The following is an 89,734-nucleotide window of genomic DNA, read 5'->3' on the forward strand; positions in this document are numbered from 1 at the left end:
GGTGAACCCGGTCTTCCTCAGCCCGGCCAACCTCGCCAACGTGCTGACCCGCACCGCCTTCACCGGAATCATCGCGGTGGGCGCCACCTTCGTCATCACCACCGGCGGCATCGACCTGTCGGTCGGCTCGCTCGCCGCCTTCACGGCCGGCGTGATGATCGTGGTGATGAACGCGCTGGTCGGGCCGATGGGCGCCGGCTGGCCGGTGGTGCTGGTCGGCATGCTGGTCGCGGTCGGGCTCGGCCTCGTCGCCGGGCTGGTCAACGGGCTGCTGGTGACCAAGGGGCGGATCGAGGCCTTCATCGTGACGCTCGGCACCATGGGCATCTTCCGCTCGCTGGTCACCTACCTGGCCGACGGCGGGACGCTGTCGCTGAACTCCGGCATGCGGGCGGTCTACCGGCCGGTCTATTACGGCGGGCTGTTCGGCATCCCAACGCCGGTTTGGGTCTTCGCCGCGGTCGCGCTGATCGGCGCCGTCATCCTCTACCGCACGCGTTTCGGCCGCTACTGCGCCGCCATCGGCTCCAACGACGAGGTGGCGCGCTACTCCGCCATCGACGTGGACCGGGTGCGGCTGCTCGCCTTCGTGCTGCAGGGGCTGTGCGTGGCGATCGCCGTGGTGCTCTACGTGCCGCGCCTGGGCTCCGCCTCGGCCACCACCGGCGTGCTGTGGGAGCTGGAGGCCATCGCCGCGGTGATCATCGGCGGCACCATGCTGAAGGGCGGCCATGGACGCATCTGGGGCACGGTGGTGGGTGCGGTCATGCTGACGCTGATCGACAACATCCTCAACCTGACCGGGGCGATCAGCGTCTACCTCAACGGCGCGATCCAGGGCGCCATCATCATCGTCGCGGTGCTCCTGCAACGGGGGACCGCGTCCAAGCGCTGACAAGAACCACCAATGGGAGGAACACAGGCGATGAAGCTCACACTGGGTTTGGCGGCGGCGCTGGTCGCCGGTGTGCTGATGGCGCCGGCCACCGGCTGGGCGCAGCAGAAGGTCAAGATGGGCGTCTCAATCCCCGCCGCGACGCACGGCTGGGCCGGCGGCCTGAACTGGCACGCCCAGCAGGCCAAGGCGAAGCTGGAGAAGCAGTACCCGACGCTGGAGGTGGTGCTGGTCACCGCCCGCGACGTCGGCCGGCAGGCCAACGACCTGGAAGACCTCGTCTCCGTCCGCAACATCGACGCGCTGGTGATCCTGCCGTTTGAGTCCGCCCCCATGACCGACCCGGTGCGCGCGGTGAAGCAGGCCGGCAAGTTCGTGACGGTGGTCGACCGCGGCCTGACCGACCCGTCCATCCAGGACCTCTACGTCGCCGGCAACAACCCGGAGATGGGCAAGGTCTCCGCCCAGTACATCAAGCAGAAGCTGGGCGGCAAGGGCGACATCGTGGTGCTGCGCGGGATTCCCACCGTGATCGACAACCAGCGCGTCGACGCCTTCCAGGAGGAGATCAAGGGCAGCCAGATCAAGGTCCTGGGCATGCAGTACGCCAACTGGAACCGCGACGACGGCTACAAGGTGATGCAGGACTTCCTGTCCCGCTTCCCGAAGATCGACGCCGTCTGGGCGCAGGACGACGACATCGCGCTCGGCGTGATCGAGGCGGTGAAGCAGGCCGGCCGCGAGAAGGAAATGTTCATCCTCGGCGGCGCCGGCATGAAGGACATGATCAAGCGCGTCATGGACAAGGACCCGCTGGTCCCCGCCGATGTCCTGTATCCGCCGGGCATGATCGCCGAAGCCATGGAGATCACCGCCAAGCATCTGGTGGAAAAGGCCCCGATCAAGAAGGAATACATCATCGAGGCGACGCTGGTGACGCCGGAGAACGCGTCGAAATACTACTACCCGGACTCGCCGTTCTAGCATTCTACCCCTCTCCCCTCTGGGGAGAGGGAGGGACCCGCGAAGCGGGAGGGTGAGGGGGTCCTGCTTTTCGGTATGTCCGGCAAAAGCTCAACCCCCTCACCCTAACCCTCTCCCCAGAGGGGAGAGGGGACAAGAACAAGGGAGGACCACCATGAAAACCATCAAAGGCCCGGCGATCTTCCTGGCCCAGTTCGCCGGCGACCAAGCCCCCTTCAACAGCCTGTCCGAGATCGGCCGCTGGGCTGCCGGGCTGGGCTTCAAGGGCGTGCAGATCCCGTCCTGGGACGGGCGCCTGTTCGACCTCGCCAAGGCGGCCGAGAGCAAAACCTACTGCGACGAGGTGAAGGGCGTGCTGGCCGACGCCGGCGTGCAGGTCACCGAGCTGTCCACACATCTCCAGGGCCAGCTCGTCGCCGTACACCCGGCCTACGACGAGGCCTTCGACGGCTTCGCGGCGCCGGAGGTGCGTGGCAACCCGAAGGCGCGCCAGGAATGGGCGGTGAACCAGCTGATGCTGGCGGCGAAGGCCTCGGCCAACCTTGGCCTGACCGCGCACGTCACCTTCTCCGGCGCTCTCGCCTGGCCCTACATCTACCCGTGGCCGCAGCGCCCGGCCGGGCTGATCGAGACCGCCTTCGACGAGCTGGCCAAACGCTGGCGCCCAATCCTGGACGCCTTCGACAAGGTCGGCGTGGACGTCTGCTATGAAATCCACCCCGGCGAGGACCTGTTCGACGGCGCGACCTTCGAGATGTTCCTGGAGCGCGTCGGCAACCACCCGCGCTGCAACATCCTCTACGATCCCAGCCACTTCGTGCTTCAGCAGCTCGACTATCTGGGCTTCATCGACGTCTACCACCCGCGCATTCGGATGTTCCACGTCAAGGACGCGGAGTTCAACCCGTCGCCGCGCCAGGGCGTCTATTCCGGCTACCAGCCCTGGATCGACCGCGCGGGCCGCTTCCGCTCGCTGGGCGACGGGCAGGTCGATTTCGGCGGCATCTTCTCCAAGCTGACCCAGTACGGCTTCGACGGCTGGGCGGTGCTGGAGTGGGAATGCTGCATGAAGCACCCGGAACAGGGCGCGGCCGAGGGAGCGCGCTTCATCGAGGCGCACATCATCCGCACCACCGAAAAGGCCTTCGACGATTTCGCCGGCACCGGGACCGACCTGGAGGCCAACCGCCGCATGCTCGGCATCGGCTGAGGGGAAATGACATGACCATTGAAGGCACATCAGGCTCCACACCGCGCCGACGCCTGCGCCTCGGCATGGTCGGCGGCGGGCAAGGCGCCTTCATCGGCGCGGTGCACCGCATCGCCGCCCGACTGGACGACCGGTACGAGCTGGTGGCCGGCGCCCTGTCGTCCGACCCCGAACGGGCGCGGGCCAGCGGCACCGACCTGTTCCTCGCTCCCGACCGCTGCTACGCCAGCTTCCAGGAAATGGCGGCGGCCGAAGCGGCCCGCGAGGACCGCATCGACGCGGTCGCCATCGTCACGCCCAACCACCTGCACCACCCCGCCGCCAAAGCCTTCCTGGAGGCCGGCATCCACGTCATCTGCGACAAGCCGATGACCACGACGGTGGAGGACGCCGAGGATCTCGCCGCCACCGTCGAGCGCACCGGCCTCGTCTTCGCGCTGACCCACAACTACACCGGCTATCCCATGGTCCGGCAGGCCCGCGCCATGGTGGAAGCGGGGGAGCTTGGCCGCATCCGCGTCGTCCAAGTGGAATACCCGCAGGACTGGCTGACCACCCCGCTGGAGGAAACCGGCCAGAAACAGGCGGCGTGGCGCACCGACCCGGCGCGGAGCGGCATCGCCGGCTGCGTCGGCGACATCGGCACCCACGCCTTCCAGCTGGCGGAGTTCGTCACCGGCCTGCGCTGCACCGGCCTCGCCGCCGACCTGAGCACCTTCGTGGACGGCCGGCGCCTGGACGACAACGCCCACATGATGCTGCGCTACGACAACGGCGCCCGCGGCATGCTGTGGGCGAGCCAGGTCGCGCCCGGCCACGAGAACGGCCTGCGCCTGCGCGTCTACGGCGACAAGGGCGGGCTGGAGTGGTTCCAGGAGCAGCCGAACCACCTGCGCCACAGCCCCTTCGGGGAGCCGCCGCGCACCATCACCCGCGGCGGCGCCGGCTCCAACCCCGCCGCCGCCCACGCCACGCGCATCCCGCCCGGCCACCCCGAAGGCTATCTGGAGGGCTTCGCCCAGCTCTACCGCGACACCGCCGACCTGATCGGCGAACGGCTGGGCTGGGGGGAGCCGGATCCGCAGGCGCGCCTCGTTCCCACCGTCCGGGACGGCGTGCGGGGCGTGCGCTTCATCCACGCCGCCGTCGAGTCCAGCCGCAGGGACGCGGCCTGGGTCACTCTCTGAAAGGACCGATTATGGCCGACCGTTACTTCACCGGAACGGACCGGGTCCGTTACGAAGGGCCAGACAGCGACAACCCGCTGGCCTACCGCTGGTACGACCCCGACCGCATGGTCCTGGGCAAGCGCATGGCCGACCAACTGCGCATCGCCGTCTGCTATTGGCACAGCTTCTGCTGGCCCGGCACCGATCCGTTCGGATCCGGAACCATCGACCGCCCCTGGATGCAGCCCGGCGACCCGGTGGCGATGGCGGAGCAGAAGATGGCCGCCGCCTTCGAACTGTTCGAAACCCTTGGCGTCCCCTTCTACACCTTCCACGACCGCGACATCGCGCCGGAACTGGGCAGCTTGCGGGAAACCCAGGCCGCCTTCGCCCGCATGACCGAGGCGGCGCAGGCGCACATGGAGCGGACCGGGATCAAGCTTCTGTGGGGCACGGCCAACCTGTTCTCCCACCCCCGCTACATGGCCGGGGCCGCCACCAATCCGGACCCGGAGGTGTTCGCCTGCGCGGCCACCCAGGTCCGCGACGCGCTGGAGGCGACGCACCGGCTGGGCGGCGTCAACTACGTGCTGTGGGGCGGGCGCGAGGGCTACGACACGCTGCTGAACACCGACCTGACGCGCGAACTGGACCAGCTCGGCCGCTTCCTGACGATGGTGGTGGAGCACAAGCACCGCATCGGCTTCCCCGGCATGATCCTGATCGAGCCGAAGCCCATGGAGCCGACCAAGCACCAGTATGACCACGACGTGGCGACCGTCTACGGCTTCCTGAAGCGCTACGGGCTGGAGGACGAGGTCCGCGTGAACATCGAGGTCAACCACGCCACGCTCGCCGGCCACAGCTTCGAGCATGAGGTGGCGACCGCCCTGGCGCTGGGCATCTTCGGCTCCATCGACATCAACCGCGGCGACCCGCAGAACGGCTGGGACACCGACCAGTTTCCCAACGACGCCAACGACCTCGCCCTGCCCCTGGCCCGCATCCTGGAGGCCGGCGGCTTCACCACCGGCGGCTTCAACTTCGACGCCAAGATCCGCCGCCAGAGCGTCGAGCCCGACGACCTGCTGCACGCCCACGTCGGCGGCATCGACACGCTGGCCCGCGCCCTGCTGTCGGCCGAAAAGCTGGTCAAGGACGGCCGGCTGCGCCGCTTCGTGGAGGACCGCTACGCCGGCTGGACCGGCCCGCTCGGCCGGGACTTGATGGGAGGGATGGACCTCGCGTCCGCGGCTGACGCCGGGCTGGCGATGGACCCGAAGCCACGGTCCGGCCGGCAGGAGATGCTGGAGAACCTGGTGAACCGGGTGGTGTGATGGCACGGGCGCCAAGCGTCGGGCCCCCACCCTAACCCTCCCCCATCTTCGACGGGGGAGGGGACTGCCGCCACTCCGCGACCAAGTCCCTCCCCCCGTCGAAGATGGGGGGAGGTTAGGAGGGGGGCCCAGCGCAACCACTCCCCACACCCCCTTCCCCGGAGTCCCCCCATGCATCTCGGCATCGACCTCGGCACCTCCGGCGTGAAGGCCGTCCTCATCGACGACTCCCAAGCCCTGATCGCCCAGGCCACCGCCCCGCTGGAGGTCCACCGCCCCCACCCCCTGTGGTCGGAGCAGGACCCGGAGGACTGGTGGACCGCCACTATCAGCGCCATCGCCGACCTCAAATCCGCGCACCCCCAGGCCATGGCCGCCGTCCGCGCCATCGGCCTGTCCGGGCAGATGCACGGGGCAACCCTGCTTGACCGCAACGACCGCGTGCTCCGCCCCGCCATTCTGTGGAATGACGGGCGCAGCGGCGCCGAATGCGCGGAGCTGGAACGGCGTGCCCCCAGCCTGCGCGCCGTCACCGGCAACCGCGCCATGCCCGGCTTCACGGCGCCCAAGCTGCTGTGGGTCGCCGCGCACGAACCGGACGTCTTCGCCGCCACCGCCAAGGTGCTGCTGCCGAAGGACTATCTGCGCCTGCGCATGACCGGCGACCACGCCTCCGACCTCTCCGATTCCGCCGGCACGTTGTGGCTCGACGTCGGCGCCCGCGCCTGGTCGCCCGCCATGCTGGAGGCGACCGGCCTCAGCGAATCCCACATGCCGCGCCTTTTCGAGGGCTCGCAGCCCACCGGCACCCTTCGCCCCGACATCGCCGCGGCCTGGGGCGTGCCGCCCGGCACTCTCGTCGCGGCCGGGGCCGGGGACAACGCGGCGGGGGCGGTCGGGGTCGGGGTGGTGGCGCCGGGCACGGCCTTCCTGTCGCTCGGCACGTCGGGCGTGCTGTTCGTCAGCGGCGACCGCTTCGCCCCGAACCCGGAGCGCGGCGTCCACGCCTTCTGCCACGCCCTGCCCGGCCGCTGGCACCAGATGTCGGTGATCCTCAGCGCCGCCGCCAGCCTGACCTTCGCCGCCCGCCTGACCGGCTGCGCCGACGAGGCCACCCTGCTGCGCGAGGCGGAGGACCACCCGCCCGACATCGGTTCCCTTGTCTTCCTGCCCTACCTGTCGGGGGAGCGCACGCCGCACAACGACCCCGCCGCCAAGGGCGTGGTCTTCGGCCTGACCCACGACACCAGTCGCGGCGCGCTCGCCCGCGCGGTGCTGGAGGGGGTGGCCTTCGCGCTCCGCGACGGGCTGGACGCGCTGGAGGAGGCCGGGACCAGCGTCGGCCGGCTGCTGGTCATCGGCGGCGGCGCCCGCAGCGCGCTGTGGGGCCGCATCCTGGCGAGCGCGCTGGACCGCCCGCTCGACTACCCCGCGGGGGCGGAGGTCGGCCCGGCCTTCGGCGCCGCCCGCCTCGCCCGGCTGGCCGAGACCGGCGAGGATCCGGAGACGGTGTGCCGTCCCCTGCCTGTTCGCGCCGGCATCGATCCCGACCCGGCCCTTGCCGAGGCCATGTCCCGACGCCACCGTCTGTTCCGCCGCCTCTACGGCGACCTGAAGGACACATTCCGGGACTCAAACGATGCCTGAACCAAGGCGCCTTGACGCACGGCCGGTCGTATCATGCCGGAACATCCTGGGCGAGGGCCCGGTCTGGTCGGAGCCGCGCCAGACGCTGTTCTGGACCGACATCCACGGCCGACGCCTGTGGGCGTTCGAGCCCGCCCGCGGCACCAGCCACTATTGGGACCTGCCCGACCGCCTCGCCTGCATGGCGCTGCGCCGCGACGGCACGCTGCTGGCCGGCTTCGCCCGCAGCCTCGCCGTCTTCGACCCCGACAGCGGCCGGGTCGAGACGATCTGCGCCTTCGAGCCGGACCTCCCGACGACCCGCGCCAACGACGGCCGCTGCGACCGGCAGGGCCGCTTCCTCGTCGGCGGGCTGGACGAGGGCGACCCGCAGCGCCCGATCGCCTCCGTCTGGCGCCTCGACGCCGACCGCAGCCTGCACCGCCTGATTCCGGACGTCGCCATCGCCAACAGCCTGTGTTTCAGCCCCGACGGCCGCACCCTCTACATGACCGACACGCCGGAGCGGGTGATCCGCGCCTACGACTACGACCCCGCCACCGGCGCGCTGGGCGCACGGCGCGACTTCCACCGGCTGCCGCCCGGCCCCGGCCACCCGGACGGCTCCGTGGTCGATTCCCAAGGCTATCTCTGGAACGCCGAATACGGCGGCGGGCGCGTGGTGCGCTACGCGCCGGACGGCACGGTGGACACCGTCGTCACCGTGCCGACGCCGAACACCACCTGCCCCGCCTTCGGCGGGCCGGACCTGACCACGCTCTACATCACCACGGCCGCCGACGGCCAGACGGACGACCCGCAGGCCGGATCCCTCTTCGCCGTTGAGGTCGACGTGCCGGGCCTTCCCGAACCCTTCTTCGCGGGGTGATCCCGACCATGGACAGCAATGCGCGCTACCCCAGCCTGAAGGACCGGGCCGTTCTGGTCACCGGCGGCGGAACCGGCATCGGGGCCGCCATCGTCGAGCGCTTCTGCGCCCAGGGCAGCCGCGTCGCCTTCCTGGACATCGCGGAGGAGCCCTCGCGCGCCCTTGTGGAACAGCTCGGCGATGCCACGCCCCTGTTCCTCCCCTGCGACCTGCGCGACATCGCCGCCCTGCGCGCCTCCATCCAGCAGGCCGCGGACGCTCTCGGCCCGTTCCATGTCCTGGTGAACAACGCGGCCAGCGACGACCGCCACCCCTGGCAGGACGTGACGCCCGACTATTGGGACGACCGCATGGCGGTGAACCTGCGGCACCAGTTCTTCGCGGCGCAGGCCGTGGCTCCGGCGATGCAGGCGGCCGGTGGCGGGTCGATCGTCAACCTGGGCTCCATCAGCTGGGTGATCGGCCAGGGCGGCATGGCGGCCTACAGCGCCGCAAAATCCGCCGTGCTCGGCCTGACGCGCAGCCTCGCCCGCGACCTCGGCCCCTCGAACGTCCGGGTCAATTGCGTGATGCCCGGCGCCGTCATGACCGAACGGCAGCTGCGGCTGTGGATCACCGAGGACGACAAGCGCACCATCCTCGACCACCAGTGCCTGAAACGCCTGCTGGAGCCCGACGACATCGCCCGCATGGTGCTGTTCCTGGCCGCCGACGACAGCGCCATGTGCACGAGCCAGAGCTTCATCGTTGACGGCGGCTGGGTGTAACGGCGACGCCTCCGCTTGTCGCCATTTTGCCCCAACCGGCAGCTTGGCCACGGTGATGAGATGCGGCCCTCACCGCGCAAAAGGAGTAGTCGCCGTGTCTCGGGTTCGCATCGCAACGGTCGTTTGTCTCGGCCTGTCCCTGCTGTCCGCCCCGGTCCTGGCGCAGGGCAATTTCGGCTTCCCCAGCCAGAACGACCAGAACCAGACCTTCGGCATCGACAACGACCTGCTGGGCAAGCTCGGCGGGGCGGCCGTGGGCGCGCTGGTCGGCTCGCAGATCGGCAAGGGCACCGGCAACCTGCTGGCGATCGGCGCCGGCGGCCTGCTCGGCTATTTCGCGGGCGGCTACCTGATGGATCAACTGAGCCCCGGCTCCCGCGACGCGGTGCAGACCGCGGAATCGCGCGCGCTGGATGCGCCGGTCGGCCAGACCATCCGCTGGAACAGCCCGGACTCCGCGACCACCCGCGGCACCATCACCCCGATCCGCGCCGGCCACGACCAGCAGGGGCGCGAGTGCAAGGAGTTCCAGCACAAGGTCTTCATCGACGGCCGCCAGGAAACCGCCAACGGCACCGCCTGCCGCGGCGAGGACGGCCAGTGGAAGCTGGTGGCGCAACGGTAAGTTTTTGCCCCCTCCCTAACCCTCCCCCGCTTCGCGGTGGAGGGGACTTCGGGGAAGGCGGCGGCAGTCCCCTCTCCCGCGCAGCGGGGGAGGGTTAGGGAGGGGGCGCGGTGCCCACACGTCCCTACCCGCCTTCCTTCACCGCCACCGTCTGCACCAGCACGGTCGCGCTGTCGGTCGGGACCTCCACCGTCACAGGCACGACGCGCCCGCCCGACGCGTTGCGGCCGAACCAGACGGTCGCGTGGCGGTCCTGGCCGTCGGCGAAGAACTTGGACGGGTCGCGGTCGGTCTGGAAGCCGGCGACCGGGCGGATCGTCACCGCGCACACCTCCGCCGTGCCCGACGCGATGCGGTAGCTGGAGCGCGGAAGCTCCTGCCGCCCCTTCAGCATCATGATCACGTCGTAGCGGCGGCGCCCGTCGAACACCGGGTAGGTTCCGCCGCAGCCGCCGGCGCGGCTGGCCGACAGGATGACCGCCGCCCCGACGCTGAGCGGGTCGACGCTGCCGCGGCGGCTTTCCGCCGGGACGCGGGCGGCCTTGTCGGCGCTGAGCGGCGGCTCCGCCCGCACCTCCACGTCGTCGGGCCGGAAGGCCAGCGCCATGATGTCGTTCTTCTTCCGCAGCCGGCGTTCGCCGCGGAACCGGTCGGGGCGCACCGATCCGGCCCCCAGCGAACCCTGGGATTCGGCGCTGTAGCGGAAGTTGGTGAACAGGCTGAGCCACGGGCTGGCCTCCGCCAGCAGCCGCGCGTGGTAGCGCCCGCCGGCCGTCTCGTCCAGCACGACGCTGCCGCGGGCCAGCGAGACGCCGCCGGTGTAGGCGGCGAACTCCATCTCCAGCGTCGCGGCCCCCGCCTCCGCTCCAGCCCCCGCCGACAGCAGCGGCAGGAGCGCGAGGCCGACCCCCAGCCCCCGCAGACGCGTCATGAGGCCGGCGGGGGCGGGTCGACGATGTCCTGGTATTCGGGATGGCGCTTCAGATAGCCGGCGATGAAGGTGCAGACCGGGACCACGCGAAGCCCGCGCGCCCGCGCGTCGTCCAGCGCGCCGCGGGCCAGCGCCGACCCGACGCCCTGGCCGGAGAGGCTTTCCGGCACCTCGGTGTGGGTGAAGGTGATCCGGCCCTCGCCGGGCTCGTACTGCGCGATGGCCGTCGCGTCGCCGACCTTCAGCTCGTAGCGGTTCCTGGCCGCGTTGTTCTTCACGTCCGCGCTCATGTCGCTGTCTCTGCCCCCTTCATTATTGCCCGATCACCACCCCTTCGTTGGGCCGCAGGCGGACGCTGCCCGCCACCGGCTCCCCGTCCCGATCGAGGTGGGTCGATATCCGGATATGGGCACCCTCCGCCGGGGCGTCCACCGTCCGAAGCTCCCGCCCCAGGTTCAGCAGCACCCACAGCCGGCGCCCGCCGTGCGCCCGCTCATAGACCAGCACGTCGTCCGCGGCCGAGACGCGGCGGTAGCTTCCGACCGACAGCGCCGGCTCCGCCCGCCGCAGCGCCAGCAGCGCCTTGTGGAGCGCCAGCTTGGATCCCGGATCGGTCGCCTGTGCGGCGACGTTCACCCGCGCCGCATCCGGCCCCAGCGGAAGCCAGGGCTCCCCGCTGGTGAAGCCGCCGTTCGGGCCGCCGTCCCAGGGCATGGGCGTGCGCACCGGATCGCGGCCGAGCCCCAGGCCGGGCACGTTCTTTTCCCAGGGATCCTGCACAAGGTGCGGCGGGATCGGCACATCGGTCATGCCGATCTCGTCGCCCTGGTAGAGCGTCGGCGTGCCGCGCAAGGTCAGCAGCAGCATGGCCGCCACCCGCGCCTGGGCCTTGCCCAGCCGGCTCGCCACGCGGGAGCGGTCGTGGTTGCCCAGCACCCAGTTGGGCCAGCCGCCGGACGGAAGCGCCGCCTCATACTGGTCGATCAGGGCGGCCAGGGGCTTGGCCTCCCACGGGGTGGACAGCAGGTGGAAGTTGAAGGGCAGCTGGAAGCCCGACAGATCGGTCCCGTAATAGGCCATCAGCTGGTCGATGGGCAGGTACGCCTCTCCGATCAGCAGCCGGTCGCCGGGGTAAGAATCCACCACGCGGCGCATGGCGGCGATGGCGTCGTGCACCTCCGGCTGGTCCATGGTGTGGACGCGGATGACGCGCCGGGTCGGCGACATGCCCTCGCGCCAGCCGGGATTCGGCGGGTTGTCGCGGAGCTGTTCGTCCTCGATCAGATGGTGGATGGCGTCCACGCGGAACCCGTCCACGCCGCGGTCGAGCCAGAAGCGCAGCACGTCCAGCATGGCCGCCCGGACCTCCGGGTTGCGCCAGTTCAGGTCCGGCTGCTCCTTCAAATAGGCGTGGTAGTAGTATTGCCCGGTCGCCGCGTCCCATTCCCAGGCGCTGCCGCCGAACTCCGACAGCCAGTTGCTGGGCGAGCCGCCATCCGGCGACGGGTCGCGCCAGACGTACCAGTCGCGCTTCGGATTATCGCGGGAGGATCGGCTTTCCACGAACCACGGGTGCCGGTCGGAGCTGTGGTTCGGCACATAGTCCAGGATCACCTTCAGCCCGCGCCCGTGCGCCGCCGCGACCAGCCGGTCGAAGTCCTCCATCGTCCCGAACAGCGGGTGGACGCCGGTGTAGTCTTCCACGTCGTAACCGAAGTCGGCCATCGGCGACGGGTAGATCGGCGAGATCCACACCGCGTCCACGCCGAGCGTCACCAGATGGTCCAGCCGCGCCAGCAGGCCCGGCAGGTCGCCCACCCCGTCGCCGTTCGAATCCTGGAAGGAGCGCGGGTAGACCTGATAGACCACCCCGCTCTGCCACCACGCAAACCCGTCTACCATCCGATTCTCAGCCGATCAGCAGGGATTCAGCGCCGTCGATCCAGACGGGCGTGCCGGTGATGTGCTTCGACCGGTCGGACGCCAGGAACAGCGCCAGCTCCGCCACGTCATCGCTGCTGCCCGCTTTGCCGCCGGTCAGCGGCACCTCACCCTTCGGGTACTCCGCGGGCTCCTCGGCCTTTTCCGTGTTGCGGGACTGGGTGTTGTCCTGGATAGCCGTGTCGATCATGCCCGGGCAGATCGCGTTGACGCGGATGCGGTGCTTGGCCAGTTCCAGCGCCAGCATCTTCACCATCGCCACCTGCGCCGCCTTGGTGCAGGAATAGGCGGTGGCCCCGGCGTTGCTGAACACCCGCGTCCCGTTGATGGAGGCGGTGACCAGGATCGACCCGCCGCCGGCCTTCTTCAGGTGCGGCACCGCGTGGTGCAGCGTCAGGTAGGTGCCGCGCAGGTTGGTGTTGATGGTGCGGTCCCACTCCTCCGGCGTCAGCTCGTCGATGGGGGCCCAGACGCCGTTGATGCCGGCGTTGGCGAAGACGATGTCGAGCCGCCCGTATTCCTGCGCCAGCCGCTCCACCGCCCGCTTCACCGCCGCGTCGTCGGCGACGTCGGCGACCAGCGGGATGGCCTTGCCGCCGGCTTGCGTGATCTCCTCCGCCGTCTTGCGGATCTCGTCGTCGGTGCGGCTGAGGACGCCAACGCTCGCCCCGGCGCGGGCGAACAGGACCGCCGCGGCCTTCCCGATCCCCGACCCGGCGCCGGTGACCAGCGCGACCTTTCCGTTCAATTCCATGGTGATGCTGCTCCGCTGCTGCGCTGGGACAGCAGAGCCAACCGGCGGGCGCGGAGAGGGTTCCCGGCGGCACCGGTGCATCGGCTTTGTGCGTCGCAGCAAGCAGGCATGCCGACAACGCGCAACACGACAGCAGCCGGTGGTCCATAGTCCCAGGACATCACCGGCACCGCCGGCAATCAACATGAAGAGGGGATTGGACGTGATCCACAAGATCCTGGACAAGATCGACCGCATCGTCGCGCAAAAGCGCGCCGACGGCGACCTTGACGCGTGGATCGAAAGCGGCTCCGCTCGCCTTTACTGCGAGACGGAGAGCGCTTCACACCGCCATTACTATCCGGCGCTGATCCTGTATGTGGAACAGCACGCGGGACGGGGGTGAGAACCTAACCACCCGACGTTGCCCCCACCCTCCCGCTGCGCGGGTCCCTCCCTCCCTCCCCCGCTTCGCAGGGGAGGGCCTATTTGCAGCGCCTGCGGAGTTCCCTCCCCTGCGAAGCGGGGGAGGGTTAGGGTGGGGGCAATACTTCCCCGTTACCTCACTCCGCCGCCTTGGCCCGCGGCTGCATGCTGCCCGTCGCCTGATACCGCAGGTGCCAGGAGAAAGCCTCCTCCAGCAAATGCGGCGTGTGGCCCCCGCGCTGGAGCGCGCGGCGGTGATAGTCCATCGCCAGTTCGCGGTAGCTGGGGTGGACGCAATTGCGGATGATCGTCTCCGCCCGTTCCCGCGGGGCGAGGCCGCGCAGGTCGGCCAGCCCGACCTCGGTCACGATCACGTCCACGTCGTGCTCGTTGTGGTCGGTGTGGGTGACCATCGGCACGATGCTGGAGATCGCCCCGTCCTTCGCCAGCGACTTGGTGACGAAGACGGCGAGGTGGCTGTTGCGCGCGAAGTCGCCGGAGCCGCCGATCCCGTTCATCATCTGCGTGCCGTTGACGTGGGTGGAATTCACGTTGCCGTAGATGTCGCACTCCAGCGCCGTGTTGATGCCGATCACGCCCAGCCGCCGGATCACCTCCGGATGGTTGGAGATCTCCTGCGGGCGCAGCAGCAGCCGGCCCTTGTAGGTGCCGATCTTCGGCAGGACCTCGGCATACTTGCCGGCGCTCAGCGTGATCGACGATCCGGACGCGAAGTTCAGCTTGCCGGCGTCGAACAGGTCGAAGGTGCTGTCCTGCAACACCTCGCTGTACATGGTCAGGTCGTGGAACGGCCCGTCGATCAGCCCGTGCAGCACGGCGTTGGCGATGGTGCCGATGCCGGCCTGGAGCGGGTTCAGCGAGCGGCCGAGCCGGCCCTGCCGCACCTCGCGGTCCAGGAACTCGATCAGGTGGCCGGCGATGCCGCGCGTCTCGTCGTCGGGCGGCAGGATGGTCGCGCTGCTGTCCTGCTTGCGCGTCACCACGATGGCCGCGATCTTCGACGGGTCGATGGGGATGTAGGGCAGGCCCGCGCGGCTCTCCGCCGTCACCACCGGGATCGGCTCGCGGAAGGGGCGGCGCGTCGGGATGTAGACGTCGTGCATCCCCTCCAGGTCGAGCGGCTGGGTCAGGTTCAGCTCGATGATGATCTTCTCCGCCAGGATGGCGAAGGTCGCGGAGTTGCCGATGGAGGTGGTCGGGACGATGCCGCCCGTCTCCGTGATCGCGCAGGCCTCGATGACCGCGACGTCGACCGGCCCCATCTGGCGGGAGCGCAAAAGCTCCACCGTCTCCGACAGGTGCTGGTCGACGAACATCACCTCGCCGCGGTTGATCGCCTTGCGCAGCACCGGGTCGGCCTGGAACGGCAGGCGGCGGGCCAGCACCCCGGCCTCCGTCAGGATCTTGTCCACGTCGTTGCCCAGCGAGGCGCCGGTCATCAGCGTGACCTTCAGCCGCTCCGTCGCGGCGCGCTCGGCCAGCGCCAATGGAACGGCCTTGGCATCGCCGGCGCGGGTGAAGCCGCTCATCCCGATGGTCATGCCGTCGCGGATCAGCAAGGCGGCTTCTTCCGGAGAAACCACCTTGCCCCACAGGGACTTCAGGCGAATACGGTCGCGGTACATTGGTTTCCTTTGCAAATTCTCGGGCGCTTATGGTGGCGGTTCGCTCTTACTTGTTGAAATCAGTCATAGGACTTGGCCTCGCAGCGCTGCAAATGCCGGTCGGGCATATCAGGCCAGCCTAATGAGCATGCGTGCCGGCGTGACCACGACATAGGGCGCGGCGGCCGGGAACCCAGCCCGGCCGGGAACCCAATCCAATGGGTGCGGTTGGAGGGGAGCCACCACCCACGTACTAACCCGGGCCGCCGAACGCCCCAACCCAATGAGTGAGGGACCACCGCCATGCGCACCTTGCCGGCCGTGCACGCGCTGCTGTGCCTCGCGGTCTTGACGCCGTTTCCCGCGCAAGCCGAGCAGGCCGTCACGGTTCAGGGTTCCGGCTGCCAGGTCTGGGACCAGTATCCGGACCGGCGCAAGACCGTCCGCTGGTCGGGCGCCTGCCGGAACGGCTGGGCGAACGGCCCCGGCGTGCTGTCCTGGTCCTACGACCGCCGCGCCGACGGGCAGGTCGAGGGCACCCTCGTCGACGGCCGGCTGGAAGGACGCGCCCGCGTGGCGTGGCGGGACGGCCGCCGCCTCGACGGCAGCTTTGAACGCGGGCTGGCCAACGGCCAGGGGACCTTCGTCTGGCCGGACGGGCGGGAGTACCGGGGCGAATGGCGCGACGACCGCCGCACCGGCTCCGGCACGCTGACCTACCCGGACGGCAGCCGCTACGTCGGCACCTTCACCCGCAACCGGCCCAGCGGGACGGGCACCTTCGTGGCCGCCGACGGCCGGCGGTTCCAGCCGCTGATCGACGCGCGGGGGACCGTCCGCGCCGGGCGCCCGCTGGAAAGCCCACCCCAGTCCGCCGCGGTGCCGCCGCCCGAACCGAAGGGGCCCGAACCGAAGGTCTCTCCACCTCCCGAACCGGAGCGCACCCCGCAGGCACAACGGCTGGAGGACTGGCTGAACGAATCGCCGCCGGTGCCACGCACCGATCCCTACTGAGCGGGCCGGCGCCCAACAAAGCCGCCTCAGACGCAGTTGCTGACCTCGACCAGATTGCCGTCCGGATCGCGGACATAGACGGAGCGGATCGGCCCCGTGGCGCCGGTGCGCGGGACCGGCCCTTCCTCGATCGCCACACCCTGCGCGGTGATGTGGGCGACAACCTCCTCCAGCGGCGTCTCGGTGATCAGGCAGAAGTCGCCGGAGCCGGCCGTCGGGCGCCGCGCCTTGGGCTCGAACTCCTTGCCCACCTCGTGCAGGTTGATCTTCTGGCCACCGAAGGTCAGCGCCTTGCGTCCGGCGCCGAAGGTGACGACCCCCATGCCCAGCACCCGCTGGTAGAAGTCGCAGGTGCGGTCGATGGAGGCGACGGTCAGCACAAAGTGATCGATGCGCGTGATCAAGAATGGATCCTCCCGGCTTCGGACGTTGTTCCGCCATGCTGGGCCAGGGTCTTGGGCCCGCGCAACCCCCGGTTTGCGGCCATTGGTGCAGTTGCCGGGGGGCTTCGCCGCCCGATGTGTCTCGCTCTTGATAAAAACGGACAAGAGCGGCGGACAGGAATGGCGAACACGGAGCAGGAGGCCGCACCCCAGCCGGAGCGGTGCGACCGGGGCGGCCTGCGCGGCGGCATGGTGGAGGTGGAACCGGGCGTGCGCCTGCACGTCATCGACGCAGGGCCGGCCGACGGGCCTCTGGTGATCCTGCTGCACGGATTCCCGGAATTCTGGTACGGCTGGCGCCGGCAGGTCGGCGCGCTGGCCGCCGCCGGCTTCCGCGTGCTGGTGCCCGACCAGCGCGGCTACGGCATGAGCGACAAGCCGCCGGGCATCGACTCCTACACCACCGACCGGCTGGCGGCCGACGTGCTGGCTCTGGCCGATTGGGCGGGGTGCCGGACCTTCTCCGTGGTCGGCCACGACTGGGGCGGGATCGTCGCCTGGTGGGTGGCGCTGGTGAGGTTGGATCGAGTCGCGCGTCTGGTCATCCTGAACGCGCCGCACCCCGCGACCGTCCGGCCCTACGCGCTGCGCCATCCCACGCAAGCGGCGCGCAGTTGGTATGTGCTGGCCTTCCAGCTTCCCCGCTTGCCCGAACGGATGATGGCCGCCCATGGCTTCCGGATGGCGGAGCGCGCCCTTCTCGGCACCAGCCGGCCCGGCACCTTCGACGCCGACGACCTCGCCTGCTACCGCGAGGCCTGGGGCCGGCCGGGCGCCCTGACCGCCATGGTGAACTGGTACCGCGCGCTGCGCCGCGGCCTCCGCCCGCCGAACGCGCGCGTCCGCGCGCCGACCCTGATCCTGTGGGGGGACCGCGACCGCTTCCTCGAACAAGGCCTGGCGGAGGCCGCCGCCGCGTTGTGCGACGACGCCCGGGTGGTGCATATGGAGAAGGCCAGCCACTGGGTGCAGCATGAGGAGGCGGCGCGGGTGAACCGCGACCTCACCGCCTTCCTGTCCGGGGGCCGGCGCGAGGCGTGAAAGAACGACAAGAGGCGGGGGAATTTCCGAAGATGCGCTTTTCTTCCCTGACGGACCGCATCCGCGGCGACCGCGTGGCGGCCTGGGACATCCATTTCGCGGCCTGGACCGCCAAGGCGCGCGGCGAGGACGTGATCGTGCTGAGCGTCGGCGACCCCGACTTCGACACGCCGGAGCCGGTGCGCGACGCCGCCATCGCCGCCCTGCACGCCGGCGACACCCACTACACCCCCATCGCCGGCCGGCCGGAGCTGCGCGCCGCACTCGCCCGCGACCACGCGCAGCGCACGGGCATGGACGTCGCGGCGGAGAACGTCATCGTCTGCGCCGGCGCGCAGAACGGCCTGTTCAACGCCGCCCAGTGCCTGGTCGAGGCCGGCGACGAGGTGCTGGTGCCGGAGCCCATGTACCTGACTTATGAGGCCTGCATCCGCGCCGCCGGCGCCACGCTGGTCCCGGTGGCCGCCGACCCCGCGACGCTCCGCCTCGACCCGGCGGCGCTGGCCGCCGCCGTGACGCCGCGCACCAAGGCGATCTTCCTCGCCACCCCGGCCAACCCGACCGGCATCGTCATGTCGCGCGCGGAGCTGGAGGCCGTGGCCGACCTCGCCCGCCGCCACGACCTGTGGGTCGTCGCCGACGAGGTCTACGCCAGCCTGACCTTCGACCGGGAGCACATCAGCATCGCCACCCTGCCGGGCATGGCGGAGCGCACGGTGACCATCAACAGCCTGTCCAAGTCGCACGCCATGACCGGCTGGCGCGCCGGCTGGGTGGTCGCCCCCGCCGATCTGGTCAGCCACATGGCGACGCTGGCGCTCTGCATGCTCTACGGCATGCCGGGCTTCATCCAGCAGGCGGCGCTGGTCGCGGTGGAGCAGGGCGGCCCCGCCGTCGCCGCGATGCGCGAGGGCTACCGCCGCCGCCGCGACATCGCGCTGGAAAGCCTCCAGGGCGTCCCCGCCCTGCGCTGCCTGAAGCCGGAAGCGGGCATGTTCATGCTGGTGGACGTCAGCGGCACCGGCCTGCCGACCATGGAGTTCGCCTGGCGCCTGTTCCGCGAGACCGGCGTGTCCGTCCTCGACGCCGGCGCCTTCGGCCCGGCCGCCGCATCCTGCGTCCGCCTGTCCTTCGCCGTCAGCGAGGAGCAACTGGCCGAGGCCTGCCGCCGCATCGCGCGGTTCGTGACGGGTTTGGAAAGCGTCGCTTAGTAAAAGGATTCACCACAAAAACACAAAGGCACAAAGAATTTCACAAAGAGGGTGTCGCCGTTTCCGAACGCCCTTCCGCCAGCCAACGCTTCTTTGTGTCCTTTGTGTCTTTGTGGTGAAAATCCTTTCCTTCTCACGCCTCGGCCTGCCCGCCCATGTAGGTCGGCAGGATCCAGGCGGGGATGGCGCCGCAGGTCAGGTCGTGGGCGGCCGGGTCCACGTCGGACATCACGCAGGCCTCCATGTAGGCGCGCATCAGGATGTCCAGGGCGAAGTCCGGGTCGTGGGTCTTCGCCGCGAACTCCTCCTTCGTCGTTACGCCGCGCAGCACGCGGGCGTGGAAATCCTCGTCGTCGAGCGGACCCAGGTTCATGGACCAGAAGGCGAAGTTCGGCTTGGTCGTGCTGTCCTCGTGCAGCAGCACCTCCACGTTCCGGTGCCGGTCGTCGTGGCGGATGCGGTCGAACAGCGGTTCGAGGATACGGCGCTCCCCCTCCAGCACCTGGAGGAACAGGCCATCCTGGTGCAGCAGGAACCCGGTGATGCCCAGGGCTCGGTTCTTGCGGGCGCTCACCAGGCACAATTCGGCCAGTTCGGCCGGCGCCATGGGGTGGGACGCTTCGCTGCGGTAAACAATCGTCAACATCGACAGGGCCCTCTCGCAGAGCGCGGCACCGCGCTTCAGGCGAACCGGGTTGCGGGGGAGCCCGCACTCCGGGAACATTTGAATGCATTTTATCATAATGCGATCAAAACCCCCTGCGGCGCTTGCGCGCGGTCATACCACTGCGCCGCCCGCTGCGCCCGCCCGCGATTTCCAGTCCCGACTCCCCGCGTTCTGCGCAGATCCGCCGTCCATCCAGCGCAGCCCCCGCCACCCCGGGGGCAACCTTGACCAGGACACCCCCCTTGCCCATCTGCTTTTTCGAGGCGACCGACGACCGCGCATGGTGCGGGTCACCGACATCGCCTTCCCGCGCCTCTTGATTGGGCGGGAACCATAACGGAGTGCCTGATGGACTTCGGTCTGTTCACCGACCGTGCGCGCGGCGTCATTCAGGCCGCGCAACTGGCGGCTCTCGCCGGACGCCACCAACAGCTGATCCCCGAACATCTCGTGAAGGCGCTGGTCGAAGACGCCAACGGCGTGCCCGCGAAGCTGGTGCGCGATGCCGGCGGCGACCCCGACCTTCTGAAGACCGCCGCCGAGGAAACCCTGGCGCGCCAGCCGCGCGCCAACGGCGAAGGCCCGCATCCGATCTACATGTCCCCGGAACTGGCCGGCGTGCTGCAGGGCGCCGTCGAAGCGGCGCGCGGCGCCGGCGACAAGTTCGTCACGCCGGAGCGGCTGCTGGAGTCGCTGGCCGGGCAGAGCGGCCCGATGCACGCCCTGTTCACCCGCGCCGGCGTCGATCCGTCGGTCCTGGTGCAGAGCGTGGAGACCCTGCGCAAGACCCGCCCCGCCGACACCCAGGAGGACGAGCAGCTGGGCGAGGCGCTCGCCAAATACGCCCGCGACCTGACGGAGGAGGCCCGCCAGGGCCGCCTGGACCCGGTCATCGGCCGCGACGACGAGATCCGGCGCACCATCCAGGTGCTGGCCCGGCGCACCAAGAACAACCCCGTGCTGATCGGCGAGCCCGGCGTCGGCAAGACCGCCGTGGTGGAGGGTCTGGCCCAGCGGCTGGCCTCCGGCGATGTGCCGGAGGGGCTGAAGGACCGGCGCGTGCTGGCGCTCGACCTCACCGCTCTGCTGGCCGGCGCCAAGTTCCGCGGTGAGTTCGAGGAGCGCCTGAAGGCCGTGCTGGCGGAAGTCCAGCAGGCGGCCGGCCGCATCATCCTCTTCATCGACGAGCTGCACTCGCTGATCGGCGCCGGCCGCACCGACGGCGCCATGGACGCCGCCAACATGCTGAAGCCCGCGCTGGCGCGTGGCGAGCTGCGCTGCGTCGGCGCCACCACGCCGGACGAGTACCGCAAGTACATCGAAAAGGACGCGGCACTCGCCCGCCGCTTCCAGCCGGTGAACGTGGACGAGCCGTCGGATGAGGACGCCGTGTCGATCCTGCGCGGCATCAAGGGCAAGTACGAGGTGCACCACGGCGTGCGCATCGCCGACGCGGCGGTGGTCGCGGCGGTGCAGCTGTCGGCCCGCTACATCGCCGACCGCCGCCTGCCCGACAAGGCCATCGACCTCGTGGACGAGGCGGCGAGCCGCCTGCGCATGGCGATCGACAGCAAGCCGGAGGCGCTGGACGCCGTCGGCCGCCGCGTCGCCCAGCTGAAGATCGAGCGCGAGGCCCTGAAGGCCGAGCCCGACGCCGCCTCGCAGGACCGCCTGCACAAGCTGGAGGCCGAGCTGGCGGTGGACGAGGCCAAGCTGACCGCCATGGAGGCGGAGTGGCGCGCCGGCCAGTCCCGCCGCACCGCGGGACGCCAGCTGAAGGAGGAGCTTGACCAGGCCCGCACCAAGCTGGAGCAGGCCCAGCGCGAGGGCAACTGGGCGAAGGCCGGCGAACTGGCCTACGGCGTCATCCCCGACCTGGAGAAGCGCCTGGCCGAGGCCGAATCCCGCGCCAACACGGAGCGCGAGGAGGTCACGGCGAAGGACATCGGCGCGGTGGTCACCCGCTGGACCGGAATCCCGGTCGACCGCATGCTGGAAGGCGAGCGGCAGCGGCTGAAGGGCATGGAGGATCGGCTCGCCGAGCGCGTCGTCGGCCAGGCGGAGGCGGTGCGCGCCGTGTCCAAGGCGGTGCGCCGGGCGCGGGCCGGGTTGAAGGACCCGAACCGGCCGACCGGCTCCTTCCTGTTCCTCGGCCCGACCGGCGTCGGCAAGACGGAGCTGGCCAAGTCCCTGGCCGCCTTCCTGTTCGACGACGAGAACGCGGTCACCCGCGTCGACATGTCGGAGTACATGGAGAAGCACTCCGTCGCCCGCATGATCGGCTCGCCCCCGGGCTACGTCGGCTATGACGACGGCGGCACTCTGGCCGAGAAGATCCGGCGCCGGCCTTATCAGGTCGTCCTGCTGGACGAGGTCGAGAAGGCGCACCCGGACGTGCTGAACGTCCTGTTGCAGGCGCTCGACGACGGGCGGCTGACCGACGGGCAGGGCCGCACGGCGGACTTCCGCCACGCGATCCTGATCATGACGTCCAACCTGGGGGCGGAGGCTCTGACCGCGCTCGGCGAAGACGACAGCCTGGAGGGCGCGCGGGTGGAGGTGATGGACGCGGTGCGCCGCGCCTTCCGGCCGGAGTTCCTGAACCGGCTGGACGACGTCCTGATCTTCCGCCGGCTGGGGCGCGAGCAGATGGCCCACATCGTGGACATCCAGCTGGCCCGCGTGAACGAGCGTCTGGCGGAACGCGGCCTGTCGCTGACCGCCGACGACGCGGCCCGGCGGCGCCTGGGCGACCTCGGCTGGGATCCGGCCTTCGGGGCCCGTCCGCTGAAGCGCGCGGTGCAGAATCTGGTGGAGGACCCGATCGCCGAGCGCGTCCTGGACGGCGAGGTGGGCGAGCGCGCCACCCTGCACTTGTCGGTGCTGGACGGCCGTTTGGCCCTGGACGGCTCGCCCGTCGAGGAGGACCGCGCCACCGGCTTCAAGGCCCCGGAACGCCCGCAACTGGGCTTCGCCCTGAGCGGAACCGGCGGCCGGAGTGCGGCGGTGCACTAAGGTGGGGTTTGGGGGTCGCGTTGGGCCCCCACCCTAACCCTCCCCCATCTTCGACGGGGGAGGGGATTATCTCCTCCCCCCGTCGAAGATGGGGGGAGGTCGGGAGGGGGGCCCAGCGCTTGGCGCTCGGCCCCCTTCTTTTTCAGCAGAATTACGTCAGCGACTTCGGCTCACCCTGCTTCGCCGCCTCGGCGTTCTCTTCGTCCTTCATGCCGGACTTGAAGGCCTTCACGCCCTTCGCAAGGTCGCCCATCACGTTCGGCAGCTTGCCCGCTCCGAACAGGAGCAGGACGATCAGCAGAACGACCACCCAGTGCATGACGCTGAAGCTACCCATAACCGTCTCCGATGGACCAAATACGCGGGGCCGAAAGTCGAAACCCGTTTGAGGACCACACTAACCGTCCGGCGCTTCCCTAGGCAACCACGACGTGCCCGATAAAAAGAGGTGGCCGCGGACCAGACCGCCCCGTCAGGACTCGCTGTCGATCAGGTCGCCACGGCCGATGCGGCGCAGGGACGCCTCGCGCCGGGCGTCGTCATCGCGGATTTCGTGCAGGGTCTGGATGGTGAAGGACACATGCGCGGAGGCCGCCGCCCGCGCGGCCTCCGCGTCGCCGGCCAGCACCGCCTCGGCGACCGCCAGATGCTGGGCCAGCAGAAGCTCCCGCACGCCGGAACGCGTGTACAGCCTCTCCCGGTTGTAGAAGACGTCGTTGCGCAGCATGTCCGACAGGGCGCCCATGATGTGCAGCATCACGAGGTTGTGCGCCGCCTCGTAGATGGCGAAGTGGAGCTGCGCGTCCACGTCCGCCTCCTCCGCCGGGTCGTCCTGGCCGTGGGCGGACTTCATGCGGTCCGCCAGGCTGCGGATCGCCTCGCGGTCCAGGTCGGTCGCCCGCTGCGCGGCCAGCCCCGCCGCCTCCGCCTCGATGGCGTTGCGGAACTCCAGGTAATGGAAGGTGGCCTCCGGGTCCGATTGCAGGAGTGCCGCCAGCGGCCCGGCGATCGGGGCCAGGAACTGCGCGATGTGCGTGCCGTTGCGGCCCGTGACCAGCAGCCCCCGCTCCTCCAGCTTGACCAGCGCGTCGCGCAGCGACGGGCGCGACACGTCCAGCTTCAGGGCCAGTTCGCGCTCCGGCAGCAGCTTCTCGCCCGGGCGCAGGACGCCCTCCCGGATCAGCGTCTCCAGATGGTCCGCGATGGCGTCCGCCAGCTTCGCCGGCTTGATCATTCCCTGGCCGTGCCCTTGGCCTTGTCCCTGCCCCTGATCCTGCATCGCCCCGATTCCCCGCTTCACCGCGTCCATTAGATATCGCTGCGCTCTAGCCGCGTCCACCCCCGGCCCGGCTTCCAGGGGTCAGGACCGTCTGCCGGTGGCAAGAATGCACTCCCAATGCGACCCTTGGGTAAACGAATTTTTCCACATTGCAAACGTGGGCAACACAATGTATCCATCCGCCCATCTTTGGTCAGATTAATTGACCGCGCTCGGACCTGACAAAAACAGCTTTCCACGGGCCAGTGTGCCACAGGCCATTGTGCCGCGAAGGGAAGGCGGAGGCGCGCGCCCTAAAGGCGGCGGGGAACGGGTCAGCAACAAGGTCGCGCACCAAAGCACTGTACCGAGAATGGCGCATAGGAAGGAAACATGCAGACCTGGACACAAGTCTACGATCCCGTAGGCAACATCTGGATTTCGGCGCTGATCGCAGCGCTGCCAATCATCTTCTTCTTCATCGCGCTGACCGTCCTGCGCATGAAGGGGCACGTCGCCGGCACGATCACCGTGGCGATTTCCTTGGCCGTGGCGATCCTGTTCTACCAGATGCCGGTCGGCATGGCGTTGATGTCGGCGGTCTACGGTTTCCTGTACGGCCTGTGGCCGATCGCCTGGATCATCGTGGCGGCCGTGTTCCTCTACAAGATCACGGTGAAGACCGGCCAGTTCGAGATCATCCGCTCGTCGGTCGTCTCGATCACCGAGGACCAGCGGCTCCAGATGCTGATGGTCGGCTTCTCCTTCGGCGCCTTCCTGGAAGGGGCTGCGGGCTTCGGCGCGCCGGTCGCCATCACCGCGGCGCTGCTGGTCGGCCTGGGCTTCAACCCGCTCTACGCCGCCGGCCTCTGCCTGATCGCCAACACCGCCCCGGTGGCCTTCGGCGCCATGGGCATTCCGATCATCGTCGCCGGCCAGGTGACGGGCCTCGACCCCTTCCGCATCGGCGCCATGGCCGGCCGCCAGCTGCCGCTGCTCTCGGTCTTCGTCCCCTTCTGGATCATCATGATCATGGACGGCTGGAAGGGCATCCGCGAGACCTGGCCGGCCATCCTGGTCGCCGGCGGCAGCTTCGCCGTCACCCAGTACCTGACCGCCAACTTCATCGGGCCGGAGCTGCCGGACATCACCTCCGCGCTGGTCAGCCTGGTCAGCATCACCGTCTTCCTGAAGCTGTGGAAGCCGAAGGCCGTCTTCCGCTTCGCCCACTCGCCGCTCGCCACTGCCCCGATCGGCCCGGTGCCGCAGTCGGTCGGCGCCATGGCGGTGCGTGACGCCGGCATCCAGCCGACCTACACCGCCGGCCAGATCGTCAAGGCGTGGATGCCCTTCCTGATCCTGACCGTGGTCGTCACGATCTGGAGCCTGAAGCCCTTCAAGGCCCTGTTCGCCAAGGGCGGCGCGCTGGCCGACACGGTGCTGTACTTCCCGATGGCCGGGCTGGACAAGCTGGTGCTGAAGGCCGCCCCGATCGTCGCCTCGCCGAAGCCGATCGAGGCCGTCTACAAGCTCGACCTGCTGTCGGCCACCGGCACGGCCATCCTGATCTCCGCGATCATCACCATGATCATGCTGCGGATGAGCCCGGCCGACGGCGTGAAGACCTTCGGCGAAACGCTGAACGAGCTGAAGCGCCCGATCTACTCCATCGGCATGGTGCTGGCCTTCGCCTTCATCGCCAACTTCTCGGGCCTGTCCTCCACGCTGGCGCTTCTGCTGGCCGGCACGGGCGCGCTGTTCCCGTTCTTCTCGCCGATCCTCGGCTGGCTGGGCGTGTTCCTGACCGGGTCCGACACGTCGAGCAACGCGCTGTTCTGCGGCCTCCAGGCCACCACGGCGCAGCAGATCGGGGCGTCGGACGTGCTGATGGTCGCGGCCAACACGACGGGCGGCGTCACCGGCAAGATGATCTCCCCGCAGTCCATCGCCGTGGCCTGCGCCGCGGTCGGCCTGGTCGGCCGGGAGTCGGAGCTGTTCCGCTTCACCGTGAAGCACAGCCTGTTCTTCGTGGCGATCATCGGCGTCATGACGATGATCCAGAACTACATCCTGCCCTGGATGATCCCGTAAGGCGGTCCGGGAGCGTCTTTCCCAACGGTGCGAAGCCCTTCTCCCCTTGTGGGAGAAGGGTTGGGATGAGGGGTCATTACGCCCGGGAGGGCGGAGAAAATTGCTTTCCGGCATGCGCCGGCCGCCACCCTCACCCCAACCCCTCTCCCATCAAGGGAGAGGGGCTCCAGGCCCAGTGAAAAGGTCCCGACGCGCTTTGCCATTCCCGATGCGCTGCTTGGTCAACTAATTTTCCCATTGCAGCGCTCGGGTAAATCGATTATCCGACAAACAGTCCGCGGCACAGAAGAAGCCCGTCCTAACGGCGGCTGAAAGAACGAACGCCCGGACCCGAGCAACCCGACCGGCGAGCGGAGGAGTCGCCGACCGGTCCCAGCCCCCGGAGGCCCCGAGAATCATGCTGCCCGCGCCCTACGACCGTCTCCACGCGGCCCTCCGGGAGTTCATGCCGGCCGAGCGCCTGATCACCGACCCGCTGCGCACGCTGGCCTACGGCACCGACGGCAGCTTCTACCGCCTGATCCCGAAGATCGTCGCGGTGGTGGAGGCGGAGGACGAGGTGGTGCGCCTGCTGCACGCCTGCCGAACGCTGAAGACCCCGGTCACCTTCCGCGCGGCGGGCACCAGCCTGTCGGGGCAGGCGGTGACGGACTCCGTGCTGGTGCTGCTCGGCGACGGCTGGCGCGGCTGCACCATCCCGCCGGGGGCGGCCACCGTGACGCTCCAGCCCGGCGTGATCGGGGCGGAGGCGAACCGCAAGCTCGCCCCCTTCGGGCGCAAGATCGGGCCGGACCCGGCCTCCATCGCCACGGCCAAAATCGGCGGCATCGCCGCCAACAACGCCAGCGGCATGTGCTGCGGCACGGCGCAGAACAGCTACCGCACGCTGGCCTCCATGCGGCTCGTCCTCGCCGACGGCACGCTGCTGGACACCGGCTCGCCGGACAGCCGCAAGGCCTTTGCCGTCAGCCACGGCGCCCTGCTCGCCGGCCTGTCCGACCTGGCATTGCGCACCCGCGCCGATGAAAAGCTGGCGGAGCGCATCCGCAACAAGTTCCGCATCAAGAACACCACCGGCTACAGCCTGAACGCGCTGGTCGACTATGAAGACCCCGTCGACATCCTCCAGCACCTGCTGATCGGGTCGGAAGGCACGCTCGGCTTCATGTCCGAGATCACCTACAACACGGTGCCGGAGCACGCCCACAAGGCCAACGCCCTGCTGATCTACCCGGACATCGGGGAGGCCTGCCGCGCCGTCGCGCTGATGAAGCCGACGCCCGTGTCGGCGGTGGAGCTGATGGACCGCGCCTCGCTTCGCTCCGTGGACGGCAAGCCCGGCATGCCGGACTTCATCGGCGGGCTGGGGCCGGACGCCTCCGCCCTGCTGGTGGAGATCCGCGGCGAGGACGCGGCGGCGCTCCAGGCGAACATCGCCGCCGTCACCAACGTGCTGGCCCAGACCCGCACCCTGTTCGACGTGGCCTTCACCACCGACGCCAAGGCCGGCGAGAGCTACTGGAAGATCCGCAAGGGCCTGTTCCCGGCGGTCGGCGCCATGCGCAAGGCCGGCACCACCGTCATCATCGAGGACGTGGCCTACCCGCTCGACCGGCTGGCCGAGGCGACGGTGGAGCTTCAGGCCATGTTCCTGAAATTCGGCTACACCGAGGCCATCATCTTCGGCCACGCGCTGGAAGGGAACCTGCACTTCGTCTTCACCCAGGCCTTCGACACCGACGAGGAGGTGGACCGCTACCGCCGCTTCATGGACGCGGTCTGCGACCAGGTGGTGCGCAAGTACGACGGCTCCCTGAAGGCGGAGCACGGCACCGGCCGCAACATGGCCCCCTTCGTGGAGATGGAATGGGGCAGCCAGGCCTACGGCCTGATGAAGGAGATCAAGGCGCTCCTGGATCCGGAAGGGCTGCTGAACCCCGGCGTCATCCTGAACGACGACCCGGAGGCGCACCTCAAGAACCTGAAGGCGATGCCCGCCGCGCACCGGCTGGTCGACACCTGCATCGAGTGCGGCTTCTGCGAGCCGACCTGCCCGTCGCACAAGCTGACCCTGTCCCCCCGCCAGCGCATCGTCGGCTGGCGCGAGATCGCCCGGCTTGAGGCGACGGGTGCCGACGCGGAGCGTCTCGGCGCCCTGCACGATGCCTACGACTACCAGGGCATCGACACCTGCGCGGCCTGCGGCCTGTGCTCCACCGCCTGCCCGGTGGGGATCGAGACGGGGCTGCTGATCAAGGCGATCCGCGGCGACCGGCACGGCGCCGTGGCCCAGGGCGTGGGCAGCTTCATCGCAAACCACACCGCCGGCGCGCTGTCTGTCGCCCGCACCGGCCTGCGTCTGGCCGACCTCGCCAAGCGGACGCTGGGCAACGACACGGCCGACAAGCTGTTCGAGGGCCTGCACAGCCTGACCGGCGAGCGTCTGCCGCACCTGCCGCGCGCCCTGCCCACCGCCGCCAGCTTCACGCCGCTGCCCGCCGCCGCTCCGGCGGACGCCCCCACGGTCGTCTATGTGCCGAGCTGCGTCAGCCGGACCATGGGCCCCGCCGCCGACGATCCGGAGACCACCCCCCTGCCGGTGAAGGTGGAGGGGCTGTTCCGCAAGGCCGGCTTCCGCGTGGCCTATCCGGATAACCTCTCGGCGCTCTGCTGCGGCATGCCGCTGGAGAGCAAGGGCCTCGCAGCCCAAGCCGACGCGAAGGCGGAGGAGATGGTCCGCGCCATCCGGGCGGCCAGCGGCAACGGCACGGCGCCGGTGGTCATCGACACCAGCCCCTGCGCCTTTCGCCTGAAGAAACACCTGACCGACGCCGGCCTCCAGGTGTTGGATCTGGTGGAGTTCATCCACGACCAGCTGCTCGACCGGCTGGTCTTCACCAAGCAGGAGGAGCCGGTGGTCCTGCACCTGACCTGCTCCACCCGCCGCATGGGGCTGGACGGCAAGCTGAAGGCGGTCGCCGCCGCCTGCGCCGAACGCGTGGTGGTGCCGGAGGATGTCGGCTGCTGCGGCTTCGCCGGCGACAAGGGCTTCACCCGGCCGGAGCTGAACGCCCACGCCCTGCGGCACCTGACCAAGGACATCCCGGCCGACGCCAAGTCCGGTTATTCGACCAGCCGGACCTGCGAGATCGGGTTGTCCGACCACTCCGGCATGCCGTACCGTTCCATCGTGTATCTGGTCGACGCCCGCTCGACGCCGAAGGCTTCGGCCCCGGCCACCAAGCGCGTGTCGGAACCCGCGTTCTAAGCGGGATGGGAGGAAAGATGAGCACCGACGGCACCACCGTCCCGTTTTCAGGCGTCCCGTTTTCAGGCGTCTCGTTTTCGGGCAGCCGCCCCGACAGCGTCTACTATTTCGGCACCTGCCTGGTGGACCTGTTCTACCCCGAGGCCGGCATGGCCGGCATCGACCTGCTGAAGGCGCAGGGCCTGCGCGTGGTCTTCCCGCAGGGGCAGAGCTGCTGCGGCCAGCCCGCCTACAACTCCGGCTACCGGGAGGAGGCGCTGAAGGTCGCACGCGCGCAGCTGGACTATTTCCCCGGCGACTGGCCCATCGTCGTGCCGTCGGGCTCCTGCGCCGGCATGATGAAGAAGCACTGGCCCGACCTGTTCAAGGGCGAGCCCGACGAGGCCCGCGCCAAACAGGTGGCGTCGCGCGTCTGGGAGCTGACCCAGTTCCTCGTCCAGGTCCTGAACGTCAAGTTCGAGGACCAGGGTCCGCCGGTGAAGATCACCTGGCACGCCTCCTGCCACGCGCAGCGCGAGATGGGCGTGGTGGAGGAACCCAAGGCCCTGCTGCGCCAGCTCGCCAACGTCGAACTGGTCGAGCTTCAGCGCGAACGTGAATGCTGCGGCTTCGGCGGCACCTTCTCCGTCCGCCACCCGGAGATCTCCGCCGCCATGGTCGGCGACAAGGTCGCGGACATCGAGAACACCGGGGCCAAGGCCGTGGTGTCCGGCGACTGCGGCTGCCTGATGAACATCTCCGGCGCGCTGGAAGGCGGAAAGAAGCCGGTCCGCGGCGTCCACATCGCCCAGTTCCTGAAGGAGCGCACCCATGGGTGAGACGAGTGTGAACTTCGCCAAGGCGTCCACGACAGCGCTCCAGGACCCGCAGCTGCGCGCCAACTTCCGCCGCGCCATGGACGGGCTGATGTCCAAGCGCGCCGTGCAGTTCGCCGATTCCAAGGAGTGGAACGCGGTCCGCGCGCTCGGCGCCTCGGTCCGCCTGCGCGCCTTGTCCAAGCTGCCGGAGCTGTTGGAAAAGCTGGAAGCCAACTGCACCCGCAACGGCATCCAGGTCCACTGGGCCTCCACCACCGACGAGGCCAACGCCATCGTCCTGTCCATCATGCAGCGCGTGAACGCGAAGCTGGTGGTCAAGGGCAAGTCGATGGTGTCGGAGGAGATGCACCTCAACGCTTTCCTGGAACAGCACGGCATCGAAAGCCTGGAAAGCGACCTCGGCGAATACATCGTGCAGCTTGATGAGGCGATGCCCTCGCACATCATCATGCCGGCGATCCACATGAACACCAAGCAGATCGCCCACCTTTTCAAGCAGAAGATCAAGGAGGCGGAGTATACGGAGGACGTCGCCCAGCTGACCGACCTCGCCCGCCGCGTCCTGCGCAAGAAGTTCGCGACCGCCGACGTCGGCATCTCCGGCGTCAACATGGCGGTGGCGGAGACCGGCACGCTCTGCCTCGTCGAGAACGAGGGCAACGGGCGCATGAGCACCACCGTGCCGCCCGTCCACATCGCCGTCATGGGCCTGGAAAAGGTCGTGGAGAAGCTGGAGGACGTGCCGCCGGTCATCAGCCTGCTGACCCGCTCCGCCACCGCCCAGCCGATCACCACCTACGTCAACATGATCTCCAGCCCCCGCAAGGAGGGGGAGAAGGACGGCCCGCGCGAGATCCACTTGGTGATCCTCGACAACGGCCGGTCCAGCATCTACGCCGACGAGGAGCTGCGCAACACGCTGCGCTGCATCCGCTGCGGCGCCTGCATGAACCACTGCCCGGTCTACACCAAGGTCGGCGGCCACGCCTACGAGGCGCCCTACCCCGGCCCGATCGGCTCGATCCTGGTGCCGCAGATGGAGGGGCTGGCCAAGCGGGGCGAGCTGCCGCACGCCTGCACCATGTGCAACGCCTGCGTCGAGATCTGCCCGGTGAAGATCCCCATCGTGGAGATCATGGGCCGCCTGCGCGCGGAGGCCGTCCACCCCGGCGACAGCGTGAAGGGTGCAGGCTCCCGCGCCAGCAAGGCGGAGGCGATGGTGTGGAAGGGATGGTCGATGACCTACGCCTCCCCGCTCGCCTACCGTTTCGCGACGGGGCTGCTGGCGAAGCTGGGCAACGCGGCCCCAACCTCGCTGCCGCTGTTGAAGGAGTGGACGAACGTGCGGGCCAAGCCGCGCTTCGCCTCCCGCACGCTCCACGACCTCGCCCGCGAGAAGGGGATCCCCGATGTCTGAGGCCCGTCCCACCGACTCCCGGAACGCCATCCTGGGCAAGCTGCGCGCCGGCCGCGACGCGCACCCGCTGACCCCGCCGGAGTCCGACTTCACGGTCCTGCGCGACAAGCGCTGGGCCCCGTCCGAGCGCCTGGACCGCATCAAGACCATGATGGAGGCGGTCCACACGGAGTTCCTGGAGACGACGGAGGCCGACTGGCCCACCGCTGTGCAGGACTTCCTGAAGGCGCAGGGTACCCGAACGCTGCTGTACGGCACCGCGACGGAGGCCGGGCAACGGCTTGCCGCCTCCTGGACGGAAGGTGGTCCGGAGCTGGTGCCCTACGACGGCCCGGTGGAGACCTTCAAGGAACGGCTGTTCGACGGCATCGACGCCGGCATCACCACGACGCTGGGCGCCATCGCCGACACCGGCAGCCTGATCGTCTGGCCGACGCCGGAGGAGCCGCGGCTGATGTCGCTGGTGCCGCACATGCACCTGGCGCTGCTGCGCGCCGACCAGCTGTACGACACCTTCTGGCAGGCGATGACCGAGAACCGCTGGGCCGACGGCATGCCGACCAACGCCTTGCTGATCTCCGGCCCGTCGAAAACCGCCGACATCGAGCAGACGCTCGCCTACGGCGTGCACGGCCCGAAGCGGCTGGTGGTCGTGGTCATCCGGTAGGGAGGCGCATGGAAAGCGGTTTCGCGGGACTGACGGGCTTCGACCATCCCGTCCGCGCCGTCGTGATCGGGGCCGGCGGCGGCATCGGCTCCGCCGTCACCCGGCTGTTGCTCGCCGACCCGGGCGTGGCGGAGGTGCTGGCCTTCGCCCGCCGGCCGCTCGACCCTGCCTCCGCCCTGGGCCCGAAGCTTCGCCCCGGCATCCTGGATGTAACCGACGAGGACAGCATCGCGCGGGCGGCGGAGGCCGCGGGCTCCGTGGACCTCGTGTTCGTCGCCACCGGCCTCCTGCACGGCGACGGCGTCCAGCCGGAGAAGAGCTGGCGGTCGCTTGATCCACAAGCCATGGCCACGCTGTTCCAGGTGAACGCCATCGGCCCGGCGCTGGTCGCCAAGCATTTCCTGGCCCGCCTGCCGCGCCGCGGCCGGTCGGTCTTCGCGGCCATCTCCGCCAAGGTCGGCAGCATCGGGGACAACCGGCTCGGCGGCTGGTACGGCTACCGCGCCGCCAAGGCCGCGCTGAACCAGATCATCCGCACGGCGTCCATCGAACTGGCCCGCACCCGCCCCGACGCGCTGTGCGTGGCGCTGCATCCCGGCACGGTGGACACGGGCCTGTCCAAACCCTTCCAGGCCGGCGTCGCCGACGGCAAGCTGTTCCCGCCCGAGATCTCCGCCGCGCATCTGCTGACGGTCCTCAACGGCCTGACCCCCGCCGACAGCGGCGGCCTCTTCGCCTGGAACGGCGAGCGGCTGCCGTATTGAGGTTGGAGTGTTGGTGGGTGGCTGCGCTGGGCCCCCCTCCCAGCCTCCCCCCATCTTCGACGGGGGGAGGAGCAGTCCCCTCCCCCGCGAAGTGGGGGAGGGTTAGGGTGGGGGCCCAACGCGACCACCCACCCCACCTATAAAAGCCCTACAAAAGCCCCCCGCTCAATCCACCGTCCAGCGGGTCATGTGCGGGAAGGGCGGCAGGCCGTTGTTGCCCATGTAGGCGAACAGGCCGGAATAGCCGGTCATGTCGGCCTGGGCCAGGCACAGGGGGCCGAAATGGCTGCCCTGCTCGATCCAGGCCTGGAAGGGATGCACCCCCTCGTACGGGCCGACCCGGTAGGAGCCGGGGAAGAACAGGCATTCCTGTGGCAGCCCCAAGTGATGGACCACCGCGTAGGACCAGGCCGTGGCCATCTGCTCCCCCTGCTGGACCGCGCGGACGAGCAGCGGGTCCGGGGTCTGGCCCTCGCCGCTCTGTTCCGCGACGAGTCCCTCGATGTCCGCCTGCAGGTCGCGCCCGAGCCGCGGCCAATAGCGCCGTGGCACGACGATGATGTGACCCGCCTCGTGCAGGATGTCGCCCGGCGCCAGCAGAGTGTCGGGGTCGATGTGGATCACGCCGGCGTGGATGTTGATGCCCGGCAGGAAGCCGTCGCGCGCGCCCTCGCCATACTCGACGCCCATGCCGAGGCCGCGCACGAACGCGACGATGGGCTCAAGCGCTTCCGGGTGATGCATCCGCCCTCTCCCATAGATCGAACTGTGGGCGGGATATTCGCGGATCAGAAGCGAAGAGGCAAGTCATACCGCGGGATGCGTGCGCTCTGCGACCCCGCGTCACCGTTCCGGAGACGCCGGGTCACGCCGCGAGGCTGCGGCCATCCCCCACCGGCCACGCCCTGGGCGCGTGGATGTCCGGCAGGCGCAGGCGGCTGGACAGGCCTTCCAGCGTGTCGTGCAGGCGGCGGCAGGGGATGCCGTCCTCGCCCGGCTCGTAGAAGGCCACGAAGGGCGTGCCGGGGGAGCCGGGATCCAGGTGGACCTCCACGATGTGCCGCCGCGACGCGCAGCCGCGCACCAGCGGATCGGCCGGCGTGAAGTCCCAGCCGCGCGCAAGGCAGCGCTGAGCCAGCGCCTCCAGGAACAGGGAGGCCGCCGGCGTGTCCTTCAGCGCCCGCAGTTCGGCCAGCAGGTCGCGCACGGCGCCGACCCGCGCCAGATACAGGCCGGCCGCGTGGTCGGCGTCGCGAATCACGAGTTTCAGCATGGTTCACCTGTTGTGGGACGCTGTGCGGAGAGGCGGGGCGGATGCCGGCGCTACTGCGCCTCGGCCATCCGGTCCTCCGACGCGCCCAGCTCCGGAAATTCGATGGGGAAATCGGCGGCGACCGGCAGGGCCGGCACACCATCCCCAGCCTCTTCGGCCCCGGGAAGCGGCGGAAGCTCCGCGACCATCGGCGCCGGCGCCTCCTCGCGCGGGCGGCGGTTGCGCGGGAACACCGGCTTCGAGTCCGTCCGGGCCTCCACGCGGACGTTGACCACGCCCTCCTCGATCATGTCCAGTTCGCGGGCGGCCATCTTCGACAGGTCGATCACGCGCCCTTTGACGTAGGGACCGCGGTCGTTGATGACGACCTCGACGCTGCGGCCGTTGTCGGCGTTGGTGACCAGGACCCGGCTGCCCAGCGGCAGCGTGCGCGACGCGGCGGTCAGCTTGCGCTGGCTGAATCGCTCTCCGGAAGCGGTACGCCGTCCGTCGAAAAAGTCGGCGTAATAGGACGCCTTACCCTTATGGACGAGAACCGGTTCGGCTTTCGAAACAGTCAATTCCGATGAAGCATTCAATTCCGGCTGCGCCGGTTCGAAAGAACGGACTTTGGCAATCTCGGCGCTTGAAGAACATGCGCTGGCGGTCACAGCGCAAAATGCGAGAGCGATGCACCCATGGCGCACTCTTTTTCTCCTCCGTTGTTGTTCTGGCGCAACGGTTACGGATTCGACGCAAGGTGTCAACCGGCGAATCGCTTGTTCGCCTGTGACAGGATTGTGCCTTAATGAATAAGCAACACTTTTTCTTCACTTATAGGTGAGTTGTTCTGAGTTTTACTTGAGAGCCGAATAGGCGTTCTGAAAAAGAGACCGCCACCGCCGTGCCGGCACAGCTCAGCCCATGTTGGCGCGGCCCCATCGGCGCAGTGGCGGCGGTCGGGCAATTCGGCTTTCCGCCTTTTGAAAAAGCCTCTCTCCGGACGGTGAAGACCCCTTCCCCACTCCACATATGACCCGGCAGACAGAAACGCGGCCGCGGCCGGAAGGGCAAGGGAACCATGAAGCAGGTGATGTTCGTCGAGCTGGGGATGGGGGTGGACCTGCATGGGCAGGACGTCACCAAGGCGGCGGTCCGCGCGGTGCGCAACGCCATCGAGCGCAACTCCATGCCCGGCATGCGCACGCTGGTGGACGGCGACACCAGCAAGATGCGCGTGCACGTCCGCCTCGCCGTCCCCGCCGATGCCGAGTCGCTGGACCGGGAGGCGGTCCGCGCGGTGTTCCCCTACGGCGACGTGACCATCGAGGTCATGCCGGGTGGCATGCTGGCGCCCAGCGGCATCTTCCTGGCCGACAAGAACGACCGCAACGAGATGATCTACATCGTCAACGCCGCGGTCGAGGTGGGGCTCTGACTCCCCGCGACCGCGCGACTACGCTCCTTTGGGCTCCCTCCTCGGCCAAGGTTGCCGGCTGCTCCCGTTTCGTGCCAGCGTCCCGGCCATGAAGCGCGCCCTCCGATCCTTTCTCATCGCCGTCGGCATCCTGGCCGGCGGGCTCGTCGTCGTTACGGCCGGGGTCGTCGCCGCCCTGCCGGTGATCGCTGACCATGTGCCGCTCCAGCTTTCCCGCCTCGTCGTCAGCGACGGGAAGAGGCAGGTGGAGATGCAGGGCATGGTCCATGTCGCCAAGCCGGACTTCTACCGGGAGATCGCCGCCCATATCGCACAGCGGCGCCGCGAGGGCTGGCTGGTCTTCTACGAGGAGGTGCGGCCGGACGAGGGCAGCTCCCCAGCCGGAGTCGCGGACGTGCTGCGCCGGCTCGGCGCCAACTGGAACCCGGACAGCAAGCAGCATCCCTATGAAATGATGGCCGGCATCATCGGCAACGGGCTGGTCCTGCAGGACAACCGCGCCCTGCTCGGCCCGCCGGGGCCGGACGTGCGCAACGTGGACGTCACCCTGTCCCAGCTGCTGGCCGCCCTGCCCCCGGAGGAGCCCGCGGGCGGCAAAGGCGACGCTGACGGCACCGGTGATGGCGGGGAGGAGGACGCCGTCGACCTCGCCCAGGTCCGGCAGCAGTTCGCCGCCCTGCCCGGCTGGGCGCAGCGGCGGGTGCAGGCGGGCGTGCGGATCATGCTCGCCACCACCGCGTCGGGCACCATGGTGCGGGACATGCTGCCGCCGGCCCTGACCACCCTGCGCGAGGACAAGGTCGTGAAGGCGATCCGGGATGAGCCCGGCCGCAACATCCTGATCCTGTACGGTCAGGTGCACATCGACCACATCCGGTCCATGCTGGCCCAGGCCGACCCGAATTGGCGCACCATCTCGTCGACGAGCCTGGGCGCCTTCTGACCTTGGGATGCCGTCTTTCAAGATAACAAATAGCGACAAGAGACATCATGTCGCACCCTGAACACTTCACGTTTTAAGCAACAATATTGCCGGTGGCGCGCGAACTTCTGCTGTGTCATACATCCTGAAAGGATGCGCAGCGGAGAACGCCATGAAGTCCGTGTCCAAGATCGCGAATACTACGGTATGCATATTGAGTACTCTGGTATGTGCTGCCGTCGTCTTGCTCGCGCAGACTTTCCCGGCGTCGGCGCAAAGCACGCTCCGCTTCGGCACGGTCTTCTCGCCGACCACCTCCACCTACCGGATGCTGGTGGACGCCTGCCGCCGGATCGAGGCGGAGACGGCCGAGTCCGGGGCCGGCGCCGTCGCCATCGACATCCGCACCGCCGGGGAGTTCGGCAAGCCGACGGAGCTGCTGAAGCTGGTCGACAACGGCGACATCGAGATCGCCTACACCGTCCAGGGCTACAGCCCAGCCCGCTTTCCCGCCAGTTCGGTGATGGAGCTGCCGCTGGTCCGCCGCACCGCGGTCGGCGGGACCAGGGCGCTGTGGGAGCTTTATGAATCGGGCAAGCTCGACCGCGACTATCAGGGGCTGAAGGTGGTCGGGCTGTGGGCGCTGCCCGCCTACGGCATCTTCACCGCCTCGCGCCCGCTGGGCTCCCCGCGGGATCTCCGGGGCCTGCGCGTGCGCAACCCCAGCAAGACGGTCGGCCGCGCCATGGCGAAGCTGGGCATGGTGCCGGTGGCCCTGCCGCTGAACTTCATGGGCACCGGCCTGAAGGACGGGCTGATCGACGGCATCTCCTACGGCTGGTACTCCTCCACCACCACGGCGGGGGCGGACGGGCAGCCGCTGATGGGCCAGCTGAAGAACCTGCTGGACATTCCCTTTTCCGGCCCGGTCGTGATGCTGGCGATGAAGCGCGCCACCTTCGACGCCCTGCCGGAGCCGGTGCGCGCGGCCATCGACAAGCATCTCGGCAAGGCCGTCTCCCTCGCCATCGCCGAGGAGCGCGACCAGGCCGAGGAGGAGGTGAAGCGCAAGCTCGCCGCCGACGGCCGCCACGCCGTGCTCCGCTTCGACCCCGCCCAGATGGCCGATATCCGCGAGGAGCTGGAGGAGGTCTACGCCGACTGGGTCGCCGGCATGGCGGACCAGGGGCAGGACGGCAAGGGCCTGCTGGACGCCGCCCGCAAGGCCATCGCCGCCAGCGAGAAGCCCTGACCCGGAAAACCCGACAGCCCCCCGCGCACGCGCACGCCAGCCGCATTCACCGAGGGATCACGCGCCATGGACACCGCCCCCCAATCCCCGACTGGCCAATCCCCGACTGGCCAATCCCCGACCGGCCAATCCCTGACGGGCCTCAGCCTCAAGGCCAAGCTGATCGGCGCCTTCGCGGCCATGTTCCTCGCCGTGGCCGCCATCGGCGGCGGCGCCGGGCTGACCCAGCTGCGCATCGCCGCGCTGTTCAGCCAGGTGCACGAGCGCGACTTCCCCCTGGCGGTCGGCGCCCTGAAGCTCGCCGACGCCAGCGGCGGGCTGGAGGACGCCGCGCGGTCGCTGGCGGTGGCGGCCGACGACCGGGCCCGCGGCGCCGCGGCGGACCTCTTCGCCCGCCGCAGCGCCGGCCTGAAGAGCGGGCTCGCCAAGCTGTCGGTGCTGAGCGCCGACGGCGTGGTGGGGGACCGCATGGCGGGCATGCTGAAGGACGCCGACGGCGCCGTGGGCCGCCTGGACGGGGAGGTGCGGCGGCGCCTCGCCGCCAGCGCCCGCCGCAGCGGCCAGATGAAGGCGCTGGGCGCCGCCCACGCCGCCTTCCTCGGCCGCTTCCAGCCGATGGTGCGCAACCTGACGCTCAGCATCCAGGGCGTCACCATGGATCTGCCCAGCGATGCCAGCGGCCTGTCCATGCTGGTGCTGACGCTGGTGTCGAAGGATCTGCCGGTCCGCCAGGCGCTGTCGGACATCATCAGCGACGTGAACCTGGCCGTCACCCTTCTGGGCAAGGCCGACGCGGCGGCCGACGCCGCCCAGGTCGCGGAGCAGGAGAAGCAGTTCGCCGCGGCGGCCAAGCGCGTGGAGTTCTCCGGCGACTTCCTGGCCAACATCCTGTCCGACGAGACCCCGCGCCAGATGGCCCAGGCCGTCGTCGCCTTCGGCCGCGGGCCGGAGGGCATCTTCGCCCTGCGCTCGGCCGAGATCGCCTCCATCGCCGCCGCGACGGCCGCGCAGGAAAGCCTGTTCGTGCTGGTCGGAAAGCTCAGCGAGCAGGCCGGCGCGCTGGCCGCCGCCAACGAGGAGAACGCCGCCGTCGCCGCGGGCCAGGTGGACGGGGCCATCTCCACCGGCCTGACGGTGATCGGCGCGCTGGTGGCGGGCGCCCTGGGCCTGGGGCTGCTGTCCGGCCTGTTCCTGGTCAACCGCAACATCCGGCTGTTCGACCGGCTGCGCGGCGCGATGGAGGAGCTGGCCGGCGGGCGGCTCGACCTGCGCATCCCGGCGCTGGGCCGCCACGACGAGATCGGCGCCATGGCCCGCACGCTGGAGGTCTTCCGCGCCAACGCCCAGGAGGTGGAGCGCCTGAAGCACGAGCAGGAGGCCGCCAGCCGCCGCGCGGAGGAAAGCAAGCGGCAGGCCCGGCAGGACCTCGCCAACCAGCTCGAATCCAGCGTCAACTCCGTCATTGAATCGGTGCTGGCCGCCACCGCGCGCATGCGGCACGACGCGCAGGCCCTGTCGGCCAACGCCGAGCAGACCAAGCGCCAGACCGTCAGCGTCGCCGGGGCCTCCACCTCCGCCTCCGACCGGGTGTCGTCGGTCGCCTCCGCCGCGGAGGAGATGGCCGCCTCCATCGAGGAGATCAGCCGCCACATCGCCGAATCCTCGCAGATCGCCGGCACCGCCGTACGCGAGGCGGACGCCACCAACGAATCCATCTCCGGCCTGACCGAGGCGGCCGGCCGGATCGACCAGGTGGTGGAGCTGATCAACTCCATCGCCAGCCAGACCAACCTGCTGGCCCTGAACGCCACCATCGAGGCGGCCCGCGCCGGCGAGGCCGGCAAGGGCTTCGCGGTGGTCGCCAACGAGGTGAAGGCGCTCGCCAACCAGACCGCCAAGGCGACGGAGGACATCCAGAGCCAGGTCGATCAGATGCAGACGGTGACGGAGCGCTGCGTCGCCTCCATCCGCGGCATCGCCGGCACCATTGGCCGGATGAGCGAAATCACCGCGACCATCGCCGTCGCCGTTCAGCAGCAGCACGCCGCCACCGAGGACATCGCCCGCCACGCGCAGGAGGCGGCGGACGGCACCCAGTCGGTGTCGCGCACCATCGACGACGTGTCGCAGGCGGCCACGGAGACGGGCGACATCGCCCACACCGCGCTGGACACCGCCACCCGCCTGCATGGGGAGGCCGACCACCTGCGCACGGAGGTCGTCCGCTTCATCCAGAACATCCGCTCGGCCTGACGCCCCTGCCAGCTGCCCCGCCAAAGGAGCCCGCACCCGTGTCCGCGACCAACAAGACCCAGACCCCGGCCCCCCTGGATCCGAACGGGAGCGGTCCGACCGACGGCCGCCTGCTGGTTCGCGTGACCGTCCCGGCCAGCGCCGACGTCGTGCCGGCGCTGCAAACCTTCATGGCGGACGCCGCCCGCCCCTGGGTGGACTCGCCTGACGAGCTGGCCCCGCTCGGCGAGCTGGTGCGGGAGGTGGCGCTGCACGTCGTCCGCACCGCCTTCGATCCGGGCGAGGAGGGCGAATACACGGCGGAGCTTCTGCACCGCGCCGGCCAGATCGTCTTCGCCATCGAGGACAAGGGCCTGCCGGCCGGCGGGATCAGCACCTTCCTGCCGAGCGACCTCGCCCACGCCGTGGAGTTCCGCAACCTGGGCCGCGGCGGCAAGCGGCTGGAGGTGGCGCGCACGCTCCGCGCCCCGGCGGCGGAGCCGCTGGCCGCGGACGCGGAAGGCTGCTGCGCCGGCGGCGAACCGCCCCGCGCGGAGGACGAGGTCGAGCTGCGCCTTCTGGAACCGGCCGACGCGCCGTCCCTGTCGCGGCTGATGTACCGGTCCTACGGCTACACCTACGGGTCGGAGTTCGTTTACTACCCGGAACGGATCGTCGAGATGCTGGCCAGCGGGCGCCTCGTCTCCTACGTCGCCGTCAACGAGGGCGGGGAGGTGGTCGGCCATCTCGCCATGCTGCGCCACGGGCCGGACAGCACCACCGGCGAGACGGCCATGGCCGCCGTCGATCCGCGCTACCGCGGCCGCCGCCTGTTCGAGCGGATGAAGGAGGGCATGGGCGAGCTGGCCCGGCAGCACGCCATGTTCGGCCTGTACAGCGAGGCGGTGGCCGTCCACACCTTCACCCAGAAGGGCAACCTGGCGCTGGGCGGGTTTGAGACCGGCTTCCTGCTGGGCTTCACCCCGGCGACCCAGGTCTTCCGCAAGATCAGCGACGGGCAGGCGCCTGACCGCCGCTCCGCCGTTTTGTTCTACCTGCGCACCAACGACGAGCCCGCGCGGGTCATTTACGCTCCGGAACGACACCAGGCGATCATGGAGGCCATCGTCCGGCGCGGCGGCATGAACCGGTCGGTGCAGCCCCCCGCGGCGGAGCTGTCGCTGCGCTCCCTCCAGGACCAGGTCGCCGTGCTGGACGTCGCCGCCCGCCCGGACGTCGGGCGCGCCTTCCTGACGCTGCGCCGCTTCGGCGCCGACGTGCTGAAGCGGGTGCAGGACGAACTGCGGGAGCTGTGCCGCCACGGTTACGCCTGCGTCTATCTGGAGCTTCCCCTGTCCGACCCGATGACCGCCGTGCTGTGCAAGGGGTTCGAGAGCTTCGGCTTCTTCTTCGCCGGCCTGCTGTTCGAGGTGGACGGCTGCGACGCGCTGCGCCTGCAATATCTGAACGGCGTCACCGTCCGCCGCGACGACATCCAGGTGGCCTCCGACTTCGGCCGCAGCCTGCTCGACTACGTCGTCGAGGCGAAGGAGACGGTGGAACGCGCCCGCGTGGAGCGCCGCAAGTTCTTCCCCCAACCTGGCCACCCCGCCCGCCGCCGCAAAGGCGAACGGATCGAGGAAGCGGCGGAGGCGACCGCATAGCCCCGTAGGTTGGGTGGAGCGCAGCGGAACCCAACACAGCCGGCATTGCGACGATTGTTGGGTTGCGCTGCGCTCCACCCAACCTACGGATCTACGGCACCGATACTCCCCTCACGCCTCGCTCAGCGTGGCGGCGCGCGACATGCGGCCGATCTTCACGGTCACCTCGCGGGCGATGTTGCGGACCAGGATGAAGGAGATGGACGGGTCCAGGCTGTCCAGCATCGCCACGTCCTCCGCGGCCAGCTCGTGGCAGACCACCGCCGTGTCCGCCACCACGTCGGCGGAGCGCGGCTTGCCGGTCAGCATGGCCATCTCACCGAACAGCGCGCCGGCGCAGATGCTGCCGAGCCGCACGCTGTGCCCGCCGCCGGGCGAGCGCTTCTCCACCCGCACGCGGCCCTTCACCAGGAAATATTGGCTGTTCTGGGTGCTGCCCTCGCTCAGGATGCGCTCGCCGGGGGCGAAGGTCAGGCGGCGGGTGGTCAGCGACAGCAGGTCGAACTGCGCCTGGGTCAGGCCCTCCAGGCTGGGATGGTCGCACAGCGCCATCTCCTCCTCGCCCTCCGCCGCACCGGCACCGGCCCCCAGACCAGAGAGGCGGGCGAGCAGGCGATCCTCCGCCGCGGACAGGGCGGTGTCCAGGTCGCCATAGACGCGCCCCTCCGCCTCCGGCCGGTCGAAGCCCATGTCGCGCAGCAGGGCGCGCAAGGCCCGCCCGGCGCCCAGGCCGGACAGAAGCAGGGTCTTGCCCTCGCGCGCCAGCCGCTCGTCCAGCCGGCGCAGGATCAGCACGCCCGTGCTCTCCACGTCGTTCACCCGGGTCAGGTCCAGGATCAGCGTCTCGCCGCCGGCGGTCAGGGTCTCCGCCGCCCGCGCCAGGTTGTCGGCCGACCCGAAGAAGACCGGCCCGTGCAGCTCCATCACCGCGATGGCGCGGCCGTGCCGTTCCAGCAGGTCCATGTCGGTCCCCGACCGGCCGGTCATCGAATGCACCCGGTCGCCGTGGTAGGAGCGGCGCACCACCGACGCCGCGGCGCGGCGCAGATAGACCATGACGCTCAGCGCCATGCCCACGGCCAGCGCCACCAGAACGTCCACCGCCGCGACCAGAACGGCCACGACGACGACGATGAACAGGGTCTGCAGCAGCTCCGCCCGCGCGGCACCCGCCCGGCGGCGCAGCAGAAGCGTGACGATCTGCATGGTCCAGTCGTCCGGCCGCAGCACCGCGACGACGACCACGCCGGCCATCACCGACACGGGCACCATTTCCAGCACCGGCCCCAGCCCCATCGCCGCCCCCAGCAGCACCAGCCCCAGGAACAGGTTGGCGCGGTCCGACCGGGCGCCGTTGTGGATGGCGACGCGGGTGTAGAGCGGCGACCCGCCGGTGACCGTTCCGCTGCCCAGCGCGCCCAACAGGTTGGCCCCGCCCTGCGCCAGCAGCTCCCGGCTGGCGTCGTGGCGCACGCGCAGCAGGGCGTCGGCCGCCGCGGCGCTCAGCAGCGACTGGATGGACGACACCACGCCCAGCGTCAGCCCGGTGACGAGCAGCGACGGCCACAGATCCGCGAAGACCCGGTGGGTCGCAAGCTCCGCCAGGCCCGGAAAGGCAAAGTCGAAGGGCATGCCGGCCGGCGGCGCCTTCACCGTCGCGCCCAGCACGCCCGGCTCTGTGACCGCGGCCAGCGCCTGATAGGCGATGGTCCCCACGATCAGGCCGAGCAGAGGGCCGGGGATCACCCGCGACCGCTTCTCCCCCATGAACCAGACGCCGACCACGGCGAGCAGGCCGAAGCCGAGCGCCCAGGGGTTCACGGGCGCTGCACCGGTGACGGCGGCCCAGGCCCCCGCCCCGTCCGGCAGGCCCAGCAGGTTGGGCAACTGCTGCAACAGGATGACCAGCGCGAACCCGTTGACGAAGCCGGCCACGACCGGCTGCGGGATGAACTTCAGGACATCGCCCATCCGCAGGACGCCGAGCAGAAGCTGGAGCAGCGCCGCCACCATCAGCGCCAGCACCGGGATGGCGACCAGCACCCCGGCCGGAATCGTGTAGCCGCCAGCCGCCGCGGCTTGCGTCGCCTGGACGAGCAGCCCGCCGAGCAAGGCGGCCTGGGTGGCCCGCGGCGCGTTGACGTGCAGGCTTCCGCCCGGCAGCAGGCCGCGGAACAGGGCCGCCGCGATGGTGGCGCCGAAAGCCGCCTGGATGCCGAGCGGCTGGAAGGCGGAGCCCAGCGGCTGGAACACGATGACGCCGCAGCCCAGCACCGCCGGCATGACGAACAGGGCGCCCGCCAGCCCGCCCAGGGCCTCGCCGCGCCACCGCTCCAATCCTGTGGACGTCCCACCCCTGCCGCTCGCGCCCCTGTTGTTGGCGCCCGTGCTGCCGACCGTCACCTGAGTCACCCCGACCGAATTGAAACCGCCGAAAGGCGCCCACACCTTAGCCGCGATCCCAATCCATTTCCAGCAACTCTCTGGTCGAAGGAGGCTTCAGCAACGCCCCTCAACTTGGTATCCGGGACAAAAAGCCACAACGTTACATCATTGCCATTCCACCGTATGTTGGAAACTGCCGGTTTGTGCCGAAGAATACTTGCGTATGTTCATCCCGGGGCGATGACCCACTGCCCGCCGGCGTCGCGGCAGAAGGTCAGGTGGCGCGTCTGCTCCTCCGTGCGGATGAAGCGGGCGCGCAGGAGGGCGCAGGGCGCGCCCTCCTTCTGCAAGGTTTTCTCGACGACCACGTCGCCGCGCATGTTGGTCTTGGGGTTCTGCCATTCGGCCCGGTTGCCGGCCTTGGGCGGCTGCAAGGCCTTGACCACGGCGTCGCGGAACAGCTGCCAATCCTCGTCGGTCAGCTGGAAGGTCCCACGGTTGCCGAGGAACAGGCCGAACTGGGCCTGCGCCGGACCGGGGCTCAACACCCCCGCGGCCAGCATGGCCGCAAGGGCCAGGGGAAGCACGACACGCATGGCACCTCTCCCGTGTTCGACGCCGCGGACCCGTCCGCGAAGGAAAGTCCGGAGCGGAAACCGTCCCACCACAGGCTGCGCCCCCATGCACCCTGCGTGAAGTGTCCAACGGGCGTGTTACGGTAAAGTACGCGTCAGACGGCGCCCCCTGTGCCATAGCTGGTGCATCACTCCCTATGGCTTTCCCGTGGCATTCCGGCGGGAGCGCCCCCGCGGGGACGATGGCGCGGGAATGATGGCGCGGAAACGATGCCGATGGACAGCACCCTACAGCTTCTCATCCTGCGGTTTCCGGCCTTCAAGGATCTGATCCTCGACCAGATGGCCGCAAACGCGCGGTTGCAGGCGCTGTCCGCCGACTACGGCGAGGCGCTCGCGGCGTACGCCCTGTGGGAACGCGCAAGGTGGGAACGCGCCGACGCACCGCAGGCGGGTGCCTGCGCGCGCGATTACCGGCGCCTGGTCGCGGAGCTGGAGCGTGATTTGCTGCGCGAACTGCTGGACATCGACGCGGCGAACGAACGGGCCTGAACCGCCGGTGCCCTTTACCAGTGGCTCATGCCGTTCATCCGGCACTGGCCGGTGGTGTAGGTCTGCTCGATCGCGCAGTTGGGCGTCATGTTCATGACGATGTAGCCGCCGCAATTCGGGTTGTAGTAGCGCGCGCGATAGCCGGACACGATGCTGACTCCGCTGCGGATTTCCGAATGCATGCCGCTTTTCACCACGTTGGCGAGCCCCATCGATTCCAGCTTCGCGGTCGCGGTCTGGGTGCATTTCGGCGGCAGCGACGCCAACGGGGCATCCTGCGCCCAGGCTGCGGTCGCCACGAACAGCGCCGCAACGGCGGCCCATAAGGCCAAGGCCGAACGAAGGGCCGATGGAAGGACACAAAGACGGGTGGGTGACACGGGTTTCCTCCTCGATCCGCACCCGGTTGTTCCGCATCGGATGCAACCACCATACAACGCACAAGCCGCGGGTTCGTTCAGGCATGGTCCGGGCAGGCTGGCACCCGAAACGCACAGGATTCGCTACGTTTCTCAGGCCGTGCAACCGTATCCCCGACGGCCGGTACGCAACGGTAACGTACTTGCTCGCACACTTTGGCGATTCACACAGTCTGCCATGCCTGCGCAAGAACGCCCCCAGGAAAGGCTTGGCGAAAGTTCGGACCAGCGGCGCTCTTCGCTGGTCGGCTGGCGGAAAGCTTTGCCAGAACTTCAGTCCTTTATTCCGGCGTGTTTCAGGGGACGAGCCGTAGGTCTGGCGCTCTCCCGGCGATTTTGGGGCGCGCATGCCTCCATCGCGGCGATCCTTCTGGCGCTGCTGTTGTCCGCGCCCTCCCCCGTCCTGGCCCAAGCCCAGGCCCCGCTCCAGGTCGACACGACGGCAGCCCCCGATCAGCCGGCGGGGCGACGCACCGCCCTGGAGGTCTACGCCGACCGGTTGGAGGCGGTGGCGGCCACCTACCCGCGCCTGCCGGTCATCGTGATGAACGCGTTCGAACGGCCGAACGGCCGGGATGTCCCCGTCGACCCCTGGCGCCTGCTGACCGGACTGACGGCCCTGATCGCCGCGGGAACCGCCGCCCTGCTGGCGACCAACCGCGCGCTGGCCCGCACGCGGGAGCGGGTGGAGGCCGCCCACGCAGCCCCGGTGATCGCGGCGGTCCTGCGGCTCGGTCTCGGGCTCGTCGGGGTGGCGGCCTATGTGGTGGGCGCGCTGATCGCCTACGCCGCCCTGCACCCGCGGCACCCCGCGGCGCCGGCCATCCTGCTGGCCGTGCTCCAGGCGTCGGTCACCGTCCTTCTGGTCGACCGGCTGGTCCGCTTCCTCTGCGCGCCCGACCAGCCGGCGCTCCGCCTCCTGCCGCTGGACGACACCGGCGCGCGCGCCTTGCACCGCACGGCCATGGTCACGGTCGCGCTGGCGGCGGGCGTGCTGGGCCTGGTCGACCTGCTGATGGCGCTGGGGGTCGGGGGCGACGCCATCGTCGCGATCGGGCTGCCGGCCAGCACCATTCCCTTCATCTACCTGCTGCACCGGGTGTGGCGGGGCCGCAACGCGGTGGCGATGGCGCTGGCCGGCCCACTGTCCATCGACCCGGCGGCCAGCCCGGCGCTCGGCCTGTGGCCGGTGGCCGCGACCGTCTACCTCATCGGCCTCTGGCTGGTCGTGGCGGCCTCGGCGGTGCGGCTGGAACCGGGGACCGGCCCCCGCATGCTCGTCAGCCTGCTGGCCGCGCTGGCCGTGCCGGCGGTCGCCCTGATCGTCCAGCGCCCGCTCGCCCGTTTCTACCGCGGGGAGGAGACGGAGGCGGGCAAGGCCACCGTCACGCGGGTGATGCGGGCGGTGTGGACGGCGCTGTTCCTGGTCGGGCTGTTCGCCACCGCGGCCATCTGGGGCTTCCGGGTGGAGAAGGCGACGGGCATCGGCGGCATCCTGCTGCGCCTTGCCGTCAACGTCAGCGTCGTCCTGCTGCTCGGCTACGTCGCCTGGACGCTGGTCGTCCGCGCCATCGACCGCGCGCTGGAGGGCGCCCGGCAGGACAGCCACAATTCCCGCGCGCAGCGCATGGCGACTCTGCTGCCGCTGCTGCGCAAGTTCCTGCAGATTGTGCTGATCAGCGTCATCGCGATGATCATGCTGTCGTCGGTCGGCATCGAGATCGGGCCGCTGCTGGCCGGCGCGGGCGTGGTCGGCATCGCCATCGGCCTTGGCGCGCAATCGACCATCGCCGACATCCTGGCCGGCGTCTTCTACCTGCTGGAGGACGCCTTCCACATGGGCGACTATGTGGAGGTCGGGCAGCTGCGCGGCACGGTGGAGGGCATCTCGCTGCGCTCCCTGAAGCTGCGCCACCACCGTGGGGCGGTGCACACCCTGCCCTTCGGCCAGATCAAGGCGCTGACCAACTACAGCCGCGACTGGGCGCTGATGCGGCTGGAATTCCGCGTCCCGCCGGACACCGACATGGCGCTTGTGAAGAAGATCGTGAAGACCATCGGCAAGGAGCTGGCCGACGACCCCGAGATGGGCCCGAGCTTCATCGAGGGGCTGAAGTCCCAGGGCGTGCGCCGGGTGGAGGACGACGCGGTCATCATCGGCGTCAAGTTCACCGCCAAGCCCGACGAGCAGTTCGTCATCCGGCGCGAGGCCTACCACCGCCTGATCCGCGCCTTCCGCGAGAACGGGATCAGCCTGGTCGGGCGCGGCGTGGTGGTGCATGTGGACGATCCGGCCGCGCGCAGCCAAGCCATCGGCTTCGCCGCCGCCCAGGCGCTGGAAGGCGCGATGGGCGGCGCCAAGGGCAACGGCGGCGCGGACTGAGGGGGTGCTGGATCGTCGGAAAGCACAATCGGTGTCGGGGATTCACCACTAAGACACAAAGGCACAAAGAATTTCACAAAGGGGGCTCCGGCGCATCTACAGCTTTCCGAAACGGCCGACGTTCTTTGTGAAATCCTTCGTGTCCTTTGTGTCTTAGTGGTGAATCCCCCTCCCCACCAAAGCACACATCCGAGAATCAGAACCCCGCCTCGCGGATCAGCACCGCCAGCGCCGTGCGCCAGAAGCGGCCGAGGAGGCTGCGCGCCTCGGCGTCCACGCGGGCGACGCCGCGCGTCTGGTGGGCGGGGCCGGCCTGCGCCGGGTCCAGCGGGGCCAGCGTCACGCGGTAGACGGCGTCGACCGGGGCCAGGTTCTGGCGGGTGGTCGGTACGCCCGGCTGCCCGTCCACAGCGACCGGCCCGCCGTTGAGCGAGGCCAGCGCCGGCACGTCCAGCGCCGCGACGCCCACATGGTCCACGGCGGTCACCCGCGCCTCGACGCGCGGGCGCAGGGGGTCGTCGGGATGGAAGCGCGCGACGGCGCCCGGCGCCACCCGCGCCAGGTCCTCCTCCGCCACATAGCCGACGAACTCGCCGGCGCCGTCGCCGACCAGCTGGGCCAGCGGCAGCTTCGGGTTGACCCAGCGGCCCGGGCGCAGTCCGTCGGCGATGTCCACCACCGTCCCCGCCAGCGGCGCCCGCACCTCCAGCCGCGCCTTGCTGTCGAGCAGTCCCTGCCGCTCCGCCAGCGCGGCGGCGAGGTCCTCCTCCATGACGCGGATGCGGTCGAGCCCTTCGCGGGCGGCGGACAGCCGGTCGATGCGCTCCTGCGCCATGGCGATGCGCAGGTCCGCCTGGGCCAGCTTGTTCTCGACCTCCGGCGCCTCCAGCCGGAACAGCAGGTCGCCGGCCGCCACGCGCTGGCCGGGCTGGACCAGCACGTCGGCCATGCGGGCCGGCACCGGCGCGAACAGGGTGGAGAAAGCCTCCGCCCGCCACACCGCGGGCACCGCGACCGACCCGGCGACCGGGGTCAGGACCAGCCAGAGCAGCCCGCCGAGCCCGCACAGCGTCGCCAGCGTGTTGCGGTTCAGGCCCATGCCGTGGCGGAGCGTCCACCAGGCGACGATTTCCTTGAAGAGCGGACGCATCAGGAACCAGCCGATTTCCACCGCGAACAGAAGGATGCCCAGCACCTTGATGAAGACGTGGTAGACCAGCGCCGCGATGCCGAGGAACAGGATCAGACGGTAGATCCAGGTCGTGAAGGCGTAGACCAGCAGCGTCCGGTGCATCCAGGGGGCGAAGCGCTCCGGCACCTCCTCCCCCAGGCCGAACAGCCACTCGCGCAGGCGCCAGCGGGCCAGCGCGAAGGCGCGGTCCTGCAGGTTGGGCACGTCCAGCGCGTCGGCCAGCAGGTAATAGCCGTCGAAGCGCATGAAGGGGCTGAGGTTGATGGTCAGCGTCGTCACCCAGCTGACCGTCGCCACGAAGAAGGCGGCGCTGCGCAGCGCGCCGTCGGGCAGGAAGCTCCAGGCCAGCGTCGCGAAGGCGGCCAGCCCCAGCTCCGCCAGGATGCCGGCCGACGCGATGCCCAGCCGGGCGCGCCGCGACACCAGCTTCCAGGCGTCGCTGGTGTCGGTGTAGAGCACCGGCCACATCACCAGGAAGGCCACCCCCATAGTCGGCACCCGGCAGCCGTAGCGCTTGGCCGTGTAGGCGTGCCCCAGCTCGTGCAGCGTCTTGGTCACCACCAGCGTGACGCCGTAGAGCGCCATGCCCTCCAGGCTGAAGAAATGCAGGAAGGTGTGCCGGAAGGCGTCCCACTGCCGCATCGCCAGCACAAGGCCGAGCAGCCCGGCCCCCAGCACCGCCCAGCACCAGGCGGCGCTGTAGAAGGGCGCCACGAAGCGCACCGTGGCGTTCAGGAAGGCGTCCGGGCGGACCAGCGGGATGCGGAAGAACAGGTAGTTGTGCAGAAGCCACATCCACCAGGACGTCCGCCGCATCGCCACCTGCCGCGCCAGATAGTCGGTGTCGACCGTCTGCGTCAGGTTGTTGGCCGACAGGAAGCGGTAAAGCTCGTAGACGTCGTCGGCGTCCGGCTCCAGCACCGTTTCCTCCGCCACGGCGGCGGCGATGGCGCGCGGGGCGCAGAGGTGCCAGCGGGCGATGATCTCGAAGGCGGCGTGGCCGATGCGGAAATAGCGGTTGCGCGCCGGGTCGTGGATGGTCCAGCAGGGCGACCCGTCCGGCCCCGGCGGGCCGGGCAGCAGGTGCAGGTCGTCGCGCAAGGGCGGCAGGCGGACCGCGTCCATCGGATCCGTGACGGCGGCAGCCGACAGTCCCGCGACACCCCCCGGCGTACCGAGAACGGCGGCGCCCATGGCCTCAGATCCCCACGGCCTGCCGCAGGGCGGCCAGCGGGCGGCGGAAGAGGTAGAGCGCCAGCGGCACCCGCCCGCCCTCGATCTTGGCGGTCCCGCGCAGGCCGATGCGCGGCGTCGGCTCCCCCGCTCCAGCGGCCAGTTCCGCGCGCACGCGGTAGGCCAGGATGCCGGAAGAGGTCATCCCCGGCTCGTAGCTGGCGTGCACCACCCGGCCGTGCAGCGGGCTCAGCGGATCGACGTTCAGGAACAGGCTGACCTCCGCCCCTTCCTCCAGCAGCTGGGCGTCGCCGACCGGCACGTGGATGTCGATTTCCGCCGCCTGCGGGTCGGCCAGGGTCAGGATGCGCTCGCCCACCGACACCGGCTTGCCCAGCCAGTCGTTGACGTCGGTGAAGACCGCGATGCCCGGCCGCTCCGCCTTCACGGTCACGCGCTCCAGCAGGTCGCGCGCGAAGGCCAGCTCCGCCCGGCGCAGCTCCACCTGGGCCTTCAGCTGCGCCACCCGCGCCTTGCTCTGCGGGTCGGCGAAGGCGCCCTGGGCGGCGGTCAGAAGCTCGGCCTCCGCCGAGGTCAGGGCCTTGCGCGCCACCTCGAACCGGCTGCGCAGCACCGTGGATTCGAAGCTGAACAGCGGCTGCCCGGCACTCACCGGCTCGTTGGGCTGGACGTGGAAGCGCTCGATGACGCCCTCCAGCGGCGCGCTGACGATCAGCGGGTCGCGCGGCGCCACCTCCGCCGGGGCGAGCGTCGATTGCGGGACGGGGATGGACAGCGCGCCGCCGAGCAGCGCCGCGGCCAGCAGCGCCACCAGCCCCGGGCGAAGCCGCAGCCGGGACCGTCGCCCGCCGCGGGTCAGCGCCCACCAGGCGTGGCCGTAGCCGCCGGCCAGCTGCTCCAGCAACAGCTGCTCGCCGTCGGTCCACACGTCGTCGCGGGCGATCCACAGCGCGGCGGTCAGCGACCCGTCCGGCCCCGGCAGAGGCAGCCACAGCGCCTGCGCCGGGCCCCAGTTGCCCCACTCGCGCGACAGCCCCGGCGGCAGGTCGGCGGGGGAGACGAGGTGCGGCGCGCGCGCGTCGGCGCCCGACGCAACCGCGGTTCCGACCGCCTCCAGCCAGCGGGTGAAGGGCGCGTCGCGCTCCGGCACCGCGACGTTGGACACGGCCTCCAGCCGGGCCTTGCCGGTCGGCGCCAGCGCCAGGAACACGGCCTGGCGGTAGACCACCAGCCGCCGCGTCTGGTTGACCATCAGGAAGCGCAACGCCTCCGCCGTCTGCGCCTGCCGCGCCTCCTGGTGCAGGTTCAGCAGAAGCAGCAGACCGTTCAGCGGCTGCGCGGCCTCCGCGGCGCGAAAATTCACGTCATCGGGCAACGGTGACCTCCCCCGGCGGCGTGAAGCGGGCGGTGCCGCTCATCCCCGCGACCAGGTTGGGCGGGGCCCCTTTTTGCGGCAACAGCTTGCCCGTCACCTTCAGCGACTGGCTGACCGGATCGACGCGCGCGCCGATCAGCGCGACCTCGCCGCCCAGATGCTCCCCCGTCTCGTCGATGCGCAGGTCGAACCGCTGGCCGGGCTTCAGCCAGACCAGCCAGGAGGACGGGACGATCAGTTCCACCCGCAGGTCCTGGTCGGACACGATCTCCAGCAGCGGGGTGCCGGCGGGCACCGATTCCTGCTCCCGGATGCGCTGCTCGACTGCGCGGCCGTCGTAGGGCGCCTTGATCTCGCAGCGGCGCACCTCGATCTCCGCCTTGCGCTGCTCGGCGCGCGCGGCCTCGGCCTTGACCTCGGCCATCTCGACCTCGGCCGCGCCGATGGACTTCAGCTGCTCCAGCCGCCGGCTCTGCCGGACGGTGACGTCGGCGGCGCGCGCGTTGGCGCGGGCCGCGTCCAGCGTCGCCTGATAGTGGCTGCAATCGAAGGCGACCAGCGTCTGGCCCGCCTTGAAGGCTTGGCCCGGCTCCACCGCGATGCGGGCGATGCGGCCGGCGATCTCGCTGGACAGCACCGCGTGCTGGCGCGCCTCGATCAGCGCGCGCACCCCGCCGTCGGTGGCAGGCGGTGGGGACTCCGCCGCGGCGGGCAACGGGGCGGCGTTCAGCGATGCAGAAGCCAGCGCGACGAACAGCGCGGCGGCGACGCGGATGGAGCGAAGACGACGGGTCATGGCCGAGTCTTTCTGCACCGATCGCTGCGGAAACGCAACGACCGTTGCGCCCGCTCCGGATCGATGCGCTTCTTTGTTTCAACCCTGGCCTGATTCACACGCTCTGCGGGGCGCTCGGCCGGTCGGCGGGAAAGCCCGCGACCGGCGTCGACGCCCCGCGGCGTGCGGATCAGCGGGCCGCCCGGCTGGCGGAGGCGGGAGCCAGGGCCGCCAGCGGCACCGTGTAGACCTTCACCGGCTGTGCCGACGCCGAAGCCGAAGCCGAAGCCGAAGCGTTATAGGACGCCCGCATCGGCAGCGCCGAGGTCGCGGTCACCGGCAGCGAGGCCACCGTCACCGTCTCCGGCGCAGCAGCCTTCTCCAGCGGGGCCTTTTCCACCGGGGCCGGGGTGACGACCGCCGAGATCGTCTCGGCCGGAGCCTTCGCCTCGGGCGCCTGGGCGACCGGAGCGCCTGCCTTTTCCACCGTGGCCTTCTCCGGCGCCGGTGCCGGCTTCTCCGACGTGGTGGCGGCCGGGGTCAGCAGGTCCGGCAGACGCGCGGTGCCGCCCGCCCGCTGTTCCCAGCTGGCCAGCCCGTCGGCGACGGCGCGCCGCAGGGTCGCCATGTCCTGCGCCGGGACGGCTTCGGGCAGCGGGTCCACGCCGGCCGACACCATCACGCGGGCGTAGGCGTTCTGCAGGTCGGCGAACACCAGGTCGCGGCGCAGGTCGGAGACCAGAACCGACACCTCCGCCTGGATCACCCCCAGGTCGCCCTGCTGGCCGACCGTGCTGCTGTTCACATACTGCTGGCGGATGCGCTGGTCGATGGCCGCCTGGTCGGCGGTCAGCGCGAACTCCTGCGCCAGCTCGCGGTACTGCACCATCGCGACGCGCACCTGGCTCAGCACCGCCACGCTCAGCGCCTGCCGGCGGAAGGCCACCAGCTCCTCCTGCGCCTTCGAATAGGACTGCGTGTCCCAGGCCGAGGCCAGGTTCAGGATGTTCCAGGACAGCCGCGCGCCGTAGTCCGCCCACTGCTGATTCAGCAGGAAGCTATTGCTGTCGTAGTGCAGCCCGGCGTTCAGGTCGATGCCCGGCAGCAGCTTCAGCAGCGCGCGGCGCGTCTCGTCGGCGGTGATGCGGGCGTTGTAGGTCTCCTCCACCAGCTCCGGCCGGTTCAGCAGCGCGTAGGATTCCAGCGCCTCCACCGGGGTGGCGATGCCCGGCGCGTCCTTCACGGTCGCCTCCGCCGGGATGGCCAGCGTGAAGCTCTCGCCCGGCGGCAGGCCCATCAGGGCGCCCAGCTGCGACTTGGCGGCCACCAGTTCGCGGCGCAGCGTCTGCAGCTGGCGCAGCGTGTCGACCAGGGAGCGCTGGTAGGTCAGCGTCTGCAGCGGCGCCTGCACGCGCTGCGTCTCCAGCGCGCCGGCGTTCTTGCGCGCCACCTCGATGCGCTTCTCCAGCGGCTCGATCCGCTTCAGCAGCCGCTCGGCGGCCACCGCGCGCCAATAAGCGGTGCGCACGTCCTGCAGGATGCCCTGGACGACGCGGCGGCGGCGCTCGTCGGCGACCAGCACGAGGTTGGCGTTCTGGCGCGCGCGCAGGTAGCTGACGCCGAAGTCGAGAATGTTCCAGGTGAAGCCCAGGTCGGCGGTGCGGCGGTTGCGGTCGGTCGCCGTGGTGCTCTCGCCGGTGCGCCGCCCGGTGGCGAGGTTCAGGCTTTCCGATCCGGCCTCGTTGTTGCGGCCCGTGTAGCCGGCGCCTGCGACGACGCGCGGCAGCATGTCGAAGCGCGAGAGGTCGAGCTGCTGGTTGGCGACGGCCATCTCCATCAGCTTCACGCGTTCGTCGAGGTTGTACTTGATCGCGCGAGCCATCGCCTCGTGCATGGTGACGGGGCCGGCGATGGGCTCCTGCGGGGACATCACCACCGCCATGTCGGCGCGCACCCGCGACAGGTTCTCCTCGGACGTCAGGGGCTGCGGCGACAGCGAGCAGCCGCTGGCGAGCAGGGAGGCGGCAAGCAGGGCGACGGTCGCGCAGGCCATCGTGGACCGCGCCCGGAAGGTCGGAGGAAGGCAGGTCATTCTCGTCGGCAATCCATTCGAAGAGGAAACGCGGAGGCGAAAGCGGTGGAAGGGGTGGGAGCGCGGGCGGCCTCAGGCCGCCCGGCTGCCCGGTGGTGTGTGCGTGGTGAGCGCGGCGAGCAGGGCCGCGGTGCGGGCGTCGGCCGCCCCGTGGACCTGGGCGACCTGCCGCGTGAAGGCGGGCTTCGGCGCCGGGGCGTCGCCGGCGTCGGCGCGGTTGCCCTGACCTTGGCCCTGACCTTGGCCTTGTCCCTGGCCCTGCGGCTGGCCCTGGGATTGGCCTTGCCCGTCGCCCTGGCCCTCCGTTCCGGACGGGGCGTTGCGCGGGTCGCCGCCCTGCCCGTCGCCGGCCGGCGGCTGGCCGTTCTGTCCGCCCTGCGGCTGGCCGCCTTGCTGGCCACCTTGCTGGTTGCCCTGGGGCTGCCCATTCTGGCCGCCGCGGTTGGCCGGGGCGGTTTCGATGGTGTTGCGGTTGCCGCCCTGGTTCGGGCCCTGACTCTGGGTTCCCTGGCCCTGGGTGCCCTGGCCTTGCGTGCCGGTGGTGCCGCGGTCGCCGCCCTGGGCTCCCGTGCCGGTCGCGCCGGTGCCCGCAGCGCCGGTGTTGGAACCGGAAGTGGTCCCCCCACCCTGCGTTCCGAGCCCGCCGTTCAGCCCGCCGGTACCGGTCCCCGTGCCCGTCCCGGTTCCAGTGCCGGAACCGGTGCCGGTGCCCGTTCCCGTGCCGCCGGTGGAGACGCTCCCCGTGGAGGTGGCGCCCAACCCTCCGATCCCGGTGCCGCCGGTTCCCGTGCCGGTGGACACACCGCCGGTCACGCCGCCGCCCAGGCCCGTGCCGCTGCCGGTCCCGCTGCCCGTGCTGGTGGAGCCGAGCCCGCCCGATCCCAGGCCACCCGACCCGAGGCCGGAGCTGCCAAGGCCCGAGCCGCCGAGGCTGGAACCGCCCAGGCCCCCGCCGCTGCTGCCGCCGCTGACGACGCTGCTCAGGCTGGAGCTGCCGCTCGACGAGCTTCCGCCGCCCGTACCGCCCAGCACGCCGCTGGCGCTGCTCGACGTCCCGCTCGTGCCCGACGAGCCGCCCATCGCCGTGATGGTGATCGACCGGCCGGCGTCGCTGCTCGACTGGTTGCTGATCGCGTTGATGGTGATCGACCGGCCGGCGTCCGTGCTGCTGCTGCCCGAACCGCCACCGCTGCCGATGGAGGAGCTGGTGATGACGCGGCCCGCGTCGCTGCTGCTCTGGTTGCCCGGCAGGGTCGGCGCCGTGCCGAGCGTCGGCCCGGTGGTCTGCGTCGTCGGCGAGGTCGACACCGCGCTGCTGGACGAGCTGCTGCCCGACGACACGGCCGTCGTGGTGTTGCCGCTCGACGTGGTGACGGTCACCGTCGGCGGGGGCGGGGGCGGCGACACCGTGTAGGAGGTGCTGCCGGCCGCACCCGTGTTGCCGGCCGCGTCGCGGGCGCGCGCCGCGATCGCGAAGCTGCCGGTCCCGAGGTCGGACGCCAGGACGAGCTGCCACGTGCCGGCCGCATCGGCGCGGGCGGTGCCGAGATCCTTCCCGTTGACCGTCACGACGACCAGGGCGTTCGCCTCGGCCGTGCCGCGCACCGCCGTGGCGCCCGACGCCGTGGTGCCCACCGTCACCGTCGGCGCGCCCGGCGCCGTGGTGTCGATGGTCAGCGGCGTCGCCGTGGACAGCGCGCTGGCGTTGCCCGCCTTGTCGGTCGCCTGCACCTGGATGCTGCGCACCCCGTCGGCCAGCGCCGTGGCGAAGCTGTAGCTCCAGGCGCCGGAGGCGTCGGCCACGGTGGTGCCGACCGCCTTGCCGTCCACCAGGACCGTGACCGTGCTGTTGGCCTCGGTCGTGCCGCCGATGGTCGGCTTGCTGGTGGCGGAGACCCGCTCCGCCGCGGTGGATCCTGCGACCGTGCTGCTGGTCACCGCCGGGGCGGCGACCGTCGGCGCGACGCCGTCGATGCCGATGTCCTTGGCACCGCCCAGCGAGGCCGCCGTGCCCGGCGTCGGCAGGGTCGTGACCGCGCTGTTGCCGGTCTTGTCCTTGATCGTGCCCGACAGCGCCGCCGTCCCGCTGTAGTCCAGGTCGGCGATGGTGTCGCCGGCCTGCACCACATAGGTGAAGCTGAGCGTGCCGGTGCCCGAGCCGCCGCTGTAGGTGGCGGTGTGCCCGGTGCTGAGGGCCAGCGTCGGCGTCCCCTCCACTGTCACCGCTTCGGAGAAGGCCACCTGGATGGTGACGGTGTCGCCGACCTTGTAGGCACCGTTCGCGCTGGAGGAGGTCACCCCGCTGACCGTCGGGGCAACCGTGTCGATCACGATGCCGGTGGTGTCGCCCACCTTGCCGGCCAGCGACAGGTTGACGTCGTTGCCGGCCGCGTCCTTGTAGGTGGCGCCCCCCGCCGTGATGCCGGTCACCGTGACGCCGGTGCTGGTGTCGTCGCCGGCCTGCACCACGTAGCGGTAGGTGACCGCTCCGCCCGACTGGCTGAGGAAGCTGGCCGACCGGGCGGTCCCGCCGATGGTGAAGCCCAGCGCCGATGTGTTGGTGCCGCCGATCACCAGGTTCGGGTCGTCGAAGGTGACGACGAAGGTCAGCTCCTGCCCGGCGCGGTAGGACTGGCTTTGCGGCAGGGTCACGCTGGCGACCTGCGGGGCCACGCCGTCGATCAGCACCTGGTTGGTGGGAGGCACCGTCTTCGGCGTGGTGTCGAGCGCGTTGCCCGCCGTGTCGATGGCCAGCGGTGCGGTCACGCCGACCACCCGGATGCCGTCGCCGTCCAGGTCACCCGCCTGCACCGTGTAATTGTAGACCGCGAAGTCGTTGGCGGTGCTCACCAGCTTGGCTTGGCGGATGGCGGTGCCACCGCCGGCCTGGTCGACCGCCACGTCGATCGTGCTGCCCTCCAGGCGCGAGACGGCCTCCGGGATGAAGAGCGCGAAGCGCAGCGTGTCGCCGACCTTGTAGGTGCCGTTGGCCGGAACGATGACCCATTCGATGACCGGGGCCGACTGGTCGATGGTCACCACGGCGGTGGCGGAATAGGCGCCGGCGTTGCCGCCGGCGTCGGTCGCCTTGGCCTTGATGGCGTGCTTGCCGGCGCCGAGGTCGGAGGCCGGCGTATAGCTCCAGGCCCCCGTCGCGTCCGCGGTCACCGTGCCGACGTCGGTGCCGTCGATGTTGACGGTCACCGTGCTGTTGGCCTCGGCCACGCCGACGACCGTCGGCCGCTGCTTGTTGGTGATGCCGTCGCTCGACGAGGTGCCGGTGTCGTCCGCGGCGCGGAGCGCAATGGCGGTCGGCTGCGCCGGGACGCCAGTGTCGAGCGTGATGGTCAGCGCGCCGCCGGCGACGCCGACGTTGCCCGCCACGTCGGTGACCCGCGACGTGAAGGTCTTGGCGCCGTCCGCCCCCAGGTCGCCCGCGGTCACGCCGAGGTCGACGTAGCCGTTGGCGATGTCGGCCGCCGTCAGGACCCGCGTCACCGGGTGCCCGAGCGACGACCCGCCGAGCAGAAGCTCGACCGTGTCGCCGGCCGCCGCGTTGGTGCCGCCCAGCGAGACGCGGACGGTCGGGCTGGTCACCCGCGTCACGCCGTCGCTGTCCGACCGGCCGCTGTCGCTGCCCGCCACCAGCACCGCCGGGGAGGTCGGGGCCGGCGGCGGCGTGGTGTCCAGCGTGATGGTCAGCGCGCCGCCGACCAGGACGCTGTTGCTGTTCGCGTCCGTCACCCGCGCGGTGAAGGTCTTGGCGCCGTCCGCCCCCAGGTCGCCCGCGGTCACGCCGAGGTCGACGTAGCCGTTGGCGATGTCGGCCGCCGTCAGGACGCGCGTCACCGGATGCCCGAGCGACGTTCCGCCGAGCAGAAGCTCGACCGTGTCGCCGGCCGCCGCCGGGCTGCCCAACAGGCTGACGCGCACCGTCGGGGTGGTGGCGTTGGTGATGCGGTCGGTGCCCGACGCACCGCTGTCGCTGCCCGACACCAGCGCGTTGGGCTGCGCCTCCACCACCGTCACGGCGTTGGCCGGGCTGCTGACCCAGTTTCCGCCGTCGTCGATCTTGACCTGGAAGGCGGTGGTCCCCGACGGCGGCGCGTTCGGCACGCTGGCGCTGAGCGGAGCGAAGACGAGGTTGCGCAGGTCGGCCTGCTCGGCCGCGCCGATGCCCTGGGTGTTCGTGTAGGTCTTTTCGTAGACGATGTCGGTGCCGTTGACGGTCCGCGTCCAGCCGGCGGTCGAGGCCGCCGTGAAGTCGCCCTGGTTGACGCCGTTGACGATGATGACCTGCACCCGCGACGTCTGCACGTCCGGATCCGCCACCGTCGCCGTCGCGAACGGCTTGATCGTGGTGCCGTACTGGGTCGCCTGGCCGGCCGCCAGGCCGCCGAGCACCGGCGTGTCGTTCACGGAGGTCGTCACCACCGTGGTCCGGCTGTCGGACACGGCGCCCGCCACGCCGTCGTTGACGGCGATGGTGAAGGTCGTCGTCTCCGTCGTGGCCGGCGCCACATGGTTGGGCGTCGGCGTGAAGACCAGCGCCCGGACCGCCGCCTCGGCCTGCGCCGCGGTGCCGGTGAAGCTCCACACCCCGGTGGCGGCGTCGTAGCTGCCGCCCTGGGTTCCGGCCAGCGCGCCCTTGGCCGCGCTGTCGAGCGTGACCGTGACCGTCTGCACCTGCAGGGTGTCGGCGTCCTGGATGGTCACGGCGGCGAAGGGCGTGACGGTCGCCGTGTCGGTGGTCGGCTGCGCCGCCGTGGTCACCCCGCCGATCACCGGCACGCTGTTGGTGATCAGACGCCAGGCGGACCCGGCCGTCCGGCTGCCGCCCTGCCCGTCGGTGGCCGTGACCACCAGCTGCAGGTACTTGCCGTCGTCGGCGCCGGTCAGCGTGTGGCTGGTGCCGGTGGCCCCGCTGATCGCCGTGGCGCCGGTTCCGGCGCTGTCGCTGGCCCGGTACCACTGGTAGCTGTAGGTGACCGTGTCGCCGTCGGCGTCGCTCCAGCCGCCTGAGGTGGCGGTCAGGGCGCTGGCGATGGTGCCGGGGCCGGACACCGTGGGCACCACCGTGTTGACCGGCGCGCTGTTGCCCACCGCCGTCCAGACGGTCGCCGCGGTCTGGTCGGTGCTGCCGTGGGCGTCGTTGGCGGTGACCACCACGCGCAGGTGCTTGTGCGCGTCGGCGAGCACCGGCGTGTAGCTGGTGCCGGTGGCCCCGCTGATCGCCGTGGCGCCGGTGCCCGCGCTGTCGTCGGCCCGGTACCACTGGTAGCTGTAGGTGACCGTGTCGGCGTCGGCGTCGCTCCAGCTGCCGGTCCCCACGCTCAGCGTGCCGCCGACCGTCGCGGTTCCGGCGATGGCGGGAATCACGCTGTTGACCGGCGCGCTGTTGCCGATGGCGGTCCAGGCGCCGTTCACGCTCGGCGTGTGGCCGTGTCCGTCGTTGGCGGTGACCACCACGCGGACATACTGGTGCGCGTCGGACGCCGTCGGCGTGTAGCTGGAGGAGGTCGCCCCGCTGATCGCCGTGGCGCCGGTGCCGGCGCTGTCGCTGGCCCGGTACCACTGGTACGTGTAGCTCAGGACGTCGCTTTCCGGATCCGTCCAGCTGCCGGTGCCGGCGGCCAGGGTCTGGCCGACCGCCGCGGTTCCCGTCACCACCGGGGCCACGCTGTTGGCCGGCGTCTCGTTGACGTCGGTGACGGTGACCGAGACGGTCTGGTCGGTGGTGTTGCCGAGGCTGTCCGTCGCCCGCACAACGACCTTGTAGACGTTGTCCGTGTTGGCGTCGGCCCGGGTTTCATAGTCCGGCGCGCCGGTGAAGGACAGCGCCGTCCCCGTCAGCGTGAACTTCGCCGAATCCTCCCCGCCCACGATCTGGTAGGTGATCGGCCCGTTGCTGTCGGTCGCGGCGAGCGTGACGACCGCCGTCGAGTTCTCCGCCACCGACGGCGTCGCCGTGGAGGTGAAGGCCGGACCGGCGCGATCGGCCGTGTGGACCGTGCCCGTCGTGAAGGCGGCGATCGATCCGTTGGTGCCGTTGCCGTTGCCGGCGCTGTCGATGACGTCCGTGCTGCCCTTCAGGTCGAGCCGCAGCGTTCCGTCGCCGCTGACGCCGGTGACGGTGATGTCCCACGTCGTGCCGCTGCCCGACACGGAGGCGACGGTGCCCGAAGCGCTGCCCGTGGCCGTCAGGACGAAGTCGTCCGCGGTGACGTTCGCGACGGTTTCCGAGAACACGACGCGGTAGGTCACCGACGCGGCGGTCAGCGTCGGCGCGTTGATCGGGGCGATGCTCTGCACCGTCGGCATGGTGGTGTCGAGCGTGTAGGACTGGCTGGCCACCGCGCCCTCGTTGCCGGCGGCGTCGACGACCTTCATCTTCACGCTGTTGGCGCCGGACAGCAGGGTGGCGCCGGTCCAGGCCACGGCGGTGCCGTTGACCTTGCCGGTGATGTCGGTCCAGGTCGCCCCGCCGTCCACGGATCCGTAGAGGATGTCCCCGGCGGCCAGGCCGGCCGACAGGGTGGCGGAGATGGTCTGGCTCGCCGTGGCGGTGAGGAAGTCCGTGGTCGACGTCCCGACATCGGCCGACAGGCCGATGGCGCCGATGGTCTGGGTCGGCGCAACCGTGTCGACCGTCGCGTTGCTGCTGTCGGCGGTGGTCGTCGTGTTGCCGGCGTTGTCGGTGGCGGTCACCGACACGTTGCGGTTGGTCGCTTCGACGCTGCCGGCCGTGATGACGTAGGTCGCCGTCCAGGTGCCGGAGCTGTTGGTCGCCGTCACCGCCGTGCCGCCGCCGAACGCGCTGAAGTCCACCGTCACCGCGACGATGCTGTCGCTGTTGCTGTCGCCGCTTCCGGTGTTGTTCCAGACCGCGGTGACCGTGTCGCCGATCTTGTAGGCGCCGCCCGTGCCCGAAGCACCGCTGATCGACACCTTCGCGTCGGTCACCGTCGGGGCGACGTTGTCCACCGTGGCGTTGGTGCTGTCGGCCGTGGTCGTGCTGTTGCCGGCGTTGTCGGTCGCCTTGACCGACACGTTGCGGCTGGTGGCGTCGATGCTGCCGGCCGTGACGACGTAGGTCGCCGTCCAGATGCCGGAGTTGTTGGTCGCCGCGACCGCCGTGCCGCCGCCGAACTGGCTGAAGTCCACGGTGACGGTGCTGATCGTGTCGGCGTTGTTGTCGCCGACGCCGGTGTTGTTCCAGGTCGCCGTGACCGTATCGCCGATCTTGTACGCCCCGCCCGTGCCCGTGGCGCCGCTGATGCTGATCCTCGCGTCGGTCACCGTCGGGGCGACGTTGTCCACCGTGGCGTTGGTGCTGTCGGCCGTGGTCGTGCTGTTGCCCGCGTTGTCGGTCGCCTTGACCGACACGTTGCGGTTGGTCGCGTCGACGCTGCCCGCCGTGATGACGTATTTCGCGGTCCAGGTGCCGGAGCTGTTGGTCGCCGCCACCGCCGTGCCGCCGCCGAACTGGCTGAAGTCCATCGTGACGGAGCTGATGCTGTCGGCGTTGTTGTCGCCGACGCCGGTGTTGTTCCAGACCGCCGTGACCGTGTCGCCGATCTTGTACGCCCCGCCCGTGCCGGTGGCGCCGCTGATCGACACGTTCGCGTCGGTCACCGTCGGCGCGACGTTGTCGACGCTGCGGTTGGCGGTGTCGGTGATGGTGGCGCTGTTGCCGGCGTTGTCGGTGATGGTGATCGCGACGTTGCGGTTGGTCGCGTCGATGCTGCCCGCCGTGATGACATAGGTCTGGCGCCACACGCCGCCGGAGTTGGTCATCGCCACCGCGGTACCGCCGCCGAACTGGCTGAAGTCGGCGGTGACCGACCCGATCGTGTCGGGGTTGTTGTCGCCGGTGGCGGAGTTGTCCCACACCGCGGTGATCGTGTCGCCGATGCGCAACGTGTTGCCGGTCCCGGTCGCCGTGCCCTGGCCCGCCACGTTGCCCAGCGTCAGCAGGGGTGCCACGTTGTCCACCGTGGCGTTGGTGCTGTCGGCGGTGGTCGTGCTGTTGCCCGCGTTGTCGGTCGCCTTGATCGAGACGTTGCGGTTGGTCGCGTCGATGCTGCCCGCCGTGATGACGTAGGTGGCGGTCCAGGTGCCGGAGTTGTTGGTCGCCGTCACCGCGGTGCCGCCGCCGAACTGGCTGAAGTTCACCGTCACCGAGGCGATGCTGTCGGCGTTGTTGTCGCCGGACCCGGTGTTGTTCCAGGTCGCCGTGACCGTGTCGCCGATCTTGTAGGCCCCACCCGTGCCGGTGGCGCCGCTGATCGACACGTTCGCATCCGTCACCGTCGGGGCGACGTTGTCCACGGTCGCGTTGGTGGTGTCGGCCCGGGTGGTCGTGTTGCCGGCGTTGTCGGTGGCGGTCACCGACACGTTCTTGTTGGTGCCGTCGACGCTGCCGGCCGTGACGACGTAGGTCGCCGTCCAGGTGCCGGAACTGTTGGTCGCCGTCACCGCGGTGCCGCCGCCGAAGGCGCTGAAGTCAACCGTCACCGAGGCGATGCTGTCGGCGTTGCTGTCACCGGACCCGGTGTTGTTCCAAGTGGCCGTGACCGTGTCGCCGATCTTGTAGGCCCCGCCCGTGCCCGAGCCGCCGCTGATCGACACGTTCGCATCCGTCACCGTCGGCGCGACGTTGTCCACGGTCGCGTTCGTGCTGTCGGCGCGGGTGGTCGTGTTGCCGGCGTTGTCGGTGGTGGTCACCGACACGTTGCGGTTGGTCGCGTCGATGCTGCCGGCCGTGATGACGTAGGTCGCCGTCCACGTGCCGCTGCTTTCGGTCGCCGCGACCGCCGTGCCGCCGCCGAACTGGCTGAAGTTCACCGTCACCGAGGCGATGCTGTCGGCGTTGTTGTCGCCGGACCCGGTGTTGTTCCAGGTCGCGGTGACCGTGTCGCCGATCTTGTAGGCCCCGCCCGTGCCGGTGGCGCCGCTGATCGACACATTGGCGTCGGTCACCGTCGGCGCGACGTTGTCCACGGTCGCGTTGCTGCTGTCCGCGCGCGTGGTCGTGTTGCCGGCGTTGTCGGTGGCGGTCACCGAGACGTTGCGGTTGGTCGCGTCGATGCTGCCCGCCGTGATGACGTAGGTCGCCGTCCACGTGCCGCTGCTTTCGGTCGCCCCCACCGCGGTGCCGCCGCCGAAGGCGCTGAAGTCCACCGTCACCGAGGCGATGCTGTCGGCGTTGCTGTCGCCGGAGCCGGTGTTGTTCCAGGTCGCGGTGACGGTGTCGCCGATCTTGTAGGCCCCGCCCGTGCCCGTGCCGCCGCTGATCGACACGTTCGCGTCGGTCACCGTCGGCGCGACGTTGTCCACGGTCGCGTTGGTGCTGTCGGCGCGGGTCGTGGTGTTGCCGGCGTTGTCGGTGGCGGTCACCGACACGTTCTTGTTGGTGCCGTCGACGCTGCCGGCCGTGATGACGTAGGTCGCCGTCCAGGTGTCGGAGCTGTTGGTCGCCGTCACCGCGGTGCCGCCGCCGAAGGCGCTGAAGTCCACCGTCACCGAGGAGATGGAGTCGTTGTTGTTGTCGCCGCCGACGGTGTTGTTGTTCCAGGTGGCGGTGACCGTGTCGCCGATCTTGTAGGCGCCGCCCGTGCCGGTGCCGCCGCTGATGCTGATCTTCGCGTCCGTCACCGTCGGCGCGACGTTGTCCACCGTGGCGTTCGTGCTGTCGGCGCGGGTGGTCGTGTTGCCGGCGTTGTCGGTCGCTTTGACCGACACGTTGCGGTTGGTCGCGTCGATGCTGCTGGCCGCGATGACGTAGGTCGCCGTCCACACTCCGTCGGCGTTGCTGCTCGCCGCCACCGCCGTGCTGCCGCCGAACTGGCTGAAGTCCACCGTGACGGAACTGATCACGTCGGTGTTGTTGTCGCCGTCGATGGTGTTGTCCCAGGTGGCGGTGACCGTGTCGCCGATCTTGTAGGCCCCGCCCGTGCCCGAAGCACCGCTGATCGACACCTTCGCGTCCGTCACCGTCGGCGCGACGTTGTCCACGGTCGCGTTGGTGCTGTCGGCGCGGGTGGTCGTGTTGCCGGCGTTGTCGGTCGCCTTGACCGACACGTTGCAATTGGTCGCGTCGATGCTGCCGGCCGCGATCACGTAGGTCGCGGTCCATTGCCCCGCGGTGGAGGTGGATTGCGTCGCCGTCACCGCCGTGCCGCCGCCGAAGGCGCTGAAGTCCACCGTCACCGAGGCGATGCTGTCGGCGTTGCTGTCGCCGGAGCCGGTGTTGTTCCAGGTCGCGGTGACCGTGTCGCCGATCTTGTAGGCGCCGCCCGTGCCGGTGGCGCCGCTGATCGACACGTTCGCGTCGGTCACCGTCGGGGCGACGTTGTCGACCGTGGCGTTCGTGCTGTCGGCGCGGGTCGTCGTGTTGCCGGCGTTGTCGGTGGCGGTCACCGACACGTTCTTGTTGGTGCCGTCGACGCTGCCCGCCGTGACGACGTAGGTGGCCGTCCAGGTGCCGCTGCTTTCGGTCGCCCCCACCGCCGTGCCGCCGCCGAAGGCGCTGAAGTCCACGGTGACGGTGCTGATGGTATCGGCGTTGCTGTCGCCGCTTCCGGTGTTGTCCCAGGTTGCGGTGACCGTGTCGCCGATCTTGTAGGCCCCGCCCGTTCCCGACGCGCCGCTGATGCTGATCTTCGCGTCGGTCACCGTCGGGGCGACGTTGTCCACCGTGGCGTTGTTGGTGCCGGCCGTGGTGGTCGTGTTGCCGGCGTTGTCGGTGGCTGTCACCGAGACGTTCTTGTTGGTGCCATCGACGCTGCCGGACGCGATCACATAGGTCGCCGTCCAGGTGTCGGAGCTGTTGGCCGCCGCCACCGCGGTGCCGCCGCCGAAGGCGCTGAAGTCCACCGTCACCGAGGAGATGGAGTCGTTGTTGTTGTCGCCGCCGACGGTGTTGTTGTTCCAGGTGGCGGTGACGGTGTCGCCGATCTTGTAGGCGCCGCCCGTGCCGGTGCCGCCGCTGATGCTGACCTTCGCGTCGGTCACCGTCGGGGCGACGTTGTCCACCGTGGCGTTGGTGCTGTCGGCGCGGGTGGTCGTGTTGCCGGCGTTGTCGGTGGCGGTCACCGACACGTTGCAGTTCGTCGCATCGACGCTGCCGGCCGCGATGACGTAGGTCGCGGTCCATTGCCCCGCGGTGGCGGTGGATTGCGTCGCCGCGACCGCCGTGCCGCCGCCGAAGGCGCTGAAGTCCACGGTGACGGTGCTGATGGTGTCGGTGTTGTTGTCGCCGCCGCTGGTGTTGTTCCAGGTGGCCGTGACCGTATCGCCGATCTTGTAGGCCCCACCCGTGCCCGTGCCGCCGCTGATCGACACGTTCCCATCGGTCACGGTCGGGGCGACGGTGTCCACGGTCGCGTTGGTGGTGTCGGCCCGGGTGGTCGTGTTGCCGGCGTTGTCGGTGGCGGTCACCGACACGTTGCAGTTCGTCGCGTCGATGCTGCCGGCCGCGATGACGTAGGTCGCCGTCCATTGCCCCGTGGTGGCCGTGGATTGCGTCGCCGCCACCGCCGTGCCGCCGCCGAAGGCGCTGAAGTTCACCGTCACCGACGCGATGCTGTCGCTGTTGTTGTCGCCGCCGACGGTGTTGTTCCAGGTGGCGGTGACCGTGTCGCCGATCTTGTAGGCGCCGCCCGTTCCCGACGCGCCGCTGATGCTGATCTTCGCGTCGGTCACGGTCGGCGCGACGTTGTCCACCGTGGCGTTGTTGGTGCCGGCCGTGGTGGTCGTGTTGCCGGCGTTGTCGGTCGCCGTCACCGACACGTTCTTGTTCGTGCCGTCCACGCTGCCGGCGGCAATGACGTAGGTCGCGGTCCAGGTGCCGGAGCTGTTGGTGGCCGCCACCGCCGTGCCGCCGCCGAACTGGCTGAAGTCCACCGTCACCGACGCGATGCTGTCGCTGTTGTTGTCGCCGCTCGCGACGGTGTTGTTCCAGGTCGCGGTGACGGTGTCGCCGATCTTGTACGCCCCGCCCGTGCCCGAAGCGCCGCTGATCGACACCTTCGCGTCGGTCACCGTCGGGGCGACGTTGTCCACCGTGGCGCCGGTGGTGTCGGCCGTGGTGGTCGTGTTGCCGGCGTTGTCGGTGGCGGTCACCGACACGTTGCGGCCGGTCGTGTCCACGCTGCCGGCGGCAATGACGTAGGTCGCGGTCCAGGTACCGGAGCTGTTGGTCGCCGCCACCGTGCCGCCGCCGAACTGGCTGAAGTCCACCGTCATCGAGGCGATGCTGTCGGCGTTGTTGTCGCCGCTGGCGGTGTTGTTCCAGGTCGCGGTGACCGTGTCGCCGATCTTGTACGCCCCGCCCGTGCCCGAAGCGCCGCTGATCGACACCTTCGCGTCGGTCACCGTCGGGGCGACGTTGTCGACCGTCGCGCCGGTGGTGTCGGCCGTGGTGGTCGTGTTGCCGGCGTTGTCGGTGGCGGTCACCGACACGTTGCGGCCGGTCGCGTCGATGCTGGCGGCCGTGATCACATAGGTCGCGGTCCAGGTGCCGGAGCTGTTGGTGGCCGCCACCGCCGCGCCGCCGCCGAACTGGCTGAAGTTCACCGTCACCGAGGCGATGCTGTCGGCGTTGTTGTCGCCGCCCGCGGTGTTGTTCCAGGTCGCGGTGACCGTGTCGCCGATCTTGTAGGCCCCGCCCGTCCCAGACGCGCCGCTGATCGACACCTTCGCGTCGGTCACCACCGGCGCGATGGTGTCCACGGTGGCGCCCGTGCTGTCGGCCGTGGTGGTCGTGTTGCCGGCGTTGTCGGTGGCGGTCACCGACACGTCGAGGCCGGTGCTGTCCATGCTGCCGGCCAAGACGTAGGTCGCCGTCCAGGTGCCGGAGCTGTTGGTGGCCGCCACCGCGGTGCCGCCGCCGAACGCGCTGAAGTTCACCGTGACCGAGGCGATGCTGTCGCTGTTGTTGTCGCCGCTCGCGACGGTGTTGTTCCAGGTCGCCGTGACGGTGTCGCCGATCTTGTACGCCCCGCCCGTGCCCGAGCCGCCGCTGATGCTGATCTTCGCGTCGGTCACCGTTGGGGCGACGTTGTCCACGGTCGCGTTGGTGGTGCCGGCGGTGGTGGCGGGGTTGCCGACCGAATTGGTGGCGGTCACCGACACGTTGCGGCCGGTCGTGTCGACGCTGCCGGCCGTGACGACGTAGGTCGCGGTCCAGGTGCCGGAGCTGTTGGCCGCCGCCACCGTGCCCCCGCCGAACTGGCTGAAGTCCATGGTGACGGAGCCGATGGAGGCGTTGTTGTCGCCGCTGGCGGTGTTGTCCCAGGCCGCGGTGACGGTGTCGCCGATCTTGTAGGCCCCGCCCGTGCCCGACGCGCCGCTGATGGAGATCCGCGGCGCGGTGACGGTCGGCCCCACGTTGTTGACCGAGGCGTTGGTGGTGTCCGCCGCGCTCGCCGCGTTGCCGGCGTTGTCGGTGACGGTCACCGTCACGTTCTTGTTCGACGCGTCGATGCTGCCGGCCGTGATGACGTAGGTCGCGGTCCAGGTGCCGGAGCTGTTGGTGGCCGCCACCGCCGCGCCGCCGCCGAACTGGCTGAAGTTCACCGTCACCGAGGCGATGCTGTCGGCGTTGTTGTCGCCGCTCGCGGTGTTGTCCCAGGTGGCGGTGACCGTGTCGCCGGTCTTGTAGACGCCGCCGGCCCCCGTCGCGCCGGTGATGCTGATCCGGTTGTCGGTCACCGTCGGGGCGACGTTGTCGACCGTGGCGTTGGTGCCGTCGGCCGTGGTGGTCGTGTTGCCGGCGTTGTCGGTCGCGGTCACCGACACGTTCCGGTTCAATCCGTCGGTGCTGCCGCCCGTGATCGTGTACTTCGCGGTCCAGGTGCCGGAGCTGTTGGTGGCCGCCACCGTGCCGCCGCCGAAGTCGCTGAAGTCCACGGTCGCCGACGTGATGCTGTCGGCGTTGTTGTCGCCGCTGCCGGTGTTGTTCCAGGTCGCGGTGACCGTGTCGCCGATCTTGTAGGCGCCGCCGGTGCCCGTGCCGCCGCTGATCGACACCTTCGCGTCGGTCACGGTCGGGGCGACGTTGTCCACGGTGACGTTGGAATCGTCCGCCGTGGTCGTGCTGTTGCCCATGTTGTCGGTGGCGGTCACCGACACGTTGCGGCTGGTCGTGTCGACGCTGCCGCCCACGATGACGTAGGTCGCGGTCCAGGTGCCGGAGCTGTTGGTCGCCGCCACGGCGGCGCCGCCGCCGAACTGGCTGAAGTCCACGGTCACCGACGTGATGCTGTCGGCGTTGTTGTCGCCGCTGCCGGTGTTGTCCCAGGTCGCGGTGACCGTGTCGCCGATCTTGTAGGCGCCGCCGGTGCCGGTGCCGCCGCTGACGCTGATCTTCGCCGCCGTCACGGTCGGCGACTGGTTGTCCACGGTGAAGGTGGTGGTGGGGGTGGCGGTGGCGGTGTTGCCGGCGTTGTCGATCGCCGTGATGGTGACGCCCTTGGCGCCGCCGTCGACGGTGCCCGACGCGATGACGTAGGTCGCGGTCCAGGTGCCGGAGCTGTTGGTCGCCGCCACGGCGGCGCCGCCGCCGAAGGCGCTGAAGTCCACCGTCACGCTGCTGATGCTGTCGCTGTTGTTGTCGCCGCTCGCGACGGTGTTGTTCCAGGTCGCGGTGACCGTGTCGCCGGTCTTGAAGCCGCCGGCCGTGCCGCTGCCGGTGCCCGACAGGCCGGTTTTGGCCGCGGTGATGGTGGGGGCGACGTTGTCGAACGTGGCGTTGGTGCCGTCGGTCGTGGTCGTCGTGTTGCCGACGTCGTCGACCGCCGTGACCGACACGTTGAGGTTGGTGCCGTCGACGCTGCCGCCGGTGACGGTGTATTTCGCCGTCCAGGTGCCGGAGCTGTTGGTCGCCGCCACCGCGGCGCCGCCGCCGAACGCGCTGAAGTTCACCGTGACGGAGGCGAGGTCGCCGTTGGTGCCGCCGCTGTTGTCGCCGGAGCCTGTGTTGTTCCAGGTGGCGGTGACCGTGTCGCCGATCTTGTAGGCGCCGCCGGTGCCCGAGCCGCCGCTGATGCTGATCTTCGCGTCGGTGACCACCGGCGCGATGTTGTCCACCGTCGCGCTGCCGCCGGGCGTGGTGGTGGTGTTGCCGCCGTCGTCGGTGGCCGTCACCGACACGGTCTTGCCCGTGCCGTCGACGCTGCCGGCAGCGATGGCGTAGGTCGCGGTCCAGACGCCGGAGCTGTTGGTCGCCGCCACCGCCGTGCCGCCGCCGAACTGGCTGAAGTTCGCCGTGACCGAGGCGATGTCGGTGTTGTTGTCGCCGTTGTTGGTGTTGTTCCACGTCGCCGTGACCGTGTCGCCGATCTTGAACGCGCCGCTGGGACCCGACCCGCCGTTGAGGGTGATGCCGCCGTCCGACACCGTCGGCGCCTGGTTGTCCAGCGTCACGGTCGTGCCGCTGGTCGTGGTGGTGGTGTTGCCGGCGTCGTCGGTCGCCTTCACCGACACGGTCACGCCGCCGTCGACGCTGCCGCCCACGATGGTGTACGTCGCCGTCCAGGTGCCGGAACTGTTGGTCGCCGCCACCCCCGTACCGCCGCCGAACTGGCTGAAGTTCACCGTGACCGAGGCGAGGTCGCCGTTGTTGTCGCCGGTGGCGGCGGTGTTGTCCCACGTCGCGGTCACCGTGTCGCCCACCTTGAACACGCCGCCGGGGCCGGTCCCGGTGTTCAGCGTGACCTTGCTGCCCGTCACCGTGGGCGCCTGGTTGTCCACCGATTTGGTGGTGGTGCTGGACGTGGTGGTGACGTTGTCGGCGTTGTCGGTGGCGGTCACCGACACGGTCTTGCCCGTGCCGTCGATGGTCCCCGCCGTGACGACGTAGGTCGCCGTGTAGGTGCCGGAGCTGCTGTTCGCCATCACGGCGCCGCCGCCGAAGGCGCTGAAGTCCACCGTCACGGAGAACAGGTCGGCGTTGTTGTCGCCGCTGCCTGTGTTGTCCCAGGTCGCCGTCACCGTGTCGCCCGCCTTGAACACGTTGCCGGTACCCGACCCGTTGTTCAGCGTGATCCGGCTGCCCGTCACCGTCGGGGCCTCGCTGTCCACCTTGGCGTTGGTCGTGTCGGCCGTCGTGGTGGAACCGCCGCCGTTCGTCGCCTTGACCGACACGTTCTTGTTCGTGCCGTCGATGCTGCCGGCCGCGATGACGTAGGTCGCCGTCCAGGTGCCGGAGCTGTTGGTTGCCGCCACGGCGGTGCCGCCGCCGAACTGGCTGAAGTCCACCGTGACGCTGGCGATGCTGCTGTTGTTGTCGCCGCCCGACGTGTTGTTCCAGGTCGCCGTGACCGTGTCGCCCACCTTGTAGGTGTCGTCGGCGCCCGTATGGCCGGCAATGGAAATGTTGCCGTCGGTGACGGTGGGGGCGGCGACTGCCTGAATATTCGCAATCTGCAGATCGTCCAACAAAAATATCATTCCCGATCCGTCGGATTCGGACAGTGACTTTGTCGCGACTACAGTGAAACTGGATATTCCTGTAAACCCAACGAACCCAGAAATGGGTGTAAACGTCATCGTGTTCGATGCGAAAGTAGTGACCTTGGTGGTTGCCCCTATCGCTGAAACCGAAATATCGTCTGTATCGTTTCCATTTCCTCCTGCATAAATATCGGCCACGCCAAATGAAACCAAATCGAAAGTATAACCCGGTATGCTTATAATGGTCGTTATTTGATAATCAGTATTTATACCGGTTCCGCCGGTATGATTGTCACCATTCACCGCCGTGAATGCGTCATATGAGAAGTCCGCTGACGCGTTTCCAGCACCGACTCCGAGACCGGTGGTTTCGAAAGTAAGAGTATATTCCGTTCCTCCGATGTTGACTTTCCATGTTCTGATGGCGGTCGATCCCCCCACTGTTCCTTCGGACGATGAAAAGGTGAAGGTCTTATCGACGCCAAGCAGCAGGTGGTCGTACTGCTGCTCGGCGCTCAACAGAAATGGATCGTTCGCGTCGATGGAACCCCGACTGGCTTCCAGGGTCCAGTTGCCCCCCTGGTTGCTGACACCGGTCGAATCGGTCGATGCCGCCACATCAGCACCGGTCGCGTTCGCCATGTCGGTCAGAAAGGCTTGCCCGGTGCTTTGTGCAACGCCACAGCCGTAAAGCAGAATGTCGCCGTCGTGAGTCAGCGAAGCTCCCAACGCCGCCAGATCGACGGACCGGTCCGCCACAGCCCTGCTGTTCAGTTGCAGGGAACCGAGGTTCACCTGCCCTTCCGAACCGTGGGAAATAATGTGAATGGCGTCATAGCCGCTGTGGGTCTGCGCCCACGCCGCCATCTGCGCCAGACCGTCCTTCGACGCGTCCAGCACGACGACCTCGACGCCCGGCTTCACGCCGTCCACGAGCTGCTGGTAATCGGGGACGTTCGATTCGATGAAGACGACTTCCTTCTTGCCGTCGTTCTGCGTCGGGTCGAGCGCGCGCACGTCCACCGGGGCGGCGGTGGGAGTGGTCGGCGCAGGTGCAGGTGCGGGCGCCGAGCCCGCAGCAGCGGCTGCGGCGGCGGTGACGGCCGCGTCCGTCTGCGCCGTGGCGGCGTCGTGGTTGTCTGGATGCGCGGCGTTGGGATCGGCGTGCTGGTCCACCGCGGGGTCGCTGGCCGCGGTCGCGACGCCGGCGGCGTCGAACATGAAGCGCGGTTCCAGCGCCATGGCCAGGGGCGCCTTGCGGCCTTTGCCCTGCACGCCCGGTTGCGCGGCCGTGCCGCCCACCCGCGTTCCGGTCACCAAGCCACCCTTACCCCGCGTGAACATCGACTTCATGGCCGCACCCGTCCTCACCCGACAAATGGCGTAACTCTACCCAATTGGACATTTGTAAAAAAGATAATACCCACGCGCAATATGAGAACATGTGATGAAATGTGTCATCTTTTCGGTGCTGCGATGCGGAGCGGCAACTGGAGGGGGATGAGAGTCTCAAAGTTTCGAGACGCGGAAGGGTGGCTGGGCACCGCGGACGGCGTGTTTGTTGGTGTACATACTATGGCATGCACGACCGGGACGCCCTTTCCCTGCCCCGCAAGGCCACTGCATCCACACATCTTGGTCGGAAGGGCCGGAATGAATCGATCTCCGTCATTCCCGCGAAAGCGCATAGGCGCTGACTTTGGCTGTTCGGCTCGTTATCCAATCTGCCGTCGCTTCCCTCACCCGTCATTCCCGCGGAGGCGGGAATCTAGTCCTATCAAGTGCTTGACTGCGGAGCCTTCTGGATCCCCGCCTTCGCGGGGATGACGAAGAAAAGCCCTTTCCAGCCAATGACTTGAGAAATGTGCGCATGCGGTAGCCCAGCGGTGCTGGAAGAGGGTGAAGCCGACGCGCGTGCCATCCGCGCCGCAGGAGAACCGAAAAAAGGCGCAGACTCATCTACCCACGATTGCAGATCAACGCCACACGGACCACCAAAAGCCATCGATTCAGGCGCCATGGCAAAAAACACACACTTAAGAATGTTGGCTGCCTTTCCCGTTTGCGCCGATCGGGCGCACGCCAACGCCTATGGTCCTGCATCGCAGCATCCGCCGCTTGGCATTGAAGAAAAATGTCGAAAATTGCAAAATTATATTTCGCGATCAACCATTCGGGGCCGTCACTATCTCAATTGTGAAACAAACTAGCAAAATTATACGGGTTTTCAATCTGAGCACACCGGTGTAGGGTTGCATCCACCCCCGCTATATCCTCTAAGGCGGGCAGCGAGATTGACAAACGCCACCATTTTCATACCAACAAAGGGAGTGCTCTAATGGGCGACGTAATGCTTGGCACCATCATTCTCTGGCCGCTGCGCTGGGTTCCGGTCGGCTGGCACGTGTGCGACGGCTCGCTGCTGAGCATCCAGAACTACGCCGCGCTGTATTCGCTGATCGGCACGGTCTACGGCGGCAACGGCTCCACCACCTTCGGCCTGCCCGACCTGCGCAACCGGGTTCCGGTCGGCGCCCCCAGCACCAGCAGCGTGAACGGCCAGGGCTTCGGCAGCAGCGCGGTCCCCGTGACCATCGCCTCGAGCGGCCTCATCCAGCCGGCCAACCTGCCGCAGCACTCGCACACCGCGACCTTCACCCCGACCACCGGCCCGGTGAACTTCACCATCGCGGCGACCACGGGCAATCAGACGGTCAGCACGACGGTGAACGCGACGACATCCTCCACCAGCATCGCCTCGTCGCCTGCGCCGGGCGCGTCCATGCTGTCCAACACGGCCAGTGTCGCCGCCAAGATCTACGGCCCGACGCAGACGACCAACCTCGTCCCGCTGACCGGCGTCTCCTCCACCCTGGCCGGCACGCCGAGCACCCCGGCCCTGTCCGGCACCGTCAACGCCGTCAACGGCGGCACCGTCGCGGTCGCCCCCTATGGCCCCGGCACCCCGACCGCGTTCACCGTCACCGGCCAGGCCAGCGTCAACGTGACGCAGCCGTCTCTTTACACGAATTTCATCATTGCCATCGAAGGTATCTACCCGCAGCGCGCCTGATCCCCTGACCGGGCTCAGGTCGCAGCAGGAAAACGCCGCGCTCCCGTGTCCCTGCGCGGCGTTTTCTTTTCCGGGGTTGCGGTTGTCCGTCCAGGGCACCGCAACCCCGTTTCCATGTTTACCCCGCCCTTGCGTCGATTCGCCCCCTGGCGCCCGTCCGCCGGGCCATGCAGGATGCTCTCCGCCAAGGGGCGATTCGCGCCCAAAGCCGGGGACGCCGGATGAAACATCACGCTGTTCGATGTTTCATAGCGTCGCACGGCGTTTCATCCGGCCCCCGAATCGGGGCCGTCAGGTCCCCCAGAGCCAAGCCGGCAGCCCGGCTCCCGAGTCGCCCGGCACCGGGGCGGGGCCGGCGGCGGCGATGCCGTCCAGATGCTCCTCCAGCAGGACGGCGAACCGCTCCCGCGCGGGGCGCAGCAGCAGGCTGTGGTCGGCGCCGGGGATGCGGGCCATGCGCAGGTTCGGCATGGTGCGCAAGGGGCCGCCGTCCGCCCCGACATGGGCCTCCAGCTCGCCCAGCGTGACGTCGCCCTCGCTGTGGACCAGCAGGGTGCGGACCCCGCGCAGGCCCAGATACTGGAACCAGTGGGCCACATCGTCGGGGTCGTAGCCGCGCCCCGTCAGGCTGGCGCGCAGCCGGCCCGCCTTGATCCGCAGGCGGCGGGCGGCGCGCTCCGACAGGCCGCGGGCGATCCGGGCGGCCTTGCGGTCGCGGCCCAGGATGGCCCGCCATGTGGCGCTCTCGGCCAGCCGGGGCAGGTAGGCGGCGGCCGGGGCGACGGCGCTGCCGATCACCTGCTCCGACGTGGCGCCCTCGCCCAGGACGAATCGGCCGGGGTTGACCAGGGCCTGCCCGACCACCCGCGGGTCGGCCAGCGCCGTGTGCAGGGCCACCGCCGCCCCGGCGCACAGCCCGACCACCACGGCGCTGCGGTGCCCCCGGGCCTCCAGCGCGTCCAGCGCCGCCCGCGCGTCCTCCACCGAATCGCGGCAGTAGATCAGCCCGTCCCGCCGGCCGGGCTTGGAGGCGCTGTCGCCGAGCCCGCCCAGGTCGACCCGCAGCGACGCCACGCCCCGCGCGGCCAGCCGGCGGGCGAGCGTGACCGACATGCGGCCGGACCCCACATGGTGGGTGGCCCCGCTGTTCAGCAGCAGAACGGCCGGCCGGTCCCGCGGCTCGGCCGCCGGCCCGCCCACCGCGGCCGGCTCGCACAGCACGCCGAACAGGCCGCCCGCGGGGCCGAAGCGCAGGGGCCGCTCCACGGCGCCCGGCGTCTCCAGCCGCGGCTCCGCCGCCGCCGGCAAGGCGGCCGGGCGGGGGCCGGGCGGGGCGGCGCCCTCCGCCAGCCAGCCGGCCACCCGCTCGAAGGTGGCGGACGGGGCCGTGGCGCGCTGGACGCTGCTCATCAGCGTGGCGAAGTCGGGGAAGGGCTCCTCCTCGACCGCCGCGCCCAGCGCGCGCAGCCGCTCCGCCAGCCGGGCGGCGGCGCGGGAGTCCGGCCGGTCGGCCAGCAGGACGCGCGGGGCCGGGGCGGCGGCCAGTGTGGCGAAGTCCAGGGTGCGCAGGGCGTCGGCGGTCTCCGGGGTCAGGCGGAAGCCGCCGCTGTCGATGCCCTCGGCCGTGACGGCGGGGGGCGCCCCCTCCGGCCCGTCGGCCAGCAGGGCCAGCGCGCGCAGCTCCTGCACGAAGGCGCGGCCGGAGGGGGCCGGGGCCAGCAGGGCCAGCGCCGCGACGCCGCCGGGGACCTCCCGCGCCGCCGCCGCGGCGAGCAGGGCGCCCAGCCGCAGGCCGACCAGCGCCACCTCCTCCACATCAGTGGTGGCGCGCAGCTGGGCCACGGCGGCGTGGATGCCGGCGATCCAGGCCGCCAGCCGGCCGGGGTCCTCCTCCCCGCCCGCGGAGTTGCCGGCGCCGGGGTAGTCGAAGCGCAGGGTCGGCAGCCCGGCGGCGGCCAGCCGCTCCGCAAAGCCGCGCCAGGCCCGGTGCGTGGTCAGCGCCTCGTTCCCATAGGGGCCGCAGAGCACCACCCCGCGCCGACCGGCAGCCGAGTGTAGCCATCCAAAGCAGCCCTCAAAGACCAACGGCGTCATGCATCCCCCCGGAACCGCACCGGCATCCCCCCATTCAACGCGCAAACCTCGCCATCGGGCACGCCGGCCCCGCGGACTTTCGGGATCAGCCGGACGCACCGCTCCTCCCCCGGAGGCAGATGGAACCAGTCCTCCGCCGCGCGGAAGCCGTCGTCCTCCACATGGACCCAGCAGGCCAGCCGCCGCGCCCGCAGCCGCAGCTCCCACCCCTCCCCCACCCGGACCGCCGCGGCGGACAGGCCGAGATCGTGCCGCTCCAGCGGGTTGGCGGAGGGCGGGACGTGGAAGGCCTCGGCCAGCAACCGGCCGCTCCCGGCCTCGACCCCGGCTTCGACCAGGGCCGCCACCGTGGCGTCGTGGGCCGGCGGGCCGAAGCGGTAGGCGTAGGTCAGGTCGAAGAAGCGGTCCAGCAGCTCCGCCGCCGGGATGGCATTGGCGCTGCGCGGGGCCAGGGTCACCGGCCGCTCCGCCCGGACCACCGGGGTCTCCCCCCCGCGCAGCGCGGTCAGCCGCAGCACGGCCTCCACCGGCCGCGCGGTCTCGTTGAGAAGGTGGACCGCCAGCCCATTGACCCCCTCGTCGGTCAGCAGGACCTGCACCGGCCGGAAGGCCCGGCGCAGCGCGTGCCACGCCGCCTTGGGCGTGCCGGTGCTGTCCACCACGCCCCAGCCGGCGCCCGGCCACAGGTCCTGGAACATCCAGACCAGCCCGCCCCCGCAAGATGAGCCGGCGCGCCGCCATTCCGCGAAAACCGCCTCCATCACCGCCCCGGTCACCGCCCGCGACAGCCGCAGGTAGCGGTCCGGGTCCTCGTAGCGCAGGGCCGGCGGGTCCGCACCGAACAGGGTCCGCAGGTAATGGTCCCGCACGTCCTCGAAATCCCACGGCGCGCCGGGGTCGCGCGGCACCCGCGCCTTCCAGCGCGGGTCGTGGACGGGGGGAACGCCCGGCAGGGCGCCGGGCTCCGGCACGTTGGCGAAGGCCAGGCACTCCGTGGCGAAGCGCACCTCGGCCCGGCGCGCGTCCTCCAGCGGCCGGCGGTAGGCGCCCACGCCATAATAATGAGTGACCCCGGCACTGGCCGCGAAGGGCAGCGGCCCGCCGGTGGGGGAGTTGCTGACATAGGGCAGGTCGGGCCGCCAGCGCGCCGCCTCTCCCCGCAGGGCGGTCTCGAAGACCGGCTGGCTCCAGGCCGTGCGAGGAAGGCCGAGCATGGCCGCCTGCTGCTCCGCCTCGCTGCCGCCGCACAGCACGGCGAGGCTGGGCGAGGCCTGGGTGCGGTCGAGCAGCTGCGCCGCCTCCCGCCGGACCTTGCCCAGGAAGGCCTCGTCCGCCGGGTAGTCGAAGTTGGCGAACATGAAGTCCTGCCAGACCAGGATGCCCAGCTCATCGCACAGCTCGAAGAAGGCATCGCCCTCATAAGTCGTGATTCCGGGCAGGCGCAGCATGTTCATGCCGGCCTCCCGCGCAAGGTGCAGCCAGGGCGCGTAGGCCTCTCGCGAGCCCGGCAGGCCGACGACGTCCGCGCTGCTCCAGCAGGCGCCGCGGCAGAAGACCGGCTCCCCGTTGATGCGCAGGGCGAAGCCGTCACCCTCCGCCCGCTCAATGGTCCGGAAGCCGGTGCGGCCGAGGTCGACGCGCTGGTCGCCGATCGTCACCCCCACCGGGTAGAGCGTCGGGCTGCCGTGGGTGTGCGGCCACCAGGGCTCCACGTCCGGGATGCGGACCTCACCGGCCAGCCGGTCCGGCCCCGTCCAGCCGAGCGGCGCGCGGACCTCGCCCACCTCCAGCTCGGCCGGCGGCTGGCCGCCACGATCCCAAGCGACCGACAGCTCCAGCCGCAGCCGCCCGTCGGCGCCGTCCAGGGTGGACCGCAGATCGGCGGCCAGCACCCGCAGCGGTCCGCTCTCCTCGATCAACTCAACCGGGCGCCACGGCCCGACCGCGGGGATCGGCGGGCACCAGCCGGGCATGTGGCCGAACAGCGTGGTCCGCACCGCCCGCAAGCCCGCCGGCCCGGCCAGCCGCACCGGCCAGCGCCCACGGCCACGCTGCGCCTTCAGCACCGGGTTCAGCGCGCGAAAGAGGATGGTCAGGTCATGCTCCCCGCGCAGGGTGACCGGCACCTCCTGGGCCTCGAACATGCTGTCGGAGGCGAGGATGCGCTCCCCATCCAGGGAGACCTCGGCGATGGTGGCAAGGCCGTGGAAGCGCAGCCGCCGCGCGCCCTCGCCGGCCAAGCGCCGGCGGTAGACGACGTCTCGGTCGTGCAGGGGCGGCGGGCGGTCGAGCGACAGCAGCCCGGCGTCCCGCAGCGCTTGCGCGGCCGTCCCGGGAACGACGGCCTGGATCCACTCGCCGTCCTCCCCCACGCGCATTTCCCACCCATCACTCAGGGAGGTCGCGGCGCGGCCGCTGACGGAAACGACCCTGGCCATCCTGGGTTATCCGAAGCGCCGGACCAGCGTGTCCAGCGCGGTGTCGTAGGCGCGCTCCATGCCCTCCAGCGTCGCCGAATAGTCCCCGAAGCGGCCCCGGTGCACCGCGCGCGCCAGCTGGAATTGCAACGCCTTGGCCGAGGAAGCCAGCGCGTCGCACGCCTCCGCCACCTCGGCCGGGGCGTCGATCCAACGCCCAAAGCTGCCCAGCAGCTCGAAATTCGCGCCGAACTGCCGCAGCGTGTTGAAGGCGTAGAGGTGGAAATAGTCCATCGGCCGCGCCGCCAGCCGCTCCAGATGCTCCGGCAGGGCCGCGCGGTAGGCGGCGATGGGGTTTTCGCGCGGACGGCGGCCGAGGTGGTGGCGCAGCCGCTCGATGGACGCGTCCACCAGCGCCCGGCCTTCCAAGGCCGCCTCACCGCGCTTCACGAACTCCACGTAGGGGAACAGCGTGTGCGCGGCGAAAACGCCGTCGTAGTCCTCCCCCTCCAGCGCGTAGCGGCCGGCGTTGTGGATGTAATCGAGGCGCTTGGCCTCCGGCTCCAGCCCCAGGATGGCGATGGTCGTCTTGACGTGCTGCGTGCGGTAGGAGGTGCCGCGCGTGTCCGGCAGGTGGAAGCCGTCCACCTCCACCAGCACCGGCCGGCCGCGCTGGAGCTGCACGGCGGCGTGCGCCTCCACCGTGTCGTAGATGGCCAGCTCCTGCACCTCCAGCCCGTAGAGCAGGCGCAGATCCTCCGGCGGGACCTTGAAGAAGGTGAACTGGTCGCCTTCGAAGTCCTGCGCCACGGTGAAGGCCAGCGACGCCAGCGGCTCCAGCCCCAGGGCGTGCAGAAGCTCGATCCACAGGTCGCTGTAGCAGTTGGTCTCCACCCAGGCACGGTCCGGCGCGTGCAGCGGGTGCGGCGTCGCGGTCATGTCCCCCACCCCGTCACCCCCAAAGCGCCGCGCGCACGGAGCCCGGCCAGGCCCGCACGTCGAAGCCGTGGTGGCGGAACAGGGCGAGCGCCACGCGCTCCATGCCGAAGCCGACGCAGGCGGTGTGGGCGACGGCGCCGTCCGGCGTCCGGATGTCCCACAGCAGGCCGAAATGGTCCTGGTGGTAGTTGAAGCTGAGGCAGGCGGTCGGCTTCTCCTCCGACGTGATGGGGATCAACAGCTCGAACTTCAGCCCCTGGTCGCGCTGGTTGGCCGCCAGCATCCGCCCGGCCCGCCCGAAGAAGGGGTCGTTCGCCACGTCGACGGCGAGCGGCACGCCCAACGATTCCATCAGCGCCCGCCCACGCTCCAGCCAGCTCTGGCGGAAGTCCATCACCTGGTCCGGCGTGCCGACCCGGACATACTCGCGCATCCGGAACAGCTGCATCCGCGCGGGGTCGAGCGACGGCTCGTGGCGGAAGCAATAGGAATAGACATCGACCAGCGCGCCGTCGTCCCCCAGAGGGCCGCGCTCGGCAACCGTGGGATAGATCGGATAGCAGGCGGCCGGGGTCATGACGACGTTGGTGGCCATCTGGCCGTCGGTCCACTCCTCCCCCTCCTCCAGCCGGCGCAGGAGCGTCTGGTGGGCGCGCTCGTCCCCCTTGAAGCTGTGCACCGTGCCGGCGAGCTGCGGGAAGCTCTTCAAATACTCGCTGCGCTCGAAATGGTGGCGGGCGAGCGCCGGCGGGAAACGCATGACCTCCGCCCCGTCGTCACGGCCCCAGCTGGTGATCAGATCGTTGAAGCGCTCCACCACCTCCTCGAAGACGCCGCTGCGGCCATACAGACCGTCCACCCCCGTGGGGATGAGCAGCCCCGCTGCGACCAGCGCGTTGCGGAAGCCGGCCTGCGCGTCGTCGGTCGCCGTGTGACTTGCCTGCATGTCCATCCTTCACCCGAAGAGAGAGCCGTTGTCCTTGTGCGCCAGCAGCAGGTTCGCCGTGTTGCCCAGGACGCGGTCGTTGCTGATCATCAATGGCGCCGAATGGGCGTCGCGCAGGTGGCGGCCCAGGCTGTAGGGGCTGTCGTTGCGGTAGGCGGACAGGCCGGCCACCAGCATCGACTGCTCCACGATGCGCACCACCATCTCCGCGGCCGACATCTTCAGCGTGTTCATGGCGACCGCGAAGCCCATGGAGGTCAGGCGGTCGGGGCTGTCCGACGCCTCCTCGAACTGGGCGATGGCGCCCCGCACCATGCCGCGCATGGTCTGCAGCCGGGCGGTGACCTCGGCCAGCCGCCGCGCGCCGGGCGGCTGGGTGCCGGGCCGCTTGCGCGCCTCCGCCCGCACGAAGGCGCCGGCCCGCGCGACCGCGTCGCTGGCGATGCCGAGCCACGCGCTGCTCCACAGGATGTGCGTCACCGGCAGCATGGTCTGCGCCGAGATGTCGGCGTAAGGCAGCGGCATGATCTGCGCCCGGACGCCCTCGGCCCGCAGGTGGTAGCCGATGCTGCGCGTGCCCCGCATGCCCAGCGTGTCCCAGTTCCCGATCTCCTCCAGCCGGAGCTGGTCCTTCAGAACGGGCACGATGACCTGGTCCGACGCCGGCGAGTCCGGTTTGCGGCGCGCCGTCACCAGGATCGCGTCGGCCTCCGCCCCGTAGGAGATGACGGTGGCCTGCTTCTCCAGCCGGAAGCCGTCGCCGTCCCCATCTCCGTCCCCCTCCACCGAGCAGGCGCTGGACCGCACGTCGCCGCCGATCCCCGCCTCCGTCGTCGCCGACGCCAGGAGGAGCTGCTCCGCCGCCAAGCGGGCCATCAGGTCGCGATGCCAGGCGCTGCCCTGGCCGTGGCGGACCAGACAGGCGACCTGGATCTGGTGCATGGCGAAGATCAGCCCCGACGACGGGCATTGCTGGGCCAGCGCGTGGGCGACCGCCGCCATGTCCGTCAGGCTGGCGCCTTCCCCGCCGAAGTCGCGCGGCACCATGGCGCCCAGCAGCCGCCCATCCTTCAAGGCGGCGAAGGCTTCCGCCGGGAAGCGCGCGTCGCGGTCGACGGAGTCCGCATGGCGTCCCGCCACCTCGGCTGCTGCGGAGGCCGCCCGCGCGAAGGGCCCGCTCATGCGGCGGCCGTCCCGCCGAGCAGGCCGGCGACCGCGTTGCGGATGGCGCCGATGCTTTCAAAGGTGCGGCGGCGCAGCAGCTGTTCCGGAAACTCGATGTCGAACCGCTCCTCCAGCGCCAGCATCAGGTTGACCGAGCCGTGGGAGGTCAGCCCGGCGGCGTAGAGGTCGTCGTTCTCCGACAGCTCCGACGCGTCCACCGTCAGCCAGCCGCTGTCGCGCAGCAGGTCGCGGATGTCGTCGGAAGACACCATCGGCGACGCCTCTTGCCCGCCGGCCTCCCCCTGCGATGCCCCCCCAGCCACAGATTGCCAATCCGTTTGGCGCATGTCCCAGTCCCCTTCCCTACCGCTTGCCCGGGCGATTCCCCGGCCTTGTCCTTGCGCAGCGGACAACGTGCTGCGGACAACGCAGACCGTCATAGAATGTTCTTTAAGTTACTTTGGTTTTCCGTATGCGGCCGGTCTTTTTCGGGTTGGGCGACCCACGGCGAGCTTAACACTTGCGGCTGCCGCGACCTTTCTTTTGGGGCATCATTTTCTAGTCCTTAGGGGCAATCCGAATGCCCGCAGGATCAACGCCGTGGTTCGCCGGTCACGAAGGCGTTGCGTCGTCGCTCTCCATGGGAATGACGGCATGCCGCCGCACATCCATTGAATCGTGAAGAAGGCGCAGGATTTCGACCACGCCGTCGGCTCCGACGCGGTAGACGATCACATGACGAGCGGCGCTCATACGCTTGCCAACCAGCGCCGCGTGAAACGTGCGCACATTCCGGGCAAGCTCGTCGCGAGGGCGGCTTCCCGGCCGCTGAGGCATGGCGGCGACCGCTTCGATCGCCGTGGTCAGAAGGGCGCGATAGGCCTCGAATTGGATGCGCCCGAAGCGCTGCACCGTTTCAGTGAGGATATCCGCGAAGTCCCGTTCCGCCCGACGTGTGAGACGGAAGGCGGGACGCGCGCCGCTCACGACCGCCCGACGCCGTGGTCGCGCAGCACCGAGTCCGCAATCTCATCCAGGGATCGCGTGGCAAAATGGCCCTGGTCGGCATCGTCGATCCCCAGCGCGATCTCCTGCCGAAGACGATCGAGCTTTTCCGCCTCCAGGCGATCGTCGCGGCTCAGCAGGCGAAGCGCGTCGCGCACCAAGTCGCTGGCGTTCCGATACTCGCCGGAATCGACCTTCTCCTGCACGAATTTCGCCAGGGCCGGCGTCAGATCGACGTTCAGGGTCGGCATGCCGCGTCTCCACTCTTGCGGAGACAAACGTGAATTCCCCTGCACCGTTTGTCAACACGGCCGGGCCGCGGCGACACACCCTCTGGCGCCACGCCGCCGTTGAGGCTAGAGGGATGGCGAGAGAGGGCTTGCCTGCCCCGACACCGTCCCCACATCGCCTGGGAATGGCCCGCAAAACGGGATGCGATCACCACGAGGCCCCAATGACCGACACGCCGACCCAGCAGAACCCCTTCTTCGAGACCTGGACCACGCCCTTCGGCCTTCCCCCCTTCGATCGCATCCGCCCCGAGCATTTCCCGCCCGCCTTCGACCATGGCATGGCCGAGAACATCGCCGAGATGGAGGCGATCACCGCCAACGCGGAGCCCGCGACCTTTGCCAACACGATCGAGGCGATGGAGCGCAGCGGGCGCTTCCTGGACCGGGTCGCCAACGTCTTCTTCAACCTGACCTCCAGCAACACCAGCGACGCGCTGGAGGCGATCGCGCGCGACTACGCGCCGAAATTCGCCCAGCACTCCATGCGCATCGCGCTGGACCCCGGCCTGTTCGCGCGGGTGAAGGACCTGTACGACCGCCGCGACACGCTGGGGCTGGCGCCCGACCAGCTGCGCCTGCTGGAGCGCCGGCACCTGGGCTTTGTGCGCAGCGGCGCGTTGCTGCCGCCGGAGCAGAAGGCGCGCATGACCGCGATCAGCGAGCGGCAGGCGACGCTGCACACCCTGTTCGGCCAGAACGTGCTGCACGACGAGAAGGACTGGCAGCTGGTGCTGGAGGAGAGCGACCTCGCCGGGCTTCCGGAATTCGCGCGCAACGCGGCGGCCCAGGCGGCGGCGGAGCGGGGGCTGGAAGGCAAATACGTCATCACGCTCGCCCGCTCCTCGGTGGAGCCGTTCCTGACCTTCTCGGCCCGCCGCGACCTGCGGCAGGTCGCCTACGAGGCGTGGATCCGGCGCGGCGAGCATGAGGGGCCGCACGACAACCGCCCGCTGATCCGCGAGATCGTCGCGTTGCGCGCCGAGCAGGCCAAGCTGCTGGGCTACGCCACCTACGCCGACTACAAGCTGGACGACAGCATGGCGAAGGACACCACCGCGGTCGAACGCCTGCTGCTGCAGGTCTGGGAGCCGGCCAAGCGCAAGGCGGCGGCGGAGCGTGCGGAGCTGCAGGAAAGCGCCCGCGCCGAGGGCATGAACGAGCCCATCGCCCCCTGGGACTGGCGCTATTACGCGGAAAAGGTGCGGCAGGCCAAGTACGACCTCGACGAGGCGGAGGTGAAGCCGTACTTCGTCCTGGACAACATGGTGCGCGCGGCCTTCGACACCGCAGGGCGCCTGTTCGGGATCACCTTCAAGGAACGGCCGGACCTGCCCGTCTACCACCCGGACGTCCGCGTCTATGAGGTGAGCGACGCCGACGGCCGCCATGTCGGCCTGTTCCTGCACGACAATTTCGCCCGCGCCTCCAAGCGGTCGGGCGCCTGGATGAGCAGCTACCGCGTCCAGGAGAGCTTCGATGACGAGATCGCGCCGATCATCGTCAACAACAACAACTTCGCGAAGGGCGAGCCGACGCTGCTGAGTTTCGACGACGCGGAGACGCTGTTCCACGAGTTCGGCCACGGCCTGCACGGACTGCTGAGCCGCGTGCGCTACCCCTCGCAGTCCGGCACCGCCGTCCGCCGCGACTTCGTGGAGTTCCCGTCCCAGGTCTACGAGCATTGGATGAGCGCGCCGGAAACGCTGCGCACCTACGCCCGGCATTTCCGCACGGGCGAGCCGATCCCGGAGGATCTGCTGCGCCGCCTGCTCGCCGCCCGCAACTTCAACCAGGGCTTCGGCACGGTGGAGTACACCGCGGCGGCTCTGCTCGATCTGGAGTTCCACACCCGGACCGCGGTGGACGACCTGGACGTCGCCGCCTTCGAGCGCGCGGTGCTGGAGAAGATCGGCATGCCGGCGGAAATCGCCGTGCGCCACCGCCCGACGCATTTCCAGCACCTGTTCGCGGGCAGCGGCTACGCCGCCGGCTACTACGCCTATCTGTGGGCGGAGGTGCTGGACGCCGACGGCTATGAAGCCTTCGCCGAGGCGGGCGACCTGTTCGACCCGGGCCTCGCGGCCCGGCTGAAGACCATCTACTCGGCCGGCGACACGCGGGACCCGATGGAGCTGTACACCGCCTTCCGCGGCCGCGAGCCGCAGATCGAGGCGTTGCTCAAGCACCGCGGGCTGGTCGAGGCGTAACCTTACAGGCGCCGCAGGACCCAGGGCACCAGCGCCCCGATCAGCCAGGGGCGCAGCTTGGCAAGGATGACCGGCGCGACGAGCAGGACCGCCGTCGCGCCGGCGTGCGCCATGACGCCGCCCGTCATCTCCGCAAAGCCGTTCCGCAGCAGCAGCACGCCGCTCGCGACACCCGTCGCGACCCCGGCGACCTCGCCGAGCGCCTGGGTGGCGTCCACGCCCCAGAGCGGGTTGGCGGTGGTCGTGCGCTCCAGCAGCCGGCGAAGCCTCAGCGCAAGGCGCGCGGCCGACCGGGCGTCGAAACGGCCGCTCTCCACGGCCTCGCGCGGCAGCGCCACCAGCACGTCGCCGTCCGGCTGAAGCGTGACCAGCACGGATACCGTGCGCAGTCCATCCGGCTGCGGGTCACGCAGCGGCACGCGCACAACCATCTGGCGCCCACCCTGCAAGAAGAAGTGGATCAGGATGGCGATGCCGCGCCCACGCTTGGGCAGCAGCCCCGATCCGGAACGCAACCGCCCCGCCGCCTCCGCCAGCGCCCCCCGGCGCCAGCGCCAGGCGTGGGGAAGCTTGCGGGTCAGGGCGTGCCGGAGCGGGCTACCCCGTGTCTCCCACCAGCGCGTTCACGGCCTTGCCGGCGAAGCGGCCGAGCGCGTCGACCATGAAGCTCCAGTAGCGGAAGGAGGTGTCGACCGCGTCGCGGTGCACGCCGATGATCACGCCGTTGGTCGCCGTGTCCCGCCCCTTCAGCACGCGCGTGACCACGTCGCCGTCGATCTGGATGGTCGACTGCATGACGACGGTCTCCGTCCCCATGTCCCAGGCCTTGCGGACGATCACGATGTCGGCGGTTTTCAGGTCCGCCATCCGGCGACTGTCCTCGTCCATGCCGCGCTGGAGCGCCAAGGCCGTGAGCCCGCGCCGCTTCAGGATGTCCATGACCTGGTCGGAGTTGCGCTGGATGCGCGACAGGATCGGCGGGGAGTCCCGGTCGATCCGGGACGCCGCCTGGACGACCTCCGGCCCGGCGTCGGGCTCCTGCGCCGCGTCCAGCACGACCGCCTGCATCTGCCGCAGCCAGCTTGCCACCTCCCGCAGGTTGTCGAACACCTGCACGGTGGTGCCGCGTGCCGGGTCGTTGCCCGGCAGATCGTGGAGCAGGAAATCCGCAAGGTAGCGCGCCCCGTCCTTCGCGCCCGCCGGTGGCGCGAAGGGCGCCCGGCCCCAATCGAAGCCTTCCGACAGCGGAACGGCCCAGTCCGCGAGGAGACCGGTCCGGCGGTTGCCGAAGACGTTGCTCTGCTCGCACAGGAACACGAAGTAATCCTGGGCGATGTCGATCAGCGCGTCCCCGGCCAGGGGCATTTTTTCCGCCGACATCCCGGATTTCAGGACCGTGTTGATTTCAAGCGTCAACAGGCTGCGCGCGAGGTCGACGAACTGGGACATCGGCACCTTCGGTCGGGGCAGGATCGATCAGGGCGGGACCGGCTGGCCGCGGCCGGGCAGTGAGCTGGAATGGCCGCGGCCGCCCGAGTCAGTTGGTGGAGCGGCCGGAGAGCTGAACCGCGAAGTCGTGGATGGCCTTCAGGTTCGTGCTCACGATCTCGTTGCTCTTGGTCACCTGGGCGAGGTGGAAGTCCGACAGGCCCTTGTAGGCCGGGTTGGTCGCGAAGTCGCGGCTGATCAGGTTCTCGATGTCGCCGGTGACAAGGTTGACCTGCGTCTGGAAGGCGTCGATCGCCGTGCCCGCCTTCGGACGGCAGACGAAGGTGGGGCTTTCCGGGTCCTCCTGCACGGTCTCCACGTCGCAGACCGCCGTCACCACGGTGAGGGTGACCAGCTGGTCGAGCTTCTCCGCGATGGTGTTCAGCAGGGAGTTGGCCTTGCCCTGCTCGTTCTTCACCACCGCGCTGCTGGTGAGGGTCTGGCTGGCCGGATCGATGGTGGTGTCGGACATGGATGCACCTTCGTGAAAGCGACTGGTGAAACCTAACCAATATTCCCGCCGGAGTCGAGCTTCCGGCCGAACATTCGATTATTGTGCAAGCTGGCCGCTGAAAACGCGCCGTGCGCAGGCGCCGCATCCTGCCGCGCACAAAACCATGCGACATGACGACGCGGATCGGGCTATACGGCGTGGGAGGCGGGCTGCCAAATGGGTTGCCAAGCGGATCGCCAGGCGGACAAAGGGGGGACAGGGGCGATGATGGACTGGGACAAGTTGCGGGTCTTCCACGCCGTGGCCGAAGCCGGCAGCTTCACCCACGCGGGTGAAACCCTGAACCTCAGCCAGTCGGCGGTCAGCCGGCAGATCAGCGCGCTGGAGGATGGGTTGGGCGTTCCCCTGTTCCACCGCCACGCCCGCGGGCTGAGCCTGACCGAGCAGGGGGAGGCGCTGAACCACACCGTGCGCGACATCGTCGCGAAGCTGACGATGACCGAAACGATGATCGGCGAGAGCCGCGACATCGCCAAGGGCCCGCTGAAGGTGACCGCGACGTCGGCCTTCGGCTCCACCTGGCTCACCCCGCGCATCGGGGAATTCCTGTCGCTCTACCCCGACGTGCAGCTGACCCTCCTGATCGACGACACGGAGCTGGACCTCGGCATGCGCGAGGCGGACGTCGCCATCCGCGTCAGCGCCCCCCGCCAGCCGGACCTGATCCAGCGCCACCTGATGGCTTTCCGGTCCCACCTCTACGCGCACCAGGACTACCTGCAAAAGCGCGGGGAGCCGCAGTCGGTCGCCGATCTGGCCAACCACGACCTGATCACCTTCCCGCAGGACATGCGGGCACCCTTCGCCAACACCCATTGGCTGAGAAGCCTCGTTGACAGCACGGTCGCCCGGAACCGGACGGTGCTGCAGGTCAACAACCTGTACGCCATCGTCCGCGCCGTGGAGAGCGGCCTCGGCATCGGTGCCTTTCCCGATTACCTGGCGAAGGAGCGCCCCGAGCTCGTCCGCTTGCTGCCCGACCTCTCCGGTTCGAAGGTGGACGCCTACTTCGTGTACCCGGAGGAACTCCGGCATTCGAAGCGCATCGCGGTGTTCCGCGACTTCCTGATCCGCAAGGTGACGGAAAGCCAGTTCTGATCGCGGCCTTCCACCCCTGGACGGAGACAAAGGGCAGGAGAAAGATCCTTCAAAGAAGCGTCCGCACCCGCAAGTCCCCCATAAATTGTCTTGGATGAGACCTGCACGCGCGTTAAGTTCCCGACGTGCCGCGTGGCTTGGGTCATGTCCAGGGGAAAGGGTTTGGCAGCCGCGGTCATGGCAAGGACCGCCGGTTCCGTCCGTTGGCCGCGAAAGGAAGGGGCAGGCATGGAAGCACCGACCAGGGCGACCGTTCTCATCGTGGACGACACGGCCGACAACCTGTCGCTGATCGGCCGCTTCCTGAAGGACAGCTACACGGTCAAGGCCGCGAACAACGGGCAGGCCGCCCTTCGCATCGCCTTTTCCGACACGCCGCCGGACCTGATCCTGCTGGATGTCATGATGCCGGTCATGGACGGGTACGAGGTGTGCCGGCGGCTGAAGGCCGATCCCCGGACGTGCGACATTCCGATCATCTTTCTGACCGCCCGGACGTCGATCGACGACGAGAAGTTCGGGCTCGACCTCGGCGCCGCCGACTACATCAGCAAGCCGATCAGCCCGCCCATCGTCCTAGTACTACAGCCGGGATCATTGGCCGTTGCATCTGTTGAGTCTGGCGTTCTGCGGAAGGATGCCGAGCATGACGACGGTTGCCGAGGCGAGGGCCTGGGACGGCGCTCTGGACGCGCTGATGGGACGGCTTGGGGCGCGGTTCTGCCGGGTTGAGGCGCGTCGACGAGCGCGGTCCTATATTGCCGGCCTGCTGGCTCCGCTGGAGCGCAAGAATGGTTGGCATCTCGCCGAAGCGGCGGGCGACGCCAGCCCGGACAGCGTGCAGGATTTTCTGGCGCGCATGCGCTGGGACGCCGACGCCGTGCGCGACGACCTGCGCACCTATGTGGTCGAGCACCTGGGCGATCCGCAGGCCGTGCTGGTGCTCGACGAGACCGGCTTCGTGAAGAAGGGCATGCGCTCGGTCGGCGTGCAGCGCCAATACTCCGGCACCGCCGGGCGCATCGAGAACTGCCAGGTCGGCGTGTTCCTCGGCTACGCTGGCCGCCACGGCCACGCGCTGATCGACCGCGCCTTGTACCTGCCGCAGTCCTGGGCCGGTGACGAGGAACGCCGTCGCCTCGCCTGGGTGCCCGAGGCGGTGGCCTTTGCCACCAAGCCGAAGCTGGGGGCGGCGATGCTCGACCGCGCGCTCGATGCCGGGGTGCCGTGCGCGTGGGTCGCGGCCGACAGCGTGTACGGGGCCGACAGTGCCCTGCGCCAAGCCCTGGTGCGGCGCCGGATCGGCTACGTGCTGGCGGTCACCAGCGGCCAGCGGCTGTTCCCCGGCACGGTGCGCGATTGGGTCGAGGAGGTGCCGGCCGACGGCTGGCATCGGCTCGCGGCCGGTGATGGCTCCAAGGGGCCGCGGCTGTACGACTGGGCTCATCTGCCGTTTCGCGGTGCCCCGGAGGGATGGGACAAGGGATTGTTGATCCGGCGCCGC

At 70.0% G+C, this 89,734-nt stretch carries 63 protein-coding genes (1 of these 63 cut by a window edge); 32 read left to right on the plus strand and 31 right to left on the minus strand.

Annotated elements, in window-relative coordinates:
- The 9 genes from J2851_RS06145 to J2851_RS06185 all read left to right on the plus strand — a co-directional run.
- On the plus strand, nt 1-895 hold the 3' portion of the coding sequence (locus tag J2851_RS06145) for an ABC transporter permease (RefSeq protein ID WP_209764980.1). The gene continues 110 nt to the left of window position 1, outside the view; the window shows 895 of its 1,005 coding nt (coding positions 111-1,005); the start codon falls outside the window, past its left edge; it ends in the stop codon at nt 893-895.
- Nucleotides 896-925: 30 nt separating this feature from the next.
- Entirely contained in the window at nt 926-1,879 is a 954-nt protein-coding gene (locus J2851_RS06150; protein ID WP_209764981.1) for a substrate-binding domain-containing protein, read from the plus strand.
- 154 nt (nt 1,880-2,033) lie between these two features.
- Entirely contained in the window at nt 2,034-3,089 is a 1,056-nt protein-coding gene (locus J2851_RS06155) for a sugar phosphate isomerase/epimerase family protein (RefSeq protein WP_209764982.1), read from the plus strand.
- Between the two features lie 11 nt (nt 3,090-3,100).
- Complete coding sequence (locus J2851_RS06160) at nt 3,101-4,276, plus strand: Gfo/Idh/MocA family protein (RefSeq protein WP_209764983.1); 1,176 nt, start codon at nt 3,101-3,103, stop codon at nt 4,274-4,276.
- An 11-nt stretch (nt 4,277-4,287) separates the two neighbouring features.
- The gene (gene xylA / locus J2851_RS06165) at nt 4,288-5,595 is read left to right on the plus strand and encodes a xylose isomerase (RefSeq protein ID WP_209764984.1); all 1,308 of its coding nucleotides are present in this window, start codon (nt 4,288-4,290) and stop codon (nt 5,593-5,595) included.
- Between the two features lie 171 nt (nt 5,596-5,766).
- Nucleotides 5,767-7,242 carry a xylulokinase gene (gene xylB / locus J2851_RS06170; RefSeq protein WP_209764986.1) on the plus strand — a complete coding sequence of 492 codons (1,476 nt, stop codon included), beginning with the start codon at nt 5,767-5,769 and terminating at the stop codon, nt 7,240-7,242.
- Nucleotides 7,235-8,110 carry an SMP-30/gluconolactonase/LRE family protein gene (locus J2851_RS06175; protein ID WP_209764988.1) on the plus strand — a complete coding sequence of 292 codons (876 nt, stop codon included), beginning with the start codon at nt 7,235-7,237 and terminating at the stop codon, nt 8,108-8,110. Before xylB ends, J2851_RS06175 begins: the two co-directional genes overlap by 8 nt.
- An 8-nt stretch (nt 8,111-8,118) precedes the next feature.
- Nucleotides 8,119-8,877 carry an SDR family NAD(P)-dependent oxidoreductase gene (locus J2851_RS06180; protein ID WP_209764989.1) on the plus strand — a complete coding sequence of 253 codons (759 nt, stop codon included), beginning with the start codon at nt 8,119-8,121 and terminating at the stop codon, nt 8,875-8,877.
- A gap of 94 nt (nt 8,878-8,971) precedes the next feature.
- The gene (locus J2851_RS06185) at nt 8,972-9,502 is read left to right on the plus strand and encodes an RT0821/Lpp0805 family surface protein (RefSeq protein WP_307419074.1); all 531 of its coding nucleotides are present in this window, start codon (nt 8,972-8,974) and stop codon (nt 9,500-9,502) included.
- Nucleotides 9,503-9,626: 124 nt separating this feature from the next.
- On the opposite strand, the gene J2851_RS06190 is transcribed toward J2851_RS06185, so the two are convergent.
- The 4 genes from J2851_RS06190 to J2851_RS06205 are packed head-to-tail and all read right to left on the minus strand — an operon-like array spanning nt 9,627 to nt 13,128.
- Nucleotides 9,627-10,433 (minus strand): DUF3108 domain-containing protein, encoded by an 807-nt coding sequence (locus J2851_RS06190; RefSeq protein ID WP_209764991.1) that lies wholly within the window; start codon nt 10,431-10,433, stop codon nt 9,627-9,629.
- Nucleotides 10,430-10,723, minus strand: a complete 294-nt coding sequence (locus tag J2851_RS06195; RefSeq protein WP_209764992.1) for a GNAT family N-acetyltransferase — start codon at nt 10,721-10,723, stop codon at nt 10,430-10,432. Before J2851_RS06195 ends, J2851_RS06190 begins: the two co-directional genes overlap by 4 nt.
- Before the next feature lie 22 nt (nt 10,724-10,745).
- Nucleotides 10,746-12,335, minus strand: a complete 1,590-nt coding sequence (locus tag J2851_RS06200; RefSeq protein ID WP_209764993.1) for an alpha-amylase family glycosyl hydrolase — start codon at nt 12,333-12,335, stop codon at nt 10,746-10,748.
- Between the two features lie 7 nt (nt 12,336-12,342).
- Nucleotides 12,343-13,128, minus strand: coding sequence for an SDR family oxidoreductase (locus tag J2851_RS06205; protein ID WP_209764994.1), 786 nt, complete (start codon nt 13,126-13,128; stop codon nt 12,343-12,345).
- A 202-nt stretch (nt 13,129-13,330) separates the two neighbouring features.
- Between J2851_RS06205 and J2851_RS06210 the strand changes: the two genes are divergently transcribed.
- The gene (locus J2851_RS06210) at nt 13,331-13,513 is read left to right on the plus strand and encodes a hypothetical protein (protein ID WP_209764995.1); all 183 of its coding nucleotides are present in this window, start codon (nt 13,331-13,333) and stop codon (nt 13,511-13,513) included.
- 157 nt (nt 13,514-13,670) lie between these two features.
- Here the strand turns inward: J2851_RS06210 and scpC are convergent, their stop codons facing one another.
- Nucleotides 13,671-15,179 carry a succinyl-CoA:acetate CoA-transferase ScpC gene (gene scpC / locus J2851_RS06215; protein WP_209764997.1) on the minus strand — a complete coding sequence of 503 codons (1,509 nt, stop codon included), beginning with the start codon at nt 15,177-15,179 and terminating at the stop codon, nt 13,671-13,673.
- 282 nt (nt 15,180-15,461) lie between these two features.
- Between scpC and J2851_RS06220 the strand changes: the two genes are divergently transcribed.
- A complete protein-coding gene (locus J2851_RS06220; RefSeq protein ID WP_209764998.1) occupies nt 15,462-16,172 on the plus strand; it encodes an MORN repeat-containing protein in 711 nt (236 codons plus the stop codon).
- Nucleotides 16,173-16,198: 26 nt separating this feature from the next.
- On the opposite strand, the gene J2851_RS06225 is transcribed toward J2851_RS06220, so the two are convergent.
- Nucleotides 16,199-16,576: a VOC family protein gene (locus J2851_RS06225; RefSeq protein ID WP_209765000.1), complete on the minus strand. Its 378-nt coding sequence runs from the start codon at nt 16,574-16,576 to the stop codon at nt 16,199-16,201.
- A gap of 159 nt (nt 16,577-16,735) precedes the next feature.
- On the opposite strand from J2851_RS06225, the gene J2851_RS06230 reads away from it, so the two are divergent.
- Together J2851_RS06230 and J2851_RS06235 are read left to right on the plus strand one after the other, a co-directional pair.
- The gene (locus J2851_RS06230) at nt 16,736-17,656 is read left to right on the plus strand and encodes an alpha/beta fold hydrolase (RefSeq protein WP_209765002.1); all 921 of its coding nucleotides are present in this window, start codon (nt 16,736-16,738) and stop codon (nt 17,654-17,656) included.
- 32 nt (nt 17,657-17,688) lie between these two features.
- Nucleotides 17,689-18,867, plus strand: a complete 1,179-nt coding sequence (locus J2851_RS06235) for a pyridoxal phosphate-dependent aminotransferase (protein WP_246500443.1) — start codon at nt 17,689-17,691, stop codon at nt 18,865-18,867.
- A gap of 133 nt (nt 18,868-19,000) precedes the next feature.
- On the opposite strand, the gene J2851_RS06240 is transcribed toward J2851_RS06235, so the two are convergent.
- Nucleotides 19,001-19,513 carry a BLUF domain-containing protein gene (locus tag J2851_RS06240; RefSeq protein WP_209765004.1) on the minus strand — a complete coding sequence of 171 codons (513 nt, stop codon included), beginning with the start codon at nt 19,511-19,513 and terminating at the stop codon, nt 19,001-19,003.
- 369 nt (nt 19,514-19,882) lie between these two features.
- Here J2851_RS06240 and clpB point away from each other — a divergent pair, with 369 nt between their 5' ends.
- Complete coding sequence (gene clpB / locus J2851_RS06245; RefSeq protein ID WP_209765006.1) at nt 19,883-22,549, plus strand: ATP-dependent chaperone ClpB; 2,667 nt, start codon at nt 19,883-19,885, stop codon at nt 22,547-22,549.
- Between the two features lie 151 nt (nt 22,550-22,700).
- On the opposite strand, the gene J2851_RS06250 is transcribed toward clpB, so the two are convergent.
- Both J2851_RS06250 and J2851_RS06255 read right to left on the minus strand, forming a co-directional pair.
- A complete protein-coding gene (locus J2851_RS06250) occupies nt 22,701-22,886 on the minus strand; it encodes a twin-arginine translocase TatA/TatE family subunit (protein WP_209765008.1) in 186 nt (61 codons plus the stop codon).
- A gap of 135 nt (nt 22,887-23,021) precedes the next feature.
- On the minus strand, nt 23,022-23,783 hold the full coding sequence (locus J2851_RS06255; protein WP_246500444.1) for an FCD domain-containing protein: 762 nt from the start codon (nt 23,781-23,783) through the stop codon (nt 23,022-23,024).
- Between the two features lie 417 nt (nt 23,784-24,200).
- On the opposite strand from J2851_RS06255, the gene lldP reads away from it, so the two are divergent.
- The 6 genes from lldP (at nt 24,201) to J2851_RS06285 (ending at nt 32,832) form a co-directional block, all read left to right on the plus strand.
- A complete protein-coding gene (gene lldP / locus J2851_RS06260; RefSeq protein ID WP_209765011.1) occupies nt 24,201-25,898 on the plus strand; it encodes an L-lactate permease in 1,698 nt (565 codons plus the stop codon).
- 397 nt (nt 25,899-26,295) lie between these two features.
- On the plus strand, nt 26,296-29,166 hold the full coding sequence (locus J2851_RS06265; RefSeq protein WP_209765012.1) for an FAD-binding and (Fe-S)-binding domain-containing protein: 2,871 nt from the start codon (nt 26,296-26,298) through the stop codon (nt 29,164-29,166).
- 17 nt (nt 29,167-29,183) lie between these two features.
- Entirely contained in the window at nt 29,184-29,984 is an 801-nt protein-coding gene (locus J2851_RS06270; RefSeq protein WP_246500445.1) for a (Fe-S)-binding protein, read from the plus strand.
- A complete protein-coding gene (locus J2851_RS06275; protein ID WP_209765013.1) occupies nt 29,977-31,401 on the plus strand; it encodes a LutB/LldF family L-lactate oxidation iron-sulfur protein in 1,425 nt (474 codons plus the stop codon). Before J2851_RS06270 ends, J2851_RS06275 begins: the two co-directional genes overlap by 8 nt.
- Complete coding sequence (locus tag J2851_RS06280) at nt 31,394-32,068, plus strand: LutC/YkgG family protein (RefSeq protein ID WP_209765014.1); 675 nt, start codon at nt 31,394-31,396, stop codon at nt 32,066-32,068. The genes J2851_RS06275 and J2851_RS06280 overlap by 8 nt, the downstream gene beginning before the upstream one ends.
- 8 nt (nt 32,069-32,076) lie before the next feature.
- Nucleotides 32,077-32,832, plus strand: coding sequence for an SDR family NAD(P)-dependent oxidoreductase (locus tag J2851_RS06285; RefSeq protein ID WP_209765015.1), 756 nt, complete (start codon nt 32,077-32,079; stop codon nt 32,830-32,832).
- A 165-nt stretch (nt 32,833-32,997) separates the two neighbouring features.
- Here the strand turns inward: J2851_RS06285 and J2851_RS06290 are convergent, their stop codons facing one another.
- The 3 genes from J2851_RS06290 to J2851_RS35590 form a co-directional block, all read right to left on the minus strand.
- Entirely contained in the window at nt 32,998-33,576 is a 579-nt protein-coding gene (locus J2851_RS06290) for a hypothetical protein (RefSeq protein ID WP_209765016.1), read from the minus strand.
- 121 nt (nt 33,577-33,697) lie between these two features.
- Nucleotides 33,698-34,105 (minus strand): hypothetical protein, encoded by a 408-nt coding sequence (locus J2851_RS06295; protein ID WP_209765017.1) that lies wholly within the window; start codon nt 34,103-34,105, stop codon nt 33,698-33,700.
- A 50-nt stretch (nt 34,106-34,155) separates the two neighbouring features.
- Nucleotides 34,156-34,665, minus strand: a complete 510-nt coding sequence (locus J2851_RS35590; RefSeq protein WP_246500446.1) for a septal ring lytic transglycosylase RlpA family protein — start codon at nt 34,663-34,665, stop codon at nt 34,156-34,158.
- Between the two features lie 500 nt (nt 34,666-35,165).
- Here J2851_RS35590 and J2851_RS06305 point away from each other — a divergent pair, with 500 nt between their 5' ends.
- From J2851_RS06305 to J2851_RS06325, 5 genes are all read left to right on the plus strand, one after another.
- Nucleotides 35,166-35,522 (plus strand): Lin0512 family protein, encoded by a 357-nt coding sequence (locus J2851_RS06305; protein ID WP_209765018.1) that lies wholly within the window; start codon nt 35,166-35,168, stop codon nt 35,520-35,522.
- 88 nt (nt 35,523-35,610) lie between these two features.
- Nucleotides 35,611-36,465 carry a hypothetical protein gene (locus J2851_RS06310; protein WP_209765020.1) on the plus strand — a complete coding sequence of 285 codons (855 nt, stop codon included), beginning with the start codon at nt 35,611-35,613 and terminating at the stop codon, nt 36,463-36,465.
- Between the two features lie 223 nt (nt 36,466-36,688).
- Entirely contained in the window at nt 36,689-37,696 is a 1,008-nt protein-coding gene (dctP, locus tag J2851_RS06315) for a TRAP transporter substrate-binding protein DctP (protein ID WP_209765022.1), read from the plus strand.
- 66 nt (nt 37,697-37,762) lie between these two features.
- Complete coding sequence (locus tag J2851_RS06320; RefSeq protein WP_209765023.1) at nt 37,763-39,949, plus strand: methyl-accepting chemotaxis protein; 2,187 nt, start codon at nt 37,763-37,765, stop codon at nt 39,947-39,949.
- A 38-nt stretch (nt 39,950-39,987) separates the two neighbouring features.
- Entirely contained in the window at nt 39,988-41,592 is a 1,605-nt protein-coding gene (locus J2851_RS06325; protein ID WP_209765025.1) for a GNAT family N-acetyltransferase, read from the plus strand.
- Between the two features lie 111 nt (nt 41,593-41,703).
- Here J2851_RS06325 and J2851_RS06330 read toward each other — a convergent pair whose 3' ends face one another.
- A complete protein-coding gene (locus J2851_RS06330) occupies nt 41,704-43,929 on the minus strand; it encodes a SulP family inorganic anion transporter (RefSeq protein WP_209765027.1) in 2,226 nt (741 codons plus the stop codon).
- A 275-nt stretch (nt 43,930-44,204) separates the two neighbouring features.
- Nucleotides 44,205-44,573, minus strand: a complete 369-nt coding sequence (locus J2851_RS06335) for a hypothetical protein (protein ID WP_209765029.1) — start codon at nt 44,571-44,573, stop codon at nt 44,205-44,207.
- Nucleotides 44,574-44,828: 255 nt separating this feature from the next.
- On the opposite strand from J2851_RS06335, the gene J2851_RS06340 reads away from it, so the two are divergent.
- Nucleotides 44,829-45,104: a hypothetical protein gene (locus tag J2851_RS06340; RefSeq protein ID WP_209765031.1), complete on the plus strand. Its 276-nt coding sequence runs from the start codon at nt 44,829-44,831 to the stop codon at nt 45,102-45,104.
- Nucleotides 45,105-45,118: 14 nt separating this feature from the next.
- Here the strand turns inward: J2851_RS06340 and J2851_RS06345 are convergent, their stop codons facing one another.
- Nucleotides 45,119-45,403 carry a hypothetical protein gene (locus tag J2851_RS06345; protein ID WP_209765033.1) on the minus strand — a complete coding sequence of 95 codons (285 nt, stop codon included), beginning with the start codon at nt 45,401-45,403 and terminating at the stop codon, nt 45,119-45,121.
- 502 nt (nt 45,404-45,905) lie between these two features.
- Between J2851_RS06345 and J2851_RS36265 the strand changes: the two genes are divergently transcribed.
- Complete coding sequence (locus J2851_RS36265; protein ID WP_209765035.1) at nt 45,906-47,906, plus strand: mechanosensitive ion channel domain-containing protein; 2,001 nt, start codon at nt 45,906-45,908, stop codon at nt 47,904-47,906.
- 196 nt (nt 47,907-48,102) lie between these two features.
- Here J2851_RS36265 and J2851_RS06355 read toward each other — a convergent pair whose 3' ends face one another.
- From J2851_RS06355 to J2851_RS06375, 5 genes are all read right to left on the minus strand, one after another.
- Nucleotides 48,103-50,292 (minus strand): site-2 protease family protein, encoded by a 2,190-nt coding sequence (locus tag J2851_RS06355; RefSeq protein WP_209765037.1) that lies wholly within the window; start codon nt 50,290-50,292, stop codon nt 48,103-48,105.
- A gap of 4 nt (nt 50,293-50,296) precedes the next feature.
- A complete protein-coding gene (locus tag J2851_RS06360; protein ID WP_211114240.1) occupies nt 50,297-51,667 on the minus strand; it encodes an efflux RND transporter periplasmic adaptor subunit in 1,371 nt (456 codons plus the stop codon).
- Nucleotides 51,657-52,463 carry an efflux RND transporter periplasmic adaptor subunit gene (locus J2851_RS06365; protein WP_246500447.1) on the minus strand — a complete coding sequence of 269 codons (807 nt, stop codon included), beginning with the start codon at nt 52,461-52,463 and terminating at the stop codon, nt 51,657-51,659. The genes J2851_RS06360 and J2851_RS06365 overlap by 11 nt, the downstream gene beginning before the upstream one ends.
- Before the next feature lie 169 nt (nt 52,464-52,632).
- Nucleotides 52,633-54,534 (minus strand): TolC family protein, encoded by a 1,902-nt coding sequence (locus tag J2851_RS36270; protein ID WP_209765038.1) that lies wholly within the window; start codon nt 54,532-54,534, stop codon nt 52,633-52,635.
- A 72-nt stretch (nt 54,535-54,606) separates the two neighbouring features.
- Nucleotides 54,607-72,345 carry an Ig-like domain-containing protein gene (locus J2851_RS06375; protein WP_209765039.1) on the minus strand — a complete coding sequence of 5,913 codons (17,739 nt, stop codon included), beginning with the start codon at nt 72,343-72,345 and terminating at the stop codon, nt 54,607-54,609.
- Nucleotides 72,346-73,330: 985 nt separating this feature from the next.
- On the opposite strand from J2851_RS06375, the gene J2851_RS06380 reads away from it, so the two are divergent.
- On the plus strand, nt 73,331-74,065 hold the full coding sequence (locus J2851_RS06380; protein WP_209765040.1) for a phage tail protein: 735 nt from the start codon (nt 73,331-73,333) through the stop codon (nt 74,063-74,065).
- Between the two features lie 291 nt (nt 74,066-74,356).
- On the opposite strand, the gene J2851_RS06385 is transcribed toward J2851_RS06380, so the two are convergent.
- The 8 genes from J2851_RS06385 to J2851_RS06420 form a co-directional block, all read right to left on the minus strand.
- Entirely contained in the window at nt 74,357-76,159 is a 1,803-nt protein-coding gene (locus J2851_RS06385; RefSeq protein WP_209765041.1) for an alpha/beta fold hydrolase, read from the minus strand.
- Complete coding sequence (locus J2851_RS06390) at nt 76,156-78,597, minus strand: glycoside hydrolase family 2 protein (RefSeq protein ID WP_209765042.1); 2,442 nt, start codon at nt 78,595-78,597, stop codon at nt 76,156-76,158. The genes J2851_RS06385 and J2851_RS06390 overlap by 4 nt, the downstream gene beginning before the upstream one ends.
- Nucleotides 78,598-78,603: 6 nt before the next feature.
- Entirely contained in the window at nt 78,604-79,515 is a 912-nt protein-coding gene (locus J2851_RS06395) for a DUF1839 family protein (RefSeq protein WP_209765043.1), read from the minus strand.
- Nucleotides 79,516-79,528: 13 nt separating this feature from the next.
- A complete protein-coding gene (locus J2851_RS06400) occupies nt 79,529-80,461 on the minus strand; it encodes an amino acid--[acyl-carrier-protein] ligase (protein WP_209765044.1) in 933 nt (310 codons plus the stop codon).
- A gap of 9 nt (nt 80,462-80,470) precedes the next feature.
- On the minus strand, nt 80,471-81,643 hold the full coding sequence (locus tag J2851_RS06405; RefSeq protein WP_209765046.1) for an acyl-CoA dehydrogenase family protein: 1,173 nt from the start codon (nt 81,641-81,643) through the stop codon (nt 80,471-80,473).
- Complete coding sequence (locus tag J2851_RS06410) at nt 81,640-81,897, minus strand: acyl carrier protein (protein WP_246500448.1); 258 nt, start codon at nt 81,895-81,897, stop codon at nt 81,640-81,642. The genes J2851_RS06405 and J2851_RS06410 overlap by 4 nt, the downstream gene beginning before the upstream one ends.
- A gap of 340 nt (nt 81,898-82,237) precedes the next feature.
- Nucleotides 82,238-82,612, minus strand: coding sequence for a type II toxin-antitoxin system RelE/ParE family toxin (locus J2851_RS06415; protein WP_209765052.1), 375 nt, complete (start codon nt 82,610-82,612; stop codon nt 82,238-82,240).
- The gene (locus tag J2851_RS06420; RefSeq protein WP_209765053.1) at nt 82,609-82,881 is read right to left on the minus strand and encodes a type II toxin-antitoxin system ParD family antitoxin; all 273 of its coding nucleotides are present in this window, start codon (nt 82,879-82,881) and stop codon (nt 82,609-82,611) included. Before J2851_RS06420 ends, J2851_RS06415 begins: the two co-directional genes overlap by 4 nt.
- A 203-nt stretch (nt 82,882-83,084) precedes the next feature.
- Here J2851_RS06420 and J2851_RS06425 point away from each other — a divergent pair, with 203 nt between their 5' ends.
- The gene (locus J2851_RS06425) at nt 83,085-85,130 is read left to right on the plus strand and encodes a M3 family metallopeptidase (protein WP_209765054.1); all 2,046 of its coding nucleotides are present in this window, start codon (nt 83,085-83,087) and stop codon (nt 85,128-85,130) included.
- Nucleotides 85,131-85,132: 2 nt separating this feature from the next.
- On the opposite strand, the gene J2851_RS06430 is transcribed toward J2851_RS06425, so the two are convergent.
- The 3 genes from J2851_RS06430 to J2851_RS06440 form a co-directional block, all read right to left on the minus strand.
- Complete coding sequence (locus J2851_RS06430; RefSeq protein WP_246500449.1) at nt 85,133-85,645, minus strand: hypothetical protein; 513 nt, start codon at nt 85,643-85,645, stop codon at nt 85,133-85,135.
- Between the two features lie 82 nt (nt 85,646-85,727).
- Nucleotides 85,728-86,579 carry a hypothetical protein gene (locus tag J2851_RS06435; RefSeq protein WP_209765055.1) on the minus strand — a complete coding sequence of 284 codons (852 nt, stop codon included), beginning with the start codon at nt 86,577-86,579 and terminating at the stop codon, nt 85,728-85,730.
- An 88-nt stretch (nt 86,580-86,667) separates the two neighbouring features.
- A complete protein-coding gene (locus J2851_RS06440; protein ID WP_209765056.1) occupies nt 86,668-87,090 on the minus strand; it encodes a hypothetical protein in 423 nt (140 codons plus the stop codon).
- Nucleotides 87,091-87,339: 249 nt separating this feature from the next.
- On the opposite strand from J2851_RS06440, the gene J2851_RS06445 reads away from it, so the two are divergent.
- From J2851_RS06445 to J2851_RS06455, 3 genes are all read left to right on the plus strand, one after another.
- Nucleotides 87,340-88,230, plus strand: coding sequence for a LysR family transcriptional regulator (locus J2851_RS06445; RefSeq protein WP_209765084.1), 891 nt, complete (start codon nt 87,340-87,342; stop codon nt 88,228-88,230).
- A 228-nt stretch (nt 88,231-88,458) separates the two neighbouring features.
- On the plus strand, nt 88,459-88,962 hold the full coding sequence (locus tag J2851_RS06450) for a response regulator (RefSeq protein ID WP_246500451.1): 504 nt from the start codon (nt 88,459-88,461) through the stop codon (nt 88,960-88,962).
- On the plus strand, nt 88,877-89,734 hold an 858-nt coding region (locus tag J2851_RS06455), incomplete at its 3' end, for an IS701 family transposase (RefSeq protein ID WP_209765057.1). The genes J2851_RS06450 and J2851_RS06455, both read left to right, overlap by 86 nt.

The organism is Azospirillum rugosum (genome assembly GCF_017876155.1).
GTDB classification, from domain to species: domain Bacteria; phylum Pseudomonadota; class Alphaproteobacteria; order Azospirillales; family Azospirillaceae; genus Azospirillum; species Azospirillum rugosum.

Coding starts and splice junctions, on each gene's coding strand:
- J2851_RS06150 (WP_209764981.1), top strand. CDS start 926: ATGAAGCTCACACTGGGTTTGGCGGCGGCGCTGGTCGCCGGTGTGCTG.
- J2851_RS06155 (WP_209764982.1), top strand. CDS start 2,034: ATGAAAACCATCAAAGGCCCGGCGATCTTCCTGGCCCAGTTCGCCGGC.
- J2851_RS06160 (WP_209764983.1), top strand. CDS start 3,101: ATGACCATTGAAGGCACATCAGGCTCCACACCGCGCCGACGCCTGCGC.
- xylA (WP_209764984.1), top strand. CDS start 4,288: ATGGCCGACCGTTACTTCACCGGAACGGACCGGGTCCGTTACGAAGGG.
- xylB (WP_209764986.1), top strand. CDS start 5,767: ATGCATCTCGGCATCGACCTCGGCACCTCCGGCGTGAAGGCCGTCCTC.
- J2851_RS06175 (WP_209764988.1), top strand. CDS start 7,235: ATGCCTGAACCAAGGCGCCTTGACGCACGGCCGGTCGTATCATGCCGG.
- J2851_RS06180 (WP_209764989.1), top strand. CDS start 8,119: ATGGACAGCAATGCGCGCTACCCCAGCCTGAAGGACCGGGCCGTTCTG.
- J2851_RS06190 (WP_209764991.1), bottom strand. CDS start 10,433: ATGACGCGTCTGCGGGGGCTGGGGGTCGGCCTCGCGCTCCTGCCGCTG.
- J2851_RS06195 (WP_209764992.1), bottom strand. CDS start 10,723: ATGAGCGCGGACGTGAAGAACAACGCGGCCAGGAACCGCTACGAGCTG.
- J2851_RS06200 (WP_209764993.1), bottom strand. CDS start 12,335: ATGGTAGACGGGTTTGCGTGGTGGCAGAGCGGGGTGGTCTATCAGGTC.
- J2851_RS06205 (WP_209764994.1), bottom strand. CDS start 13,128: ATGGAATTGAACGGAAAGGTCGCGCTGGTCACCGGCGCCGGGTCGGGG.
- scpC (WP_209764997.1), bottom strand. CDS start 15,179: ATGTACCGCGACCGTATTCGCCTGAAGTCCCTGTGGGGCAAGGTGGTT.
- J2851_RS06220 (WP_209764998.1), top strand. CDS start 15,462: ATGCGCACCTTGCCGGCCGTGCACGCGCTGCTGTGCCTCGCGGTCTTG.
- J2851_RS06230 (WP_209765002.1), top strand. CDS start 16,736: ATGGCGAACACGGAGCAGGAGGCCGCACCCCAGCCGGAGCGGTGCGAC.
- J2851_RS06235 (WP_246500443.1), top strand. CDS start 17,689: ATGCGCTTTTCTTCCCTGACGGACCGCATCCGCGGCGACCGCGTGGCG.
- J2851_RS06240 (WP_209765004.1), bottom strand. CDS start 19,513: ATGTTGACGATTGTTTACCGCAGCGAAGCGTCCCACCCCATGGCGCCG.
- clpB (WP_209765006.1), top strand. CDS start 19,883: ATGGACTTCGGTCTGTTCACCGACCGTGCGCGCGGCGTCATTCAGGCC.
- J2851_RS06250 (WP_209765008.1), bottom strand. CDS start 22,886: ATGGGTAGCTTCAGCGTCATGCACTGGGTGGTCGTTCTGCTGATCGTC.
- J2851_RS06255 (WP_246500444.1), bottom strand. CDS start 23,783: ATGATCAAGCCGGCGAAGCTGGCGGACGCCATCGCGGACCATCTGGAG.
- lldP (WP_209765011.1), top strand. CDS start 24,201: ATGCAGACCTGGACACAAGTCTACGATCCCGTAGGCAACATCTGGATT.
- J2851_RS06265 (WP_209765012.1), top strand. CDS start 26,296: ATGCTGCCCGCGCCCTACGACCGTCTCCACGCGGCCCTCCGGGAGTTC.
- J2851_RS06270 (WP_246500445.1), top strand. CDS start 29,184: ATGAGCACCGACGGCACCACCGTCCCGTTTTCAGGCGTCCCGTTTTCA.
- J2851_RS06275 (WP_209765013.1), top strand. CDS start 29,977: ATGGGTGAGACGAGTGTGAACTTCGCCAAGGCGTCCACGACAGCGCTC.
- J2851_RS06280 (WP_209765014.1), top strand. CDS start 31,394: ATGTCTGAGGCCCGTCCCACCGACTCCCGGAACGCCATCCTGGGCAAG.
- J2851_RS06285 (WP_209765015.1), top strand. CDS start 32,077: ATGGAAAGCGGTTTCGCGGGACTGACGGGCTTCGACCATCCCGTCCGC.
- J2851_RS06290 (WP_209765016.1), bottom strand. CDS start 33,576: ATGCATCACCCGGAAGCGCTTGAGCCCATCGTCGCGTTCGTGCGCGGC.
- J2851_RS06295 (WP_209765017.1), bottom strand. CDS start 34,105: ATGCTGAAACTCGTGATTCGCGACGCCGACCACGCGGCCGGCCTGTAT.
- J2851_RS06305 (WP_209765018.1), top strand. CDS start 35,166: ATGAAGCAGGTGATGTTCGTCGAGCTGGGGATGGGGGTGGACCTGCAT.
- J2851_RS06310 (WP_209765020.1), top strand. CDS start 35,611: ATGAAGCGCGCCCTCCGATCCTTTCTCATCGCCGTCGGCATCCTGGCC.
- J2851_RS06320 (WP_209765023.1), top strand. CDS start 37,763: ATGGACACCGCCCCCCAATCCCCGACTGGCCAATCCCCGACTGGCCAA.
- J2851_RS06335 (WP_209765029.1), bottom strand. CDS start 44,573: ATGCGTGTCGTGCTTCCCCTGGCCCTTGCGGCCATGCTGGCCGCGGGG.
- J2851_RS06340 (WP_209765031.1), top strand. CDS start 44,829: ATGGACAGCACCCTACAGCTTCTCATCCTGCGGTTTCCGGCCTTCAAG.
- J2851_RS06355 (WP_209765037.1), bottom strand. CDS start 50,292: ATGGGCGCCGCCGTTCTCGGTACGCCGGGGGGTGTCGCGGGACTGTCG.
- J2851_RS06365 (WP_246500447.1), bottom strand. CDS start 52,463: ATGACCCGTCGTCTTCGCTCCATCCGCGTCGCCGCCGCGCTGTTCGTC.
- J2851_RS36270 (WP_209765038.1), bottom strand. CDS start 54,534: ATGACCTGCCTTCCTCCGACCTTCCGGGCGCGGTCCACGATGGCCTGC.
- J2851_RS06375 (WP_209765039.1), bottom strand. CDS start 72,345: ATGAAGTCGATGTTCACGCGGGGTAAGGGTGGCTTGGTGACCGGAACG.
- J2851_RS06380 (WP_209765040.1), top strand. CDS start 73,331: ATGGGCGACGTAATGCTTGGCACCATCATTCTCTGGCCGCTGCGCTGG.
- J2851_RS06385 (WP_209765041.1), bottom strand. CDS start 76,159: ATGACGCCGTTGGTCTTTGAGGGCTGCTTTGGATGGCTACACTCGGCT.
- J2851_RS06390 (WP_209765042.1), bottom strand. CDS start 78,597: ATGGCCAGGGTCGTTTCCGTCAGCGGCCGCGCCGCGACCTCCCTGAGT.
- J2851_RS06395 (WP_209765043.1), bottom strand. CDS start 79,515: ATGACCGCGACGCCGCACCCGCTGCACGCGCCGGACCGTGCCTGGGTG.
- J2851_RS06400 (WP_209765044.1), bottom strand. CDS start 80,461: ATGCAGGCAAGTCACACGGCGACCGACGACGCGCAGGCCGGCTTCCGC.
- J2851_RS06405 (WP_209765046.1), bottom strand. CDS start 81,643: ATGAGCGGGCCCTTCGCGCGGGCGGCCTCCGCAGCAGCCGAGGTGGCG.
- J2851_RS06410 (WP_246500448.1), bottom strand. CDS start 81,897: ATGGTGTCTTCCGACGACATCCGCGACCTGCTGCGCGACAGCGGCTGG.
- J2851_RS06420 (WP_209765053.1), bottom strand. CDS start 82,881: ATGCCGACCCTGAACGTCGATCTGACGCCGGCCCTGGCGAAATTCGTG.
- J2851_RS06425 (WP_209765054.1), top strand. CDS start 83,085: ATGACCGACACGCCGACCCAGCAGAACCCCTTCTTCGAGACCTGGACC.
- J2851_RS06435 (WP_209765055.1), bottom strand. CDS start 86,579: ATGTCCCAGTTCGTCGACCTCGCGCGCAGCCTGTTGACGCTTGAAATC.
- J2851_RS06440 (WP_209765056.1), bottom strand. CDS start 87,090: ATGTCCGACACCACCATCGATCCGGCCAGCCAGACCCTCACCAGCAGC.
- J2851_RS06445 (WP_209765084.1), top strand. CDS start 87,340: ATGGACTGGGACAAGTTGCGGGTCTTCCACGCCGTGGCCGAAGCCGGC.
- J2851_RS06450 (WP_246500451.1), top strand. CDS start 88,459: ATGGAAGCACCGACCAGGGCGACCGTTCTCATCGTGGACGACACGGCC.